The sequence below is a fragment of the Kitasatospora sp. NPDC088861 genome (assembly GCF_044750105.1).
Taxonomy (GTDB): domain Bacteria; phylum Actinomycetota; class Actinomycetes; order Streptomycetales; family Streptomycetaceae; genus Kitasatospora.
This window is the reverse complement of sequence record NZ_JBIVJF010000002.1, coordinates 170,448-282,614: the sequence shown is the minus strand read 5'-3', so window position 1 is coordinate 282,614 and position 112,167 is coordinate 170,448. Positions and strand designations below refer to the sequence as shown.

Annotated in this window: 102 protein-coding genes, 3 pseudogenes and 2 riboswitches (2 of these 107 running past the window's edge); of the genes and pseudogenes, 51 read left to right on the top strand and 54 right to left on the bottom strand. The window is 73.8% G+C overall.

Translation table 11 applies throughout. The features are described 5' to 3' along the window. Window positions 1-415, bottom strand: the start of a protein-coding gene (locus ACIP37_RS05120) for a Ku protein (protein ID WP_400803170.1). It extends 611 nt beyond the left edge of the window; 415 of the gene's 1,026 nt are visible here — the first part of the coding sequence; it begins with the start codon at window positions 413-415; its stop codon lies beyond the left edge, outside the window. 162 nt (window positions 416-577) lie between these two features. Between ACIP37_RS05120 and ACIP37_RS05115 the strand changes: the two genes are divergently transcribed. The 3 genes from ACIP37_RS05115 to ACIP37_RS05105 all read left to right on the top strand — a co-directional run bounded on the left by ACIP37_RS05115 (window position 578) and on the right by ACIP37_RS05105 (window position 3,846). Beyond that, a complete protein-coding gene (locus tag ACIP37_RS05115) occupies window positions 578-805 on the top strand; it encodes a hypothetical protein (protein WP_363581730.1) in 228 nt (75 codons plus the stop codon). Between the two features lie 245 nt (window positions 806-1,050). Beyond that, entirely contained in the window at window positions 1,051-2,490 is a 1,440-nt protein-coding gene (locus ACIP37_RS05110) for an amino acid permease (RefSeq protein ID WP_350883615.1), read from the top strand. Window positions 2,491-2,655: 165 nt separating this feature from the next. After that, window positions 2,656-3,846, top strand: coding sequence for a helix-turn-helix transcriptional regulator (locus ACIP37_RS05105; RefSeq protein ID WP_363628246.1), 1,191 nt, complete (start codon window positions 2,656-2,658; stop codon window positions 3,844-3,846). A 100-nt stretch (window positions 3,847-3,946) separates the two neighbouring features. Here the strand turns inward: ACIP37_RS05105 and ACIP37_RS05100 are convergent, their stop codons facing one another. Beyond that, window positions 3,947-4,744 (bottom strand): serine protease, encoded by a 798-nt coding sequence (locus tag ACIP37_RS05100; protein ID WP_400803174.1) that lies wholly within the window; start codon window positions 4,742-4,744, stop codon window positions 3,947-3,949. A 143-nt stretch (window positions 4,745-4,887) separates the two neighbouring features. Here ACIP37_RS05100 and ACIP37_RS05095 point away from each other — a divergent pair, with 143 nt between their 5' ends. From ACIP37_RS05095 to ACIP37_RS05080, 4 genes are all read left to right on the top strand, one after another. Beyond that, window positions 4,888-5,733, top strand: a complete 846-nt coding sequence (locus ACIP37_RS05095) for an EI24 domain-containing protein (protein ID WP_400803177.1) — start codon at window positions 4,888-4,890, stop codon at window positions 5,731-5,733. A 539-nt stretch (window positions 5,734-6,272) separates the two neighbouring features. Further along, window positions 6,273-6,935, top strand: coding sequence for a lytic transglycosylase domain-containing protein (locus ACIP37_RS05090; RefSeq protein WP_363628242.1), 663 nt, complete (start codon window positions 6,273-6,275; stop codon window positions 6,933-6,935). Between the two features lie 200 nt (window positions 6,936-7,135). Continuing rightward, entirely contained in the window at window positions 7,136-8,140 is a 1,005-nt protein-coding gene (locus ACIP37_RS05085) for a glycosyltransferase family 2 protein (protein WP_363623655.1), read from the top strand. Between the two features lie 174 nt (window positions 8,141-8,314). After that, window positions 8,315-11,236 carry an FAD-binding and (Fe-S)-binding domain-containing protein gene (locus ACIP37_RS05080; protein WP_400803181.1) on the top strand — a complete coding sequence of 974 codons (2,922 nt, stop codon included), beginning with the start codon at window positions 8,315-8,317 and terminating at the stop codon, window positions 11,234-11,236. Here the strand turns inward: ACIP37_RS05080 and ACIP37_RS05075 are convergent. Then, on the bottom strand, window positions 11,233-11,583 hold the full coding sequence (locus ACIP37_RS05075; RefSeq protein WP_400803808.1) for a hypothetical protein: 351 nt from the start codon (window positions 11,581-11,583) through the stop codon (window positions 11,233-11,235). The two genes, ACIP37_RS05080 and ACIP37_RS05075, sit on opposite strands and share 4 nt — an antisense overlap. Here ACIP37_RS05075 and ACIP37_RS05070 point away from each other — a divergent pair. Further along, on the top strand, window positions 11,512-11,676 hold the full coding sequence (locus ACIP37_RS05070; protein ID WP_363581905.1) for a TetR family transcriptional regulator C-terminal domain-containing protein: 165 nt from the start codon (window positions 11,512-11,514) through the stop codon (window positions 11,674-11,676). The genes ACIP37_RS05075 and ACIP37_RS05070 overlap by 72 nt on opposite strands. A gap of 105 nt (window positions 11,677-11,781) precedes the next feature. On the opposite strand, the gene ACIP37_RS05065 is transcribed toward ACIP37_RS05070, so the two are convergent. Further along, window positions 11,782-12,255, bottom strand: coding sequence for a CBS domain-containing protein (locus ACIP37_RS05065; RefSeq protein WP_363581716.1), 474 nt, complete (start codon window positions 12,253-12,255; stop codon window positions 11,782-11,784). Between the two features lie 77 nt (window positions 12,256-12,332). Beyond that, window positions 12,333-13,304, bottom strand: coding sequence for an SPFH domain-containing protein (locus ACIP37_RS05060; protein ID WP_400803184.1), 972 nt, complete (start codon window positions 13,302-13,304; stop codon window positions 12,333-12,335). Window positions 13,305-13,475: 171 nt separating this feature from the next. On the opposite strand from ACIP37_RS05060, the gene ACIP37_RS05055 reads away from it, so the two are divergent. Next, window positions 13,476-14,255, top strand: a complete 780-nt coding sequence (locus ACIP37_RS05055; RefSeq protein WP_400803186.1) for a uracil-DNA glycosylase — start codon at window positions 13,476-13,478, stop codon at window positions 14,253-14,255. A gap of 82 nt (window positions 14,256-14,337) precedes the next feature. Here ACIP37_RS05055 and ACIP37_RS05050 read toward each other — a convergent pair whose 3' ends face one another. Continuing rightward, a complete protein-coding gene (locus ACIP37_RS05050; RefSeq protein ID WP_400803811.1) occupies window positions 14,338-14,862 on the bottom strand; it encodes an SDR family oxidoreductase in 525 nt (174 codons plus the stop codon). 109 nt (window positions 14,863-14,971) lie between these two features. Beyond that, window positions 14,972-15,109, bottom strand: a pseudogene (locus tag ACIP37_RS05045) (SDR family NAD(P)-dependent oxidoreductase); the annotation flags it as partial. 117 nt (window positions 15,110-15,226) lie between these two features. On the opposite strand from ACIP37_RS05045, the gene ACIP37_RS05040 reads away from it, so the two are divergent. After that, window positions 15,227-16,078, top strand: a complete 852-nt coding sequence (locus tag ACIP37_RS05040; RefSeq protein WP_363581708.1) for a helix-turn-helix transcriptional regulator — start codon at window positions 15,227-15,229, stop codon at window positions 16,076-16,078. Window positions 16,079-16,083: 5 nt separating this feature from the next. Here ACIP37_RS05040 and ACIP37_RS05035 read toward each other — a convergent pair whose 3' ends face one another. After that, window positions 16,084-16,971, bottom strand: a complete 888-nt coding sequence (locus ACIP37_RS05035; RefSeq protein ID WP_400803189.1) for a CHAD domain-containing protein — start codon at window positions 16,969-16,971, stop codon at window positions 16,084-16,086. Window positions 16,972-17,251: 280 nt separating this feature from the next. Here ACIP37_RS05035 and ACIP37_RS05030 point away from each other — a divergent pair, with 280 nt between their 5' ends. From ACIP37_RS05030 to ACIP37_RS05020, 3 genes are all read left to right on the top strand, one after another. Further along, a complete protein-coding gene (locus ACIP37_RS05030; RefSeq protein ID WP_350883589.1) occupies window positions 17,252-17,926 on the top strand; it encodes a hypothetical protein in 675 nt (224 codons plus the stop codon). Window positions 17,927-18,064: 138 nt separating this feature from the next. Continuing rightward, on the top strand, window positions 18,065-18,886 hold the full coding sequence (locus tag ACIP37_RS05025; protein WP_400803193.1) for a DsbA family protein: 822 nt from the start codon (window positions 18,065-18,067) through the stop codon (window positions 18,884-18,886). A gap of 68 nt (window positions 18,887-18,954) precedes the next feature. Next, window positions 18,955-19,605, top strand: a complete 651-nt coding sequence (locus ACIP37_RS05020; protein WP_363628236.1) for a vitamin K epoxide reductase family protein — start codon at window positions 18,955-18,957, stop codon at window positions 19,603-19,605. A 33-nt stretch (window positions 19,606-19,638) separates the two neighbouring features. Here the strand turns inward: ACIP37_RS05020 and ACIP37_RS05015 are convergent, their stop codons facing one another. The 4 genes from ACIP37_RS05015 to ACIP37_RS05000 form a co-directional block, all read right to left on the bottom strand. Further along, complete coding sequence (locus ACIP37_RS05015; protein ID WP_363581700.1) at window positions 19,639-20,136, bottom strand: NUDIX hydrolase; 498 nt, start codon at window positions 20,134-20,136, stop codon at window positions 19,639-19,641. Between the two features lie 170 nt (window positions 20,137-20,306). Then, window positions 20,307-21,380: a serine hydrolase domain-containing protein gene (locus ACIP37_RS05010; protein ID WP_400803198.1), complete on the bottom strand. Its 1,074-nt coding sequence runs from the start codon at window positions 21,378-21,380 to the stop codon at window positions 20,307-20,309. 46 nt (window positions 21,381-21,426) lie between these two features. Continuing rightward, a complete protein-coding gene (locus ACIP37_RS05005; RefSeq protein ID WP_363581696.1) occupies window positions 21,427-21,939 on the bottom strand; it encodes a GNAT family N-acetyltransferase in 513 nt (170 codons plus the stop codon). Between the two features lie 23 nt (window positions 21,940-21,962). Further along, entirely contained in the window at window positions 21,963-22,388 is a 426-nt protein-coding gene (locus ACIP37_RS05000; RefSeq protein ID WP_400803203.1) for an ankyrin repeat domain-containing protein, read from the bottom strand. A gap of 458 nt (window positions 22,389-22,846) precedes the next feature. Between ACIP37_RS05000 and ACIP37_RS04995 the strand changes: the two genes are divergently transcribed. From ACIP37_RS04995 to ACIP37_RS04985, 3 genes are all read left to right on the top strand, one after another. Beyond that, complete coding sequence (locus ACIP37_RS04995) at window positions 22,847-23,041, top strand: hypothetical protein (RefSeq protein ID WP_063346460.1); 195 nt, start codon at window positions 22,847-22,849, stop codon at window positions 23,039-23,041. Between the two features lie 127 nt (window positions 23,042-23,168). After that, on the top strand, window positions 23,169-24,785 hold the full coding sequence (locus ACIP37_RS04990) for a hypothetical protein (protein ID WP_363628233.1): 1,617 nt from the start codon (window positions 23,169-23,171) through the stop codon (window positions 24,783-24,785). Window positions 24,786-25,060: 275 nt separating this feature from the next. Then, the gene (locus ACIP37_RS04985) at window positions 25,061-25,435 is read left to right on the top strand and encodes an RNA polymerase-binding protein RbpA (RefSeq protein WP_030306127.1); all 375 of its coding nucleotides are present in this window, start codon (window positions 25,061-25,063) and stop codon (window positions 25,433-25,435) included. Between the two features lie 136 nt (window positions 25,436-25,571). Here ACIP37_RS04985 and fxsA read toward each other — a convergent pair whose 3' ends face one another. From fxsA to ACIP37_RS04965, 4 genes are all read right to left on the bottom strand, one after another. Then, a complete protein-coding gene (fxsA, locus tag ACIP37_RS04980; protein WP_363581690.1) occupies window positions 25,572-26,147 on the bottom strand; it encodes an FxsA family membrane protein in 576 nt (191 codons plus the stop codon). A 55-nt stretch (window positions 26,148-26,202) separates the two neighbouring features. Next, a complete protein-coding gene (lnt, locus tag ACIP37_RS04975) occupies window positions 26,203-27,843 on the bottom strand; it encodes an apolipoprotein N-acyltransferase (protein ID WP_400803207.1) in 1,641 nt (546 codons plus the stop codon). Between the two features lie 323 nt (window positions 27,844-28,166). Beyond that, on the bottom strand, window positions 28,167-29,780 hold the full coding sequence (locus ACIP37_RS04970) for an amidohydrolase (RefSeq protein WP_400803210.1): 1,614 nt from the start codon (window positions 29,778-29,780) through the stop codon (window positions 28,167-28,169). A gap of 31 nt (window positions 29,781-29,811) precedes the next feature. Continuing rightward, complete coding sequence (locus tag ACIP37_RS04965) at window positions 29,812-30,252, bottom strand: Lrp/AsnC family transcriptional regulator (RefSeq protein WP_350883567.1); 441 nt, start codon at window positions 30,250-30,252, stop codon at window positions 29,812-29,814. Window positions 30,253-30,481: 229 nt separating this feature from the next. Here ACIP37_RS04965 and ACIP37_RS04960 point away from each other — a divergent pair, with 229 nt between their 5' ends. Continuing rightward, a complete protein-coding gene (locus ACIP37_RS04960) occupies window positions 30,482-30,952 on the top strand; it encodes a hypothetical protein (RefSeq protein WP_363581684.1) in 471 nt (156 codons plus the stop codon). Between the two features lie 98 nt (window positions 30,953-31,050). Here ACIP37_RS04960 and ACIP37_RS04955 read toward each other — a convergent pair whose 3' ends face one another. After that, complete coding sequence (locus tag ACIP37_RS04955; protein WP_363628226.1) at window positions 31,051-32,214, bottom strand: acyl-CoA dehydrogenase family protein; 1,164 nt, start codon at window positions 32,212-32,214, stop codon at window positions 31,051-31,053. Window positions 32,215-32,423: 209 nt separating this feature from the next. Here ACIP37_RS04955 and ACIP37_RS04950 point away from each other — a divergent pair, with 209 nt between their 5' ends. Further along, a complete protein-coding gene (locus ACIP37_RS04950) occupies window positions 32,424-33,056 on the top strand; it encodes a uridine kinase (protein ID WP_400803215.1) in 633 nt (210 codons plus the stop codon). A gap of 407 nt (window positions 33,057-33,463) precedes the next feature. Further along, window positions 33,464-35,413, top strand: a complete 1,950-nt coding sequence (locus ACIP37_RS04945; protein WP_400803815.1) for an AAA family ATPase — start codon at window positions 33,464-33,466, stop codon at window positions 35,411-35,413. Between the two features lie 27 nt (window positions 35,414-35,440). Here ACIP37_RS04945 and ACIP37_RS04940 read toward each other — a convergent pair whose 3' ends face one another. The 11 genes from ACIP37_RS04940 to ACIP37_RS04890 all read right to left on the bottom strand — a co-directional run bounded on the left by ACIP37_RS04940 (window position 35,441) and on the right by ACIP37_RS04890 (window position 45,024). After that, window positions 35,441-36,427: an NAD-dependent epimerase/dehydratase family protein gene (locus ACIP37_RS04940; RefSeq protein WP_400803218.1), complete on the bottom strand. Its 987-nt coding sequence runs from the start codon at window positions 36,425-36,427 to the stop codon at window positions 35,441-35,443. Between the two features lie 98 nt (window positions 36,428-36,525). Continuing rightward, entirely contained in the window at window positions 36,526-37,572 is a 1,047-nt protein-coding gene (locus ACIP37_RS04935) for a hemolysin family protein (protein WP_363623619.1), read from the bottom strand. Next, a complete protein-coding gene (locus tag ACIP37_RS04930) occupies window positions 37,569-38,912 on the bottom strand; it encodes a hemolysin family protein (RefSeq protein ID WP_363581676.1) in 1,344 nt (447 codons plus the stop codon). The genes ACIP37_RS04935 and ACIP37_RS04930 overlap by 4 nt, the downstream gene beginning before the upstream one ends. 281 nt (window positions 38,913-39,193) lie before the next feature. After that, window positions 39,194-39,634, bottom strand: a complete 441-nt coding sequence (locus ACIP37_RS04925; protein ID WP_350883553.1) for a PH domain-containing protein — start codon at window positions 39,632-39,634, stop codon at window positions 39,194-39,196. A gap of 164 nt (window positions 39,635-39,798) precedes the next feature. After that, a complete protein-coding gene (gene hisG, locus ACIP37_RS04920; protein ID WP_350883551.1) occupies window positions 39,799-40,647 on the bottom strand; it encodes an ATP phosphoribosyltransferase in 849 nt (282 codons plus the stop codon). Between the two features lie 45 nt (window positions 40,648-40,692). Continuing rightward, the gene (locus tag ACIP37_RS04915; RefSeq protein ID WP_363581674.1) at window positions 40,693-40,965 is read right to left on the bottom strand and encodes a phosphoribosyl-ATP diphosphatase; all 273 of its coding nucleotides are present in this window, start codon (window positions 40,963-40,965) and stop codon (window positions 40,693-40,695) included. Between the two features lie 100 nt (window positions 40,966-41,065). Further along, window positions 41,066-41,539 (bottom strand): 6,7-dimethyl-8-ribityllumazine synthase, encoded by a 474-nt coding sequence (ribH, locus tag ACIP37_RS04910; protein ID WP_363581672.1) that lies wholly within the window; start codon window positions 41,537-41,539, stop codon window positions 41,066-41,068. An 83-nt stretch (window positions 41,540-41,622) separates the two neighbouring features. Next, window positions 41,623-42,894, bottom strand: a complete 1,272-nt coding sequence (locus tag ACIP37_RS04905; protein ID WP_400803224.1) for a bifunctional 3,4-dihydroxy-2-butanone-4-phosphate synthase/GTP cyclohydrolase II — start codon at window positions 42,892-42,894, stop codon at window positions 41,623-41,625. Then, on the bottom strand, window positions 42,891-43,478 hold the full coding sequence (locus ACIP37_RS04900) for a nicotinamide mononucleotide transporter family protein (RefSeq protein WP_350883668.1): 588 nt from the start codon (window positions 43,476-43,478) through the stop codon (window positions 42,891-42,893). The genes ACIP37_RS04905 and ACIP37_RS04900 overlap by 4 nt, the downstream gene beginning before the upstream one ends. Before the next feature lie 56 nt (window positions 43,479-43,534). After that, window positions 43,535-44,197, bottom strand: coding sequence for a riboflavin synthase (locus tag ACIP37_RS04895; protein ID WP_063346476.1), 663 nt, complete (start codon window positions 44,195-44,197; stop codon window positions 43,535-43,537). 208 nt (window positions 44,198-44,405) lie between these two features. Then, window positions 44,406-44,533: riboswitch (FMN riboswitch) on the bottom strand. A 176-nt stretch (window positions 44,534-44,709) separates the two neighbouring features. After that, window positions 44,710-45,024: an antibiotic biosynthesis monooxygenase gene (locus ACIP37_RS04890; RefSeq protein WP_159398348.1), complete on the bottom strand. Its 315-nt coding sequence runs from the start codon at window positions 45,022-45,024 to the stop codon at window positions 44,710-44,712. Between the two features lie 165 nt (window positions 45,025-45,189). Between ACIP37_RS04890 and ACIP37_RS04885 the strand changes: the two genes are divergently transcribed. Continuing rightward, window positions 45,190-45,861, top strand: coding sequence for an MSMEG_1061 family FMN-dependent PPOX-type flavoprotein (locus ACIP37_RS04885; protein WP_400843308.1), 672 nt, complete (start codon window positions 45,190-45,192; stop codon window positions 45,859-45,861). Window positions 45,862-45,999: 138 nt separating this feature from the next. On the opposite strand, the gene ACIP37_RS04880 is transcribed toward ACIP37_RS04885, so the two are convergent. Continuing rightward, entirely contained in the window at window positions 46,000-46,188 is a 189-nt protein-coding gene (locus ACIP37_RS04880) for a DUF1508 domain-containing protein (protein ID WP_063346479.1), read from the bottom strand. Window positions 46,189-46,354: 166 nt separating this feature from the next. On the opposite strand from ACIP37_RS04880, the gene ACIP37_RS04875 reads away from it, so the two are divergent. From ACIP37_RS04875 to ACIP37_RS04855, 5 genes are all read left to right on the top strand, one after another. Then, window positions 46,355-46,768: an HIT family protein gene (locus ACIP37_RS04875; protein WP_363581666.1), complete on the top strand. Its 414-nt coding sequence runs from the start codon at window positions 46,355-46,357 to the stop codon at window positions 46,766-46,768. A 277-nt stretch (window positions 46,769-47,045) separates the two neighbouring features. Beyond that, a complete protein-coding gene (locus ACIP37_RS04870) occupies window positions 47,046-48,113 on the top strand; it encodes a glycoside hydrolase family 19 protein (RefSeq protein WP_363628419.1) in 1,068 nt (355 codons plus the stop codon). Window positions 48,114-48,303: 190 nt separating this feature from the next. Next, window positions 48,304-49,392, top strand: coding sequence for a serine hydrolase domain-containing protein (locus ACIP37_RS04865; RefSeq protein WP_363581664.1), 1,089 nt, complete (start codon window positions 48,304-48,306; stop codon window positions 49,390-49,392). A gap of 225 nt (window positions 49,393-49,617) precedes the next feature. After that, entirely contained in the window at window positions 49,618-50,364 is a 747-nt protein-coding gene (locus ACIP37_RS04860) for a hypothetical protein (protein WP_400843305.1), read from the top strand. A gap of 250 nt (window positions 50,365-50,614) precedes the next feature. Continuing rightward, window positions 50,615-51,796, top strand: coding sequence for an alpha/beta hydrolase family protein (locus tag ACIP37_RS04855; protein ID WP_400803233.1), 1,182 nt, complete (start codon window positions 50,615-50,617; stop codon window positions 51,794-51,796). 70 nt (window positions 51,797-51,866) lie between these two features. On the opposite strand, the gene ACIP37_RS04850 is transcribed toward ACIP37_RS04855, so the two are convergent. Continuing rightward, window positions 51,867-52,409, bottom strand: a complete 543-nt coding sequence (locus ACIP37_RS04850) for a helix-turn-helix domain-containing protein (RefSeq protein ID WP_363628215.1) — start codon at window positions 52,407-52,409, stop codon at window positions 51,867-51,869. A 120-nt stretch (window positions 52,410-52,529) separates the two neighbouring features. On the opposite strand from ACIP37_RS04850, the gene ACIP37_RS04845 reads away from it, so the two are divergent. After that, on the top strand, window positions 52,530-53,996 hold the full coding sequence (locus ACIP37_RS04845; RefSeq protein ID WP_400803237.1) for an MFS transporter: 1,467 nt from the start codon (window positions 52,530-52,532) through the stop codon (window positions 53,994-53,996). A 194-nt stretch (window positions 53,997-54,190) separates the two neighbouring features. Next, on the top strand, window positions 54,191-57,871 hold the full coding sequence (locus tag ACIP37_RS04840) for a SpoIIE family protein phosphatase (RefSeq protein WP_400803240.1): 3,681 nt from the start codon (window positions 54,191-54,193) through the stop codon (window positions 57,869-57,871). 54 nt (window positions 57,872-57,925) lie between these two features. Here ACIP37_RS04840 and ACIP37_RS04835 read toward each other — a convergent pair whose 3' ends face one another. The 3 genes from ACIP37_RS04835 to ACIP37_RS04825 all read right to left on the bottom strand — a co-directional run bounded on the left by ACIP37_RS04835 (window position 57,926) and on the right by ACIP37_RS04825 (window position 60,780). Beyond that, on the bottom strand, window positions 57,926-58,993 hold the full coding sequence (locus ACIP37_RS04835; RefSeq protein WP_400803243.1) for an S-adenosylmethionine:tRNA ribosyltransferase-isomerase: 1,068 nt from the start codon (window positions 58,991-58,993) through the stop codon (window positions 57,926-57,928). Beyond that, window positions 58,990-59,739: an SDR family NAD(P)-dependent oxidoreductase gene (locus ACIP37_RS04830; RefSeq protein WP_400803246.1), complete on the bottom strand. Its 750-nt coding sequence runs from the start codon at window positions 59,737-59,739 to the stop codon at window positions 58,990-58,992. The genes ACIP37_RS04835 and ACIP37_RS04830 overlap by 4 nt, the downstream gene beginning before the upstream one ends. 72 nt (window positions 59,740-59,811) lie before the next feature. Beyond that, window positions 59,812-60,780 (bottom strand): pseudouridine synthase, encoded by a 969-nt coding sequence (locus ACIP37_RS04825; protein WP_400803248.1) that lies wholly within the window; start codon window positions 60,778-60,780, stop codon window positions 59,812-59,814. A gap of 145 nt (window positions 60,781-60,925) precedes the next feature. Between ACIP37_RS04825 and ACIP37_RS04820 the strand changes: the two genes are divergently transcribed. The 3 genes from ACIP37_RS04820 (at window position 60,926) to ACIP37_RS04810 (ending at window position 63,696) form a co-directional block, all read left to right on the top strand. Beyond that, window positions 60,926-62,014, top strand: a complete 1,089-nt coding sequence (locus tag ACIP37_RS04820) for a PP2C family protein-serine/threonine phosphatase (RefSeq protein ID WP_400803251.1) — start codon at window positions 60,926-60,928, stop codon at window positions 62,012-62,014. A gap of 160 nt (window positions 62,015-62,174) precedes the next feature. Continuing rightward, a complete protein-coding gene (locus ACIP37_RS04815; RefSeq protein ID WP_363581644.1) occupies window positions 62,175-62,564 on the top strand; it encodes a DUF3224 domain-containing protein in 390 nt (129 codons plus the stop codon). Window positions 62,565-62,667: 103 nt separating this feature from the next. Then, a complete protein-coding gene (locus tag ACIP37_RS04810) occupies window positions 62,668-63,696 on the top strand; it encodes a DUF5995 family protein (protein WP_400803254.1) in 1,029 nt (342 codons plus the stop codon). On the opposite strand, the gene ACIP37_RS04805 is transcribed toward ACIP37_RS04810, so the two are convergent. Continuing rightward, window positions 63,657-65,096: a GuaB1 family IMP dehydrogenase-related protein gene (locus ACIP37_RS04805; protein WP_363628208.1), complete on the bottom strand. Its 1,440-nt coding sequence runs from the start codon at window positions 65,094-65,096 to the stop codon at window positions 63,657-63,659. The two genes, ACIP37_RS04810 and ACIP37_RS04805, sit on opposite strands and share 40 nt — an antisense overlap. 279 nt (window positions 65,097-65,375) lie before the next feature. Here ACIP37_RS04805 and ACIP37_RS04800 point away from each other — a divergent pair, with 279 nt between their 5' ends. Continuing rightward, window positions 65,376-66,884, top strand: a complete 1,509-nt coding sequence (locus ACIP37_RS04800) for an SDR family NAD(P)-dependent oxidoreductase (protein ID WP_400328870.1) — start codon at window positions 65,376-65,378, stop codon at window positions 66,882-66,884. A 41-nt stretch (window positions 66,885-66,925) separates the two neighbouring features. Continuing rightward, window positions 66,926-67,378, top strand: coding sequence for an NUDIX domain-containing protein (locus tag ACIP37_RS04795; RefSeq protein WP_363623588.1), 453 nt, complete (start codon window positions 66,926-66,928; stop codon window positions 67,376-67,378). Window positions 67,379-67,474: 96 nt separating this feature from the next. Here ACIP37_RS04795 and ACIP37_RS04790 read toward each other — a convergent pair. After that, window positions 67,475-67,669 (bottom strand): annotated as a pseudogene (locus ACIP37_RS04790) (ATP-binding cassette domain-containing protein); the annotation flags it as partial. Then, window positions 67,655-67,985, bottom strand: a pseudogene (locus ACIP37_RS04785) (PadR family transcriptional regulator); the annotation flags it as partial. The pseudogenes ACIP37_RS04785 and ACIP37_RS04790, both read right to left, overlap by 15 nt. Window positions 67,986-68,394: 409 nt before the next feature. Between ACIP37_RS04785 and ACIP37_RS04780 the strand changes: the two are divergent. Beyond that, window positions 68,395-69,063 carry a hypothetical protein gene (locus ACIP37_RS04780; RefSeq protein WP_400843302.1) on the top strand — a complete coding sequence of 223 codons (669 nt, stop codon included), beginning with the start codon at window positions 68,395-68,397 and terminating at the stop codon, window positions 69,061-69,063. A gap of 48 nt (window positions 69,064-69,111) precedes the next feature. Here ACIP37_RS04780 and ACIP37_RS04775 read toward each other — a convergent pair whose 3' ends face one another. From ACIP37_RS04775 to ACIP37_RS04765, 3 genes are all read right to left on the bottom strand, one after another. Beyond that, on the bottom strand, window positions 69,112-69,789 hold the full coding sequence (locus tag ACIP37_RS04775; protein ID WP_363628205.1) for a YoaK family protein: 678 nt from the start codon (window positions 69,787-69,789) through the stop codon (window positions 69,112-69,114). A gap of 59 nt (window positions 69,790-69,848) precedes the next feature. After that, window positions 69,849-70,583 carry an MgtC/SapB family protein gene (locus tag ACIP37_RS04770; protein ID WP_063346501.1) on the bottom strand — a complete coding sequence of 245 codons (735 nt, stop codon included), beginning with the start codon at window positions 70,581-70,583 and terminating at the stop codon, window positions 69,849-69,851. Between the two features lie 129 nt (window positions 70,584-70,712). Beyond that, on the bottom strand, window positions 70,713-72,362 hold the full coding sequence (locus ACIP37_RS04765) for an NRAMP family divalent metal transporter (protein WP_400843299.1): 1,650 nt from the start codon (window positions 72,360-72,362) through the stop codon (window positions 70,713-70,715). Between the two features lie 360 nt (window positions 72,363-72,722). Further along, window positions 72,723-72,899: riboswitch (M-box (ykoK) riboswitch) on the bottom strand. A 137-nt stretch (window positions 72,900-73,036) separates the two neighbouring features. On the opposite strand from ACIP37_RS04765, the gene ACIP37_RS04760 reads away from it, so the two are divergent. The 4 genes from ACIP37_RS04760 to ACIP37_RS04745 all read left to right on the top strand — a co-directional run bounded on the left by ACIP37_RS04760 (window position 73,037) and on the right by ACIP37_RS04745 (window position 78,128). Further along, entirely contained in the window at window positions 73,037-73,933 is an 897-nt protein-coding gene (locus ACIP37_RS04760) for an ABC transporter ATP-binding protein (RefSeq protein WP_400803264.1), read from the top strand. After that, entirely contained in the window at window positions 73,930-76,680 is a 2,751-nt protein-coding gene (locus ACIP37_RS04755) for an FtsX-like permease family protein (protein ID WP_400803267.1), read from the top strand. Before ACIP37_RS04760 ends, ACIP37_RS04755 begins: the two co-directional genes overlap by 4 nt. A gap of 147 nt (window positions 76,681-76,827) precedes the next feature. Continuing rightward, entirely contained in the window at window positions 76,828-77,196 is a 369-nt protein-coding gene (locus tag ACIP37_RS04750; RefSeq protein WP_363625139.1) for a BlaI/MecI/CopY family transcriptional regulator, read from the top strand. Further along, window positions 77,193-78,128: a M56 family metallopeptidase gene (locus ACIP37_RS04745; protein WP_400803270.1), complete on the top strand. Its 936-nt coding sequence runs from the start codon at window positions 77,193-77,195 to the stop codon at window positions 78,126-78,128. The genes ACIP37_RS04750 and ACIP37_RS04745 overlap by 4 nt, the downstream gene beginning before the upstream one ends. Before the next feature lie 38 nt (window positions 78,129-78,166). On the opposite strand, the gene ACIP37_RS04740 is transcribed toward ACIP37_RS04745, so the two are convergent. From ACIP37_RS04740 to ACIP37_RS04730, 3 genes are all read right to left on the bottom strand, one after another. Further along, on the bottom strand, window positions 78,167-79,186 hold the full coding sequence (locus ACIP37_RS04740) for an acetamidase/formamidase family protein (protein WP_363625129.1): 1,020 nt from the start codon (window positions 79,184-79,186) through the stop codon (window positions 78,167-78,169). After that, the gene (locus ACIP37_RS04735; protein WP_400803274.1) at window positions 79,183-80,718 is read right to left on the bottom strand and encodes an APC family permease; all 1,536 of its coding nucleotides are present in this window, start codon (window positions 80,716-80,718) and stop codon (window positions 79,183-79,185) included. The genes ACIP37_RS04740 and ACIP37_RS04735 overlap by 4 nt, the downstream gene beginning before the upstream one ends. Before the next feature lie 180 nt (window positions 80,719-80,898). Then, the gene (locus tag ACIP37_RS04730) at window positions 80,899-81,969 is read right to left on the bottom strand and encodes an NlpC/P60 family protein (protein WP_363625125.1); all 1,071 of its coding nucleotides are present in this window, start codon (window positions 81,967-81,969) and stop codon (window positions 80,899-80,901) included. A gap of 302 nt (window positions 81,970-82,271) precedes the next feature. Between ACIP37_RS04730 and ACIP37_RS04725 the strand changes: the two genes are divergently transcribed. From ACIP37_RS04725 to meaB, 3 genes are read left to right on the top strand one after another with little or no spacing between them, the layout of a single operon-like run. Next, on the top strand, window positions 82,272-84,140 hold the full coding sequence (locus tag ACIP37_RS04725) for a methylmalonyl-CoA mutase family protein (protein WP_400803277.1): 1,869 nt from the start codon (window positions 82,272-82,274) through the stop codon (window positions 84,138-84,140). After that, window positions 84,137-86,341 (top strand): methylmalonyl-CoA mutase, encoded by a 2,205-nt coding sequence (scpA, locus tag ACIP37_RS04720; protein ID WP_400803280.1) that lies wholly within the window; start codon window positions 84,137-84,139, stop codon window positions 86,339-86,341. Before ACIP37_RS04725 ends, scpA begins: the two co-directional genes overlap by 4 nt. A gap of 12 nt (window positions 86,342-86,353) precedes the next feature. Beyond that, entirely contained in the window at window positions 86,354-87,355 is a 1,002-nt protein-coding gene (meaB, locus tag ACIP37_RS04715; protein WP_363587073.1) for a methylmalonyl Co-A mutase-associated GTPase MeaB, read from the top strand. Window positions 87,356-87,653: 298 nt separating this feature from the next. Here meaB and ACIP37_RS04710 read toward each other — a convergent pair whose 3' ends face one another. The 5 genes from ACIP37_RS04710 to ACIP37_RS04690 form a co-directional block, all read right to left on the bottom strand. Then, the gene (locus tag ACIP37_RS04710; protein ID WP_400803284.1) at window positions 87,654-88,127 is read right to left on the bottom strand and encodes a DIP1984 family protein; all 474 of its coding nucleotides are present in this window, start codon (window positions 88,125-88,127) and stop codon (window positions 87,654-87,656) included. Between the two features lie 114 nt (window positions 88,128-88,241). Then, window positions 88,242-89,060 (bottom strand): hypothetical protein, encoded by an 819-nt coding sequence (locus ACIP37_RS04705; protein WP_400803286.1) that lies wholly within the window; start codon window positions 89,058-89,060, stop codon window positions 88,242-88,244. 158 nt (window positions 89,061-89,218) lie between these two features. Further along, window positions 89,219-89,788 carry a class IV adenylate cyclase gene (cyaB, locus tag ACIP37_RS04700; RefSeq protein WP_400803289.1) on the bottom strand — a complete coding sequence of 190 codons (570 nt, stop codon included), beginning with the start codon at window positions 89,786-89,788 and terminating at the stop codon, window positions 89,219-89,221. Between the two features lie 13 nt (window positions 89,789-89,801). Further along, window positions 89,802-90,653: a helix-turn-helix domain-containing protein gene (locus tag ACIP37_RS04695; protein WP_400803291.1), complete on the bottom strand. Its 852-nt coding sequence runs from the start codon at window positions 90,651-90,653 to the stop codon at window positions 89,802-89,804. Between the two features lie 67 nt (window positions 90,654-90,720). Next, on the bottom strand, window positions 90,721-90,849 hold the full coding sequence (locus ACIP37_RS04690) for a hypothetical protein (RefSeq protein WP_400803293.1): 129 nt from the start codon (window positions 90,847-90,849) through the stop codon (window positions 90,721-90,723). Here ACIP37_RS04690 and ACIP37_RS04685 point away from each other — a divergent pair. The 4 genes from ACIP37_RS04685 (at window position 90,848) to ACIP37_RS04670 (ending at window position 94,552) form a co-directional block, all read left to right on the top strand. After that, complete coding sequence (locus ACIP37_RS04685; RefSeq protein ID WP_400803296.1) at window positions 90,848-91,021, top strand: hypothetical protein; 174 nt, start codon at window positions 90,848-90,850, stop codon at window positions 91,019-91,021. The two genes, ACIP37_RS04690 and ACIP37_RS04685, sit on opposite strands and share 2 nt — an antisense overlap. Continuing rightward, a complete protein-coding gene (locus ACIP37_RS04680; protein ID WP_400803299.1) occupies window positions 91,018-92,208 on the top strand; it encodes a methyltransferase domain-containing protein in 1,191 nt (396 codons plus the stop codon). Before ACIP37_RS04685 ends, ACIP37_RS04680 begins: the two co-directional genes overlap by 4 nt. A gap of 319 nt (window positions 92,209-92,527) precedes the next feature. Next, window positions 92,528-93,388, top strand: a complete 861-nt coding sequence (locus ACIP37_RS04675; RefSeq protein ID WP_400803302.1) for a tetratricopeptide repeat protein — start codon at window positions 92,528-92,530, stop codon at window positions 93,386-93,388. Between the two features lie 3 nt (window positions 93,389-93,391). Beyond that, window positions 93,392-94,552 (top strand): XRE family transcriptional regulator, encoded by a 1,161-nt coding sequence (locus tag ACIP37_RS04670; RefSeq protein WP_400803305.1) that lies wholly within the window; start codon window positions 93,392-93,394, stop codon window positions 94,550-94,552. A gap of 55 nt (window positions 94,553-94,607) precedes the next feature. Here the strand turns inward: ACIP37_RS04670 and ACIP37_RS04665 are convergent, their stop codons facing one another. Beyond that, window positions 94,608-95,210, bottom strand: coding sequence for a superoxide dismutase (locus tag ACIP37_RS04665; protein WP_363587062.1), 603 nt, complete (start codon window positions 95,208-95,210; stop codon window positions 94,608-94,610). 175 nt (window positions 95,211-95,385) lie between these two features. Here ACIP37_RS04665 and tsaD point away from each other — a divergent pair, with 175 nt between their 5' ends. Further along, window positions 95,386-96,438, top strand: a complete 1,053-nt coding sequence (gene tsaD, locus ACIP37_RS04660) for a tRNA (adenosine(37)-N6)-threonylcarbamoyltransferase complex transferase subunit TsaD (protein ID WP_363587079.1) — start codon at window positions 95,386-95,388, stop codon at window positions 96,436-96,438. Between the two features lie 207 nt (window positions 96,439-96,645). Next, window positions 96,646-98,931 carry a M9 family metallopeptidase gene (locus ACIP37_RS04655; protein WP_400803308.1) on the top strand — a complete coding sequence of 762 codons (2,286 nt, stop codon included), beginning with the start codon at window positions 96,646-96,648 and terminating at the stop codon, window positions 98,929-98,931. Window positions 98,932-99,004: 73 nt separating this feature from the next. Here ACIP37_RS04655 and ACIP37_RS04650 read toward each other — a convergent pair whose 3' ends face one another. Further along, window positions 99,005-99,457 carry a DUF5990 family protein gene (locus tag ACIP37_RS04650; protein ID WP_363587060.1) on the bottom strand — a complete coding sequence of 151 codons (453 nt, stop codon included), beginning with the start codon at window positions 99,455-99,457 and terminating at the stop codon, window positions 99,005-99,007. Window positions 99,458-99,930: 473 nt separating this feature from the next. Between ACIP37_RS04650 and ACIP37_RS04645 the strand changes: the two genes are divergently transcribed. Beyond that, window positions 99,931-100,977: a cytochrome P450 gene (locus ACIP37_RS04645; RefSeq protein ID WP_363587059.1), complete on the top strand. Its 1,047-nt coding sequence runs from the start codon at window positions 99,931-99,933 to the stop codon at window positions 100,975-100,977. Window positions 100,978-101,016: 39 nt separating this feature from the next. Next, complete coding sequence (locus ACIP37_RS04640; protein ID WP_363587058.1) at window positions 101,017-102,036, top strand: JmjC domain-containing protein; 1,020 nt, start codon at window positions 101,017-101,019, stop codon at window positions 102,034-102,036. Between the two features lie 318 nt (window positions 102,037-102,354). Here ACIP37_RS04640 and ACIP37_RS04635 read toward each other — a convergent pair whose 3' ends face one another. The 3 genes from ACIP37_RS04635 to ACIP37_RS04625 form a co-directional block, all read right to left on the bottom strand. Beyond that, window positions 102,355-104,334, bottom strand: coding sequence for an ATP-binding cassette domain-containing protein (locus ACIP37_RS04635; RefSeq protein WP_400803314.1), 1,980 nt, complete (start codon window positions 104,332-104,334; stop codon window positions 102,355-102,357). Between the two features lie 377 nt (window positions 104,335-104,711). Then, on the bottom strand, window positions 104,712-107,924 hold the full coding sequence (locus tag ACIP37_RS04630) for a type 2 lanthipeptide synthetase LanM family protein (protein WP_400803317.1): 3,213 nt from the start codon (window positions 107,922-107,924) through the stop codon (window positions 104,712-104,714). Window positions 107,925-108,103: 179 nt separating this feature from the next. Beyond that, the gene (locus tag ACIP37_RS04625; RefSeq protein ID WP_063346527.1) at window positions 108,104-108,283 is read right to left on the bottom strand and encodes a hypothetical protein; all 180 of its coding nucleotides are present in this window, start codon (window positions 108,281-108,283) and stop codon (window positions 108,104-108,106) included. 367 nt (window positions 108,284-108,650) lie between these two features. Here ACIP37_RS04625 and ACIP37_RS04620 point away from each other — a divergent pair, with 367 nt between their 5' ends. After that, a complete protein-coding gene (locus ACIP37_RS04620) occupies window positions 108,651-109,235 on the top strand; it encodes a hypothetical protein (RefSeq protein ID WP_363587055.1) in 585 nt (194 codons plus the stop codon). Window positions 109,236-109,251: 16 nt separating this feature from the next. Here the strand turns inward: ACIP37_RS04620 and ACIP37_RS04615 are convergent, their stop codons facing one another. Then, a complete protein-coding gene (locus ACIP37_RS04615) occupies window positions 109,252-109,500 on the bottom strand; it encodes a hypothetical protein (RefSeq protein ID WP_363587054.1) in 249 nt (82 codons plus the stop codon). 353 nt (window positions 109,501-109,853) lie between these two features. Between ACIP37_RS04615 and ACIP37_RS04610 the strand changes: the two genes are divergently transcribed. Together ACIP37_RS04610 and ACIP37_RS04605 are read left to right on the top strand one after the other, a co-directional pair. Beyond that, window positions 109,854-110,411 carry a histidine kinase dimerization/phosphoacceptor domain-containing protein gene (locus ACIP37_RS04610; RefSeq protein WP_363587053.1) on the top strand — a complete coding sequence of 186 codons (558 nt, stop codon included), beginning with the start codon at window positions 109,854-109,856 and terminating at the stop codon, window positions 110,409-110,411. A 103-nt stretch (window positions 110,412-110,514) separates the two neighbouring features. Continuing rightward, window positions 110,515-110,667 (top strand): hypothetical protein, encoded by a 153-nt coding sequence (locus ACIP37_RS04605; RefSeq protein ID WP_400803322.1) that lies wholly within the window; start codon window positions 110,515-110,517, stop codon window positions 110,665-110,667. 130 nt (window positions 110,668-110,797) lie between these two features. Here the strand turns inward: ACIP37_RS04605 and katG are convergent, their stop codons facing one another. After that, window positions 110,798-112,167 carry the 3' portion of a catalase/peroxidase HPI gene (katG, locus tag ACIP37_RS04600; RefSeq protein WP_400803325.1) on the bottom strand. The gene runs 865 nt beyond the window's last position, so only the last 1,370 of its 2,235 coding nucleotides appear in the window; the start codon falls outside the window, past its right edge — the gene reads right to left on this strand; the stop codon is at window positions 110,798-110,800.

Here is a 112,167-nt window from a genome sequence, read left to right as displayed (position 1 = left end):
TGACGGCGATCTGCCCGGACGCGGTGAGCGCGTCGCGCAGCAGGGCGTACGGCTTGGCGGCGGCCTGGTCGGCGACGCCCACGTAGTAGGCCTTGGAGAACATCAGCGGGTCGATCTCGTCGGCGTCCACGAAGGCCAGCACGTCGATGATCTTCTTGCTGGGCAGCGGCAGGTCGGCGAGGTCCTCGTCGGTGAGCGTGACGGTCCGGCCGTCGGGGGACTCGTAGCCCTTGGCGATCTCCGCGTACGGGACTTCCTTCTCCTCCCGCTCGCAGTACCGCTTCATCCGCACCCGCCCGCCGTCCTTGGCGTGCACCTGGTGCAGCGGGACGTCGTGTTCCTGGGTGGCCGAGTAGAGGTGGACGGGGATGCTGACCAGCCCGAAGCTGATCGTCCCCTTCCAGGTGGTCTGCATGGGGGTCGCTCCTTCCCGGAGTTTCCCGTTGCCGGAGGTTCCCGCCCGGCCCGGCGTCCTCGCGCCGAGGACGTGCCGAGGACGTGCCGAGAATCCCACTGTGCCCGGGTTTGCCCCGATCGGCCACACCGGGCCGACAATGGGCCGAGGAGGTCGATGCCGATGACCGTCCGGAGCCGTGCGCAGGGCGCACCGCCGCCGCCACCGGAGCGGACCGTGTACCGGGTGGTGTACGCGGTGCGGGGCGAGGCCGGCGTGCGGCGGGCGGAGGTCGAGGTGGTGCCCGGATACTCGCAGGAGGGCGACATCCCCCGGATCCTGGCGGCGCGGCTGACCGGCCGGCCCGCGGACGCGGCACGGATCACCGTGCTGGACCTGCGCGGGTCGTGAGCCGCGACGGGGGTCCGAGCGCCTCCGACGCATTGGCGGTGCGTCAGATTTGAGCTTTTCGCACCGCATTTCCACCCGCTCTGACCTGGCTTTTTGCGTCCGGTTACCGAACATTTACGGATGCTCTGTTCCGATACGCGGCCGTAGAAGTTAGGTTGCACCGCAATGCGCGGGTCCGTCCCCCACCCTCCGGCGCAACGAGCCGAGGGTCGCGCCGCGCGCGGGAAAGGCACAGGGCTCATCTGATGAGTGCGGACACCACCAGGCCTGCGGCAGCCGCCCAGGTCCCCCAGCAGGCCGGGCCGCCCGGGCACGGCGGCGAGGGCCACCTGAAGGCGGGGCTCAAGAACCGCCACCTGTCGATGATCGCCATCGGCGGGGTGATCGGCGCCGGCCTGTTCGTCGGCTCCGGCGCGGGCATCGCCACCACCGGGCCGGGCATCCTGCTCTCCTACACGCTGGCCGGTGTGCTGGTCGTGCTGGTGATGCGGATGCTCGGCGAGATGGCGGCGGCCGACCCGCAGAGCGGCTCGTTCTCGGCGTACGCGGACCGCGCGCTCGGCCGCTGGGCCGGGTTCACCATCGGCTGGCTGTACTGGTTCTTCTGGGTCGTGGTGCTCGCGGTGGAGGCGACCGCCGGCGCGAAGATCCTCAACGCCTGGATGCCCGGCGTGCCGCAGTGGGCGTTCGCGCTGCTCGTGATGGCGGTGCTGACCGCCACCAACCTGTTCTCGGTGGCCTCCTACGGCGAGTTCGAGTTCTGGTTCGCCGGGATCAAGGTGGTGGCGATCGCCGCGTTCCTGGTGATCGCCACGCTCGCCGTCTTCGGCCTGCTGCCCGGCACCCACGCGGTCGGCACCAGCAATCTGACCGGCCACGGCGGCTTCCTGCCGCACGGCGTGGGCGCGGTGTTCACCGGCATGCTCACGGTGGTCTTCGCCTTCATGGGCAGCGAGATCGTCACCCTGGCCGCGGGCGAGTCGGAGGACCCGGAGCGCGCGGTCAGCAAGGCCACCAACAGCGTGATCTGGCGCATCGGGATCTTCTACCTGGGCTCGATCCTGCTCGTGGTCACCCTGCTGCCGTGGGACTCGGACGCCGTCAAGGGCAGCCCGTACGTGGCGGTGCTGGAGCACGTGGGCATCCCGGGCGCCGGCCAGGTGATGAACGTGATCGTGCTGACGGCCGTGCTGTCCTGCCTCAACTCCGGGATGTACACGGCCTCCCGGATGGCCTTCTCGCTCGGCCAGCGCGGGGACGCGCCGAAGGCCTTCGCGACCGTGACCAAGCGGGGCGTGCCGCGGGTGGCCATCCTGTCCTCGGTGGTCTTCGGCTTCGTCGCGGTGTTCTTCAACTACACCTCGCCGGACACGGTGTTCGCTTTCCTGCTCAACTCCTCCGGCGCGGTTGCGCTGTTCGTCTGGCTGGTGATCTGCTTCTCCCAGCTGCGGATGCGCCGGATCATCGAGCGGGAGACTCCCGAGCGGCTGACCGTCCGCATGTGGCTGTACCCCTATCTGACCTGGACGGCCATCGGCATGATCGGGTTCGTGGTGGCGTACATGTTCACCGACGCCGACGGGCGCAAGCAGATGTACCTGTCGCTGGTCGCCGCGGCGATCGTGCTCGCGGCCTCGGCCGTGGTGGGCCGACGGCGGCGGGCCGCGGTGGCGGCGGAGTCCTGACCCGTCCGCGCCGCGCGACGGTGCCGGGCCCGGGAGCCGTTGCGGAGGCTCCCGGGCCCGGTGCCGTTCGAGGGATGCGACCCACAGTTTGACAATGGCACGTCAAAGGGGATACCTGGGCATGGCGCTCCCCCACGAGCGCTCCCCCACCCCCCGGGAGACCCCTTGCCACCCCTCCCCGCCCCCGCGTCCGCGCGCCTGCGCTTCGGCCACCGGCTGCGCCACTGGCGCGAGGCCCGCGGACTCAGCCAGGCCGAACTCGGCCGCCTGCTCGGCTACCACAACTCACTGATCAGCCGAGTGGAGAACGCCCGCCGCTGGCCACCGCCGGGACTCCCCGCCCGGGCCGACGAACTCCTGCTCACCGGAGGCGAGTTGGCCGCCCTCTGGCAACCCGTCCGGCAGGAGCGGGAGCACCTCGGCGAACTCGCCGCCCCCGCCCTGCCACCCCTCGGCGAGAGCGGCACAGGGCCCCCGACGGGCCGACCGGACGCCGCCACCTTCGCCGTGCTCGGCCACCTGCTCGATGTCTACCGCGCGGCCGCCACCCACACCGGCGGCGAACAGCTGGCCACCGTCCTCGAACACCACGCCCGCACCCTGGCCGCCTGGCAGCACGCCGCCCCGCGCGAAACCGCCCCCGCCGTCCGCTCGCTCGCCGCCCGCTACGCCGAACTCGCGGGCTGGGCCCACTTCGAGGGGGACCGCCGCACCCGCGCGCTCGGCTGGTACGCGGCCGGGCTGGAGTGGGCCCGCGCCGCCGACGACCAGCCGACCGCGGCCGCCCTGCTCGCCCGGCAGAGCACCCTGCACTGGTGGAGCGGCGACCCGGCCACCGCCCTCGCCCTGGCCGAGGCCGCCCACGCCACCGCCCGCACCCTGCCCGGCCTTCGCGCCTGGGCCGCCCTCGCCCAGGCGCACGCCCACGCACTGGCCGGCGCGGCGCCCGAGACGTGGCGGGCCCTGGCGGACGCCGAACGGCTGACCGAGGCCGCCCTGCGGGCCGGCGAGCCGGCGCCCGGGGCCGCCCGGGCCGCCCTGGTGCTGGGCGTCGCCCACGGCACCTGCCACCGGGACCTCGCCGTCCGCACCGGCCACACCGCCCACGCGCACGCGGCGGTGGCCCACCTGGGCGCCGCCCTGGGGCGCCTGGACCAGGCCGCCCACCCGCACGACCACGCACTGGTCGCCGGCCGCCTCGCCGGGGCGTACGCCCGGGCCGGGCGCCACGAGGCCGCGGCCGCCGTCCTCTCCCGGCTACCGCCGGACGCCACCGGCCGGATCGCCTACGAGCGGCGCCGGGCCCGGGCCTGGCTGGGCGGCTCGACGGCGCACCGGCCCCCGGCGGACGGCTGACCACGGACCGCTGACGGCGGACGCGCCGGAGCGCCCGGTGGGGATCCCCCGGGCGCTCCGGTTCTCCGGTTCTCCGGCGGTCGGCGGTCGGCGGTCGGCGTCAGAGCCCGGCCGCCGCCGTGGCGATGTCGGCCGCGTAGGTGCTGACCTTGGTGTAGACGCCCGGGTAGCCGGGCCGGGCGCAGCCGCTGCCCCAGCTGACGATGCCGACCTGGACCCAGCGGCCGGCCGCGTCCCGGTGGACCATCGGCCCGCCGGAGTCGCCCTGGCAGGTGTCGACACCTCCCTGGTCGACGTAGCCCGCGCAGAGTGAGGCCGCGCTGTTCAGGCCCGGGTAGGCGTTGGCGCAGGCGGCGTCGTCGACGAACGGCACGGTGGCCTTGAGCAGGTAGCGTTGCTGCGCGCCGCCCTCGGTCGCGGCGCCCCAGCCCATGATGGTGAAGGTGCCGCTGTCGTAGGCGGTGGAGTCGGTGGTCGGCAGCGTGCTCACCTGGCTGCCGCCGACCGGCGAGGCCAGCTTGATCAGCGCCCAGTCGTCGCCGCTCTCCGCCCCGGAGAAGCCGGGCGCCTGGTACACGTACGACGAGCGGACCTTGACCGCGCTACCGCTGCGCAGGTCGACCGCGCCGGCGGTCGCGGTGATGCTGGTGTCGGCGCCGGTGCCGTTGACGCAGTGGGCGGCGGTGAGCACGATCTGCGGGGTGTAGAGCGCGCCGCCGCAGCCCATCGAGAGCCGCACCACGAACGGGAACTCGCCCTGCGCCGCCCGCGTGCCGCCGACCACGCCCGGCGAGGGCGCCGAGGGTGCGGGCGAGGCGGCGGCGGGCAGCACGAGCGCACCGGCGCCGAGCACCAGGGTGGCCAACAGCACGATGAATCTTCCGAATTGACGCTTCATCAGGCTCCTCCATCGACAGGTCGGGGAGCACCGAGGGTGGCCCCGCAGGCGTCACGACAGGAGGGGCCCGGCCCTGCCGGTCGAAACTGGCAGGAACACGGCAATGCAGGGTTCCGGAGGAGGAACCCCTAAGGTGATCGCCCATGCGAGATCTTGTGGCGGGGATGAAGTACCTGGTCGGGGGCCAGAAGTGGGTGGGCCGGCACGGCCGCTGGTGGGGCTTCGGCATGCTGCCCGCGCTGCTCACCCTGGCCGGGTACGCCGTCGCGCTCGTCTTCCTCGGCGGCTGGTCGAAGGACCTCGCCGACTGGGCCACCCCGTTCGCCGACCGCTGGAGCTCGCCCTGGCAGGGCCTGCTGCGCGACGCGCTCGCCGCGATCGCCTTCGGCGGCGGCCTGCTGCTCTCGCTGCTCACCTTCACCGCCGTCACCCTGCTGGTCGGCCAGCCCTTCTACGAGGCGCTGTCCGCGAAGGTCGACGAGACCGAGGGCGGTGCGCCCGCCCCGCCGGAGTCGCCGCTGTGGCGCGAACTGGTGATCGCGGTACGGGACAGCGCCTATGTCCTGGTGCGGGTGGCCGCGTTCGGCGTGGTGCTGTTCGCCTGCGGCTTCATCCCGGTGATCGGGCAGACGGTGGTGCCGGCGCTGGGTTTCCTGGTGTCCGGCTTCTTCCTGACCGTCGAGCTCGCCGCCGTCGCCCTCCAGCGGCGCGGGGTGCCGCAGCGCGAGCGGATCCGGCTGCTGCGCGCCCGGCTCGGGCAGGCGCTGGGCTTCGGCACGCCGCTGATCCTGGCGTTCCTGGTTCCGCTGGTGACGGTGCTCGCCATGCCGGGGGCCGTCGCGGGCGCCACCCTGCTGGCCCGGGACCTGGCCCGCGACCTCGCCCTCGACCCGGTCCACGACGCGGCCCCGGCGGGCGAGCAGGAGCCGGAACCGGCGGCGGAGCCGGCCTCCCGGCCCGCCGCCGGAAGCCCGCACGCGACCTCCTGAGGCGGTGACCGGCCGGTCACCCTGCGCCGATCCCGGCCGTCCGGACATGTGAGGCCGCCCACACGGGGTTCGCCGTCTACGGCCCCCGATAGTGGATGGCTGCGGCCAGGGCGTCGGCCGACCACCCGGCGCGGGCTCCCGTCCCGCGCCGGGCCGCCCGGAACACCTCGAAGAACGCAGGCCACCACACCTCGCACCCGCACATTCCGCCCGCGCCACCAGCCTCCGACCTACAAATACGCAAGTCGGACAAATTCTCCCAAAACCATCACCGCGTCTCGCCACGCCCACCCTGCGGCTACTACCCGCCGTAGTGGCAACTGCCTTTGCCACCCGTCCCCGGCCCTGCCAAGAATGGCCCGTCGCCAGGCAGCGCAGCCGGCCCCGTCCGCCGCGCAGCCGACCCGCCCCGCCACTTCCGCCGGGGCACCACGGCCGTCCCGGACGGCCGCGCGGGCCCCGCTCACCCGGACGCCCGTGCGATGCCCCGCACCCGGTGCCACCGGCACGGCCCCCGACGGAAAAGGATTGTCCGCTTCATGCAGCTCAGCCATGCCCGCCGCAACTCCCTGATCACCGGCATCGCCACCCTCGTCGTCGCGAGCGCCGCCACCGCCGCCCTCGCCCTCCCGCAGACCGGGAGCACCACCGAGGCCGCCGCCCCCGCGGCCGCCGTCACGGTGGACGACAAGGCGGCCGCCGACCAGGCCCAGGCTGACACCGCTGCCGCTGCCGCCGCCGACCAGGCCGCCCAGGAAGCCCAGGCGCAGGCCCAGGCCGAGGCGGAGTCCGCCGCCCAGGCCCAGGCCGAGGCCGACGCGAAGGCCCAGGCGGACGCCAAGGCCAAGGCCGACGCGGACGCCGCCGCCTCCCGCTCCCAGGCGCGCCAGAACCTCACCAGCGCCCCGGCCCTCACCGGCAGCCCGCAGCAGATCGCCGCACAGCTCGTCCCGGCCGGCCAGCTCCAGTGCTTCAGCAACATCGTGTCCCGCGAGAGCAGTTGGAACCACCTCGCCGTCAACGCCTCCTCCGGCGCGTACGGCCTGGTGCAGGCGCTGCCCGGCAGCAAGATGGCCTCGGCCGGCTCCGACTGGCGCACCAACCCGGCCACCCAGATCAAGTGGGGCCTGGACTACATGAACTCCCGCTACGGCAGCCCCTGCGCCGCCTGGTCGTTCTGGCAGAACCACCACTGGTACTAAATCGAGGCTGCCAAGCCTCGACCCCCGGGCCCGCGACGCACCACGCGTCGCGGGCCCCGGCGCGTTCCGGCTGTCGTGGACGCGTCCGGCAGGCCGCGTGAAGATATGGCGTACGGTCGTACGATTTGGCGGGGATTGATCGGTATTACGCACCGTCAGGGCTTTGCCACGGTCAGCGCGTCCTCTTACGCTCCGGCGTCATGCCCTCACCCCTCATCAGCGTCGTGCTCCCCGCCTACGACCAGCACGAACAGCTCGCGGACTGCCTGGACTCGCTGCTCGCGCAGTCCCTCCAGGACGTCGAGGTGATCGTGGTCGCCGACCGCTCCCCCGACGCCGCGGGCGAGCTCGTCGACGCGTACGCGGCCCGGCACCCGCGGCTGTCGGTCCTGCACCTCAACGCGGCGGTCGGGGTCGGGGTGAGCCGGAACGCGGGGGCGGCGCGGGCGGCCGGCGAGTACCTGCTGTTCCTGGACGCCGACCACCAGCTGCCCCAGGACGCGCTGCGGACCCTCGCCGACCGGCTCGGGCAGACCGGCCCGGTGGACCTGCTGCTGTTCGGCCACTCCCGCCGGCACAACGACCGAGACTGGCCGGGCGGGGCGGAGTCGCTGCTCGCCGAAACCGGCCCCGAGGTGTTCGAGCCCTTCGACCAGCCCGCGCTGTTCGGCGCGCCGCCGCTGGTCTGGGACCGGCTGATCCGCCGCGGCCACTGGGAGGAGCTGCGGCTGGCCTTCCCCGACGGCCGGTACGAGGAGATCCCGGTGGTGCACGCGGCGCTGCTCGGCGCCCGCCGCGTCGCCGTGCTGGCGCGCGAGTGCGTGCAGCTGCGCCGCCGGGAGACCGTCCACCCCACCGGCTCCCCGGGCAGCGGCGTGTTCGACCTCTTCGACCAGTACGAGCGCAGCTTCGCGCTGCTGGAGGACCAGCCGCACCTGTACGCGGTGCGGGACGCGCTGTTCGTCCGGATGATCCGGCACTACCTGTTCGTCTTCGACCTGGCCGGGTGCGTCACCCGCGCCGAGCGGCCGCAGTTCTTCCACCGGGCCGCCGAGCACCACCGGCGCTTCCAGCCGCCCGGCCACCGGCGGCCGGGCGGCCGCGAGGGGATCAAGTTCTCGCTGCTGGCCGGCGGCGCCTACCCGGCGTTCGAGATGGCCAAGCTCTCCCACATCGCCCGCGGCACGCTCACCGGGCGGCGGTGACCGGACTCCGGACGTGTGCGGCCCCGCCTCCGCAGGCGGCGGGGCCTAGGCCCTGGCCGGGCGGCCGCCCGCCGACACCCCATCGGCGGTACCCCGGCCGTGGCCGGTACCCCTGCGGGCGCGCGGCTGCCATGATCGGCCGGAGCCGTCGCCGCACCCGCCCGGAGGTCCCTGGTGAGCCGTCCGTCCGCAGCCCCCGGGGCCGAGCTGGCCCGCGAACTGGCCGCCGTGCTGCGCGGGGAGGTCCGCTTCGGCACCGCCGAGCGGACCGTCTACAGCCACGACGCGTCCAACTACCGGCAGCTGCCGCTCGGCGTGGTCAAACCCGCGGACCTCGACGACGTCCGCACCGCCCTCGCGCTCTGCCGCCGGTACGGCGTGCCGGTGGTGCCGCGCGGGGCGGGCACCAGCATCGGCGGGCAGGCGATCGGCCCGGGCGCGGTGGTGCTGGACTTCCGCCGCCACCTCGGCGCCGTCCTGGACGTCGACCCGCAGGCCCGCACCGCCCGGGTCCAGCCGGGCACCGTGCTGGACGACCTCCAGCGCGCCGCCCGGCCGTACGGGCTGCGCTTCGGCCCCGACCCGTCCACGCACAGCCGCTGCACCCTCGGCGGCATGATCGGCAACGACTCCTGCGGCTCGCACTCGCTCGCCTGGGGGCGCACCTCGGACAACGTCGAGCGGCTGGACCTGCTGCTCGCGGACGGCACCGAGCTGACCGTGGGCGGCCGGCTCACCCCGCAGGAGCGCGCCGCGCTCCGCACCCTGCCCGGGCGGCCCGGTGAACTCCACCGGCAGCTCCAGGAGTTCACCGACCGCAACCTCGCCACCATCCGCCAGGGCCTGCCCGCGCTGCCCCGCCGTACCTCCGGCTACCCGCTGGACGCCCTGCTGCCCGAGCACGGCCACGACCTGGCCCGCGCGCTCACCGGCACCGAGGGCACCTGCGCGCTGCTGCTCGGCGCGACCGTCCGGCTGGTCGAGGAGCCGCCCGCACGCGCCCTGGTGGTGGCCGGCTACCCCGACGAGGGCGCCGCCGCCGACGCCGTCCCCGCGTTGCTGCCGCTCGGGCCGCTCACCGCCGAGGGCATGTCCGCCGACCTGATCGCCGCACTGCTCGCCGCCGGCCCCCGCCCGCCCGCACTGGACCGGCTGCCCGCGGGCGAGTGCTGGCTCTTCCTGGAGACCGGCGGCGCCACCCCGGTCGAGGCCTACCAGGCCGCCCGCCGGCTCGCCGACGCGGTGCGCCGCGAGCGCTCCGCCTCCGTCGCCCTCGTCACCGACCCGGCCGAGCAGCGCCAGCTCTGGGCCGTCCGGGAGGCGGGCGCCGGCATCGTCACCCGGCTGCCCGGCGGCGGCGAGGCCTGGCCCGGCTGGGAGGACTCCGCCGTCCCGCCCGAGCGCCTCGGCGACTACCTGCGGGACCTGCGCGCCCTGCTGCGCCGGCACAGCCTGCGCGGCGTGCCGTACGGGCACTTCGGCGACGGCTGCGTGCACCTGCGGATCGACTTCCCGCTGGACGAGCCCGCCGGGGTACTGGTCTTCCGGGAGTTCCTGGAGCAGGCCGCCGACCTGGTGGTCTCCTACGGCGGTTCGCTCTCCGGCGAGCACGGCGACGGGCAGGCCCGCGGCGAACTGCTGCCCCGGATGTACCCGCCCGACGTGATCGCCCTGTTCGGCGAGTTCAAACGGATCTGGGATCCCGAGCACCTGCTCAACCCGGGGACCATGGTCGACCCGCGCCCGCTCGACGCCGACCTGCGCTTCGTCACCGCCCCGCGCCGCCCGCTGCCGCTCGCCCTCCCGTACGAGCAGGACGGCGGCAGCCTGGCCAAGGCCGTGCACCGCTGCGTCGGCGTCGCCAAGTGCGTGGACCCGAACACCGGGGTGATGTGTCCCAGCTACATGGCCACCGGCGAGGAGCGGCACTCCACCCGGGGCCGGGCCCGGCTGCTGGCCGAGATGCTGCGCGGCATGGCAGCACCTCCCGGCCGCCAGGGCGGCGCGACGATCGCCGACGGCTGGCGCTCGACGGAGGTCCGGGAGGCCCTGGACCTCTGCCTGAGCTGCAAGGGCTGCGCGAGCGACTGCCCGGTCCATGTCGACATGGCGACCTACAAGGCCGAGTTCCTGCACCAGCACTACCGGCACCGCCCGCGCCCGCTCGCCCACTACTCGATGGGCTGGCTGCCGCTCTGGCTGCGGGCCGCCGCCCTCGCCCCCGGCGCCGCCAACACCCTCGCCCGCTCCCCGGCCGCCGGGCTGCTCAAGCGGCTCGGCGGGATCGACCGGCGCCGGGTGCTGCCGGTCCTCCCGCCGGAGACCTTCACCCGCTGGTACCGCCGCCACCGCGCCGCGCACCCGGCCCCGGCGGGGGCACGGCCGGTGCTGCTGTGGCCGGACACCTTCTCCGACCACCTCCAGCCGAACGTGCTGCGCTCCGCTGTCGAGGTGCTGGAGCACCTGGGCTTCGACGTACGGCTGCCCGCCGGCCCGGTCTGCTGCGGCCTGACCTGGTACTCCACCGGCCAACTCGGCATCGCCCGCCGGGTGTTGCGGCGCAGCCTGCGGACGCTGGCCGGCGCCGGGCTGCCCGCCGACACCCCGGTGGTCGGGATGGACCCGAGCTGCACCGCCGCCCTGCGCGAGGACCTGCCCCGGCTGCTCGGCCCGGACGGCCGCCCGCTCGCCGAACGCACCCGCACCTTCGCCGAGTTCCTCGACCAGTACGCCCCCGACACCCCGCTCCCCCAGGTCCCGCTGGACGCCGTCACCCAGACCCACTGCCACCAGCACGCCGTCCTCGGCAGCGCCGCCGACCGCCGGATCGAGGACCGACTCGGCCTGCACAACCGGGTGCTGGACTCCGGCTGCTGCGGCCTGGCCGGCAACTTCGGCTTCGAGCGGGGCCACTTCGAGGTGTCCGAGGCGATCGCCGAGCGCGTCCTGCTCCCCGAAGTCCGGGCCGCCGCCCCCGACACGGTGGTCCTGGCCGACGGCTTCAGCTGCCGCACCCAGATCGCCCAACTCGCCCAGGGCCGCCAGGCCCTGCACCTGGCGGAACTGATCGCCCGGGCGCTTCGGGAGCGCGATTAGGGCGCGGCGTGCTCCCCGAGGAAGGCCCCGGCACGGGCCGCGGCCTCCTCCTTCGTCGGGTAGCCGCGGTCGGCCGCGCCGCGCACACCGTCGGCGCCGACGCCCACCCAGCGCCAGCCGCCGGATTCCGCATCCTGCTCCAACTCGGCGGTGCCGCCGAACAGTTCGAGCCCGCCCTGCGGCGCCGCCGGGCGGGCCTCCGGCCACTTCTTCCGGGCGCCCTGCCGGGTGAGCTGATCCACCGCGTCCTGGCGGAGGCCGAGCGCGCCGGCGCCCTGGCGCCCGGCCTCGACCTCGCCGTCGAGACCCGCCGCCTCTCCGCCCTGCTCGACGGCCTCACCCTCCAGGCCGTCCAGCACCCGGACCTGGTCGGCCCGGGCGAACTGCGCGCCGTACTGCGCCGCCACCTCGACACACTGGCCGGACGATGCCCTGACTGATCGCAACGGCCCTGATCCGCCACAGCCCTGATCCACCACGGCCGGTACCCCCCGACCCGATCCGCCGCCGTCGTCAGACCCCGGCGCCGTCAGACCCCGGCGCCGTCAGGCCCCGGCCTTGGCCTCCTCCTCCGTGGCCGCCTCCTCCATGGGCGCCTCCTCTGCGCAGACCGCCGACACGAACTCCGCGACCCGAGCCTGCGGCAGCCCGCGCGCGATGTCCGCCTCGCTGATCATCCCGACCAGCTTGTGCTCCGGGTGGTTGATCACCGGCAGCCGGCGCACCCGGTACTGCTCCATCACCCGTAGCACCTGCTCCGCGTCCTCGTCCGCCTCCACCGTCATCGGCCGGCCCAGGGCCAGCTCGCCCGCCGTCACCCCGGCCGGGTCCCGGCCCTCGGCGACACAGCGCAGCACGATGTCGCGGTCGGTCACGATGCCCAGCAGTTTGTCGTCCTCCCCGCAGATGGGCAGCGCGCCGACGTGCCGTTCCCGCATGATCCGGGCGGCGGCGGCGAGCGTCTCGTGCTCGCGGATGCACTCCGCGCCCGGGTGCATGATGTCGCTGGCTCTGGTCATGGTCCCGCCTCCTGGCCTGGCTTCCGCCCCCCTGTCCATCCTGGTCCGGGCCCGCGGAGGCCGCCACCGGGCACCGTTCAGGCCGCCTGGTCCGGCTCCGCGCGCCCGCCCGGCGCGTCCGCGCCCGGAAGCGGCGACTGGTCCAACAATTCCTCCGGTGGCGGGAGTTCGTGCTGCGACCGGTCCTGCTCGACCTCCGCCTTCGCCGCCTCCTCCCGCTCCACGGCGGCCCGTTCGGCGGCCTTCGCCGCTGCCGCCGCGGCATTCACCGCGGCCCGCTGCTGGTTGTCCGTCGCGCTGTCCAGGAAGCGCAGCAGCTCCACCGGGAAGGGCAGCACCAGCGTCGAGTTCTTCTCCGCCGCCACCTCCACCACCGTCTGGAGCAGCCGCAGTTGGAGCGCCGCCGGGGTCGCGCTCATCACCGCCGCCGCCTCCGACAACCGGGCCGAGGCCTGGTACTCACCGTCCGCCGTGATGATCCGCGCCCGCCGCTCGCGCTCGGCCTCCGCCTGCCGCGCGATCGAGCGCTTCATCGACTCCGGCAGCGCGACGTCCTTGATCTCCACCCGGTCGATCTGGATGCCCCAGCCCAGCGCCGGGCTGTCGATCATCAACTCCAGCCCCTGGTTGATCGGTTCGCGGTTGGCCAGCAGGTCGTCCAGCTCGCTCTTGCCGATGATCGAGCGCAGCGAGGTCTGCGCCACCTGGGAGATCGCGAACTGGTAGTCCTGCACGTTGACGGTCGCCCTCACCGGGTCCTCGACCCGGAAGTACACCACCGCGTCCACCCGGACGGTCACGTTGTCCCGGGTGATGCCCTCCTGCGCCGGGATCGGCATCGTCACGATCTGCACGTTCACCTTGCGCAACTTGTCCGCGATCGGCAGCAGCGCCACCAGCCCGGGCTCGCGCACCTCCCTGCGCACCCGGCCGAAGCGGAACACCACTCCCTTCTGGAACTGCTGGACGACCCGGACGCTCAGGCCCGCCCAGATCGCCCCCAGCCCGACCAGCCCCCCGATGGCACCCAGCACCGCATCGACGATCATCGCGGCCTCCTTGCGGCCTCGGCGAGGCCTCCTCGCGCACCAGCCAGCCCCGGCCGTCGCCGACCCGGCCCAGCCGGGGGCCGCCGGAGCAGCTGATTCCACGCTACGCCTGCCCGGGCAGGCCGGCGCAGGGCCGATGCGGGGCCAGAGACGGACCGTAGGATCGTGGCCATGCCGCAGTCCGCCGCCGACGACCCCGGCCACCCCCGCCACCCCGCCGAGGCCGCCGCCCGCGCCACCTCGCTCACCGCGCTGGACCGCGTCGTCACCGACTGCCGGGCCTGCCCTCGCCTGGTCCAGTGGCGCGAGGAGACCGCCCGCACCAAGCGCCGCGCCTACCTGGACTGGGACTACTGGGCCCGCCCGATCCCCGGCTTCGGCCCGCCCGACGCCCCGCTCGTCCTGGTCGGCCTCGCCCCCGCCGCCCACGGCGCCAACCGCACCGGCCGGATCTTCACCGGCGACCCCTCCGGCGACCTGCTCTACGCGGCGCTCCACGACCTCGGGCTCGCCAACCGCCCCGAGTCCGTCCGGTACGGCGACGGCCTGCGCCTGCACGGCGTCCGCATCACCGACCCGGTCCGCTGCGCCCCGCCCGACAACAAGCCCAGCACCGCCGAACGCGACACCTGCCGCCCCTGGATCACCCGCGAACTCCAGTTGCTGCGCCCCACCGTACGAACCGTCGTCGCCCTCGGCGGCTTCGCCTGGCAGGCCCTCCTGCCCGCCCTCGCACAGGCCGGCTGGCAGGTCCCCCGGCCCCGACCCGCCTTCGGTCACGGCGCCCTGGCCGTCCTCCCCGCCATCGACGGCGGCCCCGTCCTCCAGCTGTACGGCTGCTACCACGTGAGCCCGCGCAACACCAACACCGGCCGCCTCACCACCCCCATGCTCCGCGCCCTGCTCCGCACCGCCGCCCGGTCGGCCGGGCTGGAACCGGCGCCGGAGTAGGCCCGGCGGCACCGACCCCCGTACGGTGCCGCCGGGCCCGCCCCGACCGGCCGGGCCTTCCCCGAACCGGCCGGGCCCGCGCTCAGTCGAACCGCCGGGTCGCGGTGATCCCGCCGTCCACCGGCAGGGTCACCCCGGCCACGTACGACGCCCGGTCGCTCAGCAGCCAGGCCGCCGCCTCCGCGATCTCGGTGTCCGAGCCCGCCCGGCCCAGCGGGGTCGAGCGGACCACCAGGGCGTCGAACTGCGGGCCGGACGCGAAGAACTGCTCCGTCGAGGGCGTCCGCACCACGCCGGGCGCGACGGCGTTGACCCGGATGCCGTGTCGGGCGTAGTCGGCGGTGGCCGCCTTCACCAGGCCGGTCAGGCCGTGCTTGGCGGCCTGCTGGACGCCGTCCCCGAAGCCGCCGACCAGCGCGCCCACCCCGGAGTTGAGCACCACCGCGCCGCCCCGACCGCCCGCCGCCATCGCCCGCAGCTGGGCCCGCAGGCAGAGCCAGCTGCCGCGCAGGTTGAGCGCGTGGGTGTCGTCCCACTCGGCCTCGGTGCGCTCGGCGAGCGGGGCCGGCGACAGGCCGGAGCCCGCGTTGTCGAAGGCCGCGTCCAGCCGGCCGTACGTCGTGAGCGCCGCCTCGACCGTCCGCTCGGCGCCCTCCGCTGGTCAGGTCGGCGACGACGGCCACCGCCCGGGCCCCGCCGGCCCGCAGCTCGGCGGCCAGCGCCTCCACCTCGGCGCCGGAGCGGGCGGCCAGCACCAGCAGCGCGCCCTCCCGGGCGAACAGCCGGGCGGCGGCCGCGCCGATGCCGCGCCCGGCGCCGGTGACGATCGTGACCTTGTCGTCGAGAAGTCCCATGCGGCGAGCCTCCCGGCGCCCCGCCCGGACCACCAGCGGCCAGCCCTTCCCGGGGACGGGCCGACCAGGGACGGCCAGGTCCTGGCTAACCCCGCCCGGCTGTGGCAGCGTGACCGCATGCCCGAGACCCCGCTGGGCGCGTTCCTGCGCGCCCGCCGCGCCCGCCTCGCGCCCGCCGAGGCGGGCCTGCCCCCGGCCGGGCGCCGCCGGACGCCCGGGCTGCGCCGCGAGGAGGTGGCGGCCCGCGCGGGCATCTCCGCCGACTACTACGCACGGCTGGAGCAGGGCCGCCAGCGGGTGCCCACCGGCCCGGTCCTCGACGGCATCGCCGAGGCCCTGCAACTGGCCGGGGCGGAGCGCGCCTACCTGCACCGGCTGGCCGCCCGGCACCGCGCACCGGCCGGGGCACCGCCCGAGCCGCCGGCCGTCTCCGCCACCACCCTGGCGCTGCTGGACACCCTGGACGCCGCGCCCGCCTTCGTCACCGGCCCGACCTTCGAACTCCTCGCCTGGAACCGCCCGGCCGGCCTGCTGATGGCCTGGCCGGAACGGCGCCCGCCCCACGAGCGCAACCTGCTCTGGCAGGTGTTCTGCTGCCCGTACGGGGACCGCTCACAGGGCAACTTCGCGGCCACCGGCTCGATCGGCGCGGACCTCGTCGCCTCGCTGCGCGCCCACCACGCGGACCGCCCGGGGGACCGCGGGCTCACCCGCCTGGTCCGCCGGATGTCCTCGGACAGCCCGGCCTTCGCCGCGCTGTGGGATCGCCACCGGGCCGGCCCGCCCGGCCCCGGCCGGCTCCACATCCGCCACCCGGCACTGGACACCGACGTCCTGGACTACACGGTGCTCGCCCTGCCCGAGGAGGGCCGGTACGTCTTCGTCTGCCTCGCCCCACCCGGCAGCCGCGCCCGCCACGCCTTCGTCGCCGCCCACGACGCGGCCCCGGCCCACGCGGCGCCGACCTAGGTTCCCTAGCCGAACCGCGGCAGCTTGCGCCCCGCCGCCCGGTCCCACACCTGGGGCAGCCTGGCCCGGGCCGTCTCGGCGGCGGTGAGCTGGCGGGCGTAGAGCGCCCCGAGGCCGAAGGGCTCGCCGCTGTCGGCGGCCTGCCCGGCGAGGGTGTCGGCGGCGATCACCGCGTCCTGGTGCTCGCCCAGCAGTTCCTGGACGGCCTTCATCCGGTCCGTGTACCGCTCGGCGGCCGCGCCGACCGCCGGGGCGGCGGTCTCGCCGGCGTAGCGGGCGCGTTTGGCGGCCTTGCGGGCCTCGTGCAGGGCGCGGTCGCGCTGCTCGGCGGGCCCGGCCCCGGCGTCGAGGGCCGCCCGGACGCGCTCGCCGGTGCGGTGCTGCTCGCGCTCGGCGATCCGGGCCAGCTCGGGGACGGCGTCACGGCCGGCCCGGCGGCGCAGCGGGGGGTCGGCGAGGAGGGTGGCGAGGGCGTCGGCGAGGGCGCGGCGGCGCGGGCTGTCGAGGGCCGCGAGCACCTCGGGCCAGGCCTGCCGGTACTCGGCCCGCCCCCACCGCTCCAGCTCCGCCGCGACCCGCTCCGGCCGGCAGACGGCGGGCAGTGCCCGGGCCTGGGCGGCCAGCCGCTCGGCGAGCACCTCGCCGTCCCGGGCGCGGCCGAGGGCGTCCGCGAGCCAGCGCAGTTCGGCGACCAGGTGGTCGGTGGCCCCGGGGGCGAACAGCCGCCGGAAGGTCCGCAGGGCGCTGCGCAGCCGCCGGCAGGCGACCCGCATCCGGTGCACCGCGTCCGGTTCGTCCGCCCGGACGGCGTCGTCGAGGCCGGCCAGCACCGCCGCCTGGGCGCCGAGGCGGTCCAGCAGCACCTGCCCCACCGTGGTGGCGGGTCGCGCCATGAGCGCTCACCCCCTCATCGGGGTCACCGGGAACGCATTCCAGGCTACGGGCCCCGGGGCCCGACGACGACCAGGACCGCGACGGGGACGAGCAGCCCCGGGGACGAGCAGGCCCGGGACGACCGCGCGGCGCACAGGACGCCGACCCGCACGAACAGCGAAGCGATCCCGGCTGAGCGCGCGTCAGGCGGGTGAACGAACGGCCTCCGGCGGACAACGCTTCCACTCCCCGGGTACGCGCCCTCGTGCCGGATGTAAGCGTCGTGGCATACTCCGGGACGTGACGACCTCCACCCATGCGATCAGGGCCCTGCGGGCCGCGGTGTTCACCGCGCTCGCCGTGCCGCTGTCCGCGCTGGGCCAGGTGGTCATCACGGGTCGCCCGCTGCCGCTCTCGCTGGTGGCGGCCGCGACCGCCGTCGTCTTCCTGGTCGCGGCCGCGCTGGCCGGCGGGGAGCGGCGGCTGCTGCACATCTCCGGTGTGCTGGTGCCGGTCGAGCTGCTGCTCAACACGACGTTCAACCTGGGGCAGGCCGGCTGTGGGCCGATCCTGTCCGAGCACGTGCCCGCGCGCGGCGTGAACCTCCTGGTGTGTGGCGGCGGTTCGGTGGACGGGTCGCTGCTGGCCGGTCCGCTGGGCCACGTGGGGCCGCTGGCCCCGGCGGCGACCCAGGTGCTGCTCCTGCTGGTGCACCTGGTGATCGCACTGGCCGCCGCTGCCTGGCTGCGGCTGGGCGACGCGGCCCTGTCGGGCCTGGCCCGGTCGCTGCGCGCGCTGCGCCAGTCGCTGGCCCGCCCGTTGCGCGCCCTGGTCCTGCTGCTGCTCCCGGCTCCGGTTCGGCCGGTGCTGCGGGTGCCGCTGCCGGTGTCGGACCGCGTGCGGCCGCGCCGCGAGGACGTGGTGCTGAGCCCGGCTCCCCGGCGTGGTCCGCCGGTTCTCGCGCCTGCCTGCTGACCCGCCCGAGGCCTTTTGGGGCCGCCGCGCACGTTCGTCCGCAGGCAGCGCGCACAACTCCCGCGTTCACTCGATCCCGCCGCACCCGGTGCGGTTTCCCGCGCGCATCCGCGCGCCGCGTACAGGAGTTGACCTTCCATGGCTCAGACCCCCAGCAAGCAGCAGGCCAAGCGCATCAGTGCCCGTGAGCGGATCCAGGAGGCGCAGCGCATCGAGCAGGCGGCCTCGAAGCGCCGTCAGCGGATCGTCGTGGTGGTGTCCGCCGTCGCGGTGCTCGCCCTCGCGGGCGGAGCGGCGGTCGCGATCAACTCGGCGTCCGGCAAGAAGGACTCGAAGGCGGCCGCCGATGCGTCCGCGCCGACCGAGCTGGTCGTCCCGGCGAACGCCTCCGGCCCGGACGGCACGGTGATCACCTACGGCAAGGCCGACGCCCCGCACACCATGGAGGTGTACGAGGACTTCCGCTGCCCGGTCTGCAAGCACTTCGAGGCGGCGAACGGCGAGGCGGTCAAGAAGCTGACCGAGGACGGCTCGGTCAAGGTGGAGTTCCACCTGGCGGCGTTCCTGGACAACGCCCTCGGCGGCAAGGGCTCGCGCACCGCGCTGGCCGCCGCGGGGGCCGCGCTGAACGAGGGCGTGGACAAGTTCAAGCAGTTCCACGACGTGCTGTACGCCAACCAGCCCGACGAGCGGAAGGACGACTTCGGCAACGTCAACCACATCCTCGACCTGGCCGGCCAGGTGCCCGGGCTGAAGACGGACGCCTTCGTGAAGGCCGTCACCGACAAGACGTACGCGCCGTGGGCGGCGAAGGTCGCGGACGCGTTCAACGGCAGCGGGGTGACGGGCACCCCGACGGTCAAGGTGGACGGCAAGCCGATCACGCTGTTCAGCGGCCAGTCCACGGTGACGCCGGAGCAGTTCACCGCCCAGGTGAAGCAGGCCGCCGGCCTGAAGTAAGCACGGCACCACCGGCCCGGCCGAACCCCGGCCGGGCCGGCTCCTCCCAGCCACCGGAGTGTGCTGCCATGTCCGCCGCTACCTCTGTGCACCCCTCCCCTCCCGCCCCCGGCGCCCCCGGCCGTGCGCCGGTCGGCGCGGGCCGGGCGTTCTCCCTGCTGCTGTTCCTCGGCGGGCTGATCGGGCTGGCCGCCTCGGCCGTCCTGACCTTCGACAAGCTCCGCATCCTGGAGAACCCGTCCTATGTCCCCAGTTGCAACCTCAATCCGGTGATCAGCTGCGGTTCGGTGATGCGCACCGAGCAGGCGGAGGTCTTCGGGTTCCCGAACCCGCTGCTCGGGCTGGCCGCCTTCGGCGCGCTGGCGGCGGTCGGGGCGGGGCTGCTGGCCGGTGCCGCGTACCGGCGCTGGTTCTGGCTGGGCCTGCACGCGGGCACCCTGCTGGGGGTGGTGTTCGTGCACTGGCTGATCGACGAGGCGCTGTACCGGATCGGCGCACTGTGCCCGTACTGCATGGTGGTGTGGGCGACGGTGGTGGTGCTGTTCTGGTACACGACGCTGCACAACCTCCGGACGGGGGTGATCCCGGTGGGCCCGCGGCTGCGGCCGGTCGTGCGGGAGGCGGCGCGCTACCACTGGGCGGTGCCGGTGCTGTGGGCGGCGGTGATCGCGCTGCTGATCCTCAATCGGTTCTGGTACTACTGGAGCACGCTGGTCTGACGGGTCTGACGGACTGGCATATTTGACGGATCGTCAGCCTACGTATCCCGTGGAGTGCAGCAGCGCGGTGGCGCCGGTGCGCCGGGCCGCCAGGGCCCGGGCGAGTCGGCGCGCCGCGCAGGGGTGCAGCAGTGCGGCCGCCCGGGCGGGGGTGAAGTACCCGTACTCGGCGATCTCCTCGGCCTGTACCCGGATGGTCGCGCCGGCCGGGACCGTTCCGCCGTCGAACATGAACTGCACGGCGGGGTGGGCGTGTTCGCCCTGGCCGGGGATCGGATCGCGCCACTCGACGACGAGCAGCCGCAGCTCGCCGGCCACCAGCCCGGTCTCCTCGCGCAGTTCGCGGGCGGCGCATTCGGCGGGGCCCTCGCCCGGGTCCATCCCGCCGCCGGGGAACTGCCACTGGGCGCGGTAACTGGCCTTCAGCAGCAGGACGTCGCCGCCTTCGCCGGTGAGCAGCACGCTGCAGCCGACGTAGGCGCGCAGCAGTCCGGCCAGCCAGTCCTGTTCCGAGAGCCAGGTGTCCGTCATCGCGCCTCCTCCGCCGGTGCCCCGTCGCGGTGGCCACTCTGCCGCAACCCCCGTGCCGGATCCGGCGGTTCGTGCCCTAATCCACCCGATCGGGTACTCGACGCAGGAACGGACCCAGGGGCTCTCTTTCGGATCACGCCGCGCGTCCGGCGCGATCCGAAAGAGAGCCCCTAACCGAAGACCGCCCGCCGGTAGGCGTTGCGCAGGTCGGTGAGCGGCTGGATGTCGCGGTCGTAGTGGACCTTGTTGGTGAGCAGCAGCGCCCAGCGGCCGAGCCGCCGGGAGATCCAGATGCCGGTGCCGGTGAAGCCGTAGTGGACGAAGGCGCCCTCGGCGGGGTCGGTGCCGGGGGCGTACAGCCAGGACAGGCCGCGGGCGGGGGCGAGGCCGCCGGTCTGTTCGCGCAGCGACTCGGCGATCCAGGCCTCGCCCCAAGGCAGTTGGGGCGGCGGGGCGAGCAGCGCGGCGAGGAAGCGGGCGAGGTCGCGGGCGGTGGAGAAGGCCCCGGCGTTGCCGGAGACGCCGCCGAGCAGCCGGGCCGAGGGGTCGTGGACGACGCCGCACAGGTGGATCCCGGCCCGCGGGTCGTACTCGGTGGGCGCGGTGCGGGCGGTGTCGGCGGGGCCGAGCGGCCCGTACCGGGTGTCGGCCATGGCGAGCGGCCGCCAGATCCAGCGGGTGGCGAGCTCGTCCAGCGGCGCGCCGCCGAGGTCCTCGACGAGGTAGCCGAGCAGGACGGCGGCGCGGTCGGTGTACTCGACGGCCGCACCGGGGGCGCGGTGCAGCGGGGCGGCGATCACCCCGGCCCGGATCGCCGCGAGGTCGGGCCCGTAGAGCTGCTCGAATCCGGTGCGAGGGAGCATTCCGGCGGTGTGCGCGAGGAGTTGACGGACCGTCACCGCACCGGCAGGGTGCCCGGAGGCGGGCGGCCACCAGTGGCCGAGCGGTGCGTCGAGCGGGAGCCGCCCGGCCTGCCGGAGCACTCCGGCGCAGGGCCAGAGGGCGATGATCTTGGTGAGGCTGGCGAGGTCGTACCGGGTGTCCGGCCCGGGGGCGAGCCGGGCGTACGGGCCCTGCCCGAGCATGCCGTGCGCGCCGCCGCCGAGCGTCCCCCCGGCATCGCCGACGGCCCAGACGGCGCCGGCCCCGACGGTGCGCACGCCGCCCCGGACCAGCCGGTCCAGCTCCCCACCGGGCGCGGCCAGGGCGGGGAGCCGGTCGGCTCCTGGCGGTTGCTGGCTCATCGTCCCCCCTCAGAGGTGTCGTGAGCCTACCCGGCGGGCGGGCCGGTCAGGCCGCCGCGGGAAGTTCCTTGCCGAGGCAGATGCTCTGCGGGTGGTCGCGGTAGATGCCGAACTTCCGGATCGCCGCGTACCCCTCGGACCCGTACAGCGCCACGGCCTCGGGCTGCTCGGTGCCGGTCTCCAGGATGACGCGGGTCCGTCCGGCCTCGGCGGCGGTCTGCTCCAGGCGGCGCAGCACCGCCCGGGCCAGGCCACGGCCGCGGGCGGCGGGTACCACGAACATCCGCTTCAGCTCGACGTCGCCGTCACGCAGCCCGTCCGGCCCGGCCTGCTTGGCCCGCCAGCCCCCGCAGGCGACCGGCCGGCCGTCGAGGTAGGCGACCAGGAACAGGCCGGCCGGCGAGTCGAAGTCGTCGAGGTGCAGCACGGTCTCGTCGGGGTCGCCGTAGCGGCGGACGTACTCCTGCTGCACCTCCGCCGACAGGGCCTGGGCGTCGGGGTGGGCGTAGCCGGTGACGCGGAACTCGACGGTTCCGGCCTCCATGGTGGTGCTCTTCATGAGGGAAGAGCCTACGACCTGGATCAGCGGGCCTCGAAACGGGCGACCAGCTCGTTCTTGCCGAACATCCGTGCGGTGTCGACGGCGTTCGGGGTGCCGGCGGTGGGGTCGGCTCCGCCGTCCAGCAGGACGGTCAGCACGTCCTCGGCGCCCTTGAAGACGGCGCCGGCGAGCGGGGTCTGACCGCGGTCGTTGGCGCGGTTCGGGTCGGCGCCTCGCGCCAGCAGGGCTTCGACGGTGGCGGCGTGGCCGTGGTAGGCGGCGAGCATGAGCAGGGTGTCGCCGCGGTCGTTGGTGAGGTCGGCGGGCGCGCCGGCGTCCACGTAGGCGGCCAGGGTGTCGGTCTCGCCGGCCCGGGCGGCGTCGAAGAGCTTTCCGGCCAGGGCGATCACCTCGGCGTCGGGGGCGCCGGGGGCGCCGGCGGGCTGCTGGTTGGCGGCGTCGGTCATGGCGGGCGGCCTTTCCGGTCTGCGGGCTCTGCGGGTCCTACGGGTCCTACGGGTTCTACGGGTTCTACGGGTTCCGCGGGCGGCAGAGCCACGGTGGAGGAGTGTCGTTGGAGGAGTGCGGCTGGAGGAGCCGCGCGTACCGCACCGTAGCGGCCGGGCGCCGGGCCGGGCCAGCGCGCGTCCGGATGGCGGATGGCAGCCCTCGAACGGCGGCCATCCGGGCGAACTTCCCCGACCCCCCGGAAACCTCCCGCCCACCCGGCGGGAATGCCTCGCCGCACTGGAACTGCGCGGGACACGGCCCCACCCCGGCCGGTCCGCCCGCCTTCGCCCGAACTCCAGGGCGACGTTGAACGGGAAACCACCCATTTGCACCGTTCCATCATCTATTACTTTTTGTCACGATTAGCGCACTTTCCGTAACACGGTCCCCGTCCCCCCTCCCCGAGGAGCAGAACGTGATCCTCTCGATTTCCGGCATCGTCCTGTTCGGCACCATCGCCTTTCTGTTCTTCCGCAGGGACGGGCTGAAGGTCTCCCACGCCGTCGTCTGCGCCCTCTTCGGCTTCTACGTCGCCGGTTCCTCGATCGCCCCGAGCATCACCGCCGGCGGCGCCAGCCTGGCGAGCCTGCTCGGCGGCCTCAAGTTCTAGCGGTCCACGTTCCAGGCGCTGCCACTCCCCCGCACGGGCCCGGGCGCGGATCCCACCGCCCCGGGTCCCGTCGTACCGGCTCCGCCCCCGCCACCCGACCCGTCCCACTCGCCCGGGGAGTCAAGGAATGCCGCTCCAACGCCATCTCAGCAAGGGCCGCGAGATCGCCCGAACCGCCGGGGACCACGCCTCCGACATGTTCGCCCCGCTCTCCGTGATCGGCCGCGGACTGCGCCACCACGCGGGCTGGGCCAAGGACCGCTGGAACGCCACCCCGAAGGAGCGCCGCGGCCCGACGCTGTTCCTCTCCGCCGCGATGCTGGTCGGCGTCTACCTGCTGCCGCACGGCCTGCTGTTCGCCCTGATCGCCCTGATGGCCAGCTCCGCCTGGGCCGGCCGGGCCCCCAAGCCCGCACCCGCCCCGCCCGCCCCGGACGTCGCCGACATCAAGCTCGGCGCGCTCTACGCGGCGCTCACGCCGTACCTGTGCGGCCCCGAGGACGCCAACCCGCTGTACCACTACGAGGGCCACTACAAGAACGCCTTCGGCTCCTGGGAGTTCGACGACGAGGGCCGGCTCTCCCGGCTGGAACTCGGCTACCCGGCGTACTTCACCGACACCGAGCCGATCGCGCGGGCCCGGATCGAGCAGGTCGTCCAGGGCAAGGCCGGCCGGGCCCGGGAGTACCGCTTCGACTGGGACGAGGAGTCCAACCGGCTGCGGATCGCCGCGCTCACCCCGCTGCCCGCCGACATCGTCGCCCAGCGCTTCGTGGCCGCCCCCGGCGAGATCGTGCTCGGCTTCACCGACGAGGACGGCACCGCCCGGACCATCCCGGTCACCCAGGGCGGCGCGATCGCCCAGCAGCCGCCGGTCGTCTGGCGCACCGGCCCCCGCTCGGCCGAGCCGCACCTGCTGGCGCTCGGCGTCACCGGCTACGGCACCTCCAGCCTGATCCGCTCGATCGCGCTCCAGGCGCTCCCGTACGGGGACCTGGTGGTGGTCGACGGCGCGGGCACCGGGGAGCACGCCTGCCTGGTCAACCGGCCCGGCGTGCACACCGTGGAGACCAGCCTGCACGGCGCGCTGGCCGCGCTGGAGTGGGCCGCGCAGGAGACCGAGCGCCGGCTCGCCGCGCTGAACGCCGCCCGGCACGCCGGCACCGCGCCCCCCGAGGACGCCACCCGCCCGCTCTGGCTGCTCCTGGACCACCCGACCGAGCTGAGCGAGCTCGCCCACGCCGAGGGCCGCCCGGACCCGCAGGACCTGCTGGAGCTGCCACTGCGGCACGGCCGCGCCGCCCGCGTCACCGTGGTGATCGCCGACGACGTCGAGGCCAGGGGCCGGATCACCTCGACCGTGCGCTCCACCACCCGGGCCCGGGTCGTACTCGGCCCCGCCGGCCCCGAGGAGGGCCACGCCGTGCTCGGCGCGCCGCTGGACATCGTGCCCGCCGCGCACGCCCCCGCCGGCCGCGGCTACGCCCGGATCGGCAACGGCACCCCCGTCCGGCTCCAGGTGCCCGCCACCGTCGACCCGCTGGACGAGGAGGCCCCGGCCCAGCTGCGGGACGCGGTGATCGCCCTGCTGCCGCACCGCGACACCCGCACCGAGGCCGCCGCCGACCTGCCGCCCCGGCCGGAGCGCCCGCCGGTGGTCCTGCCCGCCGATCCGGCCCCCCGGGCCCACCCGGTCGACCTCGCCAAGGGCGAGCCGATGATCCGTTCCCGCCCGATCTCCTGACCACGTCGGGCGGGGGCGGCGGCGGTCGTCGAATCCCGCCCCGGTAGGCTCGTCCCGGAAAGGCCGACCGATCACCAGATGTGAAATAGGTGACACCTAGGGTGATATCCACGGCCAGATGTGACAAATCGGGCGCCGATGGGTACAAACAGGGGCGGCACGACAGACGACGCATGTCCCCGGACGGGAATCTTCGTCGGAAGCCGAGCGTTGACCGAACGACGAAGAACAGCGACCACTAGTCCTGTGGGCCATAAGCCCGGGAGGCACGATTCATGAGCGAGCGAGCTCTCCGCGGCACGCGACTCGGGGCCACTAGCTACGAGACCGACCGCGGTATCGATCTGGCTCCCCGCCAGACCGTCGAGTATGCATGTCAGAACGGACACCGATTCGAGGTTCCTTTCTCGGTCGAGGCGGAGATCCCCCAGGCCTGGGAATGCCGCTTCTGTGGCCAGGAGGCGGTACTTCTCGACGGCGACGAGCCGGAAGAGAAGAAGGTCAAGCCGACGCGTACCCATTGGGACATGCTGATGGAGCGCCGGACCCGTGAGGAACTGGAGGAGGTACTGGCCGAGCGACTGGCCGTGCTCCGCTCCGGCGGAATGAACCTCGCGGTACACCCGCGGGACACCCGCAAGAGCGCCTGACCTCGCTCCCGCCACGGCGGGAGGACGCGAAAAGGGACCCTGGTCACCAGGGTCCCTTTCGCGTTCCCGCCTCGCGTTCCCGCGCGCTCCCGGGAAGGCGAGGCGAGGCCGGCTCTCGCGTTCCCGGGAGGGGCGGTCAGCCCGAGATCGGCGGGCGGTAGGTGGTGTCCGGGCCCTGCGGACCGCGCGGGCCATCACCGGGCTCCACCACCTCGCCCTGGATCACCTTGCCGTCCGGGCGGTGGATGCGCAGCTGTTCCTGCAGCCGCATCGCGTCCGCGAACGGATCAGCCCCGGCGACGGTGCTGCGCAGCGCCTTGTCGGCCACCCGGCGGCCACCGGCCCGCCAGAGCGCCCGGGTGGGCGGGAACAGCAGGGTGAGCGCCACCAGGTCCGACAGGAAGCCCGGGACGATCAGCAGCAGGCCCGCCAGCACCGTCAGGCTGGTGCCGGTCTCGGGCTGCTCGGACTTCGGGTCCTTGCTCTGCTCGATCGCCGCGGACAGCGCCTTCAGCCCGGCCCGCTTGATCAGCGAACCGCCGATCAGCGCGCCCGCGATGAGCAGCAGCACGACGACGAATCCACCCAGCCACGAGCCCACTTGGACCAGCAGCCAGATCTCCAGCACCAGCCAGGCGGTGATCAGCAGCGGCAGCACCCGGCGGAGCTTGCCGCGCGGGGCCGGACGGGCGGGGGTAGCTTGCTGGGTCACGGTACGAATCCACTCCAAGCAGTGCTCTGCGCGCCGCACGGGAGGTCCGGGCCGGCTACGGCACCACCTGGTCCAACGATTCCCCCGCGGCCGGTGTTCCGGCGCCGGTCTTCCGTCGGCGGCCGACCAGCACGCCCGCGCCGCAGGCCAGCAGGCCCGCGAGGGCCAGCGTCCACTCCGGCGCGGCGCCGACCCGGTCGGCGACCGTGGTGCCGTCGCGCAGCGGGACGACCGCCGACAGCTCGGCCGCGGTCAGCTCCTCGGTACGCTGCTGGACCGTGCCGTCCGGGGCGATCACCGCGCTGATGCCGCTGGTGGCGGCGATCAGCACGGCCCGGCCGTGCTCGACCGCGCGCAGCCGGCTCATCGCGAGCTGCTGCTCGGGCTGGCCGGTCTTGGCATAGGTCGCGTTGTTGGTCTGGACCACCAGGACGCGGGCGCCGCTGTCCACGGTGTCGCGGACGATCTCGTCGTAGGCGACCTCGAAGCAGATCACGTCGCCGATCCGGGCCGGGCCGAGCTGCATGACGCCGTTGTGGTCGCCGGGGTAGAAGTCCCGGGCGACCCGCTGGAGCCGGGTGATCACCTTCATCAGCTGGGCGCGGAACGGCACGTACTCCCCGAACGGGACGGGGTGCTGCTTGGTGTAGGAGGCGCCGGGGCCGGTCTTCGGGTCCCAGACGATGCCCTCGTTCTGGACGTGCTGCGCGTCCGGGCCGTCCACCAGGGTGCCGACCAGGGTGGGCACGCCCACCGTCTTCACGGCCTGGTCGATGCGCTGGTAGGCGAGCGGGTCGCTGAACGGGTCCAGGTCGGAGGAGTTCTCCGGCCAGATCACGATGTCGGGGCGCTCGACCTTACCGGCGGCGATGTCCGCGGCCAGCCGCTCGGTCGCCACCGCGTGGTTGTTGAGGACCATCATCGGGCGGCCCAGGAAGTCCATGCCCGGGTTGGGCACGTTGCCCTGGACGATGGCGACCTTCACGGTGTCGGCCGGCGCGGTCGGCACCGGCACCAGGTACCCGGCCAGCAGCGCGGCCACCGCGCCCAGCCCCGCCAGCGCGGCGGCCCGGGGCGTCTTGCGCGGCCCGCGCAGGCGCAGCGCGGCGCCGGCGAGCAGGGCTCCCGAGAGGGCGACCGCGAAGGTCACCAGCGGTGCGCCGCCGAGCGCGGCCAGCGGCGTGAACGGGGTCGCGGTGTTGGCGAAGGCCAGCCGCCCCCACGGGAAGCCGCCGAACGGCAGCCGGTCGCGCGCCCACTCCTGGGTGATCCACAGGCAGGCCGCCCAGAGCGGCCAGGCCGGCAGCCGGGAGGTGAGGGCCAGACCACTGCCGAGGACGGCCAGGAACAGTGCCTCCACGACCGACAGGCCGACCGTCGCGTCCCAGCCGACCACCCGCAGCCAGCTGAGCAGCAGCAGGAAGAACGGCAGGCCGAAGGCGAAGCCCGTCCAGGCCGCCTGGCGGACGGTGCGGCCCCGGGTGAGCAGGGACAGCGCGGCGACGCCGAGCAGCGACAGCGGCCACAGGTCGAAGGGCGGGAAGGCGAGTGCGAGCAGCAGACCCGCCAGGGCCGCGAGGCCGGTGCGGGGAAGGCCCGCCCGGACCTTGGCGACGGCGCGGGCGGCCCGGCCGGGCCTGGGCGCCGACTCCGCCGGCTCGGGTGCGGCCCCCGGCCGCTCCTGGGTGACGGGCATGGCCACCGGCGCACCATCTTCCTGGATCTTGCTGTTCGGACGCTGTCCGAAGAAGGTACCCCGGAAGGTCAGGGAAGCGTGAGGTCAGGGTGGTAGCAGGGTCAGCGCCTCACGGCCCGGCGGGCCTTGCCGCACACGCCCCCGACCGGGCGGCGGGGTCGGCGGCGTGGTGCTGCCCGCCCAGGGGCTCCGGGCGGAAGTCCGGGCGGGCAGCTCGCGGGGGACGGTGAAGCCGGCGGGGACCAGCGGGGCGGTCGTCCCGGGGGTCGACCCACGGCCGCCGGGCCGCCGCTTCCGCCGGGTTCACGCGGGTCTGCTCGGCTCTACTCGGCGGCCCGGTGGACGGTGCGGCCGCGGACGACGGTGCGCAGGCAGGCCGGCAGCGGGTGGCCGGGGGTGAGGTCGGGCAGGCCCGGGGTGCCGGAGCGCGGGTCGGTGGACCAGCCCGCCACCCGGGAGTCCGGGGCCTGGACGACCAGTTCGTCGGCGGCCCAGATCGCGTAGCTGGCGACGGCGCCGGGCACGAGCACGCCGTCCTGGTCGCGGCCGATCGCGCGCCAGCCGCCGCGGGTGTGCGCGGTGAAGGCCGCGCGGACGGAGATCCGGTGGTCCAGGGTCTGGTGGAAGGCGGCCGCGCGGACGGTGCCCCAGGGGTCGAGCGGGGTGACCGGGGCGTCCGAGCCGAAGGCCAGCGGCACACCGGCCCGCAGCAGGGCGGCGAAGGGGTTGAGCGCGGCGGCCCGCTCGGCGCCGAGGCGCTGGACGTACATGCCGTCCGGGCCGCCCCAGGCGGCGTCGAAGGCGGGCTGGACGGAGGCGGTGAGGCCGAGCTCGGCGAAGACGGCGACGGACTCGTCGTCCAGCGCCTCGGCGTGCTCGACGCGGTGGCGCAGCGCCTTGACCCGCCCGGCGCCGACCCGCTCCCCGGCCGCCCGGACGCCGTCCAGGACGGCGGCCACGGCCGCGTCGCCGATGGCGTGGAAGCCGGCCTGGAGCCCGGCCTCGGTGCAGGCGGCGACGTGGTCGGCGACCTGCTCGGCGGTCAGGTAGGCGGTGCCGGTGTGCTCGGCGTCGGCGTAGGGGGTGTGCAGGCAGGCGGTGTGCGAGCCCAGCGCGCCATCCGCGAAGAGGTCGCCGCCGGCGCCCACCGCGCCGAGTCGGCGGGCCGTCTCGACGCCGCCCAACTCACCCCAGTAGCCGAAGACCTCGGGGCCTTCACCCTCGGCCGCGAGGGCCAGCAGGGCGGCCAGGTCGGCCTCGGAGGAGATCTCCGGGCCGGCGCACTCGTGCAGCGCGCCGATGCCGAGTTCGGCGGCGCGGGCGAGGGTGGCGCGCTGGGCGCGGCCGCGCTGCTCGGGGGTGAGGTGGGCGAGCGCGGTCCGCCGGACGGCGTGGTGGGCGTCCTTGGTGAGCGGGCCGTCCGCGGTGTGGCCGGGGCTCTCGGCCAGGCCGGGGGCGAGGGTGCGCAGCGCGGTGGTGGCGAGCGCGGAGTGCACGTCGGTGCGGGAGAGGTAGAGCGCGGCGCCGCGGGCGGCGGCGTCGAGTTCGGCGAGCGTGGGCGGGCGGCCCTCGGGCCAGCCGGTCTCGTCCCAGCCGTGGCCGATGAGCACCCCGCCGGGCTCGGGCCGGGCGTCGACGAAGGCGGTGACGGCGGCGAGGGCGTCGGCCAGCGAGGGGCTGCCGGTGAGGTCGAGGCCGGTGAGCGCCAGGCCGGTGGCGGTGGCGTGCACGTGGGCGTCGACGAAGGCGGGGGTGACCAGGGCGCCGTCCAGCTCGACGATCTCGTCGGCGGTGGCGGCGTACGCCTCGGCGGCGCCGTCGCTGCCGACCCAGGCGATGTGCTCGCCCTCGACGAGCATCGCGGTGGCGAAGGGGTCGGCGGGGCTGTAGACGGCGCCGCCGCGCAGCAGGACGGTCCGGGAAGTGCGTTCGGTCATGCCGCTAAGTCTGCACCTGCGGGGTTCGTCCTCAGAGCCTCGGGGGTCGCGCCTCGTAGGGGGTGGAGAGGACGACGGTGGTGCGGGTGGAGACGCCGGCGGCGCTGCGGATGCGGGCGAGCAGGTCCTCCAGGTCGCCGGGGGCGCCGACGCGCACCTTGAGGATGTAGTTCTCGTCGCCGGCGACGCTGTGGCAGGCCTCGATCTCGGGCAGGCCGGCCAGCCGTTCGGGGGTGTCGTCCGGGGCGCTGGGGTCGAAGGGCTTGACCGAGATGAACGCGGTGAGTGCCAGGTCGACGGCGTCGGGGTCGATGATCGCGGTGTAGCCGCGGATCACCCCGCGCTGTTCGAGGCGGCGCACCCGCTGGTGCACCGCCGAGGTGGACAGGCCGGTGGCCTTGCCCAGGTCCGTGTAGCTCATCCGGCCGTCCTCTAGGAGCAGCTGGACGATGCGTTGGTCGAGATCCTCCACAGTGCGCAAACCTACCCGGTCGGGGGCACGGGGGGCGCACGCGGTGTCACATCGGGTGCCCGCAGGTGTCACGCGGGCAAATGCCAGGCGAATGTGGCAGTGGATGTGGCCAAGGACACACCCGGTGCATCACGGTGCACCGGACCGCAGGGTTATGAGCCCGAATCGAAGGGAAGTGCTGGTTGTGGCCCCGGGCGACCACGCCGGGCCCGATCCGAGGGGGATCCTCATGCCGACTGACCAGCGTGCCCTGGGCGCCGACGAGACCGACGATACGACCGGCCGCGACGACCTCGCGGTCGATCACGGCCACGTCCCGGGCATCGACCCGGGCGAGGCCGAGACCTGGGACATCTTCCGGGTGCACTGCCCCGAGTGCCGCCGCCCGATCGCCCTGGTGGCCGACGAGGAGCGGCTGCCGCAGCACGCGCTGCTGCCGACCGCCTGGAACCCCTTCACCCCCGCGCTGTGCCCGGGTTCGGGCACGCCGACCGACGACCTCGCCGAGGTGGAGACCCCGGAGGACGCCCAACCCGCCGGACTCGACGCGCTGTTCAGGCTCCCCACCGAACTCGACTGGCGCACCCAGCCGTTCTCGCACGCGGTGGCGCACCGGCCGACGCGGACCGCCGTCGTCGCCCCGGCCGTCCCGGTCATCTCGGCCATCCCCGAGCAGCGCCGCCGCCTGGTCCGGCGCTGATCCGCCCGCCCGCGCAGGCGGGTTGACGCAGGATCGAAGACGCCTCCGGCCGTCACTCCGCACCCTGGAGTGACGGCCGGAGGCCGTTTGTGGGGGGCTCAGCCCTTGGTGAGGTGACGGCCGATCACCAGGCGCTGGATCTGGTTGGTGCCCTCGACGATCTGCAGCACCTTCGCCTCGCGCATGTAGCGCTCGGCCGGGAAGTCCTGCGTGTAGCCGTAGCCGCCGAGCACCTGGACCGCGTCGGTGGTCACCCGCATCACGGCGTCGGTGCAGAACAGCTTGGCCATCGCCGCCTCCTTGGAGAACGGCAGGCCCGCGTCCCGCAGCCGGGCGGCGGACAGGTAGAGCGCCCGCCCGGCCTCGATCTGGGTGGCCATGTCGGCGAGCATGAAGGACAGGCCCTGGAACTCGGCGATCGGGCGGCCGAACTGACGGCGGGTGCGCGCGTAGTCGACCGCGAGGTCGAGCGCGGCCTGGGCGACGCCGACCGCGCAGGCGGCGATGCCGAGGCGGCCGGAGTCCAGTGCGGCGAGCGCGATCTGGAAGCCCTGGCCCTCCTCGCCGATCAGCCGGTCGCGGGAGACCCGGGCGCCGTCGAAGTGCAGTTGCGCGGTCGGCGAGGAGCGCATGCCCATCTTGTGCTCCGGCGGGGCGGCCGACAGGCCCTGTGCGTCGCCCGGGACGAGCAGGCAGCTGATGCCCTTGGAGCCCTCGCCGCCGGTGCGCACCAGGGCGCTGTAGAAGTCCGCCCGGCCGCCGTGGGTGATCCACGCCTTGGTGCCGTTCACCACGTACGCGTCGCCGTCGAGGTCGGCGCGGGTGCGCAGCGCGGCCGCGTCCGAACCGGACTGCGGTTCGGAGAGGCAGTAGGCGCCGAGCTGCTCGCCGGAGAGCATTCCGGGCAGCCACCGGCCGCGCTGCTCCTCGGTGCCGAAGCCGGCCAGCGCGTGGCAGGAGAGGGTGTGCACGCTCACCCCGAGGCCGACGGCCAGCCAGCCGGACGCCAGCTCCTCCAGCACCTGCAGGTACACCTCGTAGGGCTGCCCGCCGCCGCCGTACTTCTCGTCGTAGGGGAGGGAGAGCAGGCCGGCCTCGCCGAGGGTGCGGAAGACCTCCCGCGGGAAGCGGCCGGCGGCCTCGTCCTCGGCCGCGCGGGGCTGCAGCTCGCGCTGGACCAGGTCCCGGGTGAGGCTCAGCAGCTCGTGGGCCTCCTCGCTGGGCAGCTGGCGCTCCACGGCTTTCACTGGGGACGGGGTCATGGCGGCGGTCGCCTCCTCGATCGGGCACCGGAGCGTGGTGTGGCTGGTCCGGCGCGGGTGTGGCAGGTCGGCCCGACCGGCACCGGATTACGGTGAACGGCCGTTCACAGGCATGGCGATGCGAGTATGCCGGAAACCCGCGCCGCCGTCACGATCACCCAGGAGTAACTGGACGGACTGGTGGGCTACGGCACCGTAGGGTTGCCGTTGTGGCTGCTTCCCGACCCCTCTTCCCCGCCCTTCCACCCGTTCCCGGCGACGCGGTGGCCTCGCTCGCGGCGGAGCTGCGCGCACTGCCGCCCTCCTGCGGGCCGGTGCGGCTGGTCGCGGTGGACGGGCACGCGGGCTCGGGCAAGACGACCTTCGCCGGGCGGCTGGCGGCGGCGCTCGGCGGGGCGCCGGTGGTCCACCTCGACGACCTGGCCACCCACGCCGAGCCCTTCGGCTGGACCGGGCGGCTGCGCGAACAGGTGCTGGAGCCGCTGGCGGCCGGCCGGGACGGCGCGTACCGGGTGTACGACTGGACGCTGCGCCGCTTCGCGGGCACGGCCGCGGTGCCGGTCGCCCCGGTGGTGCTGGTGGAGGGCGTCGGCGCCGGACGGCGGGCGGTGCGGCCGTGGCTGGCCCGGGTGATCTGGCTGGAGTTGGACGCCGCCTCGGCCCGGCGGCGCGGCGAGCAGCGGGACGGGCCGGATCTGGCCGAGTTCTGGGCCGGCTGGGCCCGGGCCGAATCGGCGCATTTCGCCGCGGATCCGAGCCGTCCGTTCGCCGGGACGCGGGTCGACGGGGTGACCGGACGAATCACGCCGGGCACCGTGGGTGAACCTTCAACAAGCCCTTGACCTGCGCTGTCGCCAGGATTTAGGTTCTCCTCAGCCGCCGGAACGGGATGTTCCGGCCGCCTCGGACCCGGCGTCCCCGGCTTGTTCCCCCGTGAGCCGGGGGCGCCGTCCGGTCCTTTCCGAATCGCGCTCCCCCACCCCCGGTCCAGGCCCCCACCCGCTCAACGACCGCTCACACGATCGCATTTGACTCCGTGGGCGCCCTTCCGGATCAGCGCCACGCCGGTACGATTCCTCGCAGGCGCAGATGCGCCCGGGGGCTTTCGACCACCGGCCCGGCTGCACGCAGGCGACCTGCCACCGAGCCCCGGGCCAAGCCGCGGGGGGCGTGAGTGACGACGGTGGACAGTTCGGACAGCAACGCGGGCGGCCCGGACCGGCTCGCCGAACGCGCGTGGCTGCGTGCCATGGACGCGTACACGGCGGGCGCGTACGCCCGTGCCGAGGAGGAGTTCCGCGCGGCCGTCCGGCTGGACCCGGGCATGGCCGACGCCTGGCTCGGCCTGCACGCGCTGCGCAGCGACACCTCGGCGGCGCTGCTGGCCATGTACCGCAACCAGAAGCGGTTCGGCGAGCAGCGGCGGCGCCACCGCCGCCCGCTCAGTTCCTGGTACTGGCTGGGCTGGTGGGTGCAGCCCGTCCTGGAGGACGCCCGCGACCTGGCTCTGGCGCACGCCTCGCACTGGCTGGACGGCCGCCACCTGGCCGAGCTGGACCGGGCGCTGGAACAGTGCCCGGCGCCCAGCGAGGACCCGTCCGCCCAGTTCCTGTACGCCTGCCGGTCCTATCTGCTCAAGGACTGGGAGCAGTTGATCCGGGACACCGACCGGCTGCTGGACGACCCACTGCTCGGCATCGAGGCCGGGCTGTTCGCCGGCATGGCACGGGTCCGGCTGGACATGTGCGCCCAGGCGCAGGCGCCGCTGGCCGCCTCGCTGGCCCGCTGCCGCTCCGAGCAGCCCCAGCGCAAGGAGCTGCGGTACTGGCTGGCCCGGGCGTACGAGGGGGCCGGGCGCAGTGCGGCCGCGCTGCCGCTCTACCGGGCGGTGCACCGGGCCGATCCGGTGTTCATGGACACCGCCGCGCGGCTGGCCGCGATCGCGGCGGAGGACGGGTTGGCGGACGACCTGCCGGACGCCCTGCTGGACGGCGGCCTGCCGGCGGGCGGGCGGTCGGCCGGGTACGAGGACACCGCGCCGGACGAGACGGACGAGACGGACTCCCAGGACGGGGCCGGGTACGCCACGGCGGGGGGCTTCGGCGACGCGGCCCCCGGGTTCACCGAGGGCGCCGGGTACACCGGCGGGGTCGGATTCGTCGAGGGCGTCGGGTTCCTCACGGGGCCCGGCCCGGGCGACGCCTCCACGGCGGACCCCGCGCCGCAGGCGGCCGGCGAGCGGTCGGGTTCGCCGGGCGGCTCCGCCACCCCGCTGCCGATGCCGGTCCGCACCGAGGGCCAGCCCCGCACCGCTCCACTGCCCGCCACCCAACCAGTCGACGACGAGCGCGAGTTGGACGCGGCGCTGGCGGAGCTCTCGCTGATGGTGGGCCTGGAGCCGGTCAAGCGCCAGGTGCGGGCGCTGTCGGCGCAGCTGCGGATGTCCAGACTCCGGGCCGCGCAGGGCCTGCCGGTCCAGCCGCCCAAGCGCCACTTCGTCTTCTCCGGCCCCTCCGGCACCGGCAAGACCACCGTGGCCCGGATCCTCGGCCGGGTCTTCCACGCCCTCGGGCTGCTCTCCGGCGACCACCTGGTGGAGGCCCAACGGGCCGACCTGGTCGGCGAGTTCCTCGGCCAGACCGCGGTCAAGGCGAACGAGCTGATCGATTCGGCGCTGGACGGCGTGCTGTTCATCGACGAGGCGTACAGCCTCTCCAACTCCGGCTACACCAAGGGCGACGCCTACGGCGACGAGGCCCTACAGGTGCTGCTGAAACGCGCCGAGGACAACCGCGACCGCCTGGTGGTGATCCTGGCCGGCTACCCCGAGGGCATGAACCGGCTGCTCGCCACCAACCCCGGCCTCAACTCCCGCTTCACCACCCGGGTCGACTTCCCCAGCTACCGCCCGAACGAGCTGACCGCGATCGGCGCCGCGCTGGCCGGCCGGGACGGCGACGGCTGGGACGAGGACGCGGCCGAGGAACTGACCAGCATCTGCGCCCACGTGGTCCGCGAGGGCTGGATCGACGAACTCGGGAACGGCCGGTTCATCCGCACCCTGTACGAGAAGTCCTGCGCCTACCGGGACCTGCGGCTCTCACTGCTGCGCGAGCCGCCGGGCCGGGAGGACCTGGCGACCCTACGCCTGCCCGACCTCGTCCAGGCCTACGGGGAGCTGATCGACGGCCGCGGCTGAGACCAGCCCCCCGGGATCGCGCCGGGATCAGCCCCGGAGCAGCTCGGCCTCGCGCTCGGGGTCGAGTCCGACCTTCGGCCGGTCGGCGCGCTGCGGGGCGACACCGCCGATCGACCGCAGCCAGGCCCAGGTGTCCTCGACCGTCTCGCCCACCGGCCGGCAGCGCAGCCCGGCGGCGACCGCCCGCTCCACGGACGCGCCGTGCAGGAAGTCGTTCAGCTCGCCGGGCGCCAGCCAGATCGGCAGCTCCGTCCAGGGCTCGACGCCGGCCGCCAGGATGCGCTCGGGGTCGGTCCAGCGCAGGTCCGCGTCCGAGCCGGTGACCCGCACGCAGGCCTCCAGCAGCTCGCCCATCGTGGTGTGGGCCGCCGGGCTGACCACGTTGCACGCGCCGCCGAGCCGGGCCACCGACGCGTCCAGGAGCCAGCCCGCGAGGTCGCGGACGTCGATGTACTGCAGCGGCAGGTCGTACGGGCCGGGGGCGAGCACCGGGCCGCCCCGGGCGATCCGGTTCAGCCACCAGGGCAGCCGGCCGATGTTCTCGTGCGGGCCGAGAATCAGCCCGGCCCGGGCGAGCAGGGCGCGCCCGCCGAACTCCGCCTCCAGGGCCAGTTCGGCCCCGCGCTTGGCCTCGGCGTAGGGCACCTCGCCCTCCGCGTCCGGGCACGACTCGACCACCTTCGCCGACTCGTCCGCCCCGCGCGCCAGCGGGTAGTCGTACACCGACCGGCTGGAGACGTACGCGTAGTGGCCGACCCGGCCGGCCAGCAGCCGGGCGCTGTCGCGCACCGCCGTCGGGGCTCCGGACCAGGTGTCCACCACCGCGTCCCACTCCCCCGTGGCCAGCGCCGCGAGCCCGCCCTCGGCGGTGCGGTCGCCCAGCAGTGCGGTCACGCCCGCGGGCGCGGGCCGCGTACCCCGGTTGAGGGCCGTCACCTCCCATCCCCTGACCAGCGCCTCCTCGGCGACGACCCGTCCGACGAAATTCGTTCCACCCAGCAGGAGAAGCCTCATGCCGACCACCCTGCGCCCAGGGTGGTCGGCATGGGAACGGCTGAACGCCGAGAGCAGAATCGCCCGCGGCGGACACGCCGTCAGCGAAAGGGGGAACCTCAGGCGGCGGAGCGGTGGTCCGGGTCGTGCATCTCGCCGACCAGCTCCTCCAGCACGTCCTCCAGCATGACCACACCGAGCGTGCGGCCGTCCTGGTCCAGCACGGCGGCCAGGTGGCAGGTCGCCCGGCGCATCGCGCCGAGCGCGTCGTCCAGCGGGAGGCTGCCGCGCAGCACCGTGATCGGACGCCACAGCCGGGCCGGGACGGGCGCGGACGGGTCCTCCACGTCGAGGATGTCCTTGAGGTGCAGGTAGCCCAGGTAGCCGTGGCCGGCCGGGTCGCCGTCGGTGACCGGGAAGCGCGAGAAGCCGGTGCGCAGGGCGAGTTCCTCGACCTCCGCGGCGGTCACCTTGGTGTCCACGGTGACGAGTTGCTCGGGCTTGAGCAGCACCTCGGTGACCGGGCGGTGGCCCAGCTCCAGGGCGTCCTCCAGACGCTCCTGACGGCCCTCGTCGAGCAGGCCGGCGTCCCGGGAGTCGACCAGCAGGTACATCAGCTGCTCGGTGGTGAACACCGACTCGACCTCGTCCTTGGGCTCGACCCGGAACAGCCGCAGCACACCGTTGGCGATGGCGTTCAGCAGGCTGATCACCGGGGCCAGCCAGCGGGCCAGCCGGTCCAGCGGCGGGCCGAGCCAGAGCGCGGCCTTCTCCGGGCCCGCCATGGCCATGTTCTTGGGCACCATCTCGCCCATCACCATGTGCAGGAAGACCACGACGGCCAGCGAGATGCCGTACGAGAGCGGGTGCATCAGACCGGACGGGACGCCGATCGCGTGGAACGGGCCTTCCAGCAGACTGGCGATGGTCGGCTCGGCCAGGGCGCCGAGGCCCAGCGAGCAGACGGTGATGCCGAGCTGGGCGGCGGCCAGCATCGCGGACACGTTGGACAGCGCGTGCAGCACGGTGCGGGCTCGCTTGTGGCCGGCCTCGGCGAGCGGTTCGATCTGGCTGCGGCGCACCGAGACGACGGCGAACTCGGCGCCGACGAAGAAGGCGTTCCCGAGCAGGAGCAGGACGGCGACGGCCAGTTGGAGCGCGGTCATCGGGCGTTCTCCTGGTCGTCTCCGAACGAGGCCGGCGCGCTGGTGCGCTCGACCCGGACCTGGCTGGTGCGGTGCCGGTCGACACCCGTCACGGTGAAGCGCCAGCCCGGCAGCTCCGCCTGCTCGCCGACCTCGGGCAGCTTGCCGAGCAGGTCGGCGACCAGGCCGGCCAGCGTCTCGTACGGGCCGTCCGGGGCGATCAGGCCGATCGCCTCCAGCTGGTCGATCCGGGCGCGGCCCTCGGCCTCCCAGGCCGGCAGGCCGTCCACCGGGGGCAGCGGGAGCAGCTCGGGGCGGTCGGCGGGGTCGTGCTCGTCCTGCACCTCGCCGACGATCTCCTCGACGATGTCCTCGACGGTGACGACACCGGCGGTGCCGCCGTACTCGTCGACCACGATGGCCATCGGCTGGAGGCGGCGCAGCTGGTCGAGCAGCCGCTCGGCGGGCAGGGTCTCGGGCACCAGCAGCGGCGGCGAGGTGAGCTCGCTCACCCGGACCAGGCCGCGCCGGGCGGCCGGGACGGCGAGGGCGTCCTTGAGGGTCACGATGCCGGTGACCTCGTCCAGGCTGTGGGTGTACACCGGGAAGCGGGACAGGCCGGTGGCCCGGGTCAGGTTGATCACGTCGGAGGCGGTGGCGTCGCCCTGGAGGGAGGCGACGTCGATCCGCGGGGTCATCACGGACTCGGCGGTCAGCTCGCCCAGGCCCAGGGTGCGGACGAACAGGGTCGCCGACTCCTCGTCTATCGCGCCGGCCTTGGCCGAGTGGCGGGCCAGCGAGACCAGTTCGGCCGGGGTCCGGGCGTGGTCCAGCTCCTCCTGCGGCTCGACGCCGAAGGCGCGGACCGTCCGGTCGGCCGCCCCGTTGAGGAAGCTGATCAGCGGGCGGCAGGCGAAGGAGAAGGCCATGTGCGGGGCGGCGACCGCGCGGGCCACCTGGAGCGGGCGGGAGATCGCCCAGTTCTTCGGGACCAGCTCGCCGATCACCATCTGCACCACGGTGGCGAGCACCATGCCGACGACCACGGCGACGCCGCGGGCGGCCGACTCGGGCACGCCGATCCCGGTCATGACGGGGCTGAGCAGGGTGGACAACGCCGGCTCGGCGAGCATGCCGACCACCAGCGAGGTGACGGTGATGCCGAGCTGGGCGCCGGAGAGTTCGAACGAGAGGTGCCGCAGGGCCCGGGAGACGCGGACGGACTTGGCGTCTCCGGCCTCGGCGGAGCGTTCGACAGCCCCGCGCTCGACGGTCACGAAGGCGAACTCGGCGGCCACGAACAGGCCGTTGGCGAGGATCAGCAGGAGGGCTGCGAGCAACAGCAGCCAGGCGGTGATCACAGTGCCGCCTGCCTTCCGCTGACAGGAAGGTGGGCGGCGCAGGTACTACCGGACGGATCGTCCATCGAGGGGGGAAGTCACTCCTCAAGTCGTCTTTCGGGCAGGACGGAAGTTTTGCCCTGCTTTTACCAGCGTAGACCATACCCGGACGATGGTAGGAAGAGTGTTCGGACCCGCCGGGCCGAGGATTCGCAGGCCCGGCGGGGACCGGAGGGGTGTCGGCGGGCCGGCGGTGCCGGTGTGGAACGGGCGGGCTCCGACCGGCGGCGGCGCTGCGGGGCTCAGGCCCCGGCGTGGTGCTCGACCAGGTCGCGCAGGGCGCGGGCGTGCGCGATCGCCTGGTCCTTGCCGACGCCGGACTGGATGCCGACCGCGGCGAGCGAGGTGCCGTCGGCCAGGTCGAGGGTGGCCCACGGGTCGCCCTGGCGGAAGTTGACCCGGACGATCTCGGCCCAGGTGAGCCGGCGGCTGCGGACGAAGTTGACCACCGTCACGCCCTGCGCGTCGGCGCTCACCCGGGGGCGGGCCAGCATCAGGCCCACGCACGCGAACAGCACGCCGCTGCCCGCCATCATGATCCGGTCGTTGAGCTGCCAGTTCTCCGGGAGCGCCACGGCCATCACGGCGAACAGCACCACCAGCAGCGCGCAGACCGGCAGCAGCACGGCGCGGGTGCGGCGCGGCGCCCAGGTGACGGGGAACTCGACGGGCGGCGTGGACACGTGGGGTCTCCGGTGGGGTGGTTCGGGGGAACGGTCGTTCCCGGGAACGACGGTTCCGGGCAGCGGGCGGATCCGGACGAAGGGCGGGGACGCCGGTCAGCGTCCCCGCCCCATTCAACCGTTCCTTACCCGCACCACGGCGGGCGAGGTCGCCGCCGCACCGGTCAGAGGCGGCAGGCGTGGATGTTGGTGACCAGGATGGCCCGGGCGCCGATGCCCCACAGGTCGTCCATGATCTGCTGGGCCTCCTTGCGGAGCACCATCGAGCGCACCGCCACCCAGCCCTCGGTGTGCAGCGGGGAGACGGTCGGCGACTCCAGGCCGGGGGTGAGCGCCACGGCGGCACCGACCTTCTCGGCGCGGATGTCGTAGTCCATCAGCACGTAGCGGCGGGCCACCAGCACGCCCTGGAGGCGGCGCAGGAACTGGTCCACCCGGGTGTCCTCGCCCGCGCCCTTGGGGCGGATCACCACGGCGTCCGAGATCAGGATCGGCTCGCCGAACACCTCCAGGCCGGCGTTGCGCAGGCTGGTGCCGGTCTCCACCACGTCGGCGATCACGTCGGCGACGCCCAGCTGCACCGCGGTCTCCACCGCGCCGTCCAGCTTGGTGACGGTCGCCTTCACGCCGTGGTCGGCGAGGTGCTGCTCGACCAGGCCGGTGTAGGAGGTGGCGATCCGCAGGCCCTCCAGGCCCTTGACGTCCTCGACGGCCACGCCTTCGGGGCGGGCGAAGCGGAAGGTCGACGCGGCGAAGCCGAGCGCGAGCACCTCTTCGGCGTTGGAGTGCGAGTCCAGCAGCAGGTCGCGGCCGGTGATGCCGATGTCCAGGCGGCCGGAGCCGACGTAGACGGCGATGTCGCGCGGGCGCAGGAAGAAGAACTCGACCTCGTTGTTCGGGTCGACGAGGACGAGCTCCTTGGGGTCCTTCCGCTGGCGGTAGCCGGCCTCATGGAGCATCTCCGCCGCGGGACCCGAGAGAGAACCCTTGTTGGGGACGGCGATGCGCAGCATGGGAGGTTGGTTCCTTACCTGTGGGGAGGGGCGTGCGGTTCGGGTTTAGAGGTACTTGTAGACGTCGTCGAGCGTCAGCCCGCGGGCGATCATCATCACCTGAACGTGGTACAGGAGCTGTGAGATCTCCTCGGCGGTCTGCTCGTCCGACTGGAACTCGGCGGCCATCCAGACTTCGGCGGCCTCCTCGACGACCTTCTTGCCGATCGCATGGACGCCCTGCTGGGCGAGCTGCGCGGTACGGGAGGACGAGGGGTCGCCGGTGGCGGCCTTCTGCTGGAGCTCGGCGAAGAGCTCCTCGAATGTCTTCGAAGCCATGATGGGACTCACCTTACGGCGTGCGGGCTGACCGGCGGTAAACGGTCCCGGACCGTGGACAGTCCGTTGGACGTCCACGGTCCGGGTCGGGGCGGTGCGCTCAGAGCGCGGCGCGCAGCACCGCGGCGGTCGCGACGGCGGCGGTGACGGCCTCGTGGCCCTTGTCCTCCGCGGAGCCGGGCAGGCCGGCGCGGTCGAGTGCCTGCTCCTCGTTGTCGCAGGTCAGCACGCCGAAGCCGACCGGGACGCCGGTGTCGACGGTCACCTGGGTGAGGCCGGCGGTGGCCGCCTGGCAGACGTAGTCGAAGTGCGGGGTGCCGCCGCGGATCACCACGCCGAGGGCGACGACCGCGTCGTAGCCGTGGTCGGCGAGGCGCTTCGCGGCGACCGGCAGCTCGAAGGTGCCGGGGACGCGCAGCACGGTCGGCTCGGTGACGCCCAGTTCCTTGAGCGCCCGGTGGGCGCCGTCCAGCAGGCCGTTCATCACGACGTCGTGCCACTGGGCGGCGACGACGGCGACCTTGAGGTCGGCGGCGCCGTCGATGGTCAGCTCGGGGGCTCCGTGGCCGCTCATGTTCGTTCTTCCTGTCCGTCGTGGTGGTGCGTGGGGCGTGGGGCGTGGGGCGTGAAGCGTGAGGCGTGAGGCGTGGGGAGGGTTCAGGAGTCGAGGCCGGGCAGGTCATGGCCCATCCGGTCGCGCTTGGTGCGCAGGTAGCGCAGGTTGTGCTCACCCGGCGCGATCTCGACCGCTTCGCGCCCCTTGACCTTGAGACCGTGCTCGGTGAGCGCGGTGAGCTTCTCCGGGTTGTTGGTGAGCAGGGTGAGCGAGCGGACGCCGAGGTCCACCAGCATCTGCGCCGCGATGCTGTAGTCGCGGGCGTCGGCCGGCAGGCCGAGGTCGAGGTTGGCGTCGACGGTGTCGCGCCCCTGCTCCTGGAGTTCGTAGGCGCGCAGCTTGTGGGCCAGGCCGATCCCCCGGCCCTCGTGGCCGCGCAGGTAGAGCACCACGCCGCGGCCGGACTCGGCGACCTTGTGCAGCGAGGCCTCCAGCTGGGGGCCGCAGTCGCAGCGCAGCGAGCCGAACACGTCGCCGGTCAGGCACTCGGAGTGGACCCGGACCACGACGTCCTCGCCCTCGGGCAGCCGGCCGTCCGCGCCGAGGCCGCCGGCCACCAGCGCGATGTGCTCGACGCCGTCGATGGTGCCCTGGTAGCCGACGGCCGTGAACTCGCCGTGGACGGTGGGCAGGGCGGTCACGGCGGCCCGGTCGACGTGCAGTTCGGTGCGGCGACGGTAGGCGATCAGGTCCTCGATGGAGATGATCGCGAGGCCGTGCTCGCGGGCGAAGGCGACCAGCTCGGGCAGCCGGGCCATGGTGCCGTCGTCGTTGACCACCTCGGCGATCGCACCGGCCGGCGGCAGTCCGGCGAGCCGGGCCAGGTCGACGGCGGCCTCGGTGTGGCCGGGGCGCACCAGCACGCCGCCCTCGACCGCGCGCAGCGGGAACACGTGCCCGGGGCGGGTGAGGTCGCCGGGCTCGGTGCCGGGCGAGGACAGCAGCCGGACGGTGCGGGCGCGGTCGGCGGCGGAGATGCCGGTGTCGACCCCCTCCCGGGCGTCCACCGAGACGGTGTACGCGGTGCCCTTGCGGTCCTCGTTGACCTGGGTCATCGGCGGCAGCTTGAGCCGGTCCAGTTCCTCGCCGGTCAGCGGGGCGCAGATCACGCCGGAGCTGTAGCGGATGGTGAAGGCCATCAGCTCGGGGGTGGCGGCGGAGGCGGCGAAGACGATGTCGCCCTCGTTCTCGCGGTCCTCGTCGTCGACCACGATCACGGCGCGGCCGAGGGCGATGTCGGCGATCGCGCGCTCGACCGGGTCGAGGACGAGTTCGGGTGCCGCCTCGCGGTCGGCGGTGTGGTTCTCGGTCATACCGTGACTCCCTGCGGGACGGTGGCGGAGTTGACGCGCGGCTCACGACTGCTCAGCCACCAGGAGCGCAGGCCGAGCAGCACCAGGACGAAGTAGATCGAGTAGGTGAGGCCGGAGAAGGGGTAGCCGTTGTTGAAGGCGAGCGGGACGCCGACCACGTCGACGGCGATCCAGGCGAACCAGAACTCCAGCCAGCCACGGGCCTGGGCGACCATCGCGGCCAGCGTGCCGACGAAGATGTAGGCGTCCGACCAGGGGCTCCAGGACAGGCTGGGGTGGGCCGTGAACAGCCAGGCCAGCGCGACGGTGCCGGCCGCGGTGCCGACCACCAGGGCAGCCCGCTCGGGCCAGGTGGCGAAGCGGACGGCGATCGTGCCGGTGTCCCGGCGGCCCCGCCGCCACTGGGCCCAGCCCCAGGCGGCGGTGACGAGCACGATCAGCTGCTTGCCGATCAGGCCGGGGACGTGGCCCCCGAGGTAGGCGGCGATCAGCACGGCGCCGGACAGGAGTTGGAGCGGCCAGCTCCAGACCGAGCGGCGCCAGCCGAAGGCCAGCCCGGCCAGGCCGAGCAGGTTGCCGAACATGTCGGCCCACTTCACGTGCTCGCCGAAGACGGTGAACGCTTCTCCGCTGAGCCAGTTCACTTGGACTCTCCGGCGATCGTCGGGGGAAGGGTGCGGGAGTCGAGCAGTCGCTCGACGTACTTGGCGAGCACGTCCACTTCGAGGTTGACGCTCTCGCCGACGGCCTTGGCGCCGAGCGAGGTCAGCGCGAGGGTCGTGGGGATGAGGCTGACGGTGAAGCTGTCCCGGGCGGCCTCCACCACGGTGAGGCTGACGCCGTCGACCGTGATCGAGCCCTTCTCCACCAGGTAGCGGGAGATGGTGCCGGGCAGCGAGAAGCGCAGCACCTCCCAGCGCAGGTCGCCGGCCGCGTCGCGCTCGCCGGGCTCGCGGCCCAACAGCGTGCCGGTGGCGTCGACATGGCCCTGGACGAGGTGGCCGCCGAGCCGGTCGCCGAGCGCCATGGCGCGCTCCAGGTTGACCCGGGAGCCGGGCTTCAACTCGCCGAGGCTGGAGCGGTGCAGCGTCTCGGCCATCACGTCGGCGCTGAACTCGCCCGTATCGGCCGCCAGTTGGTCCGGGCTGTCGACGACGGTCAGGCAGACGCCGTTGACCGCGATGGAGTCGCCGTGCCGCGCACCCGTACAGACCACCGGGCCGCGCAGGCGGATTCGCGAGGAGTCGCCGATCTCCTCGATCGACACGACCTCGCCGAGCTCTTCGATGATGCCGGTGAACACCCGGGTTCTCCTCGCGCTTGGGGGCGCGGACTCCGGGGCGGCATGGGAGATGACACGGACGGGCAACGGCGCGCGAGCCGACGGCACGACCCGTCGCCGGGATGCCGAGGCTGCCGGGAGATCGCTCGCCCGGCACGGGAGACACCTCTCCCGCCGTTCACCTGGCCGTGGTCCACCGGGGGACCACGGATACTGCTCTTCGTCCGCCCGCGCACGCCTCCCATCCGGACTTTAACCGTCGGTCCAGGAATTTCACCTGGTCAACCGGCCGCTGGCTGCGGACGGGTCGCGGACTGTAACCGCCGGTTCGGATTTTCACCGACCCCGGAGTGCGCTGAACGTCACTGCTGTTGGGGTCATTCTGCCATGGCGTGCGCAAGCCCAGGGAGAGCCTTCCGCTGTGGCCTGTTTCACGCGGATGCGGGGAATGTGCGGCCGGGTGGTAGGTGACGCCCACAACGTGGCGGGCGCACACGGAAAGTGGCGGGCGCGTACGGAAGTGGCGGGCGCGGTCAGAGCGTGGCGGGTGCGGCGATCGACGTGAAGTGGGTGACCACCGGCGGGTGCGCGAGGTAGCACAGCTCGCCCTCCGACCAGACCGGCCGGATCCGCCACATCGGCCCCGCGTACCCGCGCAGGGCCGCCTCGTCGCGCCAGCGGCTCACCACGAGCACCCGGTGTCCGTCCTCGGTCACCGAGCGCAGCAGTTCACCGCCCAGGCAACCGTCGGTCCGCCCGAGCTGCGGGATCACCTGGGTTGTCAGCAGCACACAGAATTCCTCGATGCGACCGGCCAGGACCTGCCCGGCCCAGATCCTCACGATCACGACCACCACCTCCGAGCGGAGCGCCTGGCCCCATTATCACGGTAAAACCGCTGGTGGGGAGGGGTGGCGGGGAAGCTTTACCGAGGACTGCACCGGTCTGCGGCCGGGGGCTCCGGGAAGGGGCTCGGCTAGATTTCCGGTATGACCAGCACACCGGAATCTGTCATGTCGTCAACCGCCGCTCCGGATGCGCCGGGCAGCCTGTTCGCCGCTCTCGGCGCAGGGGCGCTGACCGACCCGGCGCAGCTGCGCGAGATCTACGAGCAGCCCGGCGACCACGCGCGCCGCAAGCAGGTCGACCACCTGCACGAGGTCGCGCGGCGGCTGATCGCCTGCTCCTCGCTGGTGTTCGTGGCGAGCTCGGACGCCGCCGGGCGCTGCGACGTCTCCCCGCGCGGCGGGCCGGCCGGGGTGGTCTCCGTCCTCGACGAGCACACCCTGGCCATCCCGGACGCCACCGGCAACAAGCGGTTGGACACCCTGCACAACATCCTGGAGAACGGCCGGGTCGGGCTGCTCTTCGTCGTTCCGGGCCGGGACACCACGCTCCGGGTCAACGGGCGGGCCTGCGTCTCCACCGACCCGGAGCTGCTGCGGCAGCTGACCGCCGTCGGCAAGCCCCCGCGCAGCGCGATCGTGGTGGCCGTCGAGGAGGTGTACGCGCACTGCCCGAAGTCCTTCCTGCGCGGCTCGGCGTGGAAGCCGGAGAACTGGCTGGCCAAGGACGCGCAGCCGACCTCGGCCGAGATCACCCTCTCGCACCTGCGGGACGACTCGCTGACCATCGAGATGATCGAGCAGACCGAGCGGGAGGCGCTGCTCCACCGCTACGAGTGACGACCGCGGCGCGGGCGGCGCCATCCGCCACACGGCGTGCTGCCGCGTGGCGGGCGGCGCTCGATGCTCGGTGCTCGACGCTCGGTGCTCGGCACTCGGTGTCGGCACTCGGCGCTCGGTGCTCGGTGCTCGGCGTGCTCAGGCGGCCTTGGGCACGTCCACCACCGGCGCGTCGCTGGCCGCCCGCTGGACGGCCTCGACGCCCTTGTGGGCGGCCTCCTTGCTGGAGTAGCCCTGGCCGGTGGCGACGATCTCGCCGTTGCCCGCCTTGAGCCGGAACCGGTACTTGCCGCCGGCGTCCTCGTAGACCTCGAACTTGCCCGCCATCGGGCCACCTCCTCGTGCGGCGCACGGCGCGCCTCTGGTCGACCCCCTCCAGCACCGTGCGCCACCCGCCCCGGCGGCCGCACCCGCTCGAGGCCGGACGGGTGACGCCCCGCAACCGCGCGATCGCGGAGGTGCCGGGGCGGGCGCCGGTGGTTTGAATGGGCGGATGGACTGCGTCTTCTGTGCGGTGGTGGCGGGCGAGGAGCCCGCGCACCGGGTGCTGGACGACGAGGCGGCGGTGGCCTTCCTGGACCGGCGGCCGCTGTTCCCCGGCCACGTACTGGTCGTCCCGCGCACCCACCACCGCACCCTGGCGGACCTGCCGGCCGCCGACGTAGGGCCGTTCTTCCTCCAGGTGCAGCGGGTGGCCGCCGCGGTGGAGCGCGGATTGGGCGCGGCGGGCAGCTTCGTGGCGGCGAACAACCGGATCAGCCAGTCGGTGCCGCATCTGCACGTCCACGTGGTGCCGCGCAATCCGAAGGACGGGCTGCGCGGCTTCTTCTGGCCGCGGGGGAAGTACCCGGACGAGGCGGGGGCGGCGGAGGTCGCGGCCCGACTGCGCGCGGCGCTCGGCGACTGAGGGGGCTCGCGGGGGCTGAGGGCGACGCTCGGAGGCCGGGAGGGCTCGCGGGGGCGCCGGGGGGCGTGCGCACCGCATTTGCGAGCCGGTTTCACCCACTCTCTTGACAGGTATAGAACACTCCGCTTGAGTCGCCTTCACGGCCCCGCACCGGCCCACACCCCGGTCGGCCGCCTTCCCCTGGCGCACCCCCGCACGGGACCCGGATCCCCTGCCCGCTCAAGTCCCTGTCACGACGACGTGCGGCCCCCACCGCACAAGGGGTGATGACGTGTCAATGAAACGCCTGCTCGCGCTGCTCTCCGCCGTGGTCACGGCACTGGCGGTCGCGGTCCTCCTCCCCGCCTCCGCCAGCGCCGCCGCCTGCGGCACGCCGTGGAGCGCGGCCACCGCCTACACCGGCGGCGCGGCCGTCTCGTACAACGGGCACAACTGGGCCGCCAAGTGGTGGACCCAGAACGAGCCCCCGAGCACCAGCGGCACCGGGGTCTGGGCCGACCAGGGCTCCTGCGGCGGGTCCACCGACCCGACGCCGACCCCGACGTCCGGCACCTGCGACTACCCCGCCTGGGTCGCCGGCCGCGCCTACGTCGCCGGCGACATCGTCCGGTACACCAACGGCGGCTACTACCGCGCCACCCACGACAACCCGGGCTACGACCCGGTCATCAGCACCTGGTACTGGGAGCCGTACGGCTGCGGCTCGACCCAGCCGCCCAACCCGGGCGGATTCCCGGTCAGCCAGGCCCAGTTCGACCAGATGTTCCCGGGCCGGAACTCCTTCTACACCTACCAGGGCCTGCTCGACGCGCTCGGCGCCTACCCCGGCTTCGCGGCCACCGGCAGCGACACCGTGCGCCGGCAGGAGGCCGCCGCGTTCCTCGCCAACGTCAGCCACGAGACCGGCGGACTGGTGTACGTGGTCGAGCAGAACACCGCCAACTACCCGCACTACTGCGACGCCTCGCAACCGTACGGGTGCCCGGCCGGGCAGGCCGCGTACTACGGGCGCGGGCCGATCCAGCTGAGCTGGAACTTCAACTACAAGGCCGCCGGCGACGCGCTCGGCATCGACCTGCTGCACAATCCGAACCTGGTGCAGACCGACCCGGCGGTGGCCTGGAAGACCGGCCTCTGGTACTGGAACACCCAGAACGGGCCGGGCACCATGACCGCGCACAACGCCATGGTCAACGGGTACGGCTTCGGTGAGACGATCCGCAGCATCAACGGCTCGCTGGAGTGCAACGGCAACAACACCGCCCAGATGCAGCACCGGATCAGCCTGTACCAGAGCTTCGTCCAGATCCTCGGCACCGTCCCCGGGGGCAACCTGAGCTGCTGACGGCTCGCCCCCGCCCCACCACGCGCCCCGCTACGCCCGGACCGGTCATCACACCGTGGTGTCCGTACGCTGCCGAGCGTAGCGGGGCGTACTCATGTGGGGGGCGCACTCCCGCGGGAGCAGCGGAGGGCGGTTGAAATCGTCGTTCCGGCGGACGACTTCGCAGGTCGCGGCCCCCTACGCTCAAGGCATGAACGAACTCGCCCGCCTCGTGCAACAGACCGCCGACCGGCTCGCGGGCCAGCACGTCGGCGCGGTGGTCGCCGGGCTGGCCGGCGGCGCCGTGGAGATCCGCGGCGCCGGGCGGACCGGTCCGGGCGGCGCCGCGCCCGGGCCGCACACCCTGTTCGAAGTCGGTTCCGTCACCAAGGTGTTCACCTCGCTCGCCCTCGCGCGGCTGGCGCTCGCCGACTCCGGCGGGACCGCCACCGGGCTCGACGACCCGCTCGCCGAACCGCTCGCCGACGTGCTCGCCGACATACGGCCCGACGGTGCCGCCGTCCCGGCCAGGGGCGGGCAGCCGATCACCCTGCGGCACCTCGCCACCCACACCTCCGGGCTCCCCCGGCTGCCCCGGGGCATGCTGGCGACGGCGCTGCTCAATCCCAACAAGCCCGATCCGTACGCGCATTGCAGCACCGAGTACGTCCTCGCCGGGCTGGCCCGGACGAGACTGCGGGCCACCCCCGGGCGCGGCTTCCGCTACTCCAACCTCGGCGCCGGGCTGCTCGGCCTGGCCCTCGCCCACCGGGCCGGCACCGGCTACGAGGAGCTGGTGGCGCGCGAGATATGCGAGCCGCTGGGGCTGGTGGACACCCACGTGCGCTCGGGCCGGGAGCAGTCCGAGCGGCTGGCGCACGGGCACACCTCCGGCGGGCGACCCGTGCCGTACTGGGACTTCGCGGACATTTCCGGCATGGGCGGGCTCCGGTCGACCGCCTCCGACCTGGCGATACTCCTGCGGGCCCAGCTGGCCGCCGACCGCGAACCGGACGCACCGCTGGCGCCCGCGATCACGCTCACCCGGGAGACCCGGCACCGGGTCAACCCGTTCGCCTGGACGCACCTGGGGTGGCTCGGCCACCGCCTGCACAGCCAGCAGGGCGGCCACCTGCAGATCTGGCACAACGGCGGCACGGGCGGGTTCCGCTCCTTCGTGGCCTTCGATCCGGAGAAGCAGGTGGGGGTGGTGGTCCTGGTGAACACCCGCCGCTCCGCCGATCCGACCGGGACGGCCCTGCTGCGCACGCTGCAGAACGAGTACGCGACGACGAGCTGACGAGCCGAGGCCGGGGCGTGGCGGTGAGCGGGCCCGGCGGAGGACCGGGTGCGGCCGTCGGCGGAGTGAGGTGGAGGATGGGGTGAGGTCGTTTCAGGGCCAAGAGGTACGAATTGGCCCTGTTCGAGGGCGCGGCGGTCGGTCGATGCTGAGGATCTGACAGTCGCGGTTCCGGTTGTGGTGTTCGCTCAGCGGGAGGTGGCCGAGGTGGCGGTGGTGTGGCCCTTGTCGCGGGCTCGGTCGGTCGCGGACGGCGACGGGCGGCTCGGCCGCGCGGTGCGGGTGTACCGGCGATTCCGGCCGCTGCCATGGCCGACGCGGGCCTGGCTGGACGCGGCGGCGGCCGCTGTCGCCGGGGCGGCCTGGCTGGCGAGCGGGGAGTGGTGGCCCGCGCCCGTGGTGGCCGCGGCGGCGATCACGGCCGCGAGCGGGTACGGGCGGCTGCGGCCGGCGCCGGGCCTGCGGGCCGTCCGGGTGCACGAGCGCGGGCTGGTGCTGGTCGGGGCGGACGGCGCGGAGCAGCCCCTGCCGTGGAGTGCGGTGGAGGCCACCGAGTACGCCCCCGGCGGGCGGCACGGAGTGGGCGAGCAGGGCCGGATCTGGCTGGTCGGCGCGGACGAGCCACTGGCACTGGCGCACCTGCGACGGCTGGACGAGCTGTTCCGGGAGCTCGACGAGCGACTCCGCCCGACCCTCCGGGCCGCACTGCACGAGGCGCTGCGCACGGAGGGCGGCGTCCGGTTCGCCCGGGGGCGGCTGACGCTGACGGCCGGCGGGCTGGTGCACCGGCCGCCGCACCCGCTCGCCGCGACGGAGTCGTTCCGGTGGACGGAGGTGCAGTCCGCGCGGGCCTCGGAGCTCGGGGAACTGGAGATCCGGACGCACTCGGCCGGCCTGCCGCTCACCCTCCCGGTGCCGAACGCCGGTGCGGCGGCGGCCTTCGTCGAGGAGGTCCGGGCCCGGAGCCTCTGACCGGCGGACGATCCGAGGGGTGGACTCCCGAACTCGCTGCTCCGCGGTGAGTTCGAGTTCGATTCCTCAACGACTCCGGCCCGGTTCGGTCCGGTTCAGTCCAATCCGGTTCAGTTCGGCCCGGTTCGGTTCGGTCCGGCCGGCGTCCATTCGGCCGACCCCTAAGGGTCCCCTCCCGCACGTCCCGGAAGGGATCTCTACGCCGCTGAGTGGACGTCAACTTCCGCTCCCCCGGCCTACCGTCCCTCACATGAACCGACTTCGCACCACCACGGCCGCGGCAGCCCTGCTGCTCACCCTGCCGCTGTCCGTCGCCGCCGCCGCGCCGGCGCTGGCCGCTCCCGCCGCCCTGACGAACGCCTCCGCTCCCGCTCCCACCGCCGTCCACGTCGACCTGCCGCGCCCGACCGGCCCGTACGCGGTCGGGCAGGAGATCCTGCACCTGGTGGACCGGGACCGCCCGGATCCGTGGGTCCCCTCCGCCGGTCCGCGCCAGCTGATGGTGTCGATGTACTACCCCGCGAAGGCCGGGACGGGCAGCGCGGCCCCGTACATGACCCCTGCGGCCGCCCGGATGCTGCTGGACGGGAAGCTCCCGGGCAACACCATCCCGACCGAGACGGTCACCGGCACCCGGACCTGGGCGAAGTCCGACGCGCGCCCGCAGGGCGGCCACTTCCCGCTGGTGGTGCTGTCGCCGGGCTTCACCATGCCGCGGGCCTCGCTGAGCGGCCTCGCCGAGGACCTGACCAGCCGCGGGTACGTCGTCGCGCTGGTCGACCACACCTACGAGAACACCGGGACGACGTTCCCCGACGGGCAGACCCTCCCGTGCCTGCTGTGCGACAAGCTGACGACCCCGGAGTCCTGGGCGGCCGTGGACAACAGCCGGGCGAAGGACGTCTCCTTCGTCCTCGACCAGCTGACCGCCCGCCCCCACCCGGCGTGGCGCTACGCCCGCATGATCGACCGCGACCGGATCGGGATGGCCGGGCACTCGGCCGGCGGCGCCTCGACCGTCCCGTCCCTGCTCGCCGACGACCGGATCCGGGCCGGGGTGGACCTGGACGGCACCATGGACGTCACGGTCCCCGCCTCCGGGATCGGCGGCAAGCCCTTCCTGATGATCGGCCACCCGCTGCCCGACGGCGCCGAGGACAGCAGCTGGACGGAGAGCTGGCCACACCTCGACGGCTGGAAGCGCTGGTTGACCTTCGCCGGCTCCAACCACGGCACCTTCACCGACTTCCCGCTGTTCTTCGAGAAGCTCAACCTGCCCCAGCCTCCCGGCACCACGATGTCGGGCGAGCGGGGCGCGGAGCTCACCCGCTCGTACGTGGCGGCCTTCTTCGACCTCCAGCTGAAGGGCGTGCGGCAGCCGCTCCTCGACGGGCCGACCGCCGCCAATCCGGAGGTGACGTTCCACCCGTGACCCGGGTGTGGTGGGCGCGGCCGTCGGCAGCCTGCCGGCGGCCGCGCCGCCGTCCGTCGCCCGCCGTTCGCTACGCGGCCGGCGCCGCCGAGGCGATCGGTTCGAGCAGCCGGTGCGGGCGGACCAGGGAGCGGGAGACCGGGTCGTCCCGGTGCGCGCCGCCGCGGGCGGGGTTGGGGCGCATCGCGATCTCGGCCGGCGGGACGGGTGCGCCGCCGCACCGCGGGCAGGCGCCGACGACGTCCAGGTCGGTGCCGCAGACGGCGTGCGCGAACAGGTGGTGCGGACCGCCCGCGGTCGCGTGGCGACCGCCCCAGCGACTCAACTGGTAGAGCGGCCCCCACAGTTCGAGGCCGGTCTCGGTGAGCAGGTAGCCGTGGCGCAGCGGCGCCTGCTGGTACGGCTCCTTGCGCAGCACCCCGGCCGCGACCAGGGCGTTGAGGCGGGCGGTGAGGACGGCGCGGGGGATGCCGAGGTGGGCGAGGAAGTCGTTGAAACGCTGCACTCCGTAGAAGGCGTCGCGGAGGATCAGCAGGCTCCAGCGTTCGCCGACCACCTCCAGGGCGCGGGCCAGTGCGCAGTCCTGCTGCTCGTAGTCGGTTCCCAGCGCCATGCGGGTCAGCGTAGTCCACCCGGACAGCGGGTTCAATGAACAGACCAATGGTGGTAGCGTGCCGATCGAGACGAAGGTTCATTCACCAGACCTAAGGTTCGCGCTCCGGAGGAACACCCCATGTCCCCCGCACCACCCGGCCCCTCCCCCGTCACCGCGCCCGTCCGGCCCCGCGCCACCCTGGCCGCCACCGCAGCCGCGACCGCGCTGGTCACCGTCGCCTACACCGCCCCCACCGCCTCGCTCGCCGCCACCGCCCAGGCCGCGCACCTCGGGGCCACCGGCCGGACCTGGATCCTCACCGGCACCCTGGTCGGCATCTCCGCCCTGCTGCTCACCGCCGGAAGCGCCGCCGACGACCACGGCCGCAAGCGGGTCTTCACCTTCGGCGTGCTGCTGTTCGCAGCCGCCGAGGCGCTGGCCGCGCTGGCCCCCGGCGGCGCCGTCTACCTGGCCGCCCGGGTGCTGCTCGGCGTCGCCTCGGCCGCCGTCCTGGCACCCGCGCTCGGCCTGATCAGCCACGCCCACCCGCCCGGCCCGGGCCGGATCCGGGCACTCGGGGTCTGGGGCGCCGCCGTCGGCCTCGGCATCGCCGTCGGCCCGGTGTACGGCGCGCTGGTCGGGCAGTGGGCCGGCTGGCGCGCGGTCAGCGGCGGGATCGCGGTCGTCTCGGCCGCCGTGGCGGCGTACGCGGCCGCCGTCCTCACCGAGTCGCGGGCCGAACGGCCACGCGCCCTCGATCCGTACGGGGTGCTGACGCTGGCCGCCGGGACGTCCTGCCTGATCGCCGGGCTGGCCGAGGGGCGCGGCGGCTGGGGGCGGCCGGTGGTCGTCGTGCTGCTGGCGCTCGGGGTGCTGCTGCTGGCGCTGTTCGGGCTGGTCGAGGCGAAGGTCCGGGAGCCGATGCTGGACCTCGCGCTGTTCCGCAGCCCCGGCTTCGTCGCCGCCACCGGCGGGGCCCTGTTCACCGGGCTCTCGCTGGTCGGCTTCATGAGCTACCTGCCGACCCTGCTCCAGGGCGTCCTGGGCCTGTCCGGCCTGGCCGCGGGCGGGGTGCTGGCGCTCTGGTCGGGCCTGTCGGTGCTGTCCGCGCTCCAGGCGCGGCGGCTGGCGGCGCACCTGTCGGCCACCGCGCAGGTCGCCGTCGGGCTCGCGGTCTGCGGCCTCGGCGAGGCGGGCCTGTACGGGCTGGCGCCCGGCTCCGGCTGGCTGCGGCTGGCGCCGGGTCTGGCGGTGGCGGGCGTCGGCAGCGGGGTGCTCAATGCGGCGCTGGCCCGGCTGGCCGTCAGCAGCGTCCCGGCGCACCGGGCGGCCATGGGCTCGGGTGCCAACAACACCTCCCGGTACCTGGGCTCGGCGCTCGGCGTCGCGGTCACCGTGGCCGTCGCGGGCTCGGCCCGACCGGGCGGCCCCGGCCGGGAGGCCGCCGCCCGCGCCCTGGCGGCGGGCACCGACCGGGCCGTTCTGGTCGCCGCCGCCCTGTGTCTCGTCGGCGCGCTGCTCGCCCTGGCCGCCCGCACCGCCGAAGCCCGGGGCGGCGAAGCCCCGGAGGCCGCCCCGGCCCGCGAGCGGGCCGCGACCCGGTGAGGAGCGCGGGAAGTCGGCCCGGCCGACTTCGCACGCTCGACCGCCGCCAGCGCCGCGGTGCCACCGGGAGCTCGACGACTTCTTCCCGGAGCGCCCGCTGCCGCTCCGGTGAGCCGCTACGGTGAGCGGCCCGCCGGGGCCGCGTGCGAAGATGGCAGGGCTGGTGGGGACGATCTCCGGACGGTTCTCTGGCCATGGTGAACGACAACGAACACCACCTGGGCGAGCCGCAACAGGACGCCCTGCTGATGGTGCCGATCGCGACGGCGCTGATCGAGGCCGACGGCCGGATCCTGCACTGGAGCGGCGACGCGGAGGCACTGCTCGGCTACTCCCCGGGGCAGGCGATCGGGGCCAAGGCCGCCAAGTTGCTGACCTCCGAGGAGCAGCGGCCCGAGGTGCTGGAGCTGTTCCAGCAGATCCTGCACGGCCGGGCCTGGTCCGGTGTGTTCCCGGTCCGGCACCGGGACGGGCATCTGGTGAACCTGGAGTTCCGCACCCATCCGATCACCGGGCCGGACGGCCGCACGCTGGTGCTGGCCGTCGCCTCCGACGTGACCACGCTGCGCCGGATCCAGGCGGACCTGGCGGTGCTCGACGGCTTCTTCACCCAGTCCCCCGTCGGCATGGGCGTCTTCGACCCCGAGCTGCGCTTCGTCCGGCTGAACGAGGCGCTGGCCCGGGCCAACGGCCTGCCCGTCGAGGAGCAGCTCGGCCACCGGCTCACCGAGGTGCTGCCCGGGATCAACGGCGCCGAGGCGGAGGCGGTGATGCGGCGGGTCCTGGAGAGCGGCGAGCCGGTGGTGGACACCCGCTCGCACGGCCGCACCCCGGGCGACCCGCAGCACGACCACGCGTGGTCCGCCTCGTACTTCCGGCTGGAGGAACCCGGCGGCCGGGTGCTCGGCGTGAGTTCCACCGTCATCGACGTCACCGAGCGGTTCCGCGCCGAGGCCCGGGCTGCGCGGGCCCAGGAGCGGCTGGCCCTGCTGGTCGACGCGACTGCCTCCATCGGCACCACGCTCGACCTCCGGCAGACCGCCCGGGAGCTGGCCGACACGATGGTGCCCAGGGTCGCCGACATCAGTGGGGTGTTCGCGCTGGAGGTGCTGGTGACCGGGCGGAACGTCGAACCGCCCGACCCGGACGCGCCGCAGCTGGTCCGCCGGCTGGCCCTGGCCACCACCGACCCGCTGTACCCGGCCGAGTCACTGCCGGTGGAATCGCTGTACGAGCTGACGCCGGACTCGCCGTACGCCCGGGCGCTGGCCACCGGGCGGACGGTGGTGGTGCCGTCCTGGGAGCTGCCGCTGCTGAGCGAGGCCATCACCGAGAGCCACCGCCGGGCCTACCTCGGCGACCGGCCGCGCTCGGTGCGGATCACCCCGCTGGTGGCGCGCGGCACCACGCTCGGCATGGTGGTGTACTCGCGGCGCGGCGACCGGGAGTCGTTCGCCGAGGCCGACATCACCCTCGGCGACGAGCTGGCCTCGCGGGCCGCCGTCGCGATCGACAACGCCCGGCTGTACCTGCGCCAGCACCAGACCGTCCTGGCCCGGCAGCAGGCGCTGCGCGAGGCGAAGGCCGCCCAGGAGCGGCTGGCGCTGGTCAACGTGGCCTCCACCCGGATCGGCACCACGCTCGATCTCGCCCAGACCGCGCAGGAGTTGGCCGAGGTGGCGACGCCCAGGCTGGCCGACTCCGTGGTGGTGGAGGTGCTGGAGGACCTGGTCCGCGGCGAGCGCGAGGCCCGCGCCCCGGCGGACGGTTCGGCGCTGCTGCGGCGGATGGCCTTCCACTCGGTGCCCGGCTCGACGTTGCGGCCGGTCGCCCGGCTCGGCGGGGTGCACCGCTTCGCGCCCGGCACGCCGTACGCGTGGAGCCTGGCACACCGCAAGCCGGTCCTGGTGCCGCGGATGGACGCGGAGGGGATGGCCTGGTTCGCCGACGACCCGGTGCGCGCCGCGGCGGTGCGGGAGCAGAACGTCCACTCCTTCATGGTCGTCCCGCTGATCGCGCGCGGCACCGCGGTCGGCGTCGCGGGGTTCTACCGCACCCTGGTGGAGCGCCCGTACGAGGAGGACGACCTGGCGCTGGCCGGCGAGTTGGCGGTGCGGGCCGCCGTGTCCATCGACAACGCGCTGCTGTTCACCCGCGAGCGCGACGCGGCCGCCGCCCGGCAGCGGGCTTTGGACGAGGCCCGGGCCGCGCAGCAGCGGCTGTCGCTGCTCAACGAGGCCAGCACCCGGATCGGCACCACCCTCGATCTGCACCGCACCGCCCAGGAGTTGGTGGAGGTGGTGATCCCGCGCTTCGCCGACTTCGTCACCGTGGACCTGCGCGACGCGGTACTCGGCGGCGAGGAGCCCGGCCCCGTCCCGGAGAACGATTCGATACTGATGCGGGCGGTGGCGGTCGGCGAAGCGACCCGGGGCGGCGGCATGACGGCGGCCTCCGACCAGGTCGGCGAGACCTCGCAGTCCGCCCAGCTGTACGCCCAGAGCCTGCGCACCCGGCGCTCGATCCTGGTCTCCGAGGTGACCGAGGAGGAGATGCGCCGGATCGCCGCCTCGCCCGACCGGGTCCAGCCGGGGCTGGCCGCCGGGGTGCACTCGTACCTGATGGTGCCGCTGGTGGCGCGCGGACTCGTGCTGGGCGGCGCGGAGTTCGTCCGCACCCGCAACCCGGAGCCGTTCGGCCCGGAGGACCGCTCGCTGGCCGAGGAACTCGCCGCGCGCACCGCCCTCGCGATCGACAACGCCCGGCTCTACCGGCGCGAGCGGGACACCGCGCTCACCCTCCAGCGCAGCCTGCTGCCGCAGGAGATCCACCGCACGCTCGGCCTGGACCTCGCCTACCGCTACCTGCCCAGCAGCGTGGTCAGCGAGGTCGGCGGCGACTGGTTCGACGTCGTGCCGCTCTCCTCGGGGCGGGTCGCGCTGATCGTCGGCGACGTGATGGGCCACGGCATCCGGGCCGCCGCCACCATGGGCCAACTGCGCACTGTCGCCCGGACGTTGATCACCCTGGACTTGGCCCCTGAGCGCGTCCTGCACCGGCTGGACGAGGCCTCCAGCGCACTCGGCGAGGGCCAGTTCGCCACCTGCGTCTGCGTGGTGTACGACCCGGTGGACCGCCACTGCACCGCCGCCTGCGCCGGCCACCTGCCGCCCGTCGTCGCCGATCCGCAGGGGAGGGCGCACCTGGTCGAACTGCCGCCCGGCGCACCGCTCGGCGTTGGCGGGGTCCCGTTCGAGAGCGTGGAGTTCACCCTCCCCGAGGAGGCCATCCTGACGCTCTACACCGACGGGCTGGTCGAGCGCCGGGGCCACGACATCGACGAGGGACTGCAGTTGCTCTGCCGGACGGTCGCCGACCGGCGCCGCTCGCTGGAGCAGACCTGCGACGCCGTCCTGGCCGAACTCACCGGCCCCACCAGCGAGGACGACATCGCCGTCATCATGGCGCAGGTCCGGCCGGTCGGCGCGGACCGGATCGCCAGCCTGCCGCTCACCGGCGACCGCGCGATGGTCGCCCACTCGCGCCGCTTCACCCGCGAGACGCTGGCCGCCTGGGGCCTCGAACCGCTCGCCGACTGGGCCGAACTGCTCACCAGCGAGCTGATCACCAACGCCCTGGTGCACGCCGGATCCCCCACCCAGCTGCGGCTGTTCTGCAACCGGGCGCTCACCGTCGAGGTCGCCGACCAGGAGAGCGAGACGCCCCGGATCCGGCGCGCCCGCGCCGAGGACGAGGGCGGGCGCGGCATCCACCTGGTCAACGAGCTCGCGCACCGCTGGGGCAGCCGCCGCACCGGGGACGGCAAGGTGGTCTGGTTCGAGCTGGAACTGCCCCCGGGCAGCCCGTCCGAGTGATCCGGCCCGCGACCGAGCGATCCGGCCCGCGACCGGGCAGCGCGGGGCGCGGGCTCAGTCCGGCAGGAGCAGGTTCACGTCGCCGAACTCGTGCCAGAGGTAACGGTGCTGGACGGCGGCCCGGTAGCACTCGGCGAGCAGGGGCCGCCCGGCGACGGCGGCCAGCATCAGCAGGTGCGAGGCGCGGGGCTCGTGCCAGCCGGTGAGCAGGCCGTCGACCGCGCGCACCCCGCGCTCCGGAGTGATCACCAACTCCGTCCAGCCGTCCGCCTCCTGGACGGTGCCGTCCGACGCGGCGGCCGACTCCAGGGCGCGCACCACCGTGGTGCCGACGGCGATCACCCGCCCACCGCCGGCCCGCACATGGCCGACCAGGCGGGCGGTGGCCGCCGGGACGTGGAACCCCTCGGCGTACGGCGCCTCGTGCGCCTCCGGCGAGGCCACCCCGGTGTGCAGCGTGACCGGCGCGACCAGCACCCCGCGACCCGCCAGCCGGGCCACCACCTCCGCGCTGAACGGCCTTGCGGCGCTGGGCATCTCACTGCTGCCGGGGACGGCCGCGAAGACCGTCTGGTAGGCCTCGATCGGCCAGTCGCGGTCCACGTAGCCGTATCGGATCGCCTTGCCGTGCACCTCCAGGTACGGCAACATCCTTGCCGGCAGCGCCAGTTCGGCGTACCAGAGCCGGGCGGTGAACGGTGCGACCAGCTCGGCCGCGCCGCCGGCGGGCAGCGCCACCCGCAGACCGGGGCGGGCCGGGGAGTCGGCCGGCGGGTAGTAGGCGGCCGCCGCCCCCGGCACCACCCGCCGCAACTCCACCAGGTGGGAGCCGCGTTGGTCGGGCTGGGCGGAGGACAGGTGCAGCGCGACCGCCGTACCGTCGGGCAGCCGGCCGGGCAGCGCGGCCGGCAGGGTGGCCGAGTTGTTGACCACCAGCAGGTCACCCGCGCGCAGCACCTCGGGCAGCTCGGTGAAGCGGTGGTGCTCGACGCTCCCCCGGTCGCGCCGGCCGACCAGCATCCGCACGCCGTCCCGCGCCCCGCCGCGCGCCTCCGCCGGTGCCCGGGCGGAGAGTTCGGGCGGCACGGCGACGTCGAGGCCGAGGTCCACGAGTCCGGTCATCGCCCACCCCGGGCCGCGGCCCTCAGGTCCTCGGCGCGGTAGCGGCCGGAGGCGGCCCGGTCATGCAGCAGTCCGAGCAGGACCGGCACCACCTCCTCGGGCAGCGGCTCGCCGGAGATGTCCTCACCGGGGCTGGCCTCCTGCAACATCCCGGTGCGCATGCTTCCCGGGTCCACCGCCCACACCCGCAACTCCGGCTCCTCGCGGGCGAGTACGGCGGTGGCATGGTCGAGCGCCGCCTTGCTGGCGCCGTAGCCGCCCCAGCCGAGGTAGGGCACGACGGCGGCGTCCGAACTGATGTTGAGCACGCTCCCGGCGCGGGCGCGCAGCTGAGGCAGGAGGAGCTGGGTGAGGGCGATCGGGGCGAGCGCGTTGACCTCGAAGGTCTCCAGCAGGTCCGACAGCGGGAAGTCGGCCAGCCGGGGCAGCGGCTCGGCGCCGGGCGCGGTGGCGCCGTTGAGCGTACCGGCGTTGTTGACCAGCAGGCTCGCGCCGCCGAGCCCGTCGGCGGCCGCGGTCAGGTGGGCACGGTGGTCGTCGTCGACGACGGAACCGGAGAGGGCGACGACCTTGGTGACGGCGGCCAGGGCCGCCTCGGCGGCGGCGAGTCCGGCCGCGCCACGGGCGCTGATCACCAGCTGCCAGCCGTCGGCGGCGAGGGCCCGGGCGAGCGCCAGGCCGAGCCCCCGGGAGGCTCCGGTGACCACGGCGACGGGGGCGGGGGCGGTGTGCTGCGCTGCGTTCATGCCCCCACCCTCGCCCCGCAGGGGGCGGCGGCGGATCGGCCGCCGGAACCGGGACCCGGTCGTCCGTTGGGCCTAGGGTGCCTGGGTCGCCGGACCTGGGCCGCCGGCCCAGGCTTGCGGGTCCGTCCAGGCGGCGAGGGTGCGGCGGGTGTCGAAGCGGCGCTCCCGGCCGGTCAGCGGGTCGGTGAACTCGACCACCGAGGCGAGGAGTTGGAGCGGGCGACGGAAGTCGTCCGGGGCCGGTTCGGGCAGCACCACCGGATACACCGGGTCACCGAGGATCGGCACGCCGAGGCCGCACATGTGCAGCCGCAGCTGGTGGGTGCGCCCGCTCAGCGGCCGCAGCCGGTAGCGGGCCAGGCCGTCGCGGCGTTCCAGGAGGTCGATCCGGCTCTCGCTGTTCGGCGGCGCGTCGAGCTCCCGGGCCGCGATCACCCCGCGCTCCTTGAGGATGTGGCTGCGCACGGTGCGCGGCAGGTCCAGCGCCGGGTCGTACCGGGCGATCGCCTGGTACTCCTTGCGCACCAGCCGGTCGCTGAACAGGGTCTGGTAGGCACCGCGCTCCTCGGGCCGCACCACGAACATGGCCAGGCCCGCGGTGAGCCGGTCGAGCCGGTGCGCGGGGCTGAGGGCGGGCAGGTCGAGACTGTGCCGCAACCGGGACAGCGCCGTCTCGACGACGTGCCGGCCGCGCGGGGTGGTCGCCAGGAAGTGCGGCTTGTCGACGACGACCAGGTGCTCGTCGCGGTGCAGCACCTCCAGTTCGAACGGGACGCGGACCTCCTCGGGGAGGTCCCGGTAGAACCACAGGTGCGCGCCGGGCCGGAACGGCTCGTCCGGGGCGACCGGGCCGTGCTCGCCGACGATCTCGCGGCCGCTCAGCGCCGCGTCGATCCGCGCGGCGGCCACGGCCGGCAGCCGCTCGACCAGGTAGGCACGGACGGACGGCCAGGGGCCCTCGGGCGGCAACCGCAGGTGCACCGGGTCCACACCGTGGCGCTGCGGGAGGGGGGAGGCCGGGCGGCGGCTCTTGCGTCTCATCTCCCGGCCAGCGTAGTCCGCCCGCTCGGGGCGGCCTCGGCCGAGGTCCCCGAGCCGCCCCGGTCCCCCGAGGTGCCGCTCACGGGGAGTGCGGAGCACAGTGGACGGTAGGTCGCCAATCCGCCGGGAGCAGCCGGGAGGACGTGTGAGCGCAGACGGCCCGGACGGTGTGCCACCGCTGCACCTGCCGCGGCGCACCCGGATGCTGCTGGTCGGCGCCTTCGGGCTGCTGGTCGCCGCCGTGGTGGCCGACCTGGTGACGGGGCCGGGGACGACCCTCTCCCCCGTACTGGCCGTCGCGCCGGTCCTGGCCGGGGCGACCACCCGCAGCGCCCGGGTGCCGCTGGCCGCCGGGGGCATCGCCGTCGTGGCGGTCGGGCTGCTGGAGACCACCAACACCGAACTGCCGGCCGAGGTGCACATCACCGCGCTGATCACGGTGCTCGCGGCGACCCTGGCCAGCGCCGCCAACGTCGTCCTGGTGTCGGCCCGGGAGCGGGAGCTGTTCCACGTCCGGACGGTCGCCGAGGCGGCACAGCGGGCCCTGCTGCGCCCGCCGCCGGAGCGGATCGGGCGGCTGCGCACTGCGGTGCGCTACGTCGCGGCGGCGGCCGAGGCACGCATCGGCGGGGACCTGTACGCGGTGGTCGACACCCGCTACGGCACCCGGATCCTGCTCGGGGACGTGCAGGGGCACGGGCTGCCGGCGGTGGAGACGGCGGCGGACGTGCTGGGGGTGTTCCGCGAGGCGGCCCGGACGGAGCCAGATCTCGCGCGGCTGGCCGAGCGGCTGGACGCGGCGCTCGCCGCCCGACCGGACGAGGGGCGCTTCGCCACCGCGCTGCTGCTGACCGTGCCCGCGGAGCGGGGGCCGGCCGGCGTGGTCAACTGCGGGCACCCGCCCCCGCTGCTGCGCCGCGCGGGCCGGGTGCGCGCGCTGACGCCGCCGTACGCCGCGCCGCCGCTCGGGCTGCGGGGGCTGACCGGTGACGGGTATCCGACGGTCCACTTCGAGCCGCTACCGGGGGACCTGCTGCTCCTGTACACCGACGGCATCACCGAGGCCCGCAACGCCGAGGGGCGGTTCTACCCGCTGGAGGAGCGGCTGCCGGGGCTGCCCGCGGGGAGCCCGGCGGACCTGCTGGAGGACCTGCTCGCGGACGTCGACGGCTGGGTCGGCGACGCCGGGCTGACGGACGACGCCGCGCTGCTGGCGCTCCGCTGGGAGCACTGACGGGCGGAGGGCGGACGGCGGACGGGCAGGCAGGGGGCAGGCGGGACGGGCGGGCCGGCGGGAGCAGTGACGGCCCGGCCGATTGTCAGAGCCGTGTGCAAGGCTTCGCACACGGTCGGTGAGGAGCCGGCCGGGTAGCGATCGTCGGAGGGAGAGCCCCATGGGGGACAAGGCCAGCGGGTCGTTCGAGCTGACCGGCTTCGAACCGGTGGAGACGGAGGAGCGCGAGGGTGCGGCCTTCGGGCGGGTCCGGATCTCCAAGAACTTCACGGGTGGGCTGAGCGGCACCAGCGAGGTGCGGATGCTCTCCGTCGCGGGCCCCTCGGGCGGCCCGGCGTCGTACGTCGCGGTGGAGCACGTGACGGGCGAACTGGACGGGCGTAAGGGCTCGTTCGTGCTCCAGCACGCGGCGTGGGACACCGGCGGGACGACCATACGCGTGGTGCCGGGCACCGGGTCGGGCGAGCTGGCCGGGCTCACCGGCGAGTTCCGCCTGACCGTCGACGAGGCCGGCACCCACACCTACGTCCTGGAGTACGAGCTGGGCTGAATCACCTGGTCTCAGCCGCGCGCCGCGCGCCGCACGCACCGGGCTGCCGTCCGCGCTGCCACGATGATGCGATCAGTGCACGATCGACATCGGAGGGTGGCGCATGCCCGGTACGACGATGGCGGCGGACGGCACGCCGGTCGCGGTGCTGGCCGCGAACACGGTCACGGCGCCTGTCGCGACACCCGTCACGACTCGGGTCACGGCGCCAGTCACGGTCGAGGAGGTGGTCGGTCGGCTGCGGGAGATCGGGGCGGTCCTGCCCCCGGCGGACGGGGTGGCGGTCTTCAACCGGCTCTACCTCACCGTCACGGAGGCCGTCCGCGGCCGGCTCGGCGGCTCGTACTTCGCCGATCCGGCGGCGATGGCCGAGCTGGACACGGTGTTCGCCGGGCGCTACCTGCTGGCCGTGGCCGCCGACGCGGCCGGGCAGGAGCCGCCCGCCTGCTGGCGTCCGCTGTTCGCGCTGCGCGCCCACCCGGGGGTGCACCCGCTGCAGTTCGCGTTGGCCGGGATGAACGCCCACATCCAGCACGACCTGCCGCTCGCCGTCGTGGACACCTGCCTGCGTCGGGGCTGCGAGCCGGCCGGGCTCGCGGCGGACTACCACCGGATCAACGGCCTGTTGGCGGAGGTGGAGACGGCCGTCCGGGAGCAGCTGATGCCCGGCCCGGACCTGCTGGAGCGCGCCGAGCCGCTCACCCACCTGCTTGGCGTCTGGTCGGTGGAGGCCGCCCGCGAGGGGGCGTGGTCCGCCGTCCAGGCGCTCTGGGAGCTGCGCGCGGTGCCGACCGCCGCGCGGGCCTTCGCCGCCGCCCTGGACTGCTCGGCCGGCCTGCTCGGCCACGCCCTACTGCTCCCGCTCGGCCCGCACCCCGCACCGGACGCGGCCGGCGGCTCACCACGCACGGCGGACGCCCCGGGCACGACGGCGGGCACGCCGGACGCACCGGGCACGGCACCGCATGCACCGGGCACGGCGCCGGACGCACCCCACAAGGCACTGGACGCCCCCCGAACGGCGGCCGGCCGGCTCCCCGAGGCGAGGAACCGGCCGGCCGGTGAAGGAGCGGGCGCTCAGGCCCGGCCAGATCAGGCCCAGCTGGAGTGCAGCGGCTTGCCCTCGGCGTAGCCGGCCGCGCTCTGGATGCCGACGATCGCCTTCTCCTGGAACTCCTCCAGGGTATTGGCGCCCGCGTAGGTGCAGGAGCTGCGCACACCGGCCACGATCGAGTCGATCAGGTCCTCGACGCCCGGGCGGGCCGGGTCGACGAACATCCGGGAGTGCGAGATGCCCTCCTCGAACAGCGCCTTGCGGGCCCGGTCGTACGAGGAGTCCTGGGCGGTGCGGTTGCTGACCGCACGGGCCGAGGCCATGCCGAAGCTCTCCTTGTACTGGCGGCCGTCAGCGGCGGTCTGCAGGTCGCCCGGGGACTCGTAGGTGCCGGCGAACCAGGAGCCGATCATCACGTTGGAGGCGCCGGCGGCCAGTGCCATCGCGACGTCGCGCGGGTGGCGGACGCCGCCGTCGGCCCACACGTGCTTGCCGAGCCGGCGCGCCTCGGCGGCGCACTCCAGCACGGCGGAGAACTGCGGGCGGCCGACGCCGGTCATCATCCGGGTGGTGCACATGGCGCCGGGGCCGACGCCGACCTTGAGGATGTCGGCGCCCGCCTCGACCAGGTCGCGGACACCGGCGGCGGAGACCACGTTGCCGGCCACGATCGGGATCCGCGGGTCGAGGCCGCGCACCGCGCGCAGCGCGCTGATCATCGATTCCTGGTGGCCGTGCGCGGTGTCCACGACCAGCACGTCGGCGCCGGCGTCGATCAGGGCCTTGGCCTTGCCGGCCACATCGCCGTTGATGCCGACGGTGGCGGCGATCCGCAGCTTGCCGGCGGCGTCCACGGCCGGGGTGTACAGGGTGGCGCGCAGCGCGCCCTTGCGGGTGAGGATGCCGACGAGCCGGCCCTCGGCGTCGACGACCGGGGCGAGCTTGCGGTGCGCCTCGGTGAGCTTGTCGAAGGCGGTGCGCGAGTCGATGTCCTCGTCCAGGAGCAGCAGGTCGCGGGACATCACGTCGGCGAGGCTGGTGAAGCGGTCCACGCCCTGGCAGTCGGAGTCGGTGACGACGCCGACCGGCTTGCCGTCCTCGACGACCACGAGGGCGCCGTGCGCGCGCTTGGGCAGCAGCGACAGCGCCTCGGCGACGGTGGCGCCCGGGGCGAGGGTGATCGGGGTGTCGTGCACCAGGTGGCGCTGCTTGACCCAGGAGACGACCTCGGCGATGACCTCGGTGGGGATGTCCTGCGGGATGGCGACCAGGCCGCCGCGGCGGGCGACGGTCTCGGCCATCCGGCGGCCCGCGATGGCGGTCATGTTGGCGACGACCAGCGGGATCGTGGTGCCGGTGCCGTCGTTCGAGGAGAGGTCGACCGCCTGCCGGGAGCCCACGGCGGAACGGCTGGGGACCATGAAGACGTCGTCGTACGTCAAGTCGTACGAGGGCTTGAGGTCGTTCAGGAAGCGCATGAAGGGGGCTCTCTGGCTGGGAGAAATTACACCTCGGGTGCGGTTGCGGCACTGCCGCCGGGCGCACTCGGGCGCCCGGCACCCAGCATTCGATTCTCCGGGACGGTGGGATCAAAAGCCAGTTCGAGCCCCATTGCTGGCACTGTGTACAAACCATGATCAATGCTCCGCGCGTAGACTTGGACGATCATCCAAGGCCGACGGTTTTCGCCCCGGCCAGGGCCGCTCCCGTAGCATTCACGCGGTAACGGCGAGGCGAGCGGGAAGCGGCGACAGGCAATGACGGCGGGCGTGGACATCAAGCAGGACCAGAGCGGCACGGACACCGGGGAGGAGATCGACTACGGTCCCGGCCTCGACCCCGAGCGGCTGCGGCTCTGCCTGGACGTGCTCGCCGAGCTCGACCGGCTGCACGTCGACCACCCGGACGCGATCACCGTCCGCCAGGCCGTCGGCGGCATATTCCGGACGCTCAAGCAGCGCCGCCGCCAGGAGACCCGGGCCCGCAAGACCGCCAACGACCGCGAGGTCACCGCGCGCACCGCCACCGGCGCACCCACCCGGATCGACGACGAGACCGCCGGCGCCTTCGGCCTGACCACCGTCACCAGCACCGAGATCGCCGGCATCCTGGAGCGGCCCCGCTCCTGCTACACGTGCAAGCAGCGGTACGTCGAGGTCGACGCGTTCTACCACAACCTCTGCCAGGACTGCGCCGTCAAGAACCGGGCCCACCGGGACGCCCGCGCCGACCTCACCGGCAAGCGCGCGCTGCTCACCGGCGGCCGGGCCAAGATCGGCATGTACATCGCACTGATGCTGCTGCGCGACGGCGCCCACACCACCATCACCACGCGCTTCCCCAACGACGCCATCCGCCGCTTCACCGCGATGCCGGACAGCGCCGAGTGGATCCACCGCCTCAAGGTCGTCGGCATCGACCTGCGCGACCCGGCCCAGGTCATGGCGCTCGCCGACGAGGTCGCCGCCGACGGCCCGCTGGACATCCTGATCAACAACGCCGCGCAGACCGTGCGCCGCCCGCCGGAGTCCTACCGCGAGCTGATCGCCGCCGAGTCCGCGCCGCTGCCGGCCGGCGAGCTGCCGCAGGCCACCACCATCGGCCGCTTCGGCAGCGGCAGCGTCGACCTTCCCGCCCTCCCCCACCAGGCGAGCGGCGACGCGCAGCGGATGGCCGCCGAGGACGTCACGTCGCTCGCGCTCGTCACCGGCTCCGCCACGCCCGCCCGGATCGAGGCCGGCACCGCGATCGACGCCGGCGGGCTGGTGCCCGACCTCGCGCCCACCAACAGCTGGGTGCAGACCGTCCAGGAGGTCGGCCCGGTCGAGCTGCTGGAGGTCCAACTCTGCAACTCCACCGCGCCGTTCATCCTGATCAGCCAGCTGCGCCCGGCGATGGCCGCCTCCGCCTCCCGCCGCAAGTACGTCGTCAACGTCTCGGCGATGGAGGGCGTGTTCCAGCGCGGCTACAAGGGCGCCGGCCACCCGCACACCAACATGGCCAAGGCCGCGCTCAACATGCTCACCCGCACCAGCGCGCACGAGATGTTCGAGACCGACGGCATCCTGATGACCGCCGTCGACACCGGCTGGATCACCGACGAGCGGCCGCACCCGGACAAGATGCGGCTGGCCGACGAGGGCTTCCACGCCCCGCTCGACCTGGTCGACGGCGCGGCCCGGGTGTACGACCCGATCGTCCGCGGCGAGCTCGGCGAGGACCTGTACGGCTGCTTCCTGAAGGACTACGAGCGCTCCAACTGGTAATCCCCGATCCTGGCGAGGACCCCCGCGAAGGAGATGGCGAATTGACCACCGCACCGCTGCTCGGCGCAGGAATCATCGTGCCCACCGGGGACGGCCGGGTGCTGATCGGCCGGCGCACCACCGCCGGCGAGCCGCCGACCTGGAGCCTGCCCGGCGGAAAGGTCGATCCCGGCGAGTCCTTCGAGCAGACCGCGGCCCGCGAACTCGCCGAGGAGACCGGCATCGTGCTGCCCGCCGAGCAGATGCGGGTGCTCGCGCTCCTGCTCGACCACGAGCTCGGCCGGCCCCGGCTGACCGCCGCCGTGCTGGCGCCGCCGAGCCTGGCCGAGGCGGTCGTCACCGAGCCGCACTCCTGCGGCGGCTGGGAGCGGGTCGCGCTGGACGCGCTGCCGGAGCCGATGTTCTACCCGTCCTCGCTGGTCCTCGGCAGCTGGCTGCCGCAACGGCCGTCGGTGGTCCGGGCCGGAACGACCGGGTACCCCGTCACCCGCTGAGGGCGCCGGGGTACCCGGCGGCACTCGGACGCCGAGAGCCCACCGCCCGGGCGGCCCATGCCGAACGGCGACGGGCCGTCAGCCGTTGCGGGCGTCCTCAGGACCGGTGATCCGCTTCAGCGAGTCGAGCGCGCCGGTCGGCTCGTCGGCGAACAGCACCTGCGGCCGGGCCGCCAGACCCCGGGCCGGCGCCACGCGCCGCGCCTGACCACCCGACAGTTCGCCGGAGCGGCGCCGCTCCATGCCGCTCCATGCCGCCCAGGCCGAGCCGGGCCGGGCCGGCGCGTCCAGGCGGGCGGCGGTGAGGTCGATCCAGCGCAGGTCGGCGTCCAGGTGGAACAGGCCGTGGTCGGCGGGGCAGGGCGTCCACCAGGGCGCCGGTGCGGCGCAGTTCGGTGCGTTCGCGCATCCGGCGCAGGTGGGCGCGGCGCGCTGGGTGTCCAGTACTCCTCGGCGTCGCGGCCCAGCGTCAGGGCCAGCACCACCTTGGTGAACAGCACGCTCCGCAGGCTGGGTTCGGGCGCGTCCGGACCCCGGAGCCAGGTCTCGAACTCCGTCGTCCCGCGTCGGTGATCACGTAGCGCTCGCGTTCGGGTCCCTCGCCGGGAACCCGGTCAGAACGCGGCCAGAACCCGGGCGGAGACACCGTCACCCGGGTGCGGGCGGGCAGGAGGCAGCCCCACGCTCACCCCCTGCACCGCACCACGGCCCGGCACCCCCACGGTCAACCGGGCCAAGCCGTCCCCTGGCACGAAGGATGCGGCCGGACCCCAGCCTGCCCGCCCGCCCGGCCGCTGCCGAGGGTCGAACGTCCCGGGTGCGCGAAGGGGCGCCGGGCGGCCGCACGCCCGGGCGTGACCCGGAACGCGACCGGCGCGCGGCGGCGCGGTCCGCAGGTCCCGGTGGTACGAGCCCGCACGACTCTTGTGCGCGGGCGGCCACCGGGTGGAAATTGGGTGACGAAGCCCCACGACCCCACCACCGCGCCGCCCCAACCCCCCTGAGGAGCCGTCGACGTGTCCAGCACACCCCGCCCCGCCCGGCCCTCGTCGCGCCCGCCGCGAACCGGCCGCCGGCTGCGGCGGGCCTTCGGTGCCCGGCACGAACCGCTGGTCCGGCCCGTCGACCGGGCCCGCGCCCGCGCCTGGCTGCTGAGCACCCTCGGGGCCCTGCTCGCCCTCGCCTTCGCCACCGGCAGCGCCCTGCTCGCCTACCACGCCACCGCACCCCAGGCCGACAGCGACCGCCTGCGCCTCCACAAGGTCGACGCCGTGGTGCTCACCCTCCCCGACCACGGCTCCGGCACCGGCACCGGCACCGGCGGACGCTTCGGCGCCGGCTACAGCACCCGCGTCGACGCCGAGGCCGCCTGGACCTACCCCGACGGGCAGCCGCACACCGGCACCGTCCAGGCCCCCCGCACGGCCGTCACCGGCACCGTCGTCCCCGTCTGGGTCGACCCCGCCGGCGCCCTCTCCTCGCCCCCGACCAACCGAGCCTCCGTCGCCGTCTCCGCCGTCTGCACCGGCGCCGGCGCCCTTCTCGCCCTCCTGGCCCTGCTCACCCTCGCCCTGCGCCTTCGCCTGCACGTCCTCGACCGCCGCGCCGACGAAGCCTGGACCCAGGGCTGGGCCCACCTCGAACCCCTCTGGAGCGGCCGCGCCGGCCACCGCCAGGACGACTGACCCCTGAGGACGAGCGGGGGCCGGCGAGCGGAGGGGCGCGGCGCCGGGTCAGAGCGGGTGGGTCCAGGCCGGGGCGGGGTGGGATCCGGCGGCCCGGTGGGTGAGGGCCGCGACGGCGACGAGGAGGGTCAGGGCGAGGGTCAGGGCGACGGGGACGTCGGCCTGGCGGATGAGGAGGGCGCCGACGAGGGCGCCGACGAACATCCAGACGGCGGAGGCCAGACGGCGGGGGCCGGTGCGGTCGGCGGCGAGGGCCGTGATGGTCATGGTGAGCACCGTGGTGGTCAGGTCGGGGACCTTGAGGGAGCGGACCACCGCGTTCTGGCCGCCCATCGCGAAGGCCAGCAACCCGATGAGGCCGTAGCGGGCCGGGTCGGAGGTGTAGCCGGCCACGGCGGCCAGGGCGATGCTCGCGGCGACGAGCACCACCTGGCCGACCATCGCCGTGGTCAGCAGCCGCCCGCGGTGGTCGGGCAGCCGCCGGGCGAGGTGGCCCCCGACCAGGGCGCCGAGTACGAACGCGGCGAGGGCGCTCAGTGAGGCGGTGGCGGAGAGTCCGGCGGCACCGGCCAGGGCGAAGCCGAGGAAGACCACGTTGCCGGTCATGTTGGCGACGAAGACGTGGCCGAGCCGGAGGTAGCTGACCGCGTCCACCAGTCCGGTGACGACGGTGAGCACCAGCAGCATCGGCACCAGCGGCCCGTGCCTGGGGTCGGGGGTGAACATCGGGACCTCCTGGTCGGCCTCGTGACGGTGCCTCCGTTCTACCTCCCCCGGGCCGCCTACTAGGCGAGCGCGGGGCGGCTCGGGTCGTCGGGTTCGTCGTCGAGGTGCCAGTGCAGGTCGCGGACGCCGGGTTCGAGGGAGAGCCGGCTGACGACCTGTTCGAGGGCCGGGGCGACCTGCCCGGTGATGGCCACGGTGGCGCGCAGGCTGGTGGCGTCGCCGCTGTCGGTACGGCGGGCGCGCAGGCCGGTAGGGGCGAGGCCGGAGGCGGACAGGGCCTGGAGCAGCAGGGCCCGGATGTGGGTCTCGGCCTTGCGCTCGCATTCCAGGTGGACGGTGGCGCGGACGGTGGAGTCGGGGTCGCTGCCGGACTGCGGGGCGCGGTCGAGCATCCGGCCGGCCGGGCGCAGGATCAGGTGGACGGCGAGGACGCCGAGCGTGCCGAGGACGGCGAATTCGAGCTTCCCGGCGGCGGCGAGCACCCCGACGGCGGCCGAACACCACAGCGTGGCGGCGGTGTTGAGGCCGCGGACGCCGGCGCCGTCGCGCAGGATGACGCCACCGCCGAGGAAGCCGATGCCGGAGACGACGTAGGAGGCGACCCGGGTGGGGCTGGCGGCGTCGCCGACGGCCTCGCTGTACAACACGAACAGGGTGGCGCCGGCGGCGACCAGGGCATTGGTGCGCAGGCCGGCCATCCTGGCCCGCCACTGGCGTTCGACGCCGATGAGCGCGCCGCAGGCGACCCCGGTGGCGAGCCGGACGAGGAAGTCGGCGGTGGTCAGGGTGTGCACGACGGCACCTCCTTCACTGGGAGAGCTGGCAGAGCTGGGAGAGCGGGAAGGGCTGCGAGACCTGGGAGACGGACGGACGGGTGGCGGGCCGCTGCCCACCACCCGTCCGTCCGGGCTGCGGTCTGCGGCTCAGTGGTTGAGCGCGGTCTGGACGATCTTGATGATGACCATCACCATCGCGACCAGGAGGTAGGCGCGCAGGGCGCCCATGCCGACCTTGCGGGCGGTGGACATGACCGGCTTGCCGAGGGTCTCCAGCGGGGGCATCCGCCACTCCTCGCGGCCGGTGCGGTCGATCGGGTCCTCCTTGGTGACGGTGCGGCCGAAGGTGAAGAAGTACCCGGCGACCAGCACGCCCGCCACGCCGCAGCCGGCCATGATCCACAGGATGGCCTGCGAGCTGATGTCGGGCCAGACCACGGCGGCGGTCAGGATCAGCGACAGCATCACCAGGACCCCGACCACGGCGGAGGTGAAGGCGTTGGTCTTGGGCCCGTTGACCCACGGCCCCAGCACGGCCTTGTCGTTGCAGAGCAGCAGCAGGAACACCGTCGCCGAGGGCAGCAGCACACCCGCCAGCACCTGGACGAACTGCGTCATCAGGCCCTGGGTGTAGCCGGTGGACAGCAGCGTGATCACGGCCGCCGCGACCACCAGACCCGCGTAGATCGCGTAGAAGCCCCTGGCGCCCTTGACGCCCCGGTGCAGCGAGTGCCTGATGCCGAACACGTCGCCGATCGCGTAGGCGGTCGACAGCGACACCGCGAAGGCGCCGATGATCGAGGCGTCCAGCAGCGCGATGGCGAACAGCACGCCCACCACGTGCCCGGCCTTGTCCTCAAGGCCCTTGGCGACGGCGGCCGCGTCGGAGAACTGGCCGAAGCCGTCGGTGCCGGCGAAGGCCGCGGCGGTGAAGCCCATCATCGCGGCGGCGCCGATGATGACGATGACGATCCCGATCCACAGGTCGACCTTCTCGTACTTCATGAACCGCGGCGTGATCCGCTTGTCGATGACGTACGACTGCTGGAAGAACAGCTGCCACGGGGCGACGGTGGTGCCCACGATGGAGACGATCACCAGCATCACGGCCGCCAGCTGGCCCGAGCCGCCCGGCATGCTGGGCACCACGAAGTCGTGCGCCATCTGCGAGGTCTTCGGGTGGACCATGAAGTAGATCGGCACCAGCAGCAGCGAACCCACGCACAGCGTGACCGCGACGCGCTCGAAACGCCGGAACGAGCCGGTGAACGCCGAGGCGATGATGATCACGGCGGCCAGCACCACCGAGGCGACCTTCGGCAGCCCGAGGTACCCGGCGGCCAGGGTGACACCGATGAACTCGGTGACCAGCGTCAGCGCGTTCAGCAGGAACAGGTCGATGACGCTGAACGCGCCCCAGAACTTCCCGAAGCGCTCCAGGATCAGCCGGGCGTGGCCGACACCGGTGACAGCGCCCAGGCGCAGCACCATCTCCTGGTTCACGTACAGCACCGGGACCAGCATCAGCAGCGTCCACAGCAACTGCGTGCCGTAGTTCTGCCCCGCCTGCCCGTACGTCGAGAAGGCGCCCGCGTCGTTGTCGCCGACCATCACGATCAGGCCGGGGCCCACGATGGCGAGCAGGGTCTTGAGCCGCGCGGACAGGCCGTGGCGCGGCGTGGTGTCGTCGAGCCGGATGGTACCGAGCGCACCCCTGATGTCGCCGACGTGGGCGTCGTCGAGCACGGCGGTGCGGGTGGTGGTGGGGGCCTTCGGGTCCAGCATCACGTTGGTCATGGCAGGGCCTCCCTGCCCCCTTCCTTGAGGGGGCGACAGGGGGCACGCAGCAGCGATCCTCCCTGCGAGAGCGCACGGCGTCGGACCGCACGGCGGCGCTGAGCGGCGGCGGCCGTGAGGGCATGACGGAGCGTCAGACGTCGTGCGTCGGGGCGCGGTTGAGCGCATGACGCAGCGTCAGGTGAACGCGCGCAGGGAAGGTTGTTACCGCGTGCCAGAGGTGATCGAGAGCATGCGGGGGCAGGGGCGACTATGGCCCGGACTATCGCAGTCCATGTCTCTCGCCTCCTCCCGGTCGGGGGCGCACCGTCTGTGCACCGCATCGCGACACGGCAAGGAGCGGACCGGCCCCACGGGACCGGCACACCCCAACTCGTCAGAGCTTTGGCACTCCACGGCGTGTCCAGCCCGATCGGCCGGAAGCCACTTGGGGTCAACCCTTAACTCGGGAAGACCTGTCCTGAACCTGGGCGTCTCTCGACGTCGTCGGGTCAGTGGCCTGTGTCCGTGAAGACGCCTCACCGAACGAGGTGCCTTTCAAATCTCGTCAAGCATAAACCCTCCCCTTCACCCGGATAGCGGCGTTTCGACCGAACTTCGACAGCTTTGTAGAAGCTTGACCAAACCCACCCCTCGACGTGCACCCCCGTCCGGCATATATAGTTCACCGACATATGCAGCTCAACAGCTCACGAGGGGGAAGTGTGTCCCACAGCGATCCGACCCGATCCGCACCCGTCCTGCACCTGGCCAACGTCACCCGGGTGCACGGCCGGGGCGCCGCCGAGGTACACGCCCTGCGCGGCGTCGAACTGGCCGTCCACCCCGGCGAGTTCGTCGCCGTCATGGGCCCGTCCGGCTCCGGGAAGTCCACCCTGCTGACCCTGGCCGGCGGACTCGACGCGCCCAGCGAGGGCGAGATCCTGGTCGAGGGCGTGGCCCTCGGCGGCCTCAGCCGCGGCCGGCTCGCCGACCTTCGGCGGCGCTCCATCGGGTACGTCTTCCAGGACTACAACCTGATCCCCGCCCTCACCGCCGCCGAGAACATCTCGCTGCCCCGCGAACTCGACGGAGTCTCCGGACGCACCGCCCGCCGCGAGGCGCTCGCCGCCCTGGAGGAGCTCGGCATCGGGGAACTCGCCGACCGCTTCCCCGACGACATGTCCGGCGGCCAGCAGCAGCGCGTCGCCATCGCCCGCGCGCTGATCGGCGAGCGCCGCCTCGTCCTCGCCGACGAACCGACCGGCGCCCTCGACTCCGCCACCGGCGAGGCCGTGCTCGCCGTGCTGCGCGCCCGCTGCGACGCCGGGGCCGCCGCGATGATGGTCACCCACGAGGCCGCGCACGCCAGTTGGGCGGACCGGGTGGTCCATCTGAAGGACGGCGCGGTCGCCTCCGAGAGCCACGGGCGGCGCACCGGCAAGCGCCGGCTGACCGCCGAGCCGCTCAGCGCCCCGGCCGACGGCTACGGCCACGCGGCCGACGGGGCCGGGCACTCGGCCACCGGCACCGGGCACGCGGTCGGCGACTTCGGCCACGGGGCCGACGGCTACGGCGAGGTGGCCCGATGAGACTCGGCGCCTGGAAGGTCGCCCTGCGCATCGCCCGCCGCGACGCGCTGCGCGCCAAGGGCCGCAGCGCCCTGATCGTCGCCATGATCGCGCTGCCCGTCCTCGGCGTCACCGGCGCCGACGTCGTCCACCGCAGCGGGCAGCTCACCCCGGCCGAACGGGTCGAACGGGTGCTGGGCGGGGCGGACGCCCTCGTCACCTCGCTCGCCCCCGGCCGGGCCGTCGAGCAGGCCCCGGTCGCCGAGGACGGCGCCTTCGCGGCCCAGCCCCGCCCCGGACAACCGCCCACGGCCGAGCAGCAGAAGGCCGCCGGCACCGACCCGGTCACCCTGGTCACCGGGCTGCTGCCGCCGGGCAGCGTGCTCACCTCCGCCCGGCAGGGCCCGGAGACCGGCGCGACCTCCCCCGAAGGCCTGGTCCGCACCCTCACCACCGAGGCCGACCTCACCGACCCGCTCTGGCACGGCCGGCTCAACCTGGTCGACGGCCACGCCCCGGGCGGCCCGCGCGAACTGGCCGCCACCCGGGCCTTCCTCGACAACGCCGGGCTGGCCGTCGGCGGCACCACCACCTTTCCGGGCCTGGAGCGGACCACCTTCACCATCACCGGCGTCGTCGAGCACCCGGACGACCTCCGCCGGGTCGAACTCGTCGCCCAGTCGGGCGCGTTGCTGAGCCAGCTCGCCGCCGCCACGCCTCCCGGCAGCCCGGCCGCGGCACCGCCGGAGCCCGAACGCGGCGCCTGGCTGGTCCGGCTCCCCGCCGGGGCCACCCTCGACTGGGCCAAGGTCCAGGAGTTCAACGCCCACGGCTACACCCTCACCGCCCGCTCGGTCGCGCTCGCCCCGCCGCCGCGCGCCGCCGTCCCCTACTACCGGGACGCCTACCGCTCCTTCGGCCCCTCCGCCGACGACAACACCAAGGTCGTGGTGGCCACCGTCACCGGCATGGGCCTGCTGGAGGTCGCCCTGCTCGCCGGCCCCGCCTTCGCGGTCGGCGCCCGCCGCTCCCGCCGCCAGCTCGCGCTGCTCGGCGCCGCCGGCGGCCGGCGGACGCACGTCGGCGCGGTGGTGCTCGGCGGCGCCCTCGTCCTCGGCGCGGCCGGGGCCGTGGTCGGCGTGGTCCTCGGCGGCGGCCTCGTCGCCGGGCTGCGCCCGTGGATCGAACGGGCCGGCGGCGCCCGCTTCGGACACTTCGCCCTGCCGCCACTGGACCTGCTCGCGATCGGCGGGATCGGCCTGCTCACGGCGCTCCTCGCGGCCGCGCTGCCCGCCCGGCAAGCCGCCCGCCGCAGCGTCACCGCCGGACTCACCGACCGGGACACCGTCCAGGCCCCGAACCGCTGGGTCACCGTGCTCGGTGTGCTGCTGCTCGCCGCCGGCGCCGCCCTGGCCCTGTACGGCGCGAGCGCGCTGCAACACGGCGGCGTGCCCGTCGTCAGCACCTACGACACCCGCACGCTGACCGTGCTCGGCGGCTCCGTCATCGCCGAACTCGGCCTGCTCGCCTGCACCCCCGCACTCGTCGCCCTGCTCGGCCGGCTCGCCAGGCGGCTGCCGCTCGGCCCCCGACTCGCCCTGCGCGACTCCGCCCGGCACCGCTCGCGTACCGCGCCGGCCGTCGCCGCCGTGATGGCCGCCGTGGCCGGGGCCGTCGCCATCGGCGTCTACAGCACCAGCACCGACGCCGAGAACCGCCGCGACTACCGGCCGCAGGCCCCGTACGGCGCCGTGCAGCTCCTCTCCACCGTCGACGGACCGCAACTCGACGGCCTGCGCGCCGAGGTGGGCAAGCAGCTGACCGACCTGGGGCCGCGCGCCGACCTCGGCGAAGCGGTGTACCAGTTCTGTGCCAACTGCTCCAGCACCGTCCAGCTCAAGGGCACCGTGAACTGGCGCACCGCGTCCGGCCCGCCGCACCTGGCCTCCGGGGACGCCGCCATGCTCCGCACCCAGTTCGGCATCCACGACCCGGCCGCCGAACAGGCCCTGGCCGCCGGGAAGATCCTGGTCTTCGACCGCGCCTTCCTCGCCGGCGACGGCCGGGCGGTGCTCCAGCTGCGCGGCAGCTCCGGCGCGCCGCTCCAGCCCGGCGAGGTCCCCAAGCCCGACCTTCAGGAAATCCCGGCCGACGCCGTCCTGGTCGAGAACCCGGCCGCCGCCCGCTTCGCCCAGGGCCTGATCCTGCCCTCGGCGCTGCCCAAGCTCCTGCCCGGGCTCACCGCGAAGCCCACCGGCTCGATCTGGGTGCCCGCCACCCCGCCCGACCGCAAGGCCCAGCAGCGCACCGAGGCCGCCGTCGTCCGGCTCGACCGGGCCGCCCAGCTGGAGGTCGAGCGCGGCTTCCAGTCCCGCGGCGACGCCCTCACCCTGGCCCTCAGCGGCTTCGCCGGACTGGTCGTCCTCGGCGCCGCCGGCATCGCCACCGGCCTGGCCGCCGCCGACTCCCGCCAGGACCAGGCCACCCTGGCCGCCGTCGGCGCACCACCGCGGATCCGCCGCACCATGGCGGGACTGCAGTGCGCGATGATCGCCCTGCTCGGGGCGCTGCTCGGGGCGGTCAACGGCTTCGTCCCCGCGGTAGGCCTGCTGAAGTCCCGGGCGAGCGGGTTCGGCGGCCACCCGGCCCTGATCACCGCCCCCTGGGGCCAGCTGCTGCTGGTCGTCCTGGTGCTCCCGGTGCTGGCGGGGCTGCTCGCCGCCCTGCTGACCCGCTCCCGCATCCCGATGGGGCGGCGGCTGTCCTGACCCCTGGCGCACGCCGGTGCCCGCCCCCCCCGTTCCGGAGGGCGGGCTTCGGCGTGCGCGGGCGACCCACGCGCGAGAGCGCCGTACCATGGGCGGGTTCTAGCGGGCGAAGGGCGCCGGCGGTCGGCGAGGGAGAGAACGGCGGTGCTGCGCGGGTTCGGCGACCTGGAGGCCGAGATCATGGACCGGCTGTGGTCCTGGGGCCGGGCCGCCACCGTGCGCGAGGTGGTGGACGACCTCCAGCGCCAGCGGCCGGTCGCGTACACCACCGTCACCACGGTGGCCGACATCCTGCACACCAAGGGCTGGCTGCGCCGGGACAAGGTGGGCCGGGCCTGGGCGTACGAACCGACCTGCACCCGGGAGGCGTACACCGCGCGGCTGATGCGCCAGGCGCTGGAGACCACGCCGGACCGGGCGGGTGCGCTGCTGCACTTCGTCGACGGGATGAGCAGCGACGAGGCCTCCGCGCTGCTGGCGGCGCTGGAGCAGGTGAAGGCCCGGGACGCCGGGTGACCCTCGCGTTGCTCGGCCTCCACCTGGCCGTGACCGGGGTCCTGCTGCCGCGCCGGCTGGCCGGCTCGGCCCGGTTGCAGGCGCGCCCGGCGGCGGGCGCCGCGCTCTGGCTGGCCCTGATGGCCTCCTTCCTGGTCGCGTTGCTGCTGGCGGCGCACCACGCGGTGGAGCCGTTCGCCCACGAGCCGGCCGGGCTGGTCGGGCTGTTCCCGCACCCGGAGCCGCCCGGGCCCGTCGCCCCGCACACCCACGACTGGTGGCTGCTGGCCGCCGCCGGGGCCGCGATCGCCACGCTGGTGGCGGCCGTCGGCGTCCGGGCCGGACGGGCGCGCCGGCGGCACCGGGCGATGCTGGACGTGGTCGCCGTCCGGGACGGGCGCTGGGGCGCCCTGATCCTGGAGCACGCCCACCCGACCGTCTACTGCCTGCCCGGCCGCAGCTCCCGGGTGGTCCTGTCGCGCGGGGCCCTGCGGCTGCTGGACGACCGGCAGTTGGCCGCGGCGGTGGCGCACGAGCACGGACACATCCGCGGCCGCCACCACCTGTTCCGGCTGCCGGCGGACACCTTCGCCCTGCTGTTCGGCCCGCTGCCGCTGGCCCGGCACGGGCGGGCGGAGGTGGGACTGCTGCTGGAGATGGCGGCCGACGACGCCGCGCTGGCGCGGGTGTCGCGCAGCGAACTGGCCTCCGCGCTCTGCGCCCTGGCGACGTCCGGAGCCCCGACGGGCGCCGCGCACGGCGTCGTGCCGGGCACGGCGTACGGCATCGCGCCCGGCGGGTCGCTGGCGGCGTCCGCCACCGGGGTGCTGGCCCGGGTCCGCCGGCTGGCCCGACCGGGGCACGGCCGACGAAGGCGCCAACTGGCCTTCTGGATGGTGGTGTCGGCGCTCCCGCTGCTGCCGTACCTGCTGGCCTGCGCGCCGCACCCGTAGGGCGTCCGCCGTCCCCCGGTCACGATGCCGGGCGGACCCTAGCGGTGCCGCAGGTACGCCTCGGCGGTTTCGCGCAGGCGGTCGTGCAGGCCGTCGTAGGCGCGGACCCGCCCGAGCAGGCTCTTCGGCAGCTTGGCGACCATCGTGTAGTTGGTGTCGCAGACGTTGGCGGCCGGCGCCAGCCCGGCCTGGCTGACCAGTTGGTAGGCGTCGAGCTGGTCCAGGCCGAGCAGGTGCCCGGTCCAGCCGACCAGGTCGTGCTGGCTGATCCGGAACGCGTCCTCCAGGGGGCGGGCGGAGCCGGTGCTGATCAGGAAGCGGTCGTCCTCCAGCCGCGGCCAGGCCGGTCCGCCGCCCTTGACCAGGTCGACGATCACGGTGGTGCGCATGGCCGCCTCCACCGCCGTCCCGCACACCTCCCCCTCCCCCTGACGGGCGTGGCCGTCGCCGATGGCGAGCAGCCCGCCCGGGACGTTGACCCCGAAGTAGGCGGTGGTGCCGGCCCGCATCTCGGGGGTGTCCAGGTTGCCGCCGTGCGCGCCCGGCGTGATCGAGGCCAGCACCTCGCCGGCCGCCGGGGCGACCCCGACGGTGCCGTGCATCGGGTCGAGCGGGAGGTCCACCGTGAAGTCGCTGTTCCGGGCCCGGAATCGGCAGAAGCCCGCCTTGAGGTCCAGGTCGTAGACCCAGACCCGCTCCTCCAGCGGCGGGTGCAGCATCGCCGTGCTGTGGGTCGCGGTCAGCGCGCCGAAGTGCGGGAAGGTGCTGGAGACTCCGTACTCCCGGGCCGGGGTGATCTCCACGAAGTGCACCGCGAGGACGTCGCCGGGCTCCGCGCCCGCCACCGCGATCGGCCCGGTGACCGGGTTGAGGTAGGGGAAGACGCAGACCTGGCTGGGCAGGTCGCCGGTGCCGCGCACCTTGCCGCCGAAGCAGTCCTCGGTGGTCAGTTCGACGATGGTGCCGGGCCGCACGGTGACGAGCGGTGCGCGTCCGCCGAAGGTGTAGGCGTAGTCGGCCGGGGCGGGGGCCAGCTGGACGGTCTCGGGCAGGCTCACGGGTTCTCCTCGCGGGTGGTGGGCGCATCGACGGTGGATTCGGGCCCGGTGGCGGGATCGGGCTCGGTGCCGGATCCGGGCTCGGTGCCGGATCCGGGCTCGGTGCAGGATCCGGGCTCGACGGCCGATCCGGGCTCGACGGCCGATTCGGCCTCGATGACGGCCAGTCGGGGCTTGCGGCCGGTGGCCACCAGCCCGGCCAGCACGACCGCGCCGACGGCCAGCCAGACGAAACCGAGCCGCTGGGCCGCTATGTTGGCGTTCACGACCACGTAGGCGAGGATCGCGAAGCCGAGGACCGGCGCGATCAGGTGGCGCCAGTAGTCCTTGCTGCGTCGGCGGATCAGGTAGTGGACGATGACGGCGACGTGCAGGACCAGGAAGGTGGTCAGCGCGCCGAAGTTGACCAGGGTGCTCAGCAGGGTGATGCCGTCGTCACGCGAGGCCATGTAGAGGCCGAGCAGCAGCGAGATCGCGGCGGTCAGCAGGGTGGCGTTGACCGGCACCCGGCGCTCGGGGTGGATCCGGGCCAGGAAGGCGGGCAGCTGGCGGTCCCGGGCCATCGCGTACAGCAGCCGCGAGGTGGCGGCCTGGGCGACCAGGGAGTTGGCGAAGCCCCAGGCGACGGCGGTGGAGGCGGCGGTCAGCGTGGCGAGCCAGCTGCCGGCGGCGGTGCGGGCCGCGTCGTAGAAGGCGGTGCCGTTCGGATCGCCGTCCCGGATCAGGGCGTCCGGGTCCGGCATTAGCAGCGAGGCCACCCACGTCTGCACGATGAACAGCGTGCCCGCGAGCAGCAGCGCGGCGACCATCGACCGGCCGACGGCCTTGGTGGAGTCCCGGTTCTCCTCCGAGAGGGTGGAGATCCCGTCGAAGCCGAGGAAGCTGAGCACCGCGATCGAGACCGCGCCGAAGACCAGGCTCCACGAGAAGGTGTGCGCGTTGTAGAGCGGGGTGAAGTCGAAGCCCCGGCCCTTGCCGGAGGCGAGCGCGATCACACCGACCACCACGAACAGCGCCAGCACGACGAGTTCGCCGATCAGCATCGCCTTGTTGACCCTGGAGGTGGTCTCGATGCCCAGGTAGTTGACCACGGTGTTGAGCAGCACGAAGCCGACCAGCCAGAGCCACACCGGGACGGACGGGACCAGCGAGTTCATGGCGACACCGGCGACCAGGTACAGCAGCCCCGGCACCAGCACGTAGTCGAGCAGGATCATCCAGCCGGACAGGAAGCCGACCGGCGCCGCGATGCCCCGCCCGGCGTAGGTGTACACCGAGCCGGCCATCGGGAAGGCCCGCGACATCTGGGCGTAGGACAGGGCGGTGAACATCATCGCGACCATGCCCAGGACGTAGGCCAGCGCGACCATGCCGCCGGAGCCCTGGAAGACGCCGCCGAAGATGCCGAACGGTGCGATCGGCACCATGAAGACCAGCCCGTAGACGAGCAGGTCGGTGAAGGTCAGGGACCGGCGGAGTTCCTGTTGGTAGCCGTAGCTCTCGATGTTCCGGGGCGCGGGCGTGTCAGCCATGGTGCTCCCTCTCCGTGACGACCCTGGGGGTGTGGGGAGACTGTAGGGGCAAGTACTTCCAGATGGTCCTGTTTCCACGTTCCGCCGCACGAGGAGGACCGACCGGGCGGACCCGGAGAACGCGAAGGCCCGCCCCCGCCGAGGCGGGAGCGGGCTGCCGGACTGCCGGTGTCGGACTTCCTACGGCCGGACGGCGCCCACGTACGGCATGGCGCTGATCGGGAGGACCTCGACGTTCTTGCCGGTGCGCGGGGCGTGGATCATCTTGCCGTCGCCGATGTAGATGCCCACGTGGTGGATGTCGGGGTAGAAGAAGACCAGGTCGCCGGGCTGGAGGTCGGCGCGCTGGACGCGGGCGCCGCTGTTCCACTGGTCCTGGGACATCCGGGGCAGCTTGACGTTGGCCGAGCGGTAGGCGCCGCCGGTGAGGCCGGAGCAGTCGAAGCTGCTGGGGCCGGTCGCGCCCCAGCCGTAGGGCTTGCCGAGCTGGGCGTAGGCGAACTGGAGGATGGCGGCGGCTCGACCGCTGGCGGGCGGCGCCGGGGTGTTCATGTTCTGGCGCTCCGAGGAGCGGGAGGCCCGGTCGGCGGCGGCCGCCGCCTGGGCCTCGGCCTTGGCCTTCTCGGCGTTCTGCTGGGCGTTGATCTTGGCGCGGTCCTCGGCGCTCAGCTTGTTGAGCATGCCCTGTGCCTGGGCGAGCTTGGCCTGGATCTGCTTCTTCTTCTCCCCCAGCTCGGTGCCGACGGAGTCGAGCTGGGCCAGGGTGGCCGTGGCCTCGGCGCGGTCCTGGTCGAGCTTGCGCTGCTCGTTCTGGGCCTGCTTGAGCAGGGATATCTGGGAGTCGGCGAGGTGGTTCTGCACCGAGGCGCGCTCCAGGTAGGCGGCCGGGTCGGAGTCGAGCATCAGCTGGAAGGACGGGTCGATGCCGTTGGTGCGGTACTGGTCGGCGGCCACCGCGCCGAGCTGGGAGCGCAGCTCGTTCATCGCCTCCTGCCCGCGGGCGACCTTCTCCTGGATCTTGCTGGCGTCGCCCTGGAGCTTCTGCTGCTTCTCCTGGAAGCCGTTGAACTGCTCGACGGCCTGCTCCGCCTCCTCGTTGAGCTTGTCCACCTGTTCCTTGACGGAGGCCAGGTTGGGGGCGGGCTCGGCGTGGGCGGTGCCGGAGGCGAGGACGGCGCCGCCGGCCATGGCCGTGGTGAGGACCGCCATGCGGGCCCGGCTCGGGGGGCTGGGCTTGCGACGCTTTCCCATGGCGGGGGGCTCTCCTTCGGGGGACGGCAGGGGACGGCGAAGGCGGGCGAGGACCTACGGGGGTTCGGTCCCCGCCCACCTTCTTCGAAGTAACTTAATAGATGAGTGGAGGGGTTCCGCAATCCCCCTGTTCCGGGCCGTCCCTGGCGATCGATCGTGGCCCCCGGCACCGGCGTTGACCTCGGGTGCCGCCGTCCGCGGCACTCCTCGCCGCCCGGAGTGCTGAGAACGTGCCAAATCGAGGGAAAGGTCACACGGACCGCCCCTCCTGCGGTCCTGCGAACGAGCGCTAACCTGCGGTCATGAACGTCCTGCCCGAAGGGCTCCCCCTCGCCGCCGAATTCCCGGCCGCACACCGCGAGCAGTGGCAGCAGCTCGTCGAGGGCGTGCTGCGCAAGTCCGGCGCGCACCCCGCGGACGGCGCCGCCGCCGAGCGGGCGCTCACCACCGAACTCCCGGACGGGCTGCGCGCCCGCCCGCTGTACACCGCCGAGGACGCCCCGGCCGAAGCCGGCTACCCCGGCTTCCCCCCGTTCGTCCGTGGCGGCCGGCCGCAGGGCGCCGCCGTCGCCGGCTGGGACGTCCGCCAGCGGCACGCCGACCCGGACCGCCGACGCACCAACGAGGCGGTCCTGGCCGATCTGGAGAACGGCGTCGGCTCGCTCTGGCTGGAGCTCGGCGGCGCGGGCCTGCCCGTCACGGCCCTGCCCGAGACGCTGGCCGGCGTGTACCTCGACCTGGCCGCCGTGGCACTCGACGCCGGGCCCGAATTCACCGCCGCCGCCGAGCAGTTGTTCGCCCTGTACGAGGAGCGCGAGGTCTCCCCCGGTGCCGCCGCCGGCAACCTCGGCGCCGACCCGCTGGGCCTCCAGGCCCGTACCGGCGAGACCGGACGCACCACCGCACTGCTCGCCGAGGCCACCGCGCTGGCCGCCCGCTGCGCCGCCGAGTACCCCGGCGTCCGGGCGCTGACCGTGGACGCCCTGCCCTACCACGAGGCCGGCGCCTCGCCCGCCCAGGAGCTGGGCTGCTCGCTCGCCACCGGCGTCGCCTACCTGCGGGCGCTCACCGCCGCCGGGCTGTCGGTGGACGCCGCGCTCGGCCAGCTGGAATTCCGCTACGCGGCCGACGCCGACCAGTTCCTCACCATCGCCAAGTTCCGTGCCGCGCGCCGCCTCTGGTCCCGCGTCGCCGAGGTGTCGGGGGCTTCCGCGGCGGCCTCGGCGCAGCGCCAGCACGCCGTCACCTCCCGGGTGATGATGACCGCCCGCGACCCGTGGGTGAACATGCTGCGCACCACCGTCGCCTGCCTCGCCGCCGGCGTGGGCGGCGCCGACGCCGTCACCGTGCTGCCCTTCGACAGCGCCCTCGGCCTGCCGGACTCCTTCGCCCGCCGGATCGCCCGCAACACCCAGTCGATCCTGCTGGAGGAGTCCCACCTCGCCCGGGTGATCGACCCGGCCGGCGGCTCCTGGTACGTCGAGCAGCTGAGCGAGGAGCTGGCGGCGGCCGCCTGGGCCTGGTTCCAGGAGATCGAGCGGGCCGGCGGCCAGCAGGCGGCGCTCACCGACGGGACGGTCCGCGAGCGGATCGCCGCGACCTGGGCGGAGCGTTCCGTCAAGCTCGCCAAGCGGCGTGAACCCGTCACCGGCGTCAGCGAGTTCCCGCACCTGGACGAACAGCCGCTGGTCCGCGAGCCGGCCCCGGCCGCACCGGGCGGCGGGCTGCCGCAGGTGCGCCGCGCCGAGGCGTACGAGGCGCTGCGCGACCGCTCGGACGCGCAGCTCGCGGCCACCGGCGAGCGGCCGAAGCTGTTCCTGGCCTCGATCGGCACCGCCTCCGCGCACACCGCGCGCACCACCTTCGCCGCCAACCTGTTCCAGGCCGGCGGCATCGCGACGACCTCGCTGGAGTCCGTCGACCCGGCCGCCTTCGCCGAGGCCTTCACCGCCTCCGGCGCCACCGCCGCCTGCCTGTGCTCCGGCGACGCGCAGTACGGCGAGCACGCCGAGGCCGTCGCCGGCGCGCTGAGGGCGGCCGGAGCCCAACGGGTGCTGCTGGCCGGTCGGCTCGGCGAAACCCCGGCAGGAGTAGACGAGTTCATCCACGCGGGCGGGGACGCCATCGCCGTCCTCACCTCCCTGCTCGACCAGATCGGAGTGGCACGATGATCCCCGACTTCACCGGAATCGGGCTGAACGGGGATCCCTCCGGGGACGTCACCGACGGCCAGTGGCGGGCCGCCTGGCGGCAGTCCACCGGCAAGGACGTCGACGAGCTGGTCTGGGACACCCCCGAGGGCATCGGCGTCAAGCCGCTGTACACCACGGCGGACCTGGCCGGCCTGGACTTCCTGGAGACCTACCCGGGCATCGCCCCGTACCTGCGCGGGCCGTACCCGACCATGTACGTCAACCAGCCGTGGACCGTCCGCCAGTACGCGGGCTTCTCCACCGCCGAGGAGTCCAACGCCTTCTACCGCCGCAACCTGGCGGCCGGCCAGAAGGGCCTCTCGGTCGCCTTCGACCTGCCGACCCACCGCGGCTACGACAGCGACCACCCGCGCGTCACCGGCGACGTCGGCATGGCGGGCGTGGCGATCGACTCGATCTACGACATGCGCCAACTCTTCGACGGCATCCCGCTGGACAAGATGTCGGTGTCGATGACCATGAACGGCGCCGTCCTGCCCGTCCTGGCCCTGTACATCGTGGCCGCCGAGGAGCAGGGGGTGGCACCCGAGAAGCTGGCGGGGACCATCCAGAACGACATCCTCAAGGAGTTCATGGTCCGCAACACCTACATCTACCCGCCGCAGCCGTCGATGCGGATCATCTCGGACATCTTCGCGTACACCTCGCAGAAGATGCCCCGGTACAACTCCATCTCCATCTCTGGGTACCACATCCAGGAGGCCGGGGCCACCGCCGACCTGGAGCTGGCCTACACCCTGGCCGACGGGGTGGAGTACCTGCGCGCGGGCCTGGACGTGGGCCTGGACGTCGACGCGTTCGCGCCGCGGCTGTCGTTCTTCTGGGCGATCGGCATGAACTTCTTCATGGAGGTCGCCAAGCTGCGCGCGGCCCGGCTGCTGTGGGCGAAGCTGGTCAAGCAGTTCGACCCGAAGAACGCCAAGTCGCTGTCGCTGCGCACCCATTCGCAGACCTCCGGCTGGTCGCTCACCGCCCAGGACGTGTTCAACAACGTGACCCGCACCTGCGTGGAGGCGATGGCCGCCACCCAGGGCCACACCCAGTCGCTGCACACCAACGCGCTCGACGAGGCGCTGGCCCTGCCCACCGACTTCTCCGCCCGGATCGCCCGCAACACCCAGCTGCTGCTCCAGCAGGAGTCCGGCACCTGCCGGGTCATCGACCCGTGGGGCGGCTCCGCCTACGTCGAGAAGCTCACCCACGACCTGGCGCGCCGTGCCTGGCAGCACATCCAGGAGGTCGAGGCGGCCGGCGGCATGGCCAAGGCCATCGACGCGGGCATCCCGAAGATGCGCGTCGAGGAGGCCGCCGCCCGCACCCAGGCCCGGATCGACTCCGGCCGCCAGCCGGTCATCGGCGTCAACAAGTACCGGGTGGACAGCGACGAGCAGATCGACGTGCTCAAGGTCGACAACTCCTCGGTGCGCGCCCGCCAGATCGAGAAGCTGCGCCGGCTGCGCGAGGAGCGCGACGAGGCGGTCTGCCAGGACGCGCTGAACGCGCTCACCCGGGCCGCCGAGGCCGGCCCGCAGCGCGGCGGCTCGCTCGACGGCAACCTGCTGCACCTGGCCGTCGACGCGGCCCGGGCGAAGGCCACCGTCGGCGAGATCTCGGACGCCCTGGAGAAGGTGTACGGCCGGCACAGCGGCCAGATCCGTACCATCTCCGGTGTGTACCGAGACGAAGCGGGCCCCTCGGCCTCCCTCCAGCGCACCCGCGACCTGGTCGAGCGGTTCGAGCGGGCCGAAGGCCGGCGCCCGCGGATCCTGGTCGCCAAGATGGGCCAGGACGGCCACGACCGCGGCCAGAAGGTGATCGCCACCGCCTTCGCCGACCTCGGCTTCACCGTGGACGTCGGCCCGCTCTTCCAGACCCCCGACGAGGTCGCCCGCCAGGCCGTCGAGGCGGACGTGCACATCGTCGGCGTCTCCTCGCTCGCCGCCGGGCACCTCACCCTGGTCCCCGCGCTGCGCACCGCGCTCGCCGAGGCCGGCCGGGAGGACATCACCATCGTGGTCGGCGGGGTGATCCCCCCGCAGGACTTCGACGCGCTGTACGAGGCGGGAGCGGCGGCGGTCTTCCCGCCGGGCACCGTCATCCCGGACGCCGCCTACGACCTGCTCACCTCGCTGGCGGCCGACCTCGGCCACGAGCTGTGAGATTTTGATCGTATGCCTCCGCGGACGATCGACCTCGACAGCTATGTGACGGGTGTCCTCGACGGCTCGCGCGCCTGGATCGCGCGCGCCGTCACCCTCGTCGAGTCCACCCGGCCCGACCACCGCGCGCTCGCGCAGCAGTTGCTCCAACGGCTGCTGCCGCACGCGGGCGGCGCGGTCCGGGTGGGCATCACCGGCGTGCCCGGTGTCGGCAAGTCGACCTTCATCGACTCCTTCGGCACCATGCTCACGGGGCTCGGCCACCGGGTCGCGGTGCTCGCCGTCGACCCCACCTCCAGCCGCACCGGCGGCTCCATCCTCGGCGACAAGACCCGGATGGAACGCCTCGCCGTCGACCCGCACGCCTTCGTCCGCCCCTCGCCCACCTCCGGGACGCTGGGCGGCGTCGCCAAGGCCACCCGGGAGTCCATGGTGGTGATGGAGGCCGCCGGCTACGACGTGGTCCTGATCGAGACGGTGGGAGTCGGCCAGTCCGAGACCGCCGTCGCCGGGATGGTCGACACCTTCCTACTGCTCAGCCTGGCCCGCACCGGCGACCAGTTGCAGGGCATCAAGAAGGGCGTCCTGGAGCTGGCCGACGTCATCGCCGTCAACAAGGCGGACGGGCCGCACGAGACGGATGCTCGCGCCGCGGCCCGCGAACTCGCGGGCGCCCTAAGGCTGTTGCAGGCTCCCGACGCGGCGTGGACGCCCCCGGTGCTGACCTGTAGCGGGCGGGACGGCGCCGGACTCGACGTGCTGTGGGAGCGGCTGCAGCAACACCGCAAGGTCCTCGACGCCACCGGCGCGCTGGCCGCGAAGCGGCGGGACCAGCAGGTCGAATGGACCTGGACGATGGTCCACGACCAGCTCTACGCGCGGCTGCACGAACACCCCGAAGTGCGGCGGCTCTCGGTCGAGTTGGAGGCCCGGGTCCGCGCCGGCACCATGCCGGCCGGGCTCGCCGCGCAGCAGATCCTGGACAGCTTCTTCGGCTTGTTCGGCACGCCCTGACGGGAGGCGCTTTCTCGGGTGGCTCCGGGGAGGAACAGGTGCGAGGGCCGTGCCGGTGTGCACGGCCCTCGCACCGGGTGTGGGGCGCCCCGTTCCCGCCCTCGCCGCCCGGATCTGCACGTGGTGGTGAGCTGTGCGGTGTGCTCTGTCACCTGTACGCGATGCTGAGCTGCATTGTTCGGTGAGGAATCGAACCCCTGCGTTGCTCTTCACGCGCCAGGGGCCGGATGAACCGCCGGCCCGCGGTGTGTGCACGCCTCCGTGGCGACTACCTGCTTCCCCCACCCAGCTTGTGGGGTCAGTCCTCGATCAGGTCGATCTCCCAGTTGGTGCGCTGGATCAGGGTGTCCACCTCGCGGATCTCCTTCGCCAGGGCGTCCGCCTGGGCATGGAGCTCGGCGACCGGCAGGGCGGAGAGGATCCTGAGTTCGGACCGCAACTGCCGTACGGCTCCCCGCTGGTCGCGCCCGGAGGCGGCGTCGGCGGCCGCGGTGATCACCGAGTGGCGCAGCCGCAGGACGTCCCGGCGGGCGAGGGCGTCGGTCAGTGTGCCGCCGCCCTCGATGAGCGCGGTGGAGTTGGTCCGGTTGATCTGACGGATCAGCCGCTCCAGCTCGTCCAGCACCTCTCCGGCCTGGGCCAGGACCTCCGCCGCGCTCTCGGCCGGTTCCTCGCCCTCCTGGTAGCGCGCACTGCCGACGACGCGCGCCCGCAACTGCTCCACCTGCCGCACCGCAGCCGCGCGCTGCGCGAGCGCTTCAGCCAGTTTCACCGCGTCATCACCTCTACGTCCTGCTGATCGTCCGGCAAGTATGCACATCGGTGCCTGACGGCTCGGCAAGAGGGGTGGAGCCGGCCGGACCGACCCGGCGGGCGCCGGGCGGGTTCACGCCCCTCGACAGCGTTCGGCCGCTGCCCGTACGTCCGCCAGCGCCCTCGCGCGGTCGACCGGCGGCGGCGAGAAGCGTCCGGGCGCCGCCAGTACGTGCTCCTCCCAGCGGTCCTGCCAGAACTCCACCGTCCAACCGGGCCATCGCCGCGGCATCTCGTACGCCTCCGCCGCCGCCCCGAGCACCCACCAGCCCACCCGCCGGCGCAGCGGATCGACGTGGATGCCGGCATCGGCCGACGCCCGGCAGACCCCGTGCTCGGGGCCGCCCGCCAGTCGGTCGAGCAGCGCAGCCCCCTCCCGGACCGGATGGTCGTTGACGTTCGCCAACACGTAGCAGTGCTCCGTCCCGACCGTCACCACCGCGACCATCGGCTCGGGGTCAGCCAGTTCCTCGTCGTCCGGTTCGAGCAGCGGCCCCACCGCAATCCCGCCCCCACGGGCACGGACGTGTTCGGGGTCCAGCCCCAGGTACGTCCGCAGCTCGGCCGGGCCGTCGTACATCCACCGGACGTCCCACCCCGCCCACGCCTCCTGCAACAGTTCCAGCGTGGCTGCCCGGTGGCGCATCTCGGCGCTCGGCCCTTCCCAGGCGAACAGCATCAACACCTTCCGCCCGAGGTCGATCAGTGCCGCACCCTGGCAGTGCACATCGTCCAGCCACCAGTCGACCGCTCTCAGGTGCCGGACCATCGAGAGAACCTCCGCCGGCCCGGCCAGGAGGTCGAGGTCGATTCCTACCGCCCCGAACCGCGACAGGTACAGCTCGAACTCACCGCTCTCGCGGACAACGACGAAGTTCGCACGATCACCCATCCGCCCAGAATGACCACCCCCGGCACGGGCCGCCACCACATTTGACGCCGACGCCTGGCTGGCGGAAATCGTGCTCGGATGGGGTACGCGGCTGGAGGCCGTCATCCCGGCGGATGAGTACCGGGATGGGCCGCCAGCGGGCCCGCTCAGCCGTGCGGTCAGGCAGGTCGCGCCGCCGCGACCGCGTCGGTGTACAGCTCAGTGGTCAAGTCGTCGTCCTTGATGCCGAGTTCGTCCAGCACCGCACGCACCAGGGCGAGGGCCGGCGCGAGGTCGGCCTCCGTGGCGGCCGTCGTCTCGACCTCGATGAACGTGGCGTCGTCCAACTCGGGAACGCGAACGAACGTGGCGAGCAGGCGCCTTCCGTCGCGCTGGAAGCCGTAGTTGCGGCACCGCTTCTCGAACGCGATGCGAGGGGTGAAGCCCAGGCCCCGCATGATCTCGTGCGCGGCATCGGCGTCCTCGACCTTCGTCTCGGACTCCGGCTTCGACCCGGACGCCTCGTCCACCCGGGCCCCCTTGTACGTGAGCACCGTGCGCGTGTCGTCCGGGCTGTGCACGGTACGGATCCGCAACTCGCGATCGGTGCCCATCAGGCTGCCGTCCGGCGCGTCGTAGTACGTGTCGCGGTAGACCTCGGCGCGGCCGGCACCGTGCCGGGCCTCCAGTTGCTCGCGCACGCCTTCCGGGTCGCGCACGACCGCCTTGAGCTCCGCTTCGATCGCCATCCTCGCCCCTCCGTCAGATCACGCGCTCGGCGCCGTCCACCATCACATCGAACTGCCTGCGCCAGCCCCGGTACAGGGGGCCGTGCGGGGTGGCCAGAACCTTATAGGTCGCCGACTCGTGTCCTTCCCAGTCCGCGTCGAAAGCTCCGACGAAGAGAGTCCGATCCAGCCTGATGATCCGCCACACCGGCACCGCGCTGTACCGGTAGACCTCAACCCGCCCGTACCCGGCCAGCTCTCGCAGTCGGGCCTCTGCAAGCCGGATGCCGCCCGCGAGCGATTCGGTGGATTCGCCGATCTCGGCGGCGCGCCGCTCAGCTGCCGGCGAGTCCGGGTCGAGGAGCAACACCCGCAGTCGCGGGGCGGGATCCCCATTCCAGTCCAGGTATTGGCGCAGCAGGGAGTCCCGCAGAGCCAGGAGCCCGAGACCGCGCACAGCGAGGACGTCCAGTTCAGTGGCCGACCGGGCGGCCCGTTGGATCTCGGCAGTCGCAGAGGCCTGGTCACTGTAGACGCGCGCGATCTCGGGGAAAGTCACCAGGTCGAAGGCTGATCCTGGCGAGCGTCGACCGTTCGGGCTCGGCGCCAGGCCAAGGAGGCGCCTCGCACCGTCGGGGAGATTGAGCCCGTCCGCGATGCGTTCGAAGACATCGAGCTTCGTAACGAGCCGACGGCCATTGATGATCTCGTTCACACGACCTTGGGTCATACCCACTTGCACGGCCAACCGGGCCTGACTGGCCCCACTATGGCGCTGAACGTACCGGAAGATGGCTGCCATATCGCGGCGGCTCAGCGCACGGCACACTTCCTCGCTCTGCCAGGCGAGGTCGGCCAGCTTGATCGGTTCGAGTGCGGTACCCACGAGACGCGCCCCTCATCGGTGAATCCATCCCACGGCGAGATTACCCACTGGATATTGGTATTGACGGTCAGTAACGGGAGTCTGGATCCGTGACCACGGGCCGAGTCCGCTCGGCCGCCTGGTCGACGATGACCCCGATGATCGGCACGACCAGCAGCACCACGACAACCATCGCGAACAGGTAGGGGGTACCCATGGGATGGGGAACCGGCAAGGACGGAAGCTCCGGTGGCGGCAGCGGGGACAACGACGGCGGGCAGGGCAAGCACGCGGGCGACAAGGACTTCAGCACGGCCCCGCAGAATCAGGATCACCAGTCGCGAAAGGCCGGCGGCAAGCACGGCAAGGGCGGCGACGAGAACAAGTGACAACTCACCACCAGGCCCTGGAGCAGGCCGGCGTGCGCGGCCTGCTCCTTGCCGTCTCCCGGCACCTCGGCCGCGATCTGACCCCCGACTGGCGCAAGGCCGCCGAAGCAACACCGCGCCACCGTTTCCTCCCCGACCGCATCTGGCTGAGCGGCGACGACGATGTTCTCGCGCCCTGCGATCGCGGGCACGAGCCCGATCGCTGGTTCGCCGCCGCGTACGCGGACGAACCCGTGGTGACGCAGATCAACGACGGGCAGGAGCCGGAGGATCTGGCCGACGCCTCACCGTCCTCCTCGGCCTCCGCTCCGTCGATCGTCTTCCAGATGCTCGAACTCCTCTGCCTCGCACCGGGGATGCGAGTCCTGGAGATCGGCGCGGGCACCGGGTTCAACGCCGCACTCCTCTCCCACCGGCTGGGCGACACCAACGTGACCACGATCGAGATCGACCCCACCGTGGCCGAACTCGCCCGTTCCAACCTCAAGGCCAACGGCTACGCTCCCGCCGTCGTCTGTGGGGACGGAAGCCTCGGCTGGAGCGGCGAAACACCGTTCGACCGTGTGGTGGCCACCTGTTCGGTGAGACGGGTTCCGTACGCCTGGATCGAACAGACCAGGCCCGGCGGCGTCATCCTCACCCCCTGGTGCGACGACTGGAGCCACGGCGGCCTGCTCCGCCTCACCGTGGGCAACGACGGAACTGCCACCGGCCGTTACACCCCCGACAGCGCCTTCATGCTGATGCGCACCCAGCGCCGCGACCTCCGCCTCTTCCGGGACGTCGTCATGGACGAGCACGTACCGGACGAGTCCACGACCACGCTCGACCCCTGGGCCGTCGCCGACTCGGAGTTCGAGACCCAGTTCGCCCTCGGGCACCGCCTCGGCGACCTCTGGTACGCCTGGCACCACGACCCCGATCTCGATGACGTCGAGACCCGCCTCTGGGTGGCCACGACCGACGGCGGCTCCTGGGCCGCCGTCGACTGGGACGGCACCGAGAACACCGAGCGGTACACGGTGTGGCAGCACGGCCCGCGCCGCCTGTGGGACGAAGTCGAGGCCGCCCACCGCTGGTGGCTGGACAACGACCGCCCCGGGCCGAGCCGCCTCGGCCTCACCATCGGCCCCGGAGGCCATCAGGCCTGGCTGGACGACCCGACGAATACGTGGCCCCTGCCGTAGCGGAGTGGATTGCCCGTCTCATTCAGCACGGCCCCGGACCGCCAGTCCGGGGCTGCCTGCCTGGAACCGATCGGATGTTCCAGGTGGTCAACAAGCCGACAACTGGGCATGTAGAGAGTGGAATTGGCGTTACCGTGGATCGGCTGTCGAGCTGAGCCGGAGGGACGTGGTGGATCGCCGGGGATTCGTGTCCGCCTCCAGCGCGTACGCGCTTGCGGCGTTGGGCCTGTCCGACCTTGATGCCGTCCTGCGGCGGGTACAGGGAAAGACTGGCAGCACAGTGAAGGTCGGCCGGGGCGAGGTCGCAGCGATCCGCCAGATGACGAAGTCGCTGGGCGACACGGCCGCCGAACTCGGTGGCGGCCATGCCCGCCATTTGGCCGTCCGCTACCTCCACGACGACGTCGCCCCCTGGCTGGACGGGACTTGGAGTGAAGCCGTCGGCCGGGAGCTGTTCGCGGCGACCTCCCAACTCGTCCACCTGGCCGGGTGGATGGCCCAGGACGAGGGGAACCAGGACGCTGCCCAGCAGTACTACGCGCATTCCTTCCGGCTCGCTTCCGAGGCCGGCGACGCCGAGTTGGCCGCCACCGCCCTGCGCGGTCTGGCCGTCCAGGCCATCGACCTGGGGTTCAGGCCCACCGCCGTACGGATAGCGGAAGAGTGCGTCGACCAGGCCAAACACCTCGATGACTCCCGATCCCTGGCCTACTACCAGGCCACCCTCGCCAACGCCGCAGCCCTCGACGGCGACCGGCGCACCGCGACCAGCTCGCTCGCCGCGTCCCAGAGCGCGATCGAACGGGCCACCGGCACGCCCGGCGAGTCGTGGGCCTCGCACTACAGCATCGGCCGGTGGGCTCACGAGTCCGGCATGATCCTCGCCCGACTCGGCGACCACACCAGCGCGCAGGAACACCTCCACCACGCGCTCGACATCCACGGCCTCGACCGCCGCCGCACCCGTGCGATCGTCCTCGCCGACCTCGGCACCGTCCGTCTCCGGCAGGACGACGTCGACGGTGCCCTCGCGTCCTGGAACGACTTCCTCGACTGCGCGGACGGCATCCGCTCGGTCAAGGTGCAGGACGCCGTCCGCGACCTCCGGGCCCGCCTCTACCGCCTCCGTGACGTGGCCGGTGCCGGGGAACTCGACGAACGAGCCGCAGCGCTAGGGTGAACCGTGGCAGACGACCGACCGGGCCCGTCCGACAGCCGGGAGCAGTGGCGATGGGTACGCAGCTTCCTCAACGACCACCGCTTCGAGTTGACCAATCGGCTCCTTGCCGAGAGCGATCCCGAACGGCTGGTCCCGGGGACTCCGCTGCTGGCTCGGCGGCACTGGATTCCGGAGCAGCCGGTGCCGCTGGAACGCGTCCGGCTGCGCTGGCAGCCGGACGCGCCGGAGGCCGACCTGGACGGCGGTGAGCCGGAGCTCGACCGCATCCGCCCGCGCCGGAGGGGCGGAACGGCCTACCGCCGCTACGCCGACGCGGTGCGGGAGCTTGCCAGGCCCAGGCTGTTCGAGGATCGAAGCTGCTACCGCCTGCTGGATGTCGGGACGTCTGCGGGCGGTCCGACGCTGGCCTTCGGCCGCGGCCGGTACTTCGACGTGATCGACATCTGTGAGGCCGTTGCGCACGAGTACGCGGCGGCGGTCCTGGCGGGCGGGGCCGCCACGCCCTTCCGCGCTGCCATCGGCGATCCGACCGACCTCGCGCGCCGACCGGTCATGGCGGCCATCAGTACGCTGACCATCCGGCACGATCGCAGGACCGGCGAAGCGGAGTTCGTGCTGCACTGGCGTGATCCCGAGAAGGTCGCCAGCGGCGGGGGTCTCTTCCAGGTGATGCCGGTCGGGATGTTCCAGGCTTCGCACGACGCGCCGTGGAACGAGGGGAACGACTTCGACCTCTGGCGGGCGATCCTGCGGGAGCTGAGCGAGGAACTGCTCGGTGACGCCGAGGACTACGGGAGCGACAGGGCGCCGATCGACTACGCCGCCTGGCCGCTCAACAGGTCGCTCACCGCAGCACATGAGGCCGGCCGCCTGCGGGTGTTCTGGCTGGGCCTCGGGATGGATCCGCTGACCTTCGTCACCGACATGCTCACCGTGGCCGTGTTCGACGCCGAGCTGTTCGACGAGACGTTCCGGCGCATCGTCTCGACCAACGACGAGGGCCACCGCGTCGGGCTGGACGACGCGACGGGGCGCTCGACCGGCATCCCGTTCACAGCCGAGCAGGTGGATCGCCTCACCGGTGCGGAGCCGATGCAGCCCGCCGGCGCGGCGCTCCTGCGGCTCGCCTGGCGGCACCGGAAGGCGCTGTTGCAGCTCTCCTGACCCGAGGAAGGCCCCGGACCGCCCGACCGGTCCGGGGCCGTTCACCTAGTGCGGGTCAGGCGGTCTTGGCGGCCGCGAAGCGGGACGAGACGTCCTGCCAGTTGACGACGTCCCAGAGCTTCTCGACGTAGTCGGGGCGGACGTTGCGGTACTGCAGGTAGTAGGCGTGCTCCCAGGCGTCGAAGGCGAGCAGCGGGGTGGTGCCCTGGCCGACGTTGCCGTGGTGGTCGTAGACCTGCTCGACGATCAGGCGCTTGGCCAGCGGCTCCCAGGAGAGGATGCCCCAGCCGGAGCCCTGCACGCCGGTGGTGGCGGTGGTGAGCTGCTTGCGGAAGGCCTCGAAGCTGCCGAAGTGCTCGGTGATGGCGTCGGCCAGCTCGCCCTCGGGGCGGTCGCCGCCCTCCGGGGAGAGGTTCTGCCAGAACAGCGAGTGCAGCACGTGGCCGGACAGGTGGAAGGCGAAGGTCTTCTGCAGGCCGACCAGGCCGCCGAACTGCTCCTTGTCGCGCGCCTCGGCCAGCTGGTCCAGGGTGTCGTTCGCACCCTTGACGTAGGCGGCGTGGTGCTTGGAGTGGTGCAGTTCGAGGATCTCGGGGGACATCGCCCGCTCAAGCGCGGAGTAGTCGTACGGCAGGTCGGGAAGCGAGTAGGTGCCCATGCTGGGACACAGCCCCTTTCGATGAACAGTGATGATCGTGCCGGGACAACACTATTGCGTATGAGTTGCAGGAACGAAGCATGGGCTCCTGCTTATTCCTCACGTCTCGTCGGGCACAATGGTCGCGAGTGCATGTAATGAGTGATGAGGGTGAGTGACTGTGACAGGGTCACCGGTGGTGCTGGGGATCGAGTCCTCCTGCGACGAGACCGGCGCGGGTCTGGTCCGGGACGGCGTACTGCTCGGGCAGGCGGTAGCGTCGTCGATGGACGAGCACGCCCGCTTCGGCGGGGTGGTGCCGGAGATCGCCGCCCGGGCGCACGTCCACGCGATGGCGCCGGTGGTCGGCGAGGCGCTGGCGCGGGCCGGGCTGACGCTCGATGACGTCGGCGCCGTCGCGGTGACGACCGGTCCGGGGCTGGCCGGGGCGCTCCAGGTCGGGGTGGCCGCGGCCAAGGGCTACGCGTTCTCGCTCGGCGTCCCGCTGTACGGGGTGCACCACCTGGCCGGACACGTCGCCGCCGCGACGCTGGACGGCGGGCCGCTGCCGAACCCCTGCGTGGTGCTGATCGTCTCGGGCGGGCACACCTCGCTGCTGCTGGTGCGCGACCTCGCCCGCGATCCGATCGTCCACCTCGGCGACACCCTGGACGACGCGGCCGGCGAGTGCTTCGACAAGGTCGCCCGGATCCTCGGCCTCCCCTACCCCGGCGGGCCGGCGATCGACCGGGCCGCCCGGGACGGCGACCCGACGGCCGTCCGCCTGCCGCGGCCGCTGACCGGACCGCGGGACGACCCGTACGCGTTCTCGTTCTCCGGACTCAAGACGGCCGCCGCCCGCTGGGTGGAGGCGCAGCGCTCGGGCGGTTCCGACCCGTACGTCCCGGACGCGGCGGCCGGGTTGCAGGAGGCGATCGCCGACGTGCTGACCCGCAAGGCGGTGCGGGCCTGCACCGATCACGGGATCGGCACCCTGGTGGTGGTCGGCGGGGTCGCGGCCAACTCCCGGGTTCGGTCGCTGGCCGAGGAGCGCTGTGCGGCGGCCGGGATCACGCTGCGGGTGCCGCCGCTGAGGCTCTGCACGGACAACGGGGCGATGGTGGCGGCGATCGGCGACCTGCTGGTCCGCTCCGGCGCCGAGCCGGCTCCGGCGGAGCTGTCGGTGGATCCGTCGGCGCCGCTGGAGTTCGCGGCGTTGACGCCGTTGGCGCGGACTGCCGCCGCCTGAGGGTTTCACCGCTTTTGCTCCGGATCGCACCCCCGTCGCCGGCCTGACGGCGTGTTGATCCGGCAACGGTTCGATCTCGCCCGACGCGAATCCGTTCCCAAGCCTTCCCCCGGCCGCAATCGCTGTGCCATTTTACATGTCACACATCAGAAACCCGTGTGCCCCCAACCGCACGGCAACCCTCAACGGCCCCGGAGGCCCCCACAGATGCGTCCCTTCCGGATAACCACGGCCCAGGCGCGGAAACTGCCCGCGCTCGGCGCCGCGTTCTTCCTCGCTCTCGGCCTGTTCGCCCCGCAGGCACACGCCGCGACGGCCGACTCCACCACCACCCTCAAGGCCCAGGCCCAGGCCGGCAAGGCGGCGGCGCCGCGCTCCGTCCCGGTGCCCAAGTCCCCCGACACTCCGAAGGACGCCCGCCCGCTGGCCGCGGACCAGCAGGCCAAGGCGACCGCCCCGGCGGCGGGCAGCGCCACCGGTGCGCACGCCGCCAAGGCCGCCAAGCAGCTCTCCGCCGCCCCCGCCGCCGCCTGCAACGTGTCCGCCTTCACCGGCAACACCGGTGCCGCGCTCGTCCAGCAGGTCAAGGCCGCCGACCTCGGCTGCATCAACACCCTGTACAACCTGACCGGCAACGACGCCAAGGGCGCGTTCAACGAGGCGCAGATGGCCACCGTCGCCAACGCCCTGCGCGACGTGTCCGCCGCCTACCCCGGCGACGACTCCACCTCGGCCGGCCAGCTGGTGGTCTACCTCCGCGCCGGCTACTACGTGCAGTGGAACCACTCGGACGTGGTCGGCCCGTACGGCACCACCCTCCAGACCGCCATCCGCGGCGCCCTGGACGGCTTCTTCGCCGCCCCGCACAGCAAGGACGTCACCGAGGCGAACGGCGCGACCCTCGCCGAGGCCGTCACCCTGATCGACAGCGCCCAGGAGAACGCCCGCTACACCGGCGTCGTCAAGGGCCTGCTCAACGACTACACCGGCTCCTGGACCGGCTCGATGGCCGACGCCGTCGGCAACACCAAGACCGTCATCGAGCGCGGCTTCGACCTCCCGGCCTTCACCGCCGCCCTCCAGGCCGACCCCTCCTTCGCCACCGCCATGGCGTCCTTCGTCACCCGCAACAGCTCCCAGCTGAACGGCTCCGACCTGGTCACCTCGATCGGCATCCAGATCGGCAACCTGGTCGCCAACGACGCCACCAAGGCCCAGGGCCGGCCGATCGTCAAGGACCTGATCAACCGCTACCCGCTGGTCGGCGCCACCGGTCCGCTCACCATGAACCTGGTCTGGTTCGCGGAGAAGAAGGACACCGGCAACTGCAGCTACTACGGCACCTGCGACCTGCCCGCCCGGCTCGTCCCGCTCGTGCTCACCGTCGACCACACCTGCAACGCCAACCTGCGCATCCGCGCCCAGGACATGACCGCGCAGCAGCTCGCCGACACCTGCACCAGCCTGATCAACGAGGACCAGTTCTTCCACCAGGTGGTCAAGGACAAGGGCCCGGTCGCCAACGACAACAACACCAGTCTTGAGGTCGTCGTCTTCGACGACTACTACGAGTACAGCCTCTACGCCTGGGAGATGTACGGCATCGCCGTCGACAACGGCGGCATGTACGAGGAGGGCGACCCGGCCAAGGCCGGCAACCAGGCCCGCTTCATCGCGCACGAGGCCTCCTGGCTGCGCCCCGCCTTCCAGATCTGGAACCTCAACCACGAGTACACCCACTACCTCGACGGCCGCTACGACTTCTACGGCGACTTCGCCGCCGGCATGACCACCCCGACCGTCTGGTGGGTCGAGGGCCTCGCCGAGTACGTCTCGTACAGCTACCGGGGCGTCCACTACGACGACGCCGTCGCGCAGGCCGCCAAGGGCACCTACGCGCTGAGCACCCTCTTCGACAACACCTACGACAACTCCGACTCCACCAAGGTCTACAACTGGGGCTACCTGGCGGTGCGCTACATGCTCCAGTCGCACCCGCAGGACGTCGACGCACTCCTCGCCAAGTACCGCGTCGGCGACTGGAACGGCGCCCGCGCCCTCCTCAAGACCACCATCGGCACCTCGTATGACGCCGACTTCGCCACCTGGCTCAAGGCCTGCGGCGCCGACAACTGCGGCAGCCTGCCCACCAGCCAGGCCCCGCTCTGCACCGCCGGCGACACCCGGCAGTACGACAAGAACTGCCGCCGCGACGGCGTCGCCGCCACCACCGGCAACTACAGCTACAGCTTCCTCAACCTGCCCGCCGGCGTGAAGCAGCTGACCATCACCACCAGCGGCGGCACCGGCAACGCCGACCTCTACTACAACGGGGGTGCGTGGGCCACCACCGGGTCGAACCTGGCCAAGTCCACCAACGCCGGCAACGGCGAGACCCTCACCATCACCAACCCGCCGTCCGGCTGGGTGTACTTCAGCCTCTACGCCCAGCAGGGCTTCGGCGGCGTGACCGTCACCACCACGTACAACTGACCTGCGCATACCGAACGTTGAGGAGGGCCCCGCGTGCGGCGGGGCCCTCCTCGCGCGTTCGGACGCCGCGTACTCAGCCCTCCGCCGACCAGGTCACCACGGGCGGGCGGACGGCGGCGCACAACGGGTGGCCCTTGGCGTCCGTCAGGCGCAGCCGGGCCACCAGGACGCCGCGCTCCACCGCCGCCTCGGCGACCTCCCGGTCGACCGCCGCCAGCAGCAGCTTGGCCCGGCGGAACAGCGCCCGGCCGTCGCCGTTCCCGGTCACCCAGTTCAGGTAGACGAACCGGGCGCCGGGACCGCCCTGCACGTACCGGCCGGTGAGGTCCACTCCTCCTGGTGTCGGCCTCGCCTCGCACTCCAGCGACCAGTGGGCGCGCGGCGCGTCACCGGGGAACAGGTCGAGCAACTCGGCCGGGCGACCCCGGCGTTGGACGGCGACGTGCAGGTCCCGGTAGCCCGGGAAGCCCGGCGCGGCGGCACACTCACGCCCCGGCAGGTCGGTGGCCTCAATCCTCAGTTCCATACCGATATGGTCCCCCACCGCGCGCCTCGGGAAGTTATAACGATCGGCCATCTAATGCGACGCACACTCGACCAGAGGAACAGGGAATCCTTTGTCAAAAGACCGTCAGGGACCTAGCTTTCGCTTGAGGTCCGGAGTTAGATGAAAGCCAGTTCGACTTCCAGGCCGGAATGTCGGATTTCCGCCAAGCCGCGGGCGCTTGTTCCGTTGTGCCCGCAATCTCGGAAAGGGAGAATACCCATGAAGATGATCAAGGCGATCGTGAAGAAGTTCAAGCGTGACGAGGACCTCGCCAACCACGCGTGGGTCCTGCACGTCATCTGATGCACCGTCGGCGGCGGGGGCCCCGGGCATGCCGTGGTCCCCGCCGGCGCGGCGGAGTGCCCCACCCGCTCCCTGTCCGGAGTTCTCCACCGGCTGCGGAGAACTCATTTCATCGCCATTTCATTGGAGGCGGGATTCTCGTGGAGGAAATGGCGCCGACAGCCGGGCGCAGCCATTCCATCGTTTACGCCCCGAAGATCCAGGACCTGCTGACCAGGGAAGAAAAGGTATTCCGGATCGACGCCCGCACGGTCGGCGTCTCCGACTGCGAGCTGATGGCCGAAATCGTCGCGGCGCGCCCCGTGCGGTCGGCGGAGCGCTCGGTCTACAAGCCCGCCGCGGGAGCGGACATCCACCACGACAGCGCGACCCGGACGATCCGCGCGCTGGGCCAGGACGTCATGGCGGGCATCAGGACCCCGCAGCCCCCGGCACGCGGGCTGTCCGGCGCCTGGCCCTACGCGGCCACCTCCTACCTGCGCCGATGGCTCTTCGCGTCCGACCCCCTGCCGGTCTCCCTCCTGTCGAAACGCGGCGTCACCCGCTCCGACAGGCTCTCCCGGATCGTCGACCGCGCCGTCACCGTCTGGCCGGGATCCGCTGCCGAGGGCAGGAGCACCGCGCTGGCCGCGCAGATCCGCGACGCTTCCGGCGCCCGGGAGCGGAGGCAGGCCATCGCGCTGTACCGGCGATCGACGGCCACCCTCTGCGACGGGGTCGCCGCGCTGGCCGGCAACGCCCTGTGGCTCATGGGGCCGGACCGGGAGCGGGAGGGCGCCCGCGCCGACCTCACCGAGGTCCTGTGGGAGACCCTGCGGTTGCTCCCGCCCGCGTGGATGCTGTTCCGCAACGACGGCCACGCCTACACCGGACTGCACCCCGAGATCCGGCCCGAGGACCGCGTCGCGCTCTTCCCGCTCCTGATGCACCGCGACCCGGAGCACTGGTCCGACCCGCTGGAGTTCCGGCCCGAACGGTGGGCCGGGATGGCGGACCCAGAGAAGACGCCCGGGTTCATGCCGTTCGGCTTCGACGGAGCCCGCTGCTGGGCCAAGCACCTGGTCGTACCCCTGGCCGAACGCCTGCTGAACGTCGCCTTCGACCACCGGCTCGCCATTCGCGGCCCGCGGCAGGAGACGCACGTCCCCCTGCGTTCCCTGCTCTCCGTGCGGTTCGACGCCGCGGCCAGGGCCTGACCCACGAGCCCCGAACACCCTGACACCACGGGACACACCATGGAATCGCCCACGCTGGCCGACTGGGTCGGCGATGTCCGGAGCTTCACCGGCCACCAGTGGCAGCGCAAGCCCGCGGTCTTCACGCCGGAGGAACTCGCCCCGCCGTTCGACCTGGACGCGTTGGACGCCGCCTTCGACACGGGGCTGCTGCGCACCCCCTACCTGGAGATGGTCCGCTCCACCAAGGTGACCGTCCCGCCCGAGGCCTACACCACGTCACGCGTGGTCAACGGCACCACGTACCACGGCTTCGCCGACCGTGCGAAGGTCCTCGCGCTCCTGGGCGCCGGGGCGACGCTGCTGCTGCGCTGCGTCGACCAGTGGCACCGCCCGACGGGCGAGCTGGTGGCGCGGCTGTCCGAAGAACTCGACCGGCGCGTCGAGGCGTTCTTCTTCGTCACGCCCGCCGGCGGCCAGGGTCTCGCGGTGCACCGTGACGACGCCGACGTGTTCGTCCTCCAGGCGGCCGGACGCAAGACCTGGTACGTCCACGACGCGCCGACCGTGGCGCACTGGTCGCCGGGAGAACTCCCCGACGACGAGCACTCCCCGCGGCTCCTGCACGGCGTCCTCGAACCCGGCAGCGTGCTCTACGTCCCGCGCGGCTTCGCGCACCGCGCGGTCGGCGCCGCCGGCCTCTCCGCCCACCTCTCCCTCACGATCCGCGACATCTCCGTGCCGGACCTGCGGGCCGCCCTGGAGCAGCGGTTGACGGACGGGCTGGACCTCCCGGCGCGCCCGCTGGGCGAGGCCGCGATCGACGACTCCTGCGCCGCGCTGCTCGACCACGTCCGGGCGAGGCTCGACATGATCGAACCGGAGGACGTGCGGCTCACCGCCCGGGCTGCGCAGGCACAGGCGGCCCGGGCGGCGGCGGAGAACGCGGAGCGCGCGGAGACGTTCGCCGAGGCGGCCCGGGCCTGGGAAGGCGGCGGGACCGCCGCCGGGCGGGCCGGGCTGGCGTCCGTCAGCCGCACCTGGCGCCGGCTGCGCGACGCGGCACGCACGACCCACTGACGCGCTGCCCCACTGGCGCACCGGCGCACCGACGCACCGGCGCAGGGCCGTCAACGAGACCCCGCGCGTCCGGCGGGAGCCGCCCGTCCTCCGTACCGCCGTGACGACGACGGTACGGAGGACGGTCAGCACCGGCCTCGACGGCCGAGGACGTCAGGGCGTGTCTGACAATTCGCGGCGGATCAGCGCGCGGCGTTGGGCGCCCGGCCGGGCGTGCCGGCGAAGCGTCCTCGTACTGGGTCGTACTTGGGCGTTTCGGCGGTGCGTCCGGGCGGGATGCCCGGCGTCGCGCGCCCGGCGGGAATTGTCAGACACGCCCTAAACCCGCTGCGCCGGGACCGTCCGGTCCCGCTGGAGGTCCAGCAGCTCACGGAACAGCCCGTCCGGGCGCGCCGCCAGCTCCGCCCAGGTGCCGGTCTGCACGATCCGGCCCCGGTCCATCACGATCACCCGGTCCGCCACCGCCGCGTTGGCGATGTTGTGCGTCACCAGCAGCGTGATCCGCCCCGGGGCGAGGGCGCGCAGCGCGTGCAGGATGCGGTGCTCGGCGCGCGGGTCCAGGTCCGAGGTCGGCTCGTCCAGGATCAGCAGCCCCGGGCTGCGCACCGTCCGGTACAGCGCCCGGGCCACCGCCGCCCGCTGCCAGCCGCCGCCCGACAACTCGGCGCCGCCCCACCAGCCCTGGGCCAGCAGCGTGCGCCAGCCCGACCGCAGCCGGGCCACGATCTCGTCGAAGCCCGTCCGCGCGGCCGCCCGCTCCACGTCCGCCATCACCTGCTCGGTGAGGTGCCCCAGGTGGACGTTCTCGGCCGCCCCCAGCGGCCAGCGCGCGAACTCCTGCGGCACCCGGGCCACCCGCGACCACATGCCGTCCGCGTCCAGTTCCTCCACCGGCACGCCGTCCCAGCAGATCCGGCCGGACTGCGGCAGGTAGAGGCCCGACAGCAGCTTCAGCAGCGTCGACTTGCCGCTGCCGTTCTGCCCGATCACCGCCACCACCTCCCCGGCCCGCAGCGTCATGCTGACCCCGCGCAGCGCCGGCTCCTGCTGCTCGCCGGGGTAGGCGTGCCCGAGGTCCACGACCTCCACCAGTCGCGGCGCGTCCGGCACGATCCCGCCGCGCCGGATCCGGTGACCGCCGGCCTCGTCCAGGAAGGTGAAGTAGTCGTCCAGGTACAGGCCCATCCGGTAGAGCCGGGCGCCGTTGCCGACCAGGCCCTGCAGCCCGGACGAGGCCGTCCGCAGCGCGAACGTCGCCGTACCCGCCGCCGCCAGGTCGATCCGGCCGCTCGCCACCAGGTACAGCAGCGTGCCCCAGACCAGCGCGCTGCCCGCCCCCGTGCCCAGCGAGGCCAGCAGGGAGACCTTCGCCGCCTCCCTGGTCGCCCGGTCCGTCGCCTCGACGATCTTCTCCCCGGCGCGGCGGTACTCGGCCATCAGGAACGGCGTGACCTGGTCCGAACGGACCTGGTCCGCACGGGTCTTGTCGATCAGGAACCAGCGGTAGACGCGCAGCGCGCCACGGTCCTCGTTGGTGACCACGGCCGCCAGGTAGTGGATCCGGGCCGTCCGGACGGCCGCCACCCCGGTCGGCACCGAACCCAGCAGCAGCAGCGGCACCAGCCACGGATGGAGCGTCGCCAGGACACCCGCCGCAGCGGCCAGCGAGACCGTCGAGGCGATCACGTCCTGGGCGTTGGAGAGCAGGTCCGGCGTGGTCGAGGCACCCCGATCGGCCGCCTCCCACTGCTCGTTGTACGCGGGCTCGTCGTACGCCCGCAGCTCGGCCGCGCACCCGGCGGCGATCAGCGCCAGCTCCGCCTCCCGGGTGACCCTCGGCGACACCCGGCCGGACAGCCCCACCACCGCGACCCCCAGCACCGCGCGCAGCGCGGCCGAGACGGTCAGCAGGAGCAGCGACGGCGCGGCGGTCCGCAGGTGCTCCCCCACCGGGCCCGCCACCAGCAGCGCGCCCAGGGCGCCGGTCGTCGCGTACAGCGCCAACGCCCCGAACACGCCCGCCAGCGCCTGGCACACCAGCAGCAACACGGTGGACGTCCGGTCCGCCGCCCACGCCAGCGCCACCGCGCGGCGCACCAGGTGCGGGAGGCGGCGCAGCATCGCGTTCGCCGACATCGACGCGCCGGCCTCGGCGCGGCGGTCGCCGGGGAAGCGCAGGCGCAGCTCCTCGTCGTGCTGGTCGTGGTCCTGGTCGTGCTGGTCGGGCTGGTCGTGGTCGGAGGGGGTGCGGTCGGGCGGGGTGTGGGGCCTCTCGGGCTTCACGATCTGTTCGGACACAGTGCTCCCTGCTCCCTGGTACGGCGGCCTGTGGCCGCAGCGGATCCGCGCGCGGGCAGCCCTCACCGCCGAGTGGGCGTGTGGGGTCGGCAGCGGTGCCGGAAGGCACGCTGCGAAGGGCCGGCTGCGGTGCGGACCCCGATCCTGGCAGCGGTCCGCCGGGCCGTCCGGCGTGTCCCGGCCGGTCTCACTCGATCCGGGCGATTCCGTGTCGGCGGCGGCGAGTTGGTGGCAATCGATCACCGGGAGGGTCCGCGATGTTCGATTCGGGGGCCGGTTGCGGCACGCTCCGGGCACGCGGTCCGACGATCACAGGAACATCCCGGCCGAGCCCGCGCTGCCCGGCCTCGCTGGCCTCGCCGACCTCGCCGGCCGTCTCAGGGGGTCGGCGGGTGGAGCGCGAGGAGGGAGGGGGTGCTGGGGGCGGCGAGGCGGAGCAGCCCGTGGCCGGTGCCGGCGAGGCCGACCATCAGGGAGGGGCTGTGGACGCCGTGCGGGAGGCCGCAGGTCCAGCCGCGGGTGTCGAGGTCGTCGAGGGTGGCGTGGGCCTGCCGCAGGGCGGCGGTGCGCCAGCGGTCGCCGGCGAGCAGGAGGGGTTCGAGGTTGCCGAAGTCGCCGTGGCAGAGCGAGAAGTTGTGGCCGAAGCCCTCGCGGAGGACGGTGGTCAGGGCGGTGTCGCGTTCGGCGAGGAGCAACTCGCGGGCTTCGGGGAGGAGTTCGGCGAGTTCGGTGCGGGCGAGCGCGATGCCCGAGGCGCCGTGGCACCAGAGGGCCGGGTAGTGGGGCGCGTCAGGGCCGTCGTCCTCGCGGACGTCGCGCCAGTTGGCGGCGGCCGGGTCGAACAGGGTGCGTTCGTACTCGACGGCGGCGAGGGCGAGTTGGGGCAGCCGGGGGTCACCGAGATGCCGGCCGGCACGGGCGAGCGCCCAGGCGATGCCGGAGCCGCCGTGCGCGAAACCGGCCAGCGGGCGCTTGACGGTGCCGGCGAGGGAGGCGGGCAGCCAGCCGGCGCCGCCTTCGGGGTGCGGGGCGGCGGCCCGGACGAGGCGTTCGGCGCAGGCGGCGAGGGCGTCGGTGACGGCGGGGCCGGGGCGGACGGCCGCCCAGGCGAGCAGTCCGCCGATGGTGCCCGCGTTGCCGGCGAGGAGGTCGTGCTGGGCGTCGTCGGCGGCGGTGGCGGCGCTGCGGCGCACCACCTGGGCGGCCAGGGCGTCGAGTTCGGCGTCGGGGTGGTGGGCGGCGAGGTGGGCGAGGGCGTAGAGGATGCCGCCGACTCCGGCGAGGCCGCCGCCGAGGCGGTCGGCGCGCCGGCGAATTTGGTGACGTAACGTCAGTTCGGCTGCCCGGGCGGTGCTTCGGTGCTCGCGATCGCCGGTGACGGTGGCGAGCTGATGGAGGAAGAGGGCGACGCCGGCCGTCCCGCTGTAGAGGTCGGGGCCGAGTTCGGCGGGTGCCCAGCGGCCGGGCGGGGCCCAGTTGGGGCCGGCCCAGGCGAGGTCCGCGCTCCCCCGGTAGGCCTCCCGGAGGAGCTGTTCGCCGGCGTCGACGGCCTTGGCGAGGGCGCGGGCGGCCAGGTCCGGGCCTTCGGCCGGCCTCCCGGGTGGCGCGGGAGGGGACGTGACCGGGTGGCGGCGCGGCTCGCGGGCGCCGTCCGCGGTGGTCACCGACAGGCGCAGCAGCTGGAGTTGGCGGGCCAGGTCCGGTTCGCCGAGGGCGTCCGCCTTGGCGAGGGCGAGGTCGAGTGCGGGCCGGTCGGTGACACCGGGGATCAGGACGCCGGTGGAGGAGCGGGCGTCGACGCTGTCGGGGCGGATGGTGAAGACCGGGACGTCCCCGCGCCAGAGGTCGGCGCGCTCGTGGTCGACGTAGGCGAGCGCGTGGTCCTCCCAGGCGGGGAGCGCCCAGAGCCGGTCGAGGTGGCGGTCCTGGTCGAGGCCGTCGCGGAGCAGGTCGGGGTGGCAGGCGGTGGCGAGCAGGCTGCGGTACTCGAAGGTGTCGCGGCGGAGCATCCTGGTCTCGTCGGCGGCGAACGCCCGGATGAGTTCCCGGAGTTCGCCCTTGTGGGCGGCGAGCAGCCGGTAGGCCTCGGTGAAGCCGGCTTCGAGCTCGCCGACGTGGTCGGCCAGGCGCAGCGGCCGCCCGGGCGGGACGGGACGGCTGCCGGGCGCCGCGACGGGCATCCGGTGGTACTCCAGGCGGAGCCGGTCGGTGCCCTGGTCGACCAGGACGGGGGCGGGGCGCGGCGGGAGGCTGCCCGGATCCCAGCCGAGGGCGGAGAGGTCGGTGCCGCCGTTGCCCTCGTCCCACATGCGCTCGGGCAGCAGGCCGGAGCGCAGCACCGAGTGTCGGGCCTGGTGGCGGGCGAGCCGTTCGGACTCGGAGAGGTCCTTGGCGGGTTCGGGCAGGTCGGGGTGGAACAGCGCTTCCAGGTCGATCAGGACCGGCTGGTCGCGGACGGCGATCAGGTTCTGGGCGTGGCAGTCGACCGCGTCGAGGGTGTGGAGCAGCGCGGCGAGGGTGCCGGCGCGGTGGTAGAAGTCGCTCAACTCGGCGTCGTCGCTGGCTGGTTCGGCGGCGACGTGGGCGACCCAGCCGTAGCCGTCGCGGGCCAGGTGGGCGAGGTCGTGCAGCGGCAGCCGGAGCATGGGGTTGAGCCAGCGCAGGAGGTGCTGGAAGTGCGTCTCGGCGCCGAGCGGGCGCGGCTTGTAGACGATGCGGGTGCCGTGTTCGAAGCGCAGGGCGCTGACGCTGGCGCCGCCCCGGTGCGGGTCGCCGAGGCCGGTGGCGAGTTCGGTGAGGCGGCCGAGCGGGCGGCCGTCGGCGAAGGTGCGGGCGAGGGCGGGGAGGTCGGCGGCGAGGCGGCGGTACAGGGTGAGGCAGGTGGCGGTCCACTGTTCGGCGGCGGTGGCCAGCCGGTACGCCAGCACCGGGTATTCGGCGAGGAGTCGGACGGCGCGGCCGGGTTCGGTGAGCCGGTCGAGGAAGTTCCGGTAGCGCTGTTCGGGGGTGTCTCCGGTCAACTCGCCGGAGAGGCGGGCGACGTGGAGTTCGGTGATGACGGTGCGGACGGCCGCGGTGTGCGCGGTCGCGGTGAGTGCGGGCAGGACGAGGTCGGCGAGCTGGTCGGGGGTGCCGAGGGTGGCGGGACCGGGGGAAGCCGCGCCCGGGGTGGCGGGGCCGAGTTCGGCGAGGCCGGTGCGCAGGCGGTCGCGGGCGTCGGCGAGCAGCGGGGCGACGAGCCGGGCGAAGGCGTGCTCCTCGGGGAGGTCGAGGGTGTGCCCGGCCTCGAAGGCGGCGGCGAGGCGTTCGGCCCAGTCGGGGGTGCCGAGGCGGTCCGCGAGGTCGGCCGGGTGTTCGGCGAGCAGGGCGCGCAGCCCGTCCGGGTCGAGGCGGTCGGCGGCGAGGCGGCGCTCGAACCAGTCGTCCCGGTCGAAGGGCGGCTGGGCGCGCCAGCGGTCGAGGATCCGCCCGGCACGGTCGGCCCGTTCAGTCCGTTCGGCGCGCTGGGCGTCCGGGTCGGGCAGCGGACCGCGGGCGGCGAGCGGGACGGCTCGGGCGGCGGCCCGACGGATTTCGGACGCGTCAACCACGGGCGGTCTCTCCATGCTCGGTTCGTGCACGACGGTTTCGGTGCTGTGCGCTCGACGGTCGCGGTACCGGGCGTACGCGCCCCGGCGATGCGGCCGGGGCGCGCGCTCACCGGCCGTATCGTGCGTCCGCGACGCGGGCTCCGGCGGTGCGACCGGGGTCCGCGCCGCGGACGGCGGACTCAGAAGCTGCAGACGTGGGCGCAGCTGCTCCAACCGCCACAGGTGCTGGCCTGCACCGCGGCGGTCACGTAGACCTCGTCCGACAGGTCGCCGGCCGGGTGGACCTGGTGGCCCTGGCCGAGGGTGAGCCGGAAGTCCTCGTCCTTGAGCGCGCGGACCTGCTCTGCCGTGGGCTGCATGGTGCCTCCTTCAGACATTCGGGTCTGGCACGGTCGTGCCGGGTCGGGATCCTGGCACCGCCCCACCCGCCGCACCAGGGGTGTGCCGCGCACCGGGCACAATTTCGGCCAGGGTCGAAATAGGGACGAGGCCTCCCCGCCCGTCCTGCTTCCGCAGGCCGCGCCCGCTCCCCCGGCCAGCCGTCGAACCTCCCGTCGCCCTACACCTGTCCGGAATCCGGGCAGTGACGGGGGCCTGAACCAGGCCCCACGTTTGAACGGCCGGGCCCCGGGCAGTCCGCACCGCCCGTCGCTCCTGTGGCCGGGCCGGGCACCGAAGGTCACGATGGAATCCGGCAACCCCCGCCCCCGGCCCGATCGGAGCGCGATGAGCGAGCAGCACAACGTCGTCCTGCTGACCTTCCCGGACGCCGCCACGTGGCGGACGGCCTTCGACGAGGCTCAGCACCTGCCGGGCCTGCGGCAGCTGGCGGCGCTGGAGCGCAGCGCCGACGGCCTGTTGGAGATCCAGGACACCTTCACCCGGGGCGCGGGCGTGACCACCGTCAGCTCCGGCGTCCTCGGCGGCCTGGTGGGCCTGGTCGGCGGGCCGATCGGCGTCCTGCTCGGCTTCGCGGCCGGTGCGGCGCTCGGCAACGCCGCCGAGGAGGGCCGGGCGACGGAGGGCGGCGCCGGGCTGATCATGCTCTCGCCGCGCGTCCCGGACGGCGGCGCGCTGCTCGTCCTGGAGCTCCGGGAGTCCTCCCCCGACCGGGCCGACGACCTGGCCTCCCGGCACGGGGCCACGGTCGAGCGGATCGACGCGCAGGCCTTCGCCGAGCAGGTCCGGACCGCCGAGCACAAGGCGGAGCAGGACCCGGCGGAGCAGGACCCGGCCGCGCGGAACGCGGCGGAACAGGACACGGCGGAGGAGCCCAAGGCGGAGGGTCACCGGCCCGGCGAGGGCGCCTGACCCGCCGCCCGGCCCCTCACTCGGCCCGCAGCGCCTCGATCGTCCGCGCCCGAGCCGCCCGGACGGCGGGCAGCAGCGCCCCGAGCAGCGCGATCAGCACGCCGCCGAACCCGAGCAGCGCCAGCACCGGCGTGCCGAACACGTCGAGGGCCGAGCCGCCGAGGACGGAGCAGGTGGTGGCCACCAGGGCGGCCAGCCCGATCGCGACGGACTGCGTGCGGCTCCGGCGGACACCCGCGCGCACCGCCCTGCCCAGCGCGGTCATGCCGCCACCGCCGAGTCCGAGGCGATCCGGCCGTCCCGCATCCGGACCGTGCGGTGGCGCAGTCCTCGGCGAGGGCCGCCCGCGCGCCCTCGTAGTGGCGGCTCACACCGCTCAGTTCGATCACCGGTTCGCTGCTCGTCCCCCGCTCCTCGTACGTTCCCGCCTGGTGGACGGCACGAAGGTACGGACGGGCGGCGCGCCGGGGACGCTGCCCAGGGCGACTCCGCTCCCCCGTCCGGCCGACCCGGCGCGGCCAGGCCTTCGACCTGGCCCCGGCCCTGTTCCTCGCCTTCGCCTGCGCCCGCTACGCCACCACCGCGAGCAAGGGTCACGGCACCGACTGGTACGGGCTGATGCTGCTGGTGCCGCTCGTGCCGCTGCCGCTGGTGCTGCGCCGCCGCCTGCCGCTGGCGGTGCTGTGGGCGGTGATGCCGGCCGCGCTGCTGGTGCGCCACCAGTCGGAGGACATCGCGTACGCGGCCGGCGTGGCCGTCATCATCGCCGCCTACAGCGCCGCCGCCTACGGGCGCCGCCCGGCGGCACTGCTGCCGATCCTGCCGGCGGCCGCCGCGACGCTGGTGGTGCTCTTCGACGACGCCAAGCTGCCGCACTTCCCCAACGCGGTGATCGCGCTGCTGGTCCTGGTCCCGGTGTTCGCGGTCGCCTACGAACTACGGATGTGGCGCCGCCGGGTGGACGAGGAGCGCGAACGGCTGTCCGCCCTGGAGCGCGGGCGGCTGGCCGCGCTGGAGCACGCGGTGGAGCTCGAACGGGCGTGGATCGTTCGGGAGTTGCACGACGTGGTGACGCACAACGTGAGCATGATGACGATCCAGGCCGGGGCCGCCCGCAAGATCCTGGACACCGCCCCGGACAAGGCCCGCGAGGCGATGGCCGCGGTGGAGGCCTGATCGGCCTGCGCGAACGCCTCGCCGTCTACGGCGGCACCCTGCACACCGGCCCCCGGCCGCGCGGCGGCTACCGCGTCAAGGCCCTTATCCCCCTGGAGAGTTCATGAGCGAGCGGGCGCTGCGCGTGGTGGTGGCCGACGACCAGGCCCTGGTCCGCACCGGGTTCCGGCTGATCCTCGAATCGGAGGGGATCGAGGTGGTCGCCGCCTACGAGACCGGGCTGGTCAACGTCGGCACGGCGGCGCAACCCCGGTAGCGGTCCGCCATCGGCCCGGAGGCGTACACCTCCGGGCCGATGGCGGATCCTCACCGCCCTCCGGACGGCTGACGCCAACTCCCGTCGGCCGCCCGGGAACCCGGGATCACGGGATCGGGCGGGCGCGGGATCAGGCGACGTCGAACCGGTCCAGGTTCATCACCTTGACCCACGCCGCGACGAAGTCGGCCACGAACTTCTCCTTCGCGTCGTCGCTCGCGTAGACCTCGGCGACGGCGCGCAGTTCGGAGTTGGAGCCGAAGACCAGGTCGGCCCGGGTGCCGGTCCACTTGAGCGCGCCGGTGGCCGCGTCCCGGCCCTCGAAGGTGTGCCCGTCCTCCGAGGTGGCCTTCCACTCCGTGCCCAGGTCCAGCAGGTTGACGAAGAAGTCGTTCGTCAGGGCCTCGGGGGTCTCGGTGAGGACGCCGTGCGGAGACTGCTGGTAGTTGGCGCCCAGCACCCGCAGGCCGCCGACCAGGACGGTCAGTTCGGGCGCGCTCAGGGTCAGCAGGTTCGCCTTGTCGAGCAGCAGGTACTCGGCGCCCAGCCGGCTGCCCTTGCCCACGTAGTTGCGGAAGCCGTCCGAGGTCGGCTCCATCGCCGCGAAGGAGTCGACGTCGGTGAGCTCCTGCGTCGCGTCCACCCGGCCCGGTGTGAACGGCACCACCACGTCGTGGCCGGCCACCCGGGCGGCCTTCTCCACGCCGACGCCGCCGGCCAGCACCACCACGTCCGCCAGCGAGACCTGCTTGGCGCCGGACCGGGCGTTGAACTCCTGCTGCACGCCCTCCAGGGTGCGCAGCACCGAGGCGAGCCGGTCCGGCTCGTTGACCTCCCAGCCGATCTGCGGCTGGAGCCGGATCCGGCCGCCGTTGGCGCCGCCGCGCTTGTCGCTGCCGCGGAAGGAGGAGGCCGCCGCCCACGCGGTGGACACCAGCTCGGAGACCGACAGCCCGGAGGCGGCGATCCGCTCCCGCAGGGCGGCGACGTCCGCTGCGTCGATCTGCCGGTAGTCGACCGCGGGCAGCGGGTCCTGCCACACCAGTTGCTCGGCCGGGACCTCCGCGCCGACGTAGCGGGCGACCGGGCCCATGTCGCGGTGGGTCAGCTTGAACCAGGCGCGGGCGAAGGCGTCCGCGAGCTCCTCGGGGTGCTCCAGGAAGCGCCGGGAGATCGGCTCGTAGACCGGGTCCAGGCGCAGCGAGAGGTCGGTGGTCAGCATCGTCGGGGCGTGCCGCTTGGACGGGTCGTGGGCGTCCGGGACGGTGCCCGCTCCGGCGCCGCCCTTCGGCTTCCACTGGAAGGCGCCGGCCGGGCTCTTGGTCAGCTCCCACTCGTAGCCGAACAGCGTCTCGAAGAAGCTGTTGTCCCAGGTCACCGGGGTGGCCGTCCAGGCGCCCTCCAGGCCGCTGGTGATCGCGTCCCCGCCCTTGCCGGTGCGGAAGGTGCTCTTCCAGCCGAGGCCCTGCTGCTCGATCGGGGCGTCCTCGGGGTCGGGGC

Coding starts and splice junctions, on each gene's coding strand:
- ACIP37_RS04990 (WP_363628233.1), top strand. CDS start 23,169: ATGCCGCTCCAACGCCATCTCAGCAAGGGCCGCGAGATCGCCCGAACC.
- ACIP37_RS04845 (WP_400803237.1), top strand. CDS start 52,530: ATGTCCCCCGCACCACCCGGCCCCTCCCCCGTCACCGCGCCCGTCCGG.
- ACIP37_RS04885 (WP_400843308.1), top strand. CDS start 45,190: ATGTCGTCAACCGCCGCTCCGGATGCGCCGGGCAGCCTGTTCGCCGCT.
- ACIP37_RS05035 (WP_400803189.1), bottom strand. CDS start 16,971: ATGGCGCGACCCGCCACCACGGTGGGGCAGGTGCTGCTGGACCGCCTC.
- ACIP37_RS04915 (WP_363581674.1), bottom strand. CDS start 40,965: ATGGCTTCGAAGACATTCGAGGAGCTCTTCGCCGAGCTCCAGCAGAAG.
- ACIP37_RS05100 (WP_400803174.1), bottom strand. CDS start 4,744: ATGAAGCGTCAATTCGGAAGATTCATCGTGCTGTTGGCCACCCTGGTG.
- ACIP37_RS05095 (WP_400803177.1), top strand. CDS start 4,888: ATGCGAGATCTTGTGGCGGGGATGAAGTACCTGGTCGGGGGCCAGAAG.
- ACIP37_RS04880 (WP_063346479.1), bottom strand. CDS start 46,188: ATGGCGGGCAAGTTCGAGGTCTACGAGGACGCCGGCGGCAAGTACCGG.
- ACIP37_RS05110 (WP_350883615.1), top strand. CDS start 1,051: ATGAGTGCGGACACCACCAGGCCTGCGGCAGCCGCCCAGGTCCCCCAG.
- ACIP37_RS05010 (WP_400803198.1), bottom strand. CDS start 21,380: ATGAGCCAGCAACCGCCAGGAGCCGACCGGCTCCCCGCCCTGGCCGCG.
- ACIP37_RS04855 (WP_400803233.1), top strand. CDS start 50,615: ATGAACCGACTTCGCACCACCACGGCCGCGGCAGCCCTGCTGCTCACC.
- ACIP37_RS05020 (WP_363628236.1), top strand. CDS start 18,955: ATGTCCGCCGCTACCTCTGTGCACCCCTCCCCTCCCGCCCCCGGCGCC.
- ACIP37_RS05025 (WP_400803193.1), top strand. CDS start 18,065: ATGGCTCAGACCCCCAGCAAGCAGCAGGCCAAGCGCATCAGTGCCCGT.
- ACIP37_RS05005 (WP_363581696.1), bottom strand. CDS start 21,939: ATGAAGAGCACCACCATGGAGGCCGGAACCGTCGAGTTCCGCGTCACC.
- ACIP37_RS04835 (WP_400803243.1), bottom strand. CDS start 58,993: ATGACCGGACTCGTGGACCTCGGCCTCGACGTCGCCGTGCCGCCCGAA.
- ACIP37_RS04640 (WP_363587058.1), top strand. CDS start 101,017: ATGGAATCGCCCACGCTGGCCGACTGGGTCGGCGATGTCCGGAGCTTC.
- ACIP37_RS05055 (WP_400803186.1), top strand. CDS start 13,476: ATGCCGCAGTCCGCCGCCGACGACCCCGGCCACCCCCGCCACCCCGCC.
- ACIP37_RS05085 (WP_363623655.1), top strand. CDS start 7,136: ATGCCCTCACCCCTCATCAGCGTCGTGCTCCCCGCCTACGACCAGCAC.
- ACIP37_RS04905 (WP_400803224.1), bottom strand. CDS start 42,894: ATGACCGAGAACCACACCGCCGACCGCGAGGCGGCACCCGAACTCGTC.
- ACIP37_RS04970 (WP_400803210.1), bottom strand. CDS start 29,780: ATGACCGAACGCACTTCCCGGACCGTCCTGCTGCGCGGCGGCGCCGTC.
- ACIP37_RS04865 (WP_363581664.1), top strand. CDS start 48,304: ATGAACGAACTCGCCCGCCTCGTGCAACAGACCGCCGACCGGCTCGCG.
- ACIP37_RS04870 (WP_363628419.1), top strand. CDS start 47,046: ATGAAACGCCTGCTCGCGCTGCTCTCCGCCGTGGTCACGGCACTGGCG.
- ACIP37_RS04655 (WP_400803308.1), top strand. CDS start 96,646: ATGCGTCCCTTCCGGATAACCACGGCCCAGGCGCGGAAACTGCCCGCG.
- ACIP37_RS04610 (WP_363587053.1), top strand. CDS start 109,854: ATGCTGCTGGTGCCGCTCGTGCCGCTGCCGCTGGTGCTGCGCCGCCGC.
- ACIP37_RS04875 (WP_363581666.1), top strand. CDS start 46,355: ATGGACTGCGTCTTCTGTGCGGTGGTGGCGGGCGAGGAGCCCGCGCAC.
- ACIP37_RS04935 (WP_363623619.1), bottom strand. CDS start 37,572: ATGACCGCGCTCCAACTGGCCGTCGCCGTCCTGCTCCTGCTCGGGAAC.
- ACIP37_RS04735 (WP_400803274.1), bottom strand. CDS start 80,718: ATGGCTGACACGCCCGCGCCCCGGAACATCGAGAGCTACGGCTACCAA.
- ACIP37_RS04665 (WP_363587062.1), bottom strand. CDS start 95,210: ATGGGCACCTACTCGCTTCCCGACCTGCCGTACGACTACTCCGCGCTT.
- ACIP37_RS04985 (WP_030306127.1), top strand. CDS start 25,061: ATGAGCGAGCGAGCTCTCCGCGGCACGCGACTCGGGGCCACTAGCTAC.
- scpA (WP_400803280.1), top strand. CDS start 84,137: ATGATCCCCGACTTCACCGGAATCGGGCTGAACGGGGATCCCTCCGGG.
- ACIP37_RS04645 (WP_363587059.1), top strand. CDS start 99,931: ATGGCGCCGACAGCCGGGCGCAGCCATTCCATCGTTTACGCCCCGAAG.
- ACIP37_RS04730 (WP_363625125.1), bottom strand. CDS start 81,969: ATGGGAAAGCGTCGCAAGCCCAGCCCCCCGAGCCGGGCCCGCATGGCG.
- meaB (WP_363587073.1), top strand. CDS start 86,354: ATGCCTCCGCGGACGATCGACCTCGACAGCTATGTGACGGGTGTCCTC.
- ACIP37_RS04650 (WP_363587060.1), bottom strand. CDS start 99,457: ATGGAACTGAGGATTGAGGCCACCGACCTGCCGGGGCGTGAGTGTGCC.
- ACIP37_RS05040 (WP_363581708.1), top strand. CDS start 15,227: ATGCCCGAGACCCCGCTGGGCGCGTTCCTGCGCGCCCGCCGCGCCCGC.
- ACIP37_RS05000 (WP_400803203.1), bottom strand. CDS start 22,388: ATGACCGACGCCGCCAACCAGCAGCCCGCCGGCGCCCCCGGCGCCCCC.
- ACIP37_RS04620 (WP_363587055.1), top strand. CDS start 108,651: ATGAGCGAGCAGCACAACGTCGTCCTGCTGACCTTCCCGGACGCCGCC.
- cyaB (WP_400803289.1), bottom strand. CDS start 89,788: ATGGCGATCGAAGCGGAGCTCAAGGCGGTCGTGCGCGACCCGGAAGGC.
- ACIP37_RS04675 (WP_400803302.1), top strand. CDS start 92,528: ATGACGAAGTCGCTGGGCGACACGGCCGCCGAACTCGGTGGCGGCCAT.
- ACIP37_RS04830 (WP_400803246.1), bottom strand. CDS start 59,739: ATGAACGCAGCGCAGCACACCGCCCCCGCCCCCGTCGCCGTGGTCACC.
- ACIP37_RS04625 (WP_063346527.1), bottom strand. CDS start 108,283: ATGCAGCCCACGGCAGAGCAGGTCCGCGCGCTCAAGGACGAGGACTTC.
- ACIP37_RS05090 (WP_363628242.1), top strand. CDS start 6,273: ATGCAGCTCAGCCATGCCCGCCGCAACTCCCTGATCACCGGCATCGCC.
- ACIP37_RS04760 (WP_400803264.1), top strand. CDS start 73,037: ATGCAGCTCAACAGCTCACGAGGGGGAAGTGTGTCCCACAGCGATCCG.
- ACIP37_RS04725 (WP_400803277.1), top strand. CDS start 82,272: ATGAACGTCCTGCCCGAAGGGCTCCCCCTCGCCGCCGAATTCCCGGCC.
- ACIP37_RS04940 (WP_400803218.1), bottom strand. CDS start 36,427: ATGAGGCTTCTCCTGCTGGGTGGAACGAATTTCGTCGGACGGGTCGTC.
- ACIP37_RS04850 (WP_363628215.1), bottom strand. CDS start 52,409: ATGGCGCTGGGAACCGACTACGAGCAGCAGGACTGCGCACTGGCCCGC.
- ACIP37_RS05015 (WP_363581700.1), bottom strand. CDS start 20,136: ATGACGGACACCTGGCTCTCGGAACAGGACTGGCTGGCCGGACTGCTG.
- ACIP37_RS04775 (WP_363628205.1), bottom strand. CDS start 69,789: ATGTTCACCCCCGACCCCAGGCACGGGCCGCTGGTGCCGATGCTGCTG.
- ACIP37_RS04755 (WP_400803267.1), top strand. CDS start 73,930: ATGAGACTCGGCGCCTGGAAGGTCGCCCTGCGCATCGCCCGCCGCGAC.
- ACIP37_RS04685 (WP_400803296.1), top strand. CDS start 90,848: ATGGGATGGGGAACCGGCAAGGACGGAAGCTCCGGTGGCGGCAGCGGG.
- ACIP37_RS04800 (WP_400328870.1), top strand. CDS start 65,376: ATGACGGCGGGCGTGGACATCAAGCAGGACCAGAGCGGCACGGACACC.
- ACIP37_RS04605 (WP_400803322.1), top strand. CDS start 110,515: ATGAGCGAGCGGGCGCTGCGCGTGGTGGTGGCCGACGACCAGGCCCTG.
- ACIP37_RS05115 (WP_363581730.1), top strand. CDS start 578: ATGACCGTCCGGAGCCGTGCGCAGGGCGCACCGCCGCCGCCACCGGAG.
- ACIP37_RS04945 (WP_400803815.1), top strand. CDS start 33,464: ATGGACGCGTACACGGCGGGCGCGTACGCCCGTGCCGAGGAGGAGTTC.
- ACIP37_RS04690 (WP_400803293.1), bottom strand. CDS start 90,849: ATGGGTACCCCCTACCTGTTCGCGATGGTTGTCGTGGTGCTGCTGGTC.
- ACIP37_RS04815 (WP_363581644.1), top strand. CDS start 62,175: ATGGGGGACAAGGCCAGCGGGTCGTTCGAGCTGACCGGCTTCGAACCG.
- ACIP37_RS04955 (WP_363628226.1), bottom strand. CDS start 32,214: ATGACCCCGTCCCCAGTGAAAGCCGTGGAGCGCCAGCTGCCCAGCGAG.
- ACIP37_RS04810 (WP_400803254.1), top strand. CDS start 62,668: ATGCCCGGTACGACGATGGCGGCGGACGGCACGCCGGTCGCGGTGCTG.
- hisG (WP_350883551.1), bottom strand. CDS start 40,647: ATGCTGCGCATCGCCGTCCCCAACAAGGGTTCTCTCTCGGGTCCCGCG.
- ACIP37_RS04805 (WP_363628208.1), bottom strand. CDS start 65,096: ATGCGCTTCCTGAACGACCTCAAGCCCTCGTACGACTTGACGTACGAC.
- ribH (WP_363581672.1), bottom strand. CDS start 41,539: ATGAGCGGCCACGGAGCCCCCGAGCTGACCATCGACGGCGCCGCCGAC.
- ACIP37_RS04900 (WP_350883668.1), bottom strand. CDS start 43,478: ATGTTCGGCAACCTGCTCGGCCTGGCCGGGCTGGCCTTCGGCTGGCGC.
- lnt (WP_400803207.1), bottom strand. CDS start 27,843: ATGCCCGTCACCCAGGAGCGGCCGGGGGCCGCACCCGAGCCGGCGGAG.
- ACIP37_RS04825 (WP_400803248.1), bottom strand. CDS start 60,780: ATGAGACGCAAGAGCCGCCGCCCGGCCTCCCCCCTCCCGCAGCGCCAC.
- ACIP37_RS04765 (WP_400843299.1), bottom strand. CDS start 72,362: ATGACCAACGTGATGCTGGACCCGAAGGCCCCCACCACCACCCGCACC.
- ACIP37_RS04840 (WP_400803240.1), top strand. CDS start 54,191: ATGGTGAACGACAACGAACACCACCTGGGCGAGCCGCAACAGGACGCC.
- ACIP37_RS04615 (WP_363587054.1), bottom strand. CDS start 109,500: ATGACCGCGCTGGGCAGGGCGGTGCGCGCGGGTGTCCGCCGGAGCCGC.
- ACIP37_RS05060 (WP_400803184.1), bottom strand. CDS start 13,304: ATGATCGTCGATGCGGTGCTGGGTGCCATCGGGGGGCTGGTCGGGCTG.
- ACIP37_RS04705 (WP_400803286.1), bottom strand. CDS start 89,060: ATGGGTGATCGTGCGAACTTCGTCGTTGTCCGCGAGAGCGGTGAGTTC.
- ACIP37_RS04960 (WP_363581684.1), top strand. CDS start 30,482: ATGCCGACTGACCAGCGTGCCCTGGGCGCCGACGAGACCGACGATACG.
- ACIP37_RS05065 (WP_363581716.1), bottom strand. CDS start 12,255: ATGACCAGAGCCAGCGACATCATGCACCCGGGCGCGGAGTGCATCCGC.